The sequence below is a fragment of the Mucilaginibacter celer genome (assembly GCF_003576455.2).
Classification (GTDB): Bacteria; Bacteroidota; Bacteroidia; order Sphingobacteriales; family Sphingobacteriaceae; genus Mucilaginibacter; species Mucilaginibacter celer.
This window is the reverse complement of the sequence record NZ_CP032869.1, coordinates 5,127,961-5,243,303: the sequence shown is the minus strand read 5'-3', so window position 1 is coordinate 5,243,303 and position 115,343 is coordinate 5,127,961. Positions and strand designations below refer to the sequence as shown.

The window sequence follows — 115,343 nt, the reverse complement described above, 5'->3', positions numbered from 1 at the left end:
TAATTATACCATTATGCGCTCGCTGGCATTTGACTACCGCGGCGACAGCAACGTTTACGGTATTCCTGATCAGTATATGTTTGGTCCGGCCTTTATGGTTAACCCGGTTACCGAGCAATTGTACACCTCGAAAGATGCTGATAAAAAAGCCAAAGCCCGCCAGGTATATCTGCCCGCTGCCAGCAAATGGTACAACTTCTGGACCGGCGAACTGCTTGACGGCGGTCAAACCATTAGTGCTGCCGCACCAATCGAAATTTTGCCACTGTATGTAAAAGCCGGCTCCATCATCCCTATGGGCCCGGATGTTGAATATGCTACCGAAAAACCGAACAGTAATATCGAACTGCGTATTTATCCGGGTGCCGATGCCTCGTTTAAGTTTTATGAGGATGAGAACGATAACTACAATTACGAAAAAGGGCAATCGGCCACTTTTACCTTTAGCTGGAATGATAAAGCGCATAAGTTGACTATATCAGATACCAAAGGGCATTTTCCCGGCCAGTTGAAAAGCCGCACGTTTAATATTGTGATGGTTAAGGGTGCGCATGGCTCGGATGTGGCTTTAACTGCTAAGGCAGATAAGGTGGTTAAGTATAGTGGTAAGGCGATGGTGGTGACGCTTTAGGTTAGGTCATTGGGTCATTAAGGCATTAAGTCATTTACCTTGCGCACGTTTATAACGTGTGCTTAAAATGGGTTTACGTTTGTAACGTAAACCCATTTGCTTTGCTGTTCGGGTTTTATTTTCTGCTTGTTGCCGGAGTTGCAAACTCCAGGCATACAGTGTCCGAGTCGGAGACTTCGGGCAGCGGATTTTTATTTGCTTTTCTTTACTGTCTTTTTCGCTTTGTTTGCCTTCATCTTCAAATTCAGCATCTCAACCAAAACCGAGAAAGCCATGGCAAAATAGATATATCCCTTAGGTATGTGCTGCTCAAAGGCCTCGGTTAATAACGAAACACCTATGAGCAATAAAAATGACAAAGCCAGCATTTTTACCGTTGGATGCTTGTTTACAAACGAAGCCACACTATCTGATGATAGCATCATAATCCCCACTGCTATAACTACCGCCAAAATCATGATCTCTACATGGCTGGCCATACCTACGGCGGTAATCACCGAATCGAGCGAGAAAACGATATCCAGCAGCATAATTTGAAAGATGGTTGCCCAAAAAGAATGGCGCTTTACCGAACCTTCCTGTTCTTCATCGCCCTCAATTTTATGATGAATTTCGGCAGTGCTTTTATAAATCAGGAACAGGCCGCCGACAATCAGGATGATATCCCTGCCCGAGATAGCCAGCTTTTCGACCCAACCGGCATCTGTTATGCTGAAAACGGAACTTAGGTTAAACAGCGGTGCTGTTAATGTCATTACCCAGCTAATGGATAGTAATAACAGGATGCGGGTAATCATAGCCATACCTAAACCAACCCGCCGGCCACGGCTTTGCTGGTTTGCCGGCAACTTATCGGCCAGGATGGAAATAAATACAATGTTATCGATGCCTAAAACGATCTCTAAAAAAGTAAGGGTGACAAGCGAGATCCAGGTTTCGGCCTGGGCGAAAATTTCAAAACTCATAGGGTGCAGGTATTTGTTTCTCTCCAAAAATAACAAAACCCCTGCCGCTTAGGGCAGGGGTTGCAAAAAATATCAATTTAGCTTTCTGTTTTTAGCTTTCCGCCTTTTGCTTTCCGCTCCAACTACTCTACTGTAACAGATTTAGCCAGGTTACGTGGCTGATCAACATTACAGCCACGCATTACCGCTATATGATAAGCCAGTAATTGCAGGGGGATAGTTGCCAGCAGGGGCACAAAGGCCTCATCCGTCTGCGGAATCTCGATCACGTAATCTGCCATACCTTTTACCTCGGTATCGCCTTCGGTAACTATGGCTATTACGTGGCCTTTACGGGCTTTTACTTCCTGGATATTGCTGATTACCTTTTCGTACGATGAATGTTTGGTGGCGATAAATACTACCGGCATCTCATCATCAATGAGGGCGATAGGGCCGTGTTTCATCTCGGCAGCAGGATAGCCTTCGGCATGGATGTATGAGATCTCTTTAAGCTTCAAAGCACCTTCCAAAGCAACCGGGAACGAACTGCCGCGGCCAAGGAATAAACAATTGCTTGAGTCTTTAAACCTTGCAGCAATGTTTTGGATATGATCGTTTGATTTAAGGGCTTCTTTAACCAGATCGGGGATTTCGTTCAACTCAGTAAGGTATTCAACCATTTTGCTTTGGGTGATTTTGCCGCGCTGTTGGGCAATGTAAAATGCAATAAGCGTTAATACGCTTACCTGCGCAGTGAAAGCCTTGGTTGATGCCACACCAATTTCGGGCCCGGCATGGGTATAAACCCCTGCATGGGTTAAACGCGGAATGGATGCGCCAACCACGTTACAGATGCCGAAAATGGTAGCACCTTTTTCCTTGGCCAGTTCGATGGCTGCCATAGTATCGGCAGTTTCGCCCGATTGGGAGATGGCTATCACCAAATCCTTTTCGGTGATGATCGGGTTACGATACCTGAACTCGGAAGCATACTCCACCTCAACCGGTACGCGGGCGTATTCTTCAATCAGGTATTCGCCTACCAGGCCGGCATGCCATGAGGTGCCGCAGGCTACAATAATGATCCTGTCAACGTTTTTCAGCTTCTCGGTATATTCTTTAATGCCGCCAAGCTGCACCTTGCCTTGCTGCGGGTAAATGCGGCCGCGAAGACAATCGCGGATAGATCGGGGCTGCTCATAGATCTCTTTGAGCATAAAATGGTCGTAGCCGCCTTTCTCCAGCATTTCCAGCTTAAGGTCGAGTTCCTGGATATAGGGGATCTGGATGGAGTTGTCGATATTTTTTACCAGCAGGCCTTCGCGTTGTACGTAGGCAATTTCGTTATCGTTTAGGTAGATAACGTTTTTGGTATACTCAACAATAGGCGTAGCATCTGATGCAATAAAATATTCGCCTTTGCCAACGCCGATAACCATGGGGCTTCCTTTGCGCGCGGCAATGAGCAAATCGGGTTCATCGGCACTCATAATCACTATAGCATAAGCGCCTATTACTTTGTTGAGGGCAATGCGCACGGCTTCCTTTAAATCCATGCCGGTTGCCTGCTGAATATCCTCAACCAGATGAATTAAAACCTCGGTATCGGTATCGCTTTTAAACACATGCCCTTTAGCTATAAGCGTTTCTTTAAGGGGGCCATAATTTTCGATGATACCGTTATGGATGATGGTTAACTTCCTGTCGCCCGATGAGTGGGGGTGGGAGTTCCTGTCGCTCGGGGCGCCGTGTGTGGCCCAGCGGGTATGCCCCATGCCTACAGAACCTTTGAGATTAAGCCCCTTTACAAAATTTTCAAGATCATCAACTTTACCGGCTTTTTTATAAACCTTAAGTTCGTAATTCAGTAATGCTACGCCGGCACTGTCATAGCCCCGGTATTCGAGCCGGTGAAGCCCTTTTATAACGATAGGATACGCATCTCTGAACCCTATGTAACCAACAATTCCGCACATAAATATTTAAGTAAAATGTTAAACGCCGCAAAATAAACAGCTATATAACACATAACAGCAATAATTATTTTGATTTTTTGCCGAAAAGCTAAAGTTTTTAAATACTTAAAAAACTATTTTAAAAAGTGCATTTGGCTTAAACAAAAAAATCCCCTAAGCGGGGATTCTTTATATGTATTGTATGATATCTTACTTGCGGATGCGGGTATAGATAATGTTGAGGCGAATGCTGTAAGGGGATGTTTTATCGCTGCCCACCAGTACCGAACGGGCGGCCGTGAGCACCGTAGGACCAACGTCAATACCGGTTGTTGTGTTAATTAAAGTGGTATCAACCGGGGCTATGAAAGTACCGTAATCAACCGTTTTTTTACTGATCAAATCCTGTACGTAGGCCGTAACCAGGAAGTGGTATTCTTTTTTGGTACGATCATACCTGCCGCCGAACAAACTTGTTTGCGAACGAGGATCGTTGCCGTTTGCATCCTGAATAAGGGCGCGTTGCTTAGCCAGATCAAGCTTATACATGGTTAGCTTGGGCAGCGGCGCATAAGGCACACCCGAGCCTGCTTTTGGCGTAATTACAATTTCGGCACGGTTTAATACAATGGCCGAGTCGGCAAGTTTTTCCAGGCCGGGGAAGCTTACTTTAGCCCTTAAGCCTGCAAGACCCTGCATGTAGATTGTATTTTGCGATACCCCTGGGTTGGTAAGCGAAGCCTTTAATTGCGTTTCGACCGGTGTGCCTTCATAATTATGTTTAACCTCGGCGGCGCGGTTAAAAAATGGTAAGGACACGGAAGCAGTATCCGTGGTTGAATTATTAACCACTTTATAAAAAATATCGATGCTTGATGAGGTCAGGTTTAGCTGAATCACACCACCTGCATCGCTGGCCTGCGCCCTGTCTAACTTAAGATACACGCCTTTAAACGAATTTTGGAAAGCCGTAACTGACGAAAGTTCATTACCCGGCGCATTGAATAAATGGTTGTAGATAAAAGCCTTGCTGATCGGCACGCGCAACTGGGGCGGTACACGCTGGATGGTATCTACCGTATCGGTACGGATACGGGCAATGGTGATACTATCATGTGTACGTGCGGTAAAGTTTTTTGTACCCAGCAACTGGCCCAAATCCGGATCCCAGTGGTTGTTGCTGTAGTAGGTTTTGCTTTCTACTTTATTCTGGAGCTGGTAAGCGCTTATTTTATAACGAGAGGCCAGCGAATCGCCGTAAAAACCATCGGCATACCTTAGCACCAATACAGCCGAGTCGATTGATAAAGTACCTGCCGGTACAGTATAAGCGGCGTTGTTTGGCAGGTTTACACCAATAGCCACAAACGATTGGGTGGTACCAAAAACCGGATCGACAAAGTTGGCAAGCGGAGTTTTACTAAGCCCCGATGTTGCAGCAGTATCCTCGGCAACAGTGTTGACAATAACGTTGGTATCCACTATCAGGTTGCCGCTGATCTCGTTTTGATCATTTACACCTAATCCAATGCCATCCTGACGTTTACAACCATTCAAAATAAAAAGACTTATTAACAGGGTCAATAAGTCTAATCGGAAAAATTTCATATATAATATTAAGTATTATGCAACATGCACCAATTCGTCGTTGGTAATTTCGTCGTAAAAATTGTAATAATTTTCGAAATCTGAAGTAGATTCAAATTCCAAAACCGATTTATTGCTGTTTTTAACATTATTTAACACATCCGCGTCGATATTGGCGTCGCCTAAAACAATGCCGTCCGAGTAGTGGATGGCACCGGCATAAAGTGCCGGGATTGAGCCGTTTCCGTAAGGCTCAACGTGTTTTTCGGTCATGTTGCTCATCACCGCTTTGTTGGCAAAGGCGGCACCCATATTGTCTTTTAAATCATTTTCATAAATCGAGTAAACAATTTTTGAATGTTTAAAAGTAGGGTCGTCTTTGTAGCTGGTTTTAAGATACGCAGGCACCAGGGCGCTCATCCAGCCATGGCAGTGGATGATATCCGGAGCCCAGCCTAACTTTTTAACGGTTTCGAGTGCGCCCTTGCAAAAGAAGATCATGCGCTCATCGTTATCGGCGTAAAATTTGCCATCTTTATCGGCAAATACGTGTTTACGCTGAAAATATTCTTCATTATCTAAAAAATACACCTGCATACGCGCCGCCGGGATAGATGCTACCTTGATGATGAGCGGATTATCGTTATCATCAATAATGATGTTCATACCCGATAACCGGATCACCTCATGAAGACGGTTCCTGCGCTCGTTGATATTACCGAAACGCGGCATAAGGATACGAATCTCGTAACCTTTATCCTGCATGGCCTGCGGGAGTTGGCGTGTTATTTCAGCAATTTTTGTGAGTTCGAGAAAAGGAGACATTTCATGAGTTACAAACAGAAGCTTAGATTTACCCATCACTAAATCAGTATTTAAAATGTAAAGAAGTTCAAAAAATTTGAGTTTGCAAATATAACTAATATTATATAAACTGGCAACCGATTATGCAAGTTAGTTTTGGTTATTTTTAAGTAATTGTACACCTTTGCCAGATTTTGTAATCCCTGTTACATTGAAAATATTCGCCACCAAAAAAGAGATAACAGATTACTTTAACCGTAAACCGGTAAAGGTAATTGGCTTTGTACCCACCATGGGCGCACTACATAAAGGGCACCTTGGTTTAATTGAACTGGCCAAACAGCAAAGCACCCAGGTAGTGTGCAGCATATTTGTAAACCCCACCCAGTTTAATGATCCCAAAGACCTGGAAAAATACCCCCGCCCCATAGCCGACGATATCCGCCGCCTGGAAGAAGTTAACTGCGATATTCTGTTTAACCCCCAGGTTACCGAGATGTATGATGATAATGAGAAATGGCATTTTAATATGGGCGACCTGGAGCACCTGCTTGAAGGTAAATTCAGGCCGGGGCATTACCAGGGTGTTACGCAGGTAGTGTATAAACTGTTTAATATTGTTAAGCCCGATGTGGCTTTTTTTGGGCAGAAGGATTACCAGCAGTTTATGGTGATCAGTAAAATGGTTGAAAAACTGAACCTGCCCGTTAAACTGGTGATGTGCCCCATTGAGCGTGAGCCGGATGGGCTGGCCATGAGCTCGAGAAATATTCATTTAACGGCTTATGACCGCGAACATTCGCTTGTTTTATCAAAAACTTTAAATTGGGTTAAAGATAATTTCGACAAAACAAAAATAACCGAACTACAGGAGCAGGCTGCCCAAACAATTTCGGCCGAGCCCGGCGTTGAACTGGAATATTTTGAAATTGCCGATGGTAAAACCCTTCACCCGGCAACCGGTGCTTCGGAAAGTTTTGTGGCGCTTGTTGCCGCCCGCGTAGGTAAAACAAGATTGATAGATAACGTGTTGCTTTAATTAGAGGAGCATATGGTTCATGGATCATAGTTGATAGTTCATGGTTTTTTTGCAAGCGAGCAGATAGGTTGTAGTCAAGAAAATGCTATAAACTATTTACAATCAGCTAACAAATACTATGAACTATCAACTATGAACCATGAACTAATAATTCCTAACTTTGCGCCATGATAATTGAAGTATTAAAGTCCAAAATTCACCGGGTTAAGGTAACTCAGGCCGAGTTGAACTATGTGGGCAGTATCACTATTGATGAAGACCTGATTGAGGCGGCCAATATCATCCCCAACGAAAAGGTACAGATAGTGAATAATAATAATGGTGCACGCTTTGAAACCTATGTTATTAAAGGCGAGCGCGGCACAGGTACAGTTTGCCTTAACGGCGCTACCGCCCGCCTGGCACAGGTTGGCGATATTGTGATCATCATGTCGTACGCGTACATGGAGGTTGACGAAGCCCGCAACTACGAGCCTATTTTAATTTTCCCCGATTCGGATAACAAACTGATTAAGTAAATTATCCTTTCAAAACTCCCCGGTGATATCAATTAGCCGGGGTTGAACCTATCCCCAGCGATACTTTCAGGCTTACGTCGGTATCTGCCGCTTTACGCAGGCGATAAACCATCCTGATGCGCACGCCCGGCTGGCGTACCAAAGCATCCAGGAAATGCGAATTATCAATATCAAGTGTTATGCTGTTTCCCGAGTTTGCCGCAATGTCTTTACGGATAGCCACCATCACTTCGTCGCTTCCATCGTTTTTGGCCATATAAACCCGTAACGAGGCTATATTGCCGATGTTATAGTCGGACGGATCGCTGGATTGCAGTTTGGCCGATACTATACGCACTTCGCTGATGCGGCTGGCGTTATTGCCGTCTTTGGTAAAGTCCTGGTCGAAGCTATTGCCCGTACTGATGGCCGTTTGCGCTTCATCAACTCTGGCTGAATGCGGTATAACAATGTTGGCCGTGTATGGAAAAGTTCCCTTAACAACAGATTGCAGCATGGCGCAGCTGCCGAAAAACAAAAGAGCCGCCAATAATAGAACAACGGGCTTCCTCATCATAGTTCTTTAAAAATAGGTACTTGCGCGTTAACGCAGGCACAGGTTAAATTGGAATTGTACAGCAGCTGCCGTATGTAAATATAATTACATTTTACAGAAATATTAAGGCAATTGTTTTACAAAAAAAGCGCCCTGAATGTTAAAAAAAACGAGGCACGGCGGAGTCAATATTAAATCTGAAAAAAAACATAAATCGTGTTTGTTAAAACTCTATCTTTGCACCCCGACGCTGAGGTCGGGATTTCCTGGCTATCAGCGCATAGGTATAACAGTTTATCGTCATGATTGACAATGGACTTTTGACTTGGAACTTTTTAAAAATAAAAGCCCTATGCCCAAAGACACCTCCATCAAATCCGTCCTGATTATCGGTTCAGGTCCAATCATTATCGGCCAGGCATGCGAATTTGATTATTCCGGCTCTCAAGCCGCTCTCTCGCTAAAAGAAGAAGGCATTTCAGTTTCTATCATCAACAGCAATCCGGCAACTATCATGACGGATAAGGTGATTAGCGACCACGTGTACCTTTTGCCGCTAACCTGCGAAAGCATTGAGAAAATTTTAAGCGAACAACAGATCGACGCCGTTTTGCCTACCATGGGTGGCCAAACAGCGCTTAACCTGTGTATCGAAGCTTCAGAGCGCGGCATATGGGAAAAGTATGGCGTTAAAGTTATCGGTGTTGATATCGCCGCCATCGAAAAAACTGAAAACCGCGAGGCTTTCCGCCAGCTGATGGTTGACATTGGTGTTGGCGTTGCCAAATCAAAAATTGCCAACTCATTTCTGGAAGGTAAAGAAGGCGCCCAGGAGATCGGCTTTCCGCTGGTAATTCGCCCAAGCTACACACTTGGTGGTAAAGGTGCAGGCTTTGTACACCGTAAAGAAGATTTTGACGCAGCGCTTAACCGTGGCTTGCAGGCTTCACCAACCCACGAGGTATTGGTTGAGCAGGCTGTATTAGGCTGGAAAGAATACGAGCTGGAATTGTTGCGCGATAGCAACGATAACGTGATCATCATCTGTTCGATAGAAAACTTCGACCCGATGGGCATCCACACCGGCGATTCGATCACCGTGGCTCCGGCCATGACCCTGAGCGACCGCTGCTACCAGGAAATGCGTAACCAGGCCATCAAAATGATGCGTGCCATTGGTAACTTCGCGGGTGGCTGTAACGTACAGTTTTCGGTAAACCCGGCCGATGAATCGATCATCGCTATCGAGATTAACCCACGTGTATCACGCTCATCAGCCCTGGCATCAAAAGCTACCGGCTACCCGATTGCTAAAATTGCCGCTAAACTGGCTATAGGTTATAACCTTGACGAAATTGAAAACCAGATCACCAAAACCACTTCGGCTTATTTTGAGCCTACGCTGGATTACGTGATCGTTAAAATACCGCGCTGGAACTTTGATAAATTTAAAGGTGCCAACAAAGAGTTAGGCCTGCAAATGAAATCGGTAGGTGAAGTAATGGGCATTGGCCGCAGCTTTACCGAGGCTTTACAGAAAGCCTGCCAGAGTCTGGAGATCGGCCGTGCCGGTTTAGGTGCGGATGGCCGCCAGAGCCGTAACCTTGAAGAGATTATGGCCAGTTTGGAGCATCCAAGCTGGGATAGGTTGTTCCACATTTATGATGCCCTGAGCCTTGGTGTACCAATCGAATCGGTACGTAAAGCAACCAAGATCGACCGCTGGTTCCTGAACCAGATCCAGGACCTGGTTAATATGGAAACAGAACTTCGCCGCTACTCGCTGAACAATGTTCCCGAAGAGTTCCTGTTCCAACTAAAGCAAAAAGGTTTCTCGGACGTGCAGATAGCCCATATTTTGGGTAACGTAACCGAAGAGGACGTTTATCAGCGCCGCAAAGCCCTGGGCATGCGCCGTGTTTACAAAATGGTTGATACCTGCGCTGCAGAGTTCCCGGCCAAAACCCCTTACTACTACTCGAGCTATGAAGGCGAAAACGAATCGGTAGCGTCTGACCGGAAGAAGATCATTGTATTAGGTTCAGGCCCTAACCGTATTGGCCAGGGTATTGAGTTTGATTACAGCTGTGTTCACGGCTTATTGGCCGCTAAAGAAGCCGGTTATGAGGCTATCATGGTTAACTGTAACCCTGAAACCGTATCAACCGACTTTAACATGGCCGATAAACTATACTTTGAGCCGGTTTACTGGGAGCATGTTCGCGAGATCATCGAGCTTGAAAAACCTTACGGTGTAATTGTACAGCTGGGTGGCCAAACTGCCCTCAAAATGGCCGAGAAAATGCACGAGCACGGCATTCGCATCATTGGTACATCATTCAATGATATGGACATTGCCGAAGACCGCGGCCGTTTCTCAGACCTGCTGAAAGATCTTGATATCCCATATCCAAAATACGGTGTTGCCGAAAGTGCTGAAGAAGCCCTTGAAGTGGCCCACAAAGTTGGTTATCCTGTGCTGGTACGCCCAAGCTACGTATTAGGCGGCCAGGGCATGAGCATTGTAATTAACGATGAAGACCTGGAAAAAGCCGTAGTGAGCTTACTGCGCAATCTGCCGGGCAACCGCGTACTGATCGACCACTTCCTTGACCGTGCTGCCGAAGCCGAGTCTGACTCGATAAGCGATGGCGAGGATACCCACATTGTTGGTATGATGGAGCACATTGAGCCTGCCGGCATCCACTCGGGCGACTCGTATGCTGTGCTGCCTCCGTTCGATTTTTCGGATGTGGTTATCCAGCAAATAGAAGAATATACAAAAAAGATAGCTAAAGCACTTAACGTACGCGGCCTGCTCAACATCCAGTTTGCGGTTAAGGATGATAAGGTTTACGTAATTGAGGCTAACCCACGTGCTTCGCGTACGGTACCTTTCATCGCCAAAGCTTATGATGTGCCTTACATCAACATAGCTACCAAAGTAATGCTTGAGGCCGCTAAACTGAGCGACTTTACCATCGAGCGTAAACTTTGGGGTTATGCTATTAAAGAACCGGTATTCTCTTTCGATAAGTTTCCTGAAGTTACCAAGGAGCTTGGCCCTGAAATGAAATCGACAGGAGAAGCTATCCGCTTCATTCCAAACCTGCAGGATCCATACTTCAGGCACCTGTACAAAGAGAAATCGATGTATTTAAGCAGATAATTTAAAACATTAAATTACGGTCTTTTGTAGTTTGATTAAATAACGTGAACCTGCAACCCTAATTGCAGGCTCACTATTGTTGTATTTAGTTACTATAGATTGAAAATTAAATCGGCTAATAACCAGGAAATCAACCTCAGAAGTGTTGATCCTGATGATATGGATGATGTTTTAATCAAAATTGAAAAATCGTTCAATATCAGTTTAAACGACGCATCAGAAAACGATGTACAAAACTTTGGCAAGCTTTGCGACGTTGTTCTTGAAAAAGTTAAAAAAACAAATGACGGCTGTACCACGCAGCAGGCATTTTACAAACTCCGTAATGCTATTCATGCCTCCGCAGGTCATGATAATGACATCATCAAACCGCAAACCAGGTTAACCGATCTTTTTCCGCGCAATAGCCGTATTGAAGCTGTGGCTGCTATTGAAGAAGAGATGGGCTTTGAGATCCAGTTGCTAAAACCCAAACAGTGGATAGTGAATGCATTTTCGATGTTGCTGGTGGTAAGTTTTGTTTTAGCCTTTTATTACCTGGCTATCGGTATCGGTGGGATGATTATTGCCTCTTTAGGTTTGCAGTTGGCCGGGCGTTTTGGCAAAGAGATGCACATTAAAACCGTGGGTGACCTGGCCGAAAAGATAGCACGCGAACATTACCTGAAATGTCGACGCGATGCGTCTACAGTAAACAAAAACGAAGTTTCTGAAAAATTAAGGCAGCTAATAGTGGCTAATACCGCGGTATAAACTATAACACTATTATAAGTATAAAGCCATCTCACATTAGGGATGGCTTTGTATTTGCCGGCTATTTATCAACCATTAATCCTTTCACCTCGAAGGTAACCACCCGCTTAGGATCAGTTTTAACTTTGTGCTGCTTTTTACCGGTGACTGTATCACCCGCTAAATGCTGCATGTCATCGGCAATAAATTGTTTAGCAGCTATACCCGAAATAATTACCGTACGCCCTGCCAACGCTTTAGGGATGCTAATTCCTGCATTATAAAAATGAGCCGATATAATTCGCCCATTGCCTGCATCCATTTCAAACCAACCGCCTTTTTCCTGCGTCACGCTAATCACTTTGCCTTCAATGGCTGTGGTAATGCGGGTTTTCTTTCCCATAAAATCTTCCAGTTTGGAGGCTTGCATCATTACCATGGTATCAGGCTTTTGCCCGTAAACCATTCCATGGGGTAGCGGCGTGTGCTTCTGGGCTTGTACAACTACCGAAAACAGCACCAATATGATGAAAGGCATTAACTTTTTCATATAAAAGATAACAGGCAGGCCGTAAAAAGGTTGGCCGGAAACACGCGGTTGCCAACGTATTTTGCTTATCTGTCGATAATTGTTGTAATAAGTATGTTAATAATTGTTAAAATGTTACTTTCGGGCAATTTGCTACGTACTGATCATTAATTTTGCATACGTACTTTATATAATTTTTTAAACTGACTCGTGAAAAAAAGCTTTACTAAAACAACTTTGTTTGTCGCCCTTTTATCTGTTGCCGTATTAGCAGGTGCAGGTTGCGGTAAAAAAGGTACCGTTACCCCGGTTGAATTGCCCGATTTAACTACCATGGATGTGGTAGTACCCGCTACTGACGGCACTATAGCCTACACCGGGGGATTATTTAACGCACAAACTGATGTAAGCCTTAGCGCTTATGGTATTTGCTATAGCTCAACCAATCAAACGCCTACTATTTCGGATACCAAAACCCAGGATACAGTTTTGCAGCTGGCTTATTTAACCAAGTTAAAAGGCCTTACCGCTAAAACAACTTATTATGCACGTGCTTATGCTACTAACAGCGCAGGTACGGGCTATGGTAAAGTTATCCAGTTTACCACCGGCGATGGTACAGCAACTGCAGGAGGCACGGTTAGCACGCTGGCCGGAAGCGTTGAGGGCTTTATTGATGGTATGGGCAGTGCTGCCGCATTTGCCGAGCCGCAGGGATTGTGTTTGGGTAAAGATGGGAATATTTATGTAGCTGATTCATTCAATAGTTCGATACGCATGGTTACAACCGCCGGCGATGTAACAACCTATGCGGGCACACGTAGCATAGGATACGTTGATGGCTCGCTGACAGACGCAAGGTTTTATGCTTTGCAGGGCCTTGTAACCGATGCTACAGGCAACATGTATGTAGCTGATTATGGTAATAATAACATCCGTAAAATTACCCCTGCCGGTGTTGTAAGCACTTTTGCAGGCAGTGGCGACGCGGGTTATACTGATGGCACAGGTACAAAAGCAACTTTTAATAACCCACGTGCTTTGGCTATTGATGCCACCGGGAATATATTTGTGGCCGATCAGGGTAATAACCTCATCCGTAAAATTACTCCTGCCGGTGTGGTTACCACATTTGCAGGCAGCCGCGGGGCAAGCTATCTTGATAATGCCACTGCCACCAGCGCTACTTTTAACAAACCTAATGGTATAGCCATTGATGGTGCAGGCAATATTTATGTAGCCGAGGCTAATAACCACGCTATCCGTAAAATTACAGCGGCAGGTGTAGTAACTACATTTGCCGGCGGCAATAAGCGTATTGCCTTTGTAGGTTCGCCATCGGCCATTACTTTTGATGCCTCGGGCAATCTTTTTATAGCCGACCAGGACGGACGTATATTGGAAATAACAAAAGATAAGGCTTTAAAAGTGATTGCAGGCAAAGCCGGAGTTGCCGGTTATGCTGAAGGGGTAGGTGATGCCGCGCAGTTTAATTCGCCGCAAGGTATAGCGGTGGATGCTGCCAAAAACGTTTATGTTAGTGATTATACCAATAACCGTGTGCGTAAGATAGTTTTACCGTAACCCGGTTTAAGCACAGATAAAAAGCCCCATAGCAATCAACATAGCTATGGGGCTTTTTTATTTAGAAGATACGTTCAACTTATGTGTCATTTCCCCGGGGGTGAACAAAATGGGATGACATACATTAGTTTATATAACGCTATCCAAACAACAAACTAAACACCTCTTCGATAGTGCTAACTATTTTGATGTCGATATCATAGCGCGAAAGATCCATCCGCTTTTTATCCTGCCCGCTGGCAGGGAGATTGTATTTGGAGATGTAGATCTGGTTAAAGCCGAGTTTCTGCGCCTCGGCAATGCGCTGCTCCACACGGTTCACAGCTCTTATTTCGCCCGAAAGGCCAAGTTCGCCCGCGAAGCAGGTTTTAAAAGGAATGGGCATATCCTCGTGCGAGGATATGATGGCAGCAGCCAGGCCAAGATCAATAGCCGGATCTTCCACCCGGATGCCACCCGTGATGTTCAGGAATACATCTTTAACTCCCAGCCTGAAACCGCAGCGTTTTTCAAGCACGGCCAGCAGCATACTCATGCGTTTGGTATCAAAGCCTGTAGCTGTACGCTGTGGAGTTCCATAAGGAGATGCGCTTACCAGTGCCTGGGTTTCTATCAGCATGGGGCGCATACCCTCTAAAGTAGCCGAAATGGTAACGCCGCTTAAAGGCGTATCACGGTGCGAGAGCAGGATCTCGGATGGGTTGGAAACTTCACGCAGTCCCTCCCCCATCATTTCATAAATACCCAGTTCGGATGCCGAACCGAAACGGTTTTTAATGGTGCGCAAAATGCGGTAAACGTGGTGCCTGTCGCCTTCAAACTGCAAAACGGTATCAACCATATGCTCCAGTATTTTGGGGCCGGCTATCATGCCGTCTTTGGTAATATGGCCTATCAAAAATACCGGCGTTGAAGTTTCTTTGGCAAAGCGTAGTAATTCAGCAGTACACTCCCTAACCTGCGATACGCTGCCCGGTGTTGACTCGATATGGGAAGAGTGCAGGGTTTGGATAGAATCAATTACTACTATATCCGGCTCGAGTGCTTCTATTTGTTTAAAAATATTTTGGGTTGATGTTTCGGTAAGTATATATGCCGACTCGCCAATGGCTTCTCCCTTTGGCGGGCGGGCCGCTAACCTTTCTGCCCTCATTTTAATCTGCCTGTCGCTTTCTTCGCCCGATACATACAGCACTTTTTGGTGCGGCATATTTAAAGCGAGCTGCAGCATCAATGTTGATTTACCAATGCCTGGCTCCCCGCCAATCAGCACCAACGATCCCGGTACAATACCGCCACCTAATACACGGTTAAACTCTTTATCGGGCGTGGGGATGCGGTGTTCTTCGGTATAAGTGATATCAGCCACCTGTACCGGCTTATTGGCCCGCTGCTGGCTGGTTGAGGCCGGTTTCCAGGCAGGTACCGAATTGCCGCCTTTTTCAATCACCTCCTCAACAAAAGTATTCCATTGCTGGCATGAAGGGCATTTACCTAACCATTTGGGCGATTCGAAGCCGCAGCTTTGGCAGAAATAAGCGATTTTGGATTTGGCCATGATTTTTGGATGTGCAGATTACAGATGTGCAAATATGCAGATTATTTTGATTTTTACTAAATTAATTAGCAAAATCAATTTGATAGATAATGTGTGGATTACTTTATTATTTTTATAATACCGGCGGCAACGTTGATGGAGTATCTCGTAATTACTACAGATTGGATTAAAAACATTTATGGGAGCAAGACTTAAAGTATTCGATCTTGATGATTACCTGCTTGAATGGGATTTTGGCACATACGCCTTAATGATGTATATGCAAAGAAAATCGACGCGACAAAAACCAGGAAACTGCTTGATGCAACAACTTCAGAATATTATTATAGACTTAAGAGACAACTTCCGGTTGAAACCTTGGTATATGACGATTGGGAGATACATTTTGATCCAACAGATCTCAATGAGGTGATAATGTTTATTGAAAATGATTTGATTCCCACATTAGAATCAGACGAAATAGATTTAATGGAACAGTATGGAGGATGGGATAATTTTATAACATTATTTAAAAATGATCGGGACTTCTTATCCTCTGCCATGTCGATTTGTGAGGATGAAAATTATTTTGATTACCCTCCAATCATTGCGCGCTATCTGGGCGATTTCAGAGACCTAATAAAATATGCATTGTCGGTAAACCGGCTGTATGAGGTTTATGTCGATTAAAACCATCCTAAATAAACCAACCCCAAACATGAATATTTTTCAGAAAATTTTAGGGACAGTTTTCCCTCCATATAAGTTCAGCGTTTTGCGTAAGGAGCGAAGCAAGCTGTTCGCGGCAATCATTTCTGCGCTGCCTAACCAATTTTCGGAAATCAAAATCCAAACACTTTCCGGGCGGCTTTATACCCTTGATGATTGGAAGTTGTTCCCCGACTTTAAATTTGTTTCGATGGGTTATGGAGGCGATGTAGTTTTTCAATACCAAAAGCGTGGGCAAAACTTTAAGATCTCTGGCCTGCAGATATTTTCAAAACGAAACGACCGTTTTGAAGACGTTGAAATCCTGATACAAGACAACCTTGTTAGTGGTTTGAAAATTACCTGCTCTGAGTATCAGCTAAACGAATTTGATTTAGGCAAGATCAAACCTGATCATGTTTTCAAAACAAGCTTCGAATTCCCTCCAGGCGATATCGACTTATTTTACGAAAAACTGGATGGAGATATCAAGCAAATGCTTAACTCCAACAATCTTGCCGAAATTGATTTCAATAACCGCATTTACTACTCATTTTATGATCTTGAGGATGGCAACTATTTAGCAGTTGATAAGAACCTGAATGTTTATTCGCTGGTTCATGACGCTAAGCCTATGGCAAAAAAACTGAAAAACACATTCACCGAAATTTTGAGCGATTTACAAAGCAACAAATTTGACGTTGAAAGACATCTTATTGAGAGGTATAACAGCGGAAAATAGTGCCGGAAACAACAATCAGTATAGTTGGTAGTTGCCGCCAGTTAGAGATTTTTAAAGTTAATTAGGCCTATTATACACCAGATTATTGTAGTTTTATCATACTATGAAAGCCTTATCGAGTCTCCTGTTTTTGTTATTACTGGTACCTCAATCTAAAACAAACGCCCAGGTTAAGCCGGACTCTGTACTCGAGTCAAAAATATTACGTCTTATATTAAATCTCGCCGAAGTTAAACGCGCCAATGCCTATGTGGTTAAACACAGCCATAATAAACGCCACTTATATGATCTTATTTATGAACGACCGAAAAAAAAAGGAGATGATTATTGGGTAAAAGTATGCACAGATGACAGGTATATGTTGGTTACTAATTTTAACTTTTTTGTTAATAGCAAAACGTTGGCTATCCGTTATATGGATGTGGTGGCTGGAGATGATCTTCCGTTAGAAGTATTGAGAAAGAATAAAAAGCGGCATAAGGTTTTAGAATATAACTAATGCGTACATGAGCGATATCGATAACATAGATTTTATATTAACGGGTGAGAGCTTTGCCGGTATTAAATTAAATGATCCACTTGAAAAAGTATTTGCCCTGTTAGGTGACGAGGAGGAAAAAGTTGGAGTTGAACGATATGGGTTTTTACATTTTGAACAAGGGATAAGAATTGGTTATTTGGATAATACTGTTGATGAATTGAGCATTCTATTTACTCCGAAGGCAAAGTTTTCCTATTTAGTGAGAAATAGCCTGAACGAAGAAATCGCGATAAATGGAAAAACGCAACTACATGAGTTTATCTACCTGTTAAAAACCAAAAGAATAAAATGGAGGTGTATTGACGATAAAAATATGTCGGATTTGATGTTAGAGATGAATGGGCAGGTTTTAGCATGTTTTGACTTGTATACAGGCTATCTGAATAAAATTTTTATTGGCAGAAAATGACTAATCGACAGGGCGAGCTCTCTAAACAAAAAAAGAGCAGATGCTCATCCAGACACCTGCTCTTTTAAATTTCTTTAATGTTGTGCTATTTTCAAACAGTTGCACTTCTGAAGGTTTTACAGTTTAATTTCTTCGTCTTTTGATGAGAAGAAATGGAACTCTGTGATTTGGTAGGATGGGTTACTTTTAACCTTTATCCACTGTCCGTATTTAACAAACCACTTCATTTGGCGGTTGTAGATGCCTTTTTTAATGTAGGCTTCAATGTACGGGTGTACACACAGGGTTATGCCCTTTTCGTTTTGCTCGGTTAGGATGTAATTGAAATTGTTTTCAATATCGTCCATCAGCAAAATGGTTGGCCTGATAGTGCCGGTACCGTTGCAGGTTGGGCAAACCTCGCTGGTTACAATGTTCATTTCGGGCCTTACACGCTGACGGGTGATTTGCACCAGCCCAAATTTGCTTGGAGGCAAAATGGTGTGCTTGGCACGGTCGTACTGCATTTCGGCGCGCAGAAAATCAAAAAGCTCTTTGCGGTTTTGCGGTTTGTGCATATCGATAAAATCTATCACCACAATGCCGCCCATATCGCGCAGGCGCAGTTGCCTTGCAATTTCTTTAGCAGCTTCCTTGTTTACCTGGTAAGCGTTCTCTTCCTGGTTTTCTTTGCTGGCCGTGCGGTTACCGCTGTTTACGTCGATAACGTGCAGGGCTTCGGTATGTTCAATTACCAGGTAAGCGCCACCGGCAAGGTTAACTGTTTTGCCAAAGGCCCCTTTAATTTGTTTTTCGATACCGAAGTGATCAAATATCGGCTCCTTATGCTTGTGCATGCGGACGATATTTTCCATATCGGGCGAAATTTCATGAATATATGAACGAATTTCTTCGAACATACCATTATCATTGGTGTAAATGTGCTGAAAATCGGGGTTCAAAATATCCCTCAGGATAGTTGATGTACGCCCAATTTCGCCTAAAACTTTTTTAGATGGCTCAACTGATGGCAGTTTGGTTATAAACTGCTCCCATTTCGAGATCAGATCAAGCAGATCTTTTTGTAGTTCTTCAACACCTTTACCCTCTGATACTGTACGGATGATAACGCCAAAATGCTTTGGCTTAATGCTTTCAACAACCTTACGGAGGCGGTTACGCTCGGTATTGCTTTTTATTTTTTTCGAAATCGAAATCGCTTCCGAAAAAGGTACTAAAACAACATATCGGCCTGCGATAGACAGGTCGGAACTTAAGCGTGGCCCCTTGGTTGATATGGGTTCTTTAGCTATCTGTACCGGGATAAGCTGATTTTTGGTTAATATCTCAGAGATTTTTCCTCCCTTATTGATATCGGCCTCCAACTTAAACCCATCCAATAGCTTTGATTGATATCCCCCGCTACGTACTTGTTTGGTAAGCTTTAACAGGCTTTGCACCTGCGGCCCCAGATCAAGATAATGCAAAAAGGCATCCTTCTCATAACCAACATCCACAAAGGCAGCGTTAAGGCTGGGCATAATTTTTTTTATGCGGCCCAGGTAAATATCACCAACAGTATAGTTGTTGGTAACCTGCTCTTTATGAAGTTCTACGAGTTGTTTATCCTGTAGTAATGCAATAGTAGCTCCGTTAGGGGATGAATCGATAATTAATTCCTTTATCAATTGCTACTCCATTTTAACGGCAAATACCGTAAGTTAATATTGGGATAAAAACGCTAATAATAAAAAGTACCCGCCCCGTATTGAGGCAGGTAAAAACCACGTTGGTTAAACGGGCTTATTTCTTTTTATGTCTGTTTTTTCTTAAACGTTTTTTACGTTTGTGGGTAGCCATTTTGTGTCTTTTACGTTTTTTACCGCTCGGCATAATAATAATTTTTAAATGTGTGTTAATTATTTAATTCCTTTATAAATCCATCAATGCGCTGACTGAATACAGGGTCAGGCATCATGTCCTTGCACTTTTGGTAAGCTTCAATAGCTTCCTTTTTCATGCCAAGTTGCTTGTAACTTTCGGCCAGGTAAAACGTTGGCTCAAGTTTCTCTTTTCTGTCAAGCGTAAGCAAGGTTTTAAACCTGCCAACCGCTTTTTCATACTGGCCCGATTTCATGGCAAACATACCCAAGTTAAGGTTAGCGTTCCAGTTGTTCGGGTCTTTTTTTACCACCTCAAGCAAAAGCGCGATGCCTTGCATGGGGCCTGCTGCACCGTTTACGTAAGCTATACCTAAGCCTGTTTTACCTTCAAGGCTTTCGGGTTGCTGCTTTAAAACATTTTGAAATGCTTCGGCGGCGTTGCTTACAAAAGCGGGCTGCAATAAAGTATCCTGTGTTAGTTTATATGCATCATTAAAACGGTTACCTGCGTTTACCCAGTCCTGTACTTTGTTTTGCTCGCGGGCAGCAGCCTGATAGTAAAACGCGGCGGGTGCAGGTTGGTTAACATCGTCCCACTGTTTGGCAAGTTCCCTTTGCAGGGTTACCTCGTCGGTTCCGGATGCTTTTTTTAACTGGCCTTCAAGGTCGTTGATCTTAGCTGAAAGCGCGCCCCCAATAGCGGCTTTGGCAGGTTCAGATACCATATCAACGGTAACATTGGCGGCGGGCTTTTTAGCGCCTGCTTCGGCAGTCATAGCCGGTTTGCCTTTTTTATCGTCTTTTGGTTTAACCAAGCCTTTAACAGGCAGAAAATACAAATAGCCCATAATAACAACTACGGCTGCACTAACTGCTATTTGTTTTTTATTCATGATGGCGTATAATTATTTTTTGCTGGTTTTGTTACCTGATTTCACTTTCTCAACAAAAGTTTTAGCTGGTTTAAAGCTTGGTACAAAATGCTCAGGGATAATGATGGCAGTGTTTTTTGAAATGTTACGGGCTGTTTTTTTAGCACGTTTTTTAACCACAAAGCTACCGAATCCTCTTACATAAACGTTTTCGCCGCCAACCATCGAGCTTTTAACCACTTTGAAAAACGCCTCAACAGTTTCTTGCACGTCTACTTTCTCTATACCTGTCTTTGATGAGATTTCAGTTATAATTTCTGCCTTAGTCATATCTTATTTACTTAAATTTATTTTATAAATACTTAACTGTTTTGGGGTTGCAAAAGTATTGCTTTATCCGTTAACAGCGAAATATTTATCCGATTTTTTTTGTTCAGCCCTTAAAACCTACATTATCGTTACAATTTTGAGTATGAGAGCCTTATAAATGATTGGTGAAGTGCCCGTTTTGTGATAAGTTTTTGAAGGTAGAAATGTACTGTTTTACACTAAGTGAGGCGGCAGAAAGGAGGCCGCGGTCTACCTGCCTGCGGGCTATTTACTCACCCCGGCTACGCTTCGCTGGCCGACCCTCTCTACAGCAGGCTGTAAAGAGGGTTAGAAAAATAAAACTAAAAACCCCTTCTTTGCGCGCAGCGTAGAGAAGGGTAACGAGCGCAGCGATGTCGGGATGAGTAACCTCTGCGACCGGTTTATCCCCCCTGTGTTTGTTTTTACCCCAATCAATCCCCCAACACATCCTTACATTTACACCGATGAATTTTGCCGACGAAATAGTACAATGGTACTTAATCAATAAACGCGACCTGCCCTGGCGCAATACAACCGATGCCTACACCATCTGGCTATCAGAAGTGATACTGCAGCAAACCCGTGTTGAACAGGGGATGCCTTATTTTTACCGCTTCCTGGAGAAATACCCCGATGTAAGCAGTTTTGCTGCCGCCCACGAAGACGAGATTTTGAAACTATGGCAAGGCCTGGGCTACTACTCGCGCGGGCGCAACATGCTTAAAACGGCACGGCTGGTGCAGGAAACTTATAGCGGTCGTTTCCCCGATAGTTATAATGAGCTGATCAAATTAAAAGGCATTGGTGAATATACTGCCGCTGCAATCTCTTCATTTGCCGCCAACGAAGCAAAAGCAGTGGTAGACGGGAACGTTTACCGGGTGCTGGCCCGTTACTTCGGTATCTATGAGCCCATAAACTCCACCCAGGGAAAAAAAACATTTCAAAAGCTTGCAGATGATTTTCTTAATAAGAAAATGCCGGGATTGCATAACCAGGCAATGATGGAGTTTGGCGCGATGCTTTGCAAACCCAAAAATCCGGCCTGCAATGTTTGCCCGGTACGCCCCGGTTGCGAGGCTTTTAAAACCGGTGCCGTAGCGACCTTACCGGTTAAGCTAAAAACCGTAAAAATACGCGAACGCTTTTTCAATTACTTTTTGATAACTGATGGCGATACCGTTTTAATGAACAAAAGGGGCGAAAACGATATATGGGCCAATATGTTCGACTTGCCGATGATAGAAACCGGCTCAATTTTACCCTTAGAAGAGTTATTAAAACAACCAGAGGTTTTAAGCGTTTTTGGTAAAAAGATAGATGCTGCCGAAGTTTCGCCGGTTCATAAACACATTTTAACCCACCAGCGGCTTTTTGTAAGGCTGATACAAATACACAATCAGCCGGAAATAAAAACCGATAAAAACTGGGTGAAAATTGATGTTCAAAACCTGCCAGGTTTAGCTTTGCCCAAAATCATCTTTATATTATTAAAAAATATTTTTAATTTGTAAAAGAATTTAGCGTTATTTATGGCATGTCTGGAATAAACAAAGTTATACTCGTTGGCCACTTGGGGAAGGACCCCGAAATACGAAACTTAGAAGGTGGGGTGTCTGTAACGAGTTTCCCTTTAGCAACTTCAGAAACATTTAACAAGGATGGGCGTAAGGTTGAACAAACCGAATGGCACAACATTGTGATGTGGAGGGGGCTGGCAGAAATAGCAGCCAAATTTCTGTCGAAGGGAAAACTGGTTTATATTGAAGGCAAATTACGTACCCGGTCGTTCGAAGACAAGGAGGGCGTAAAAAAGTACACAACAGAAATTGTAGCCGAAAACTTCACTATGCTTGGTCGCAAAAGCGATTTTGATGCCGATACCCCAAAAACCTCGGTAAAAGGCGGTGAGTCGTTTATCGACGATTCGCTGGATGAGGAAAATTATTGATTTGATGGTACTTTACTAACCAACCCCAGAAAACACAAACAGCCCCCGGAATTTCCGGGGGCTGTTTGTGTTTTAAAGTGAATCAATTATAAAAAACGTCATTGCGAGGTACGAAGCAATCCCCGACTTACAGGGCGGACTTGCATTGCCCCTCTGCATATTGGGGATTGCTTCGTGCCTCGCAATGACGTGTTGGGTTTGGAGTATATCCTACCTTCCTCCCGGAGGGCATTTAGCCTTCAAGTACTGTGTAAACAAAGTACGTAAATGCTCTGTAGTGCCTTCACCCTCCGAAATAGAGTGTGTACGGTTAGGATACGACATTAACTGGAACTGACGGTTGTATTTCACCAGTTCATCAATCAGCTCTTCGGCATTTTTATAGTGTACGTTATCATCTCCCGTACCGTGAATGTAAAGCAGATTACCTTTCAGGTTTTTAGCATAAGTGATAGGCGAACCTTTAATAAATGCCGCGCGGCCGGCATCATCTGTGGGTACACCCATGTAACGTTCCTGGTAAATGTTATCATAAGTAAGCTGATCGCCTACTGCGGCTACGGCTATACCGGTTTTGTAGATATCACCATACTGAAACATCAGGTTAAGGGTTGACGAACCGCCACCGCTCCAGCCATGCACCGCAATACGGGTTGAATCAACAAAAGGCCATTTAATGATCTCTTTAGCGGCCATAGCCTGGTCGCGGATGTTGATGATACCGATGTTTTTGTAGATAGCCTTGCGCCACGCAGCACCTTTAGGTGCGGGAGCGCCACGGCCTTCAACCGACATATAGATGTAACCATCATCGGCCATACTGCCTTCATAAAGCCTGTTACGGCCGGTACCCCAGGTATCGGTTACGGTTTGGCCTGCAGGTTCGCCATAAACGGTAAACAGTACAGGGTATTTTTTATTCGGGTCGAAATTGGTTGGCTTCATCATCCAGCCGTCCATCTCAATGCCATCAACCGTTTTAATTTTGAAAAACTCGGGCTTGTTTTTAGCGCTGTTATCAACAGTTACCACGGTACCTGCAATATGTTTATGCTCTGGCAGGCTTACCACCTCACTTTGCGGGCGGGTGTAGCTGTTATTAAAGTTATGCAATGCTACTTTGCCATTAGGCGAAATATCATAGCTGTGCGTGCCCGGCTCATCAGCAGGCGAAACGCGTTCGGCCTTGCCGCCGCTCAGTTTAATTTTGTACAGGTATTTTTGGGTAGCGTTATCGGGCGAGGCGATGAAGTACACATAACCCAAAGCCTTGTCAACCATATCAATGCTGATCACATCGTAATTGCCTTTGGTTATCAAGGTTTCTTTGCCTTCGCGGGTTACTTTGTATAAGTGCCTCCAACCGTCTTTTTCGCTCAGCCAAACAAAGCTTTTGCCTTTTTCAATCCAGCCCCAGCCTACAGGATCGCCACCGGCTACACGTTCTTTAACGTCTATCCACGAGTCGTTATGCTCTTCGCGGATGGCGCGTGTAGTTCCATTTGATACATTGCCGATAAAAATGCGGCTTTCGTTTTGGGCTCGGTTTAACTGCTCCAGAACTATCTCGTTGGAGTTTGCTGCCCATTCCATGTTGGGGATGTAATGCTGCACTGCATCACCCGGAACGTTGATCCATGTGGTATTGCCTGTGCCTACAGTTACTACACCCACCCTGCACGAACTTGGATCTTCGCCCGCTACAGGATACTCAACCGGAACCACAAAAGGATAGATCGAATCTGTAGTGTTAAGCATTTTGTAGGTTTTGATCTTGCTTGCGTCCAACTGCCAGTAAGCAATAGACCTACTATCCGGCGACCAACGGAAACCATCGCGGCAGCCAAATTCTTCCTCGTAAACCCAATCAAAAGTACCGTTGATCAATGTACGGGTGCCATCGGTGGTTAATGGCTTAACCGAACCATCGGCCAAATCTTCCATGTAAATATTATGGCCGCTTACATAAGCAGCTTTAGTACCATCCGGCGAAAACTTGGCAAACATCAACGATGATGCTGGCAGGTTTTTGCCCAGTTGCCAAAGTTTTTTGGCATTGCTATCATACACCCAGTAATCGCCGCGGGTATCATAACGCCAAACTTTTTTAGTGTTGGTGTTGATGAGCACCTTTTTGTTGTCTGCGCTAACGGTAAACCTTTTTACACTGATGGCGGCATGCCCGGCCGGTGTAAGGTCTTGTTTGGTAACAAATACAGTTTTTTTCGAAGTGTCGCGCGCGTCGATCATCAGGATCTGGCCACCGGTAATGCGGTAATACTGGTACCCATCGCGGGTCCAGTTCACACCGCCGCGTTGTGCCTGGGCGGTGTACTGAACCGAAGTTAACAGTAGCGCGGCAAGGAAAGTTAATCCCGAACGGTAAAATTTCATATACATTTAGTTTGAATTAATAGAGCGGCCTTATTTTTATTTATTAAGTAATGCCACGGTAAATTTTGCGTTAATTTAGCACAATCAACAAATCTAAATCCCTCTGTAATGAAAAAAATACTTCTGTTACTCGCTGCATTCGCACTTTTTTATGTACCGGTAAGCGCCCAGCATGCCGACAGGAGCAAGTTTATTAAAGATAGTTTAGATCTGTACATCAGCAAAGCCCTTACCAACTGGCGGGTACCGGGTATGGCTGTCTGCGTAGTTAAAGATGGCAAGGTTGTGCTGATGAAGGGTTATGGTATTAAAGAGCTTGGGCTGATGAACAAGGTTGATGAAAATACCCTGTTTATGATAGGCAGCAATACCAAAGCTTTCACCGCAACAGCCCTGGCCATGCTCGAAACCAACAAAAAGCTCTCGTTAGATGAAAAAGTAACCAAATACATCCCCGAGTTTAAAATGCAGGATAAGAACCTAACCGATGAAGTAATAGTGCGCGACCTGCTTTGCCACCGCCTTGGCTTTCAAACTTTTCAGGGCGATTTTACTTTTTATAACACCGATTTAACCCGCGAAGATGTAATACAACGCCTGGGTAAAATGAAGCCGGTTTATCCTTTCCGTACCCGCTGGGGATATACCAACGCTGCGTTTTTAACCGCAGGCGAGATTATCCCGCGGGTAGCCAATGGGCATTCGTGGGAGGCTTATATTAAAGAAGCCATTTTTGCTCCGTTGGGGATGGGTAATAGTTTGGCTTTAAGCAAAGATCTGCCCAAATCAATAAACCGAACCGTACCGCATACTATTGTTGATGGCCGGTTAACACCGATACCTTATTGCCAGATTGATGGATTGGCTCCGGCCGGGGCCATCAGCTCGTCGGTTAATGATATGAGCAAATGGGTAATGGCCTTGCTCAATAACGGTAAGGTAGGCCAGCGGCAGGTAATCCCCGCAGCCGCTATCCTGGCCACCCGCCAGCCGCAGGATATTGTGGGCAGCGTTCAGCACATGAACGGCGAAACCAATTTTGAGCTTTACGGATTAGGCTGGTTTATACAGGATTATTCAAACCACCGCTTAATTATGCACGATGGCGGGGTTAACGGTTACCTGTCTTCAGTAACATTGGTGCCGCAGGATAACCTGGGAATTGTGATCCTGACTAATACTGATCAGAACATGATTTTTGAAGCTTTACGCTGGGATATTTTGGATGCTTATCTGAAACAGCCTTTCCGCAATTACAGCGAGGCTTATTTAAAGCAATACAAAGCTAATACAGCCACCGAACAGGCAAACGACCGGAAGCTGAAAGATTCGGTAGCGCTTAATCTGAAACCTGCTTTACCGGTTAACAAATACCTGGGCAAATACAGCAACGAGTTTTACGGCAATATGGAAGTTACCCAGGGCCAGAACAACAACCTTGAAATGCGTTTTGAACATCACCCTAAAATGTACGCGTTGATGCAACCGCTTGGCGGCAACCGTTTTTATGTAACTTTTTCTGATCCTACTTTGGGCAAGGCGATATTCCCTTTTACCGTGCAAAACGGTGATGTAACCGGTGTACGGGTAAAAGTTGCTGATTTTGTGGAGCGGGGGGCTTATGAGTTTAAGAAGTTGTAATAAATCCAGGCTTATATCGCTTATTACTGATCGAAGTTGTGATGTTATAGTACTTTTGTGAATCTAAGAAAATGTCGAGCAGAGGTGGGATAGCGTGTTGGCGTGAGGAGAAATCTTGTGCGCGATGCAAGGCTATATCGATATCGAAAAGCAGGGCGTACAAGATTTCTCCTCACGCCGACCACTCAATTCCCTTCGTTCGTCGAAATGACAACAGCGTAAAATTTAGAAGAAAAATTTCTTAGATATAAATGTTCCTTAATTAGATATCTCCCTCAAAACTTCAAATTAACCTTTAGCCATTCCTGTACTTCATCCTGGCGGGTAATTTCGGCGGGGAGTTTATCGTGGATGAGTTTTTCCATTTTATTGCCTGTATTTGCGAAGCGATAATCCCACATCAGCATCAGTTTATTGATGAGGTAAATTACTTCATTGCCCTCTTCTTTAGTGAAAATAGTATCGTCGGGTTTACCGGTTACACGCGGATCGTTATACAGGTAAGCGTTCCATTTATAGTCTGTGTAATGCAGATTTCGTTTCGAAAAGAGGATCATGTTGGGGTAATTTCTCTAAATGTACGCATAAATAAGCGCATTGCGGGTTATTAGCGCAAATGAGCGTATTATATAAAGCGCCGCGGTAACAACATTCCCATTAAACTTTCCCGATTAAATAGTAATTTCAGCGCAGTTAATTTAAGTTGATGAAAAAATTACTATCTATTTCGGCAGCTACCCTGCTGGCCTGCAGTGCTATGGCGCAGGAACCTCAAAAAGCCATTTATTACGAAGTTTCGTTCCCTAACGTGGCCCACCACGAGGCCGAAATAAGCATGACCATTCCGCAGGCTCCCTCGGGGCCATTTAAGGTGCGCATGAGCCGCTCGTCGGCTGGCCGCTATGCCACGCACGAGTTTGGCAAAAATATTTACAATGTTAAAGCAACCGATGTTGATGGCAAACAACTGGAACTAACCCAGCTTGAAGGTGATGTTTACCAGGTTGAGGAACACCCGGCCGCAGTGAAAATAAGCTATACCCTTTTTGCTAACTGGACCGACGGTACTTACGCATCTATCGATCCGAGCCATGCCCACTTAAACATGCCTGCCACTTTTATGTGGGTAGTAGGGCAGGAAAAACGCCCGCTTACTTTCTCTTTTAACGATGTGGATAAACTGGGATGGAAAATATCTACCCAGTTAAAACATGTGGGAGCCAATGTATACAGCGCACCCGATATGCAATACATGATGGATAGCCCCACCGAGCTTTCAAATAACAATGTAAGCAGCTGGGAGGTAACCAATACAGATGGCAAAAAGGAGAAAATAAACCTCAGCGTACACTCAGACGATAGCCAGGCCGTAATTGATAATTTTGGTAAGATGATCCAGAAGTTGGTATTGGAAGAAAAAGCGGTATTTGGCGAATTGCCGACTTACGATTTTGGCGAGTACACTTTTGTTACCGATATTAACCCTGCGGTATCCGGTGATGGTATGGAACACCGTAACTCAACCTGTATCACCATCCCGGCACCTAAAGTTGAGGGCAGCGAAAAATACCTGATGGGTGTATTTGCGCACGAGTATTTTCATAGCTGGAATGTTAAACGTATCCGCCCAAAATCGTTGGAGCCATTTAATTTTGAACACGCCAACATGAGCAGCGAGCTTTGGTTTGCCGAAGGTTTTACACAATACTACGGCGAGTTACTGCTGGAGCGCTCGGGTTTTGTTTCGTTGGATGATTACACAAGCACCATTGCCGGTTTGGTTAACCAGATCCTGAACACACCGGGTGCAGCCAAATATTCGGCAGCGCAAATGAGCCGCTACTCGGTTTTTGCCGATGCCGGTGTTTCTATCGACCCAAACAATAACACCAACGATTTTACCAGTTACTATACCTATGGCGGAGCCATTGCCCTGGCTCTTGATCTGCGCTTACGCAGCGAGTTTAATTTAACGCTTGATGATTATATGCGTGCTGTTTGGCTAAACCGCGGCAAGGTAATGAAGCCATACACCATTCCCGATTTGCAGACCGATTTGGGCAAGGTTACCAATAACCCCAAATTTGCTGCCGATTTCTTTAAGCGCTATGTTAATGGCATCGACAAAAACAATTACGAGCAATTATTAGCTAAAGCAGGTTTGTTATTACGTAAAGCGCAGCCGGGCAAAGGCTGGGCAGGTTCATTAGCCGCTCAACCTGCGCGTGGCAGATCGGGCCAGGCACGGGCTGCAGGTGCCGAAGGTTTGCCGATACTATCAAGCACAACTATAGGTACACCGGTTTACAAGGCAGGCCTTGATGCCGGCGATGTGATATTGAAAGTTGATGGCAAGGATATTAAGGAGCAAAAAGATTTTAACGATGTGATTGCCGATAAAAAGCCGGGCGATAAGCTGGTGGTGAATTATAAAAACCGCACAGGCGCACACGAAACTACTATCATTCTTGAGGAAAGCCCGTATTTTGAAGTGGTGACTTATGAAAAAGCAGGCATGCAATTAAGCAAGGATCAGGAAACATTCCGTAACAACTGGCTGCAAAGCAAAGTCAAATAAATTATGAAGAAAGTATTTATCACCACCGCGGCTTTGTTAAGCCTTTCGGCATACAGCTTTGCACAGGATGTAAACAAACGGATTAAGCAGGCTGATGTAGCCCGCATTATCAAAACCCTCTCGGCCGATGATATGCAGGGCCGTGCCACCTTTACTCCGGGCATTGAAAAAGCAGCTCAGTTTATTGAAAAAGAATATAAAAAGGCAGGCCTGAAGCCAATGGCGGGTAACACAGGTTACCGTCAAAATTTTACCATGGTGCGTTCAACACCGGGTAAATTAACAGTTAGCATTGACGGCAAAGCCATTGCGGCCGACAGTGCCTTCGTATCAGCCGCCGAATCATTTAGCTGGGCCGGAGACAAGGATGTACAGATAATTACTGTAGGCCCTGATAAAGATTTCCGCACCGAATACCGCAAGGCATTTAAAAACGGTGCTAAAACCCTGCTGCTTGTCGATCCTAAATTTAAAAGCCTGTTTGGCAGGGTTAAAAGTTTTCTGGGCGCTGGTGCAACCAACTTTAAGGGCAAGGCCAAACCTCCAATCGTATTTGTATCGGGCGTTTTTACAGGTGCTATCAACTTTGAGGTAAACTGCGAGATAAGTAACAAGGAGCTGCCGCTGTTTAACGTAGCAGGTATCATCCCTGGCAAAACCAAACCGGATGAATACGTAGTTTTTTCGGGCCACTACGATCACCTGGGCATAATCAAGCCCGATAAGCCCGGCCTAACCGATAGCATTGCCAATGGTGCCGACGACGATGCTTCAGGAACAACCGCTGTAATAAGCCTGGCTAAATACTACAAAAAGCTGCACAGCAATGCCCGTACGCTGATATTTGTAGCCTTTACGGCCGAAGAGATTGGCGAGTACGGTTCGGAGTATTTTGCAACACAGGTTACCCCCGATAAGGTAGTTGCCATGTTTAACATCGAGATGATTGGCAAGGCGTCAAAATTTGGTACCAACTCGGCGTTTATCACCGGTTTCGAACGCTCAGACTTTGGCACCATCCTGCAAAAAAACCTCGAAGGCACTGCCTTTAAATTTCATCCCGACCCATACCCTGATCAAAACCTGTTTTATCGCAGCGACAATGCATCACTGGCCAAAGTTGGCGTACCGGCCCACACCATCTCAACAGATCAGATCGACATTGATAAACTATACCACACCGTTGGCGATGAGTTTAGCTCATTGGATGTAAATAATATCACATCAACCATCAGGGCCATTGCCCTCAGTTCGCGCTCCATTGTTTCGGGTAAGGATACGCCTAAGCGGGTGCCGAAGCTGGAGGAGTAATTGTCTGAATCAGAATTTGCAGAATTTTAGAATTTACAGAATTGGAAAAATAAAAATTGCTGAACCAGTAAAGCTCCGCAGCGGGTTTGGTGCAGCGTAATTGTGGTAAATAATAATTTAAGCTGAAAACTTAAATTCGCCCAAGACAAAACATCGTTTCATTCTGTTAATTCTAAAATTCTGTTAATTCTGATTCAGACAACATGAACACCATCCCCAAAATAGCAGTAGTAGGCCCGGAGTCCACAGGCAAATCAACCATGTCTGAATACCTGGCGGCCTACTATAATACCATAGCTGTACCCGAATACTCGCGCGAGTACTGCGCCAATCTGGTTGGCGAATGCACTTTTCAGGATGAAATAAACATGTTTCATGGCCAATTGGCGCTCGAAAAAAAGCTGTTACCGCAAGCCAATAAGATACTGATCTGCGATACCACCTTTTTAACCGTAAAAATCTGGAGCGAAGAAGTTTTCGGCCATGCCCCGCAGGAAGTACTCGACGAGCTTCCCCGCCATCCTTACAATTTTTATTTACTGTTAGATATCGACCTGCCCTGGCAGGATGACCCGCTGCGTAACTTCCCCACCAAACGCGAATATTTTATGAACGTATGGCACCGCGAATTGCAGGCGCTGAACGCAAATTATACCGTAATATCCGGCCTGGGGCAGGATAGGTATGATAGTGCGGTGAGGGCGGTGGGTAACTTCCTGGGCTGTTGATTGTCTCAATCAGAATTTACAGAATTAAAGGATTTTCAGAATTACCTGTCATTTTCAATTTCCATTTTGCTAATTCTCAAATTCTGTAAATTCTGATTCAGACAAAATCCCCCTTGCAAATAATCAGCGAAATCAACGCAATCACCCCAAATCAACGGTCATAGCTCAACAAAATCAAAAAAATTATCCCTCTTTAAAATTTTTTTTCCAACACTCGTGCAACGTTGCAAAATACCCTGCGTCTATTAACCTGAAGCTGGTCATAAATTTGGAAGCGTTATATATTGATAAACATTACAACCTGGTAGTTGAGTGCAAGCGGGGCAGCAAAAAGGCCTGTTATGAACTCTATCGACTATACTCGAAGGCTATGCTGAACGTGGCCTTCAGGATTGTGGGCGATATTGCCGAGGCCGAGGATGTTTTGCAGGAGGCCTTTGTGGATGCCTTTGCCAAGCTGAAGGATTTTAGGCAGGATACCACGTTTGGCCTCTGGCTTAAGCAGATCGTAGTTAACCGGTCAATCAATATGCTGCGCAAACGCAGGTTGGAACTGGTGGAATTGGAAGACGGTCACCTCGAAAACATTGCCGACGATGAAGGCTGGGACGACGAAGATGTGCAATACCAGGTAGCCCGCGTAAAACAAGGCATGAAATTATTGCCCGATGGCTACCGGGTGGTATTATCATTATACCTGCTTGAGGGTTATGACCACGAAGAAATTGGACAAATATTGAATATATCAGAAAACACATCAAGAACACAGTTTTTGAGAGCTAAAAGGAAGTTGATTGAAATTTTAAACAGGAAAGGAACAGTATCATGAGCAAGCGATTTGAAGATTTCATGCATAACAATAACGAAGAATTTAACGAGATAGAACCATCGGCCGATTTATGGGGTAAAATTGAGGCGCAACTCAATTTTTTGGACGAGGAGGACAGGCAGCCCAAAAAGCGCGAAGCAAAAACTTTTTCGCTGGGCTTCGTGCTCAAAGTGGCCGCATCGGTAATCATTGTAATGGGTATAGGGTTCGGCATATATATACAAAGCCAAAAAGGCAGCAAAGGGGTAGATCTGGCGGCCATTAACCCGGAGTACGCACAGCAGCAGGTGCACCTGGCATCGCTGGTTGAAACCAAGCTTACCGAGCTTAAAACAGCATCTAAAAATGATCCGCAGTTATACAAGGAGTTCAGCGCCGAGATAGCTAAAATGGATTCGACCTATAAAAAACTAAACAATGATTTAGCCACCAGTCCTAACCAGGAGCGTGTTTTACGTGCAATGATCCGGAATTTGCAAATACAAACCGAGGTACTAACTCAGCAATTAAATATAATTGAACAGTTTAACGAGATGAAAAAGGAACAAAGCAATGAAACTAAAAATATTTAATCCGGCCCTGTTAATGCTTATTGGTTTGCTAACTATAAGCACAGCAAACTTTGCCCAGGTAAAGCCCAAAACTCCGCGCGCCGCTAAACCCGCAACGCCACCACCGCCGGCTGCCGATACCGACGACAATGATGACGACTGGACCCCGGCTACCGACAGCAAGGAGTATCAGCAAAAAATGAAGGAGCTGAACACCAAAATGCGCGAACTGCAAAAACAAATGAGCAGCCTGCGCCAGCAGCAGCAAAAACAGATGCATTTACAAATGCAGATGAAAATGAAAAACCTGGCTAAACTTTATAAATTTAAATTTAACGATAGCAGTTTTAAATTTAAATCGCTGGATAGCCTGAAATTTAAACAGTTTGATAGCATGAAGTTTAGCCAGAACTTTGATATGATGGTGAGCCCAAACATCAACTTCGGCTTTAAAAACTTTGATCAGAACTTTAGCTTCAGCTATGATGATAACAGCAGCTACAAGGAGCAATTGCAAAATGGCGATATTGTTGAAAAAACAAAAAGTTACAGCAAAAGCTATTCGATAGATGGTAACGATTTAATTAACATCGATAATAAATACGGTAAAGTAACCGTAAACACCTGGGCTAAAAACGAGGTAAAGGTTGATGTGCAGATTGTGGTTGGTGCCAACGATGAGGATAAAGTGCAGAAAATGCTGGATAATGTAAGCATTAAAGATGGTAAAGACGGCTCTGGCGTATGGTTTAAAACATCCATTAACCAGGGCGATAATGATAATGACGGTGGTATTTGGGGTTCATTGTTTGGCAAAAAGAACGGCTTCCGTAAAATGGAGATCAATTATACGGTGTATATGCCGGCCAAAAACCCACTTACTATTAATAACAAATACGGCAGTACCGAACTTCCTGATCTGGGTGGCAAACTCATCATCAATAACTCATACGGCAGCCTGCGCGCCAGGGCATTAACCAACCCGGCCAGCCAGATTAAGGTGAGGTATGGTAGTGCCACCATCGAAACCCTAACCGGCAGCGACCTGGATGTGGCCTACGGCAGCCTTAACCTGGGCGATTGCGATAAAATTAATGCTGATGTAAGTTACGGTTCGGCAAAAATTGGTAAGATAACTACATCGGGGAACATCAACGTAAAATTTAGCGGTGCGCTTAATATTGCCGAGGTGGACAAGAATGTGAAAAACCTTTCGGTAAATTCATCATACTCAAGTGTAAAACTGGGGATAAGCGATGCGCAAAATGCCGATTTTGATATTACCGTTCGTTACGGCAGCTTTAACTACAATGGCCACGATGTTAATATCACCAGCAAAACCCCGGCCGATGGCGAGCGCGGTTTTAACCCAACTAAAACCTATAAAGGCCATTTGGGTAAAGGAAACAGCGATAAAACCATTACCATCAGCACCAGCTATGGTAGTGTGAGTTTTGATTGAGGAACAATAGCAAATATTCTCTAACTCGCGTCATTGCGAGAAACGAAGCAATTGCGAACTATACAGGGCAGATTTGCTTACTTGCTATTGCTTCGTTCCTCGCAATGACGTTTTTTATAGAAGCCTGTTATCACACTAAATATTACTTAGGAAAACTAAACTTCCCCATCAATACCGCCGGGTTATCCCCAATTTTAACAGGCTCGCCACTTAATGCCTCATTGCCCAATAATGCAAACAGTATTGCTTCCTTGGCATCCGGATCAATACCTAACATGTTGCTATCATCAATAACAACATCCGGTAACAGCTTTTTAAGTTCTGCAATAACAAAAGGATTCCTGGCCCCGCCGCCGCTGGTAAAAATTTTCAGGTCATCAGCATTGATATTTTCTTTTACAAATGCGGCTATAGAATTCGCAGTAAATGCGCTTAGTGTGCTCACCAAATCTGTGTGATTAATATTTTCAGTGCCAGATGCTTTTTGTGCTTCCGCAACCAAATCAAGATTAAATAGCTCAGGCCCGGTGGTTTTCGGGGCCTTTTCGGTAAAGAACGGATGCGCGAGCAAAGCTTCCAATAAAGCTTCATTTACCTTCCCGTTGTAAGCAATAGCCGAATCTTCATCGTAAGGCTTATTAAAATAACTGCGGCAGGCGGCATCAATCAGCGTATTTCCCGGGCCGATATCGGTACAAAGCACATGGCTAAAATCGCCGTCTCCGGGCAGCCAGGTTAAGTTGGCAATACCACCAATGTTAAGCAGAATCCGGTTCTCGCGGGCTTTGCTGCCCAATAGCACATCGCCATATAAGGCTAAAGGAGCACCCTCGCCGCCCGCAGCTATGTGTTTCTGCCTGAAATCGCTGATGGTGAGGATGCCGGTTTTTACAGCCAGATGATCGCCATCACCAATTTGCAGCGTAGCGTTAAGGTAGTTTTCATGCTGATGCAAACGTTTGGGGGCATGATAAATGGTTTGGCCGTGACTGGCTATGAAATCAATTTCGGTGGGTTTGATGTTCCAGCTGTTCAAAGCCTGCAGTATTAGTTCGCCATGGTAGGTGCCTATGTATGCGTTAAGTAAAGTTACTTTTTCCAGGTCGGCCAGGCGTTTGGCAAATACTTGTTGTACTTCCAGTTTAAAGCTCTCGGGGTAGGGGATGGTTATAAAATTTACCAGTTCAAACCTGGTATTGGGTCCGGTGCCGGTAAACCTGCACAAGGCTATATCAAGCCCGTCTAATGAGGTGCCCGACATTAGGCCGATCCCCGTTTTGGTAGCTTTTTGGGCGATATTGAACAGGTGCTGCAGGTTGGGGTTTAAAGGTATCATAGGCTAAAAGCATTTACCGGTGCCGCCTTTTAAAAGTTAAAATAATAGCAGCACATTGTAAATATCTGATATATTTGTTTTGCAACAAAAACCTCTACATATTCCTAAAACTACATGGCACGATTAAATTTACTGGAAGAAACGCGGTATGAAAAATTACCGGTAAGCGTGTACAGCGATGCAAAAGCAGGCTCGGTGGCCGTAGCCGACCGCATAGCCAGGCTGATTAAAGCTAAACAGGCCCGCGGCGAAAAGGCTGTATTAGGCCTTGCCACCGGCGTAACGCCGATAGCAGTATACAGCGAACTGGTACGCCAGCACAAGGAAGAAGGGCTGAGCTTTAAAAACGTGATCACCTTTAACCTTGACGAGTATTATCCCATGAAACCCACAGCGGCGCAAAGCTATGTGACGTTTATGTACGAAAACCTGTTTGGCCATATTGATATTGATAAGGCTAATGTACACATCCCTGATGGTACCTTGGATACGGACGCTGTTGTGGCTTTCTGTTTGGAATATGAAAGGAAGATAGAAGAACTTGGCGGGTTAGATTTACAGATTTTAGGTATCGGCCGTACAGGCCACATCGGTTTTAATGAGCCGGGCTCGGCACCAAATTCGGGTACGAGGTTAGTTACTTTAGACGATTTGACCCGCAGTGATGCCGCCAGGGATTTTGGCGGTAAAAGCAACGTACCTACCAAGGCCATTACCATGGGTATCGGCACGATATTCAAAGCCAGGGAGATTATCCTGATGGCCTGGAGCAAAAAGAAAGCCCCGATTATTAAAAAAGCGGTGGAAGGAGAGATCTCGGGCGAGGTACCTGCCACTTACCTGCAGCTATCAGATAGTGTAGAATTTGTACTGGATGTTGATGCTGCATCAGAACTAACCCGTTTTGATACCCCGTGGCTGGTTAAAGATTGTGTGTGGGATAACCAACTGAAAAAGAAAGCGGTGATCTGGCTGGCGAATGAGATTCACAAGCCGGTATTGAAGTTAACAGAAGAAGATTACAATACCCATGGCATGGCCCAACTGGCGGTAGAGCAGGGCCCGGTATATAATATCAACATCGATATTTTTAACCAGATCCAGCATACCATTACAGGCTGGCCGGGCGGCAAACCCGATGCTGATGATTCGCAACGCCCGGAAAGAGCTTTGCCTGCCAAAAAGCGAAGTGTCATTTTCTCCCCTCACCCTGATGATGACGTGATTTCGATGGGCGGTACATTTATTCGTTTGGTTGATCAGGGGCATGACGTACATGTAGCATATCAAACCTCGGGCAATACCGCGGTATGGGATGATGACGTGTTGAGGTACATGGAGTTTGCCATCGATTTTACCAAATCAATAGGTGAAGACGCAGCCCATCTTCAAAAATCGTACGAAGATATGCGTGCCTTTTTCCCCACCAAACAACCTAACGAGATAGATACACAAGAGATCCGTAACGTAAAAGGCTTTATCCGCAAAACCGAGGCTATCTCGGGTGCAAGATATGCAGGCCTCGAGGATGATCACATCCACTTTATGGCGCTGCCTTTTTATGAAACAGGTAAAACCAAAAAGAATTCGGTAGGCGAAGAAGATATTCTGCTAACTATTGATCTGCTGCAAAAAATAAAACCACACCAGATTTTTGCTGCCGGCGATTTTGCCGACCCGAACGGTACGCACCTGGTATGCTTTAAAATTATCCTTGCCGCATTGGAAAGATTAAAAGGCAAAGAAGAATGGGTTGAGGATTGCTGGTTATGGATGTACCGCGGCGCGTGGCATGAGTTTGAAACGCATGAGATAGAGATGGCCGTACCGCTATCGCCGCAGGAAGTTATCCGCAAACGTAATGCAATTTTCAAACATCAATCGCAAAAAGACAGGCCTGTATTTCCGGGCGATGATGCGAGGGAGTTTTGGGTGCGCGCCGAAGACCGCACCCGCGATACCGCCCAGCGTTACGACCGCCTTGGCTTGGCCGAGTATGAGGCTATGGAGGCGTTTAAGCGATATATGTATTAGTAAAATTTTAACCCCGGCGCCCGTGGAGACACGGGCGTTTTGCATCATTTGCCTTGTAAGCACGGCAACATGAGCATATAAAAAAGTGGGGCCGGTGCGATTCTCTCCCCGGGAGGGTGTAGGGAGAGGTTTCGCCGACAAGCTTATCAACTAAGCATGGCGTACAAACCCCTCCCTGCCTTTGCTCAATTCCCATCACACCCCGCCCAAGGGAAGGAATTATAAAACAATGACCGAAACAACAACCACCGATAAACCCAAACGCCTCCTCTCCCTCGATGTATTTCGCGGGGCCACCATCGCTATGATGATCCTTGTAAATGATCCGGGCGATTGGGGGCATATCTACGCACCGCTCGAGCACTCCAAATGGAACGGCTGTACTCCTACCGACCTCGTTTTCCCGTTTTTCCTGTTCATGGTAGGCGTATCGGTTATTTATTCGATGGAGAGCAAAAAAGATACTCTTCCGCATGGCAAGCTGATATTGAAGGCGCTGAAGCGTATGGTGATCCTACTGATCATCCCATGGGTAACCCAACTTATTTTTCATCCCGACGGAGGATTAGCACATCTGCGGCTGCCGGGTGTATTGCCGCGGATAGCATTGGTATATTTTATTGCAACTGTGCTCTACCTCAAAACATCCCAAAAAACGCGCGATTGGATTTTGGCCGGCGCACTGATCGGTTATTTTATTATCATGACCTGCATCCCCGTACCGGGCGCTGGCTATGCCAACCTCGAACCCGAAACCAATATGGGTGCCTGGATAGACCGGCTGATATTTACCCCCGATCATCTCTGGCGCGAATCGCACACCTGGGACCCCGAAGGTTTGTTAGGCACCATCCCCGCAGTAGCAACAGCTTTGTTCGGAATAAGAGTAGGTACCTGGCTAAAACGTAAAGACCGTGACGACCAGCTGAAAACCGTTTGGTTGTTTACTTACGGTATCAGGGCGGTTATTGTGGGCTTGATATGGGATCTTTTCTTCCCCATTAACAAAGCCTTATGGACAAGCTCGTTTGTACTTTATACCGGCGGCCTGGCAACCATAGGGCTGGCGTTAACCTATTGGCTTATCGATGTGCAGGGAAATAAACGGTTCACCTATCCTTTTGTAGTATTTGGTACCAATGCCATAGCTGCTTACGTATTATCGGGTTTTATTCCGCATTATATGGGGATGATTAAAATTGGCGGGCATTCTATTTATCAAACGTTTTTTGCGCCCTATTTTTCGCCGGTAAATGCATCGTTGGTAAGTGCTATATTTACGGTAGCCATTTTGTGGCTGGTGATGTGGGTGTTCTACACCAGAAAGATTTTTATCAAAATTTAAAATGAACTTAAAACTTAAACTTATCGCACTGGCAGGCATAATCCTGCTTTCTTTTTCAACCTTAAAGGCGCAAACAAACAATCAAACTTTCACCGCGTCGCACCTAAAAGCTGCAGAAGAGTTTCTTATTGCCTCCCGCACCCAAGATCAATTTGATGTTATGATGGATAATGTGATTAAACAGATGGCAGAAAAAATTGATGATAACCAGCGTGCGGCTTATATAAAAGTGATGAAAGCCTTTAATAGAAAATATTTAAGCTGGAAAGTACTTAAAGAAAAGTTAACCTCTATTTATGCCGCCGGGTTCACCGAAGCAGAGCTTAATCAACTTAATTCTTTTTATAATTCTCCCATCGGAAAAAAATTCGTTGCAGTAAACGCGGAATTATTACAGCGTGTGAACACTTTAACGCTGGATATTACAGCCGAACATAACACCGAACTGGAACAAAACCTGGCTTTGGCTTACAAGCATACCGACCCGCCTGCTGTTATGGAATTCATTACGCCTTCTATACCTCTGCCAGCGCCAAAAACGCCTGAAGAACATTAATTTTCAAAACTATACTTTGTAACTAAGATTTTCGTTTCGCATCTTAGTACCCTGACTATTTAAACTTTATAATGAACCTGAACAAGTACGTTCCGTTAGCCTTGCTGGCTTTAACCCTTTCGGCCGGAAGCGCTTTCGCGCAAGTAAAAAAGAAACCCGTTCCATCTCCTAAAAATAAACCGGGCACGATTGGTATTGCGCCTAAAAGTGATGTTTTACCGGTAGATCAAAATGTAATTATCGGCAAGCTGCCCAACGGTTTAACTTATTATATCCGTGCCAACGCCGAGCCCGCAAAACGCGCCGAGCTTTACCTGGTTAACAAAGCCGGTTCGGTTTTAGAGAACGACGACCAGCAGGGTCTGGCTCACTTTACCGAGCACATGGCCTTTAACGGTACCCGCGATTTTCCTAAAAACCAAATGGTTGATTACCTGCAAAAATCAGGCGTAAAATTTGGAGCCGACTTAAATGCCTATACTTCATTTAACGAAACCGTATACCAGCTGCCCTTACCAACTGATACCGTTGCCGTATTTGAAAAAGGTTTCAATATCCTGGCCAACTGGGCCGGTTATGTAAGCTTTGACCCCGCCGAAATTGATAAGGAACGTGGTGTGGTATTGGAAGAAGAACGCCTGCGCGGCAAAAACGCCCAGGAGCGGATGCAGCAGCAAACGCTGCCTACGCTGCTTAATAACTCAAGATATGCACTTCGTTTGCCTATAGGTAAAGAAGATATCCTGAAAAATTTTAAACCTGAAACCATCAAAGCCTTTTACCAGGATTGGTACCGCCCGGATTTGCAGGCTGTAATTGCCGTTGGCGATTTTGATCCGAAACGTGTTGAGGCACTCATCAAACAAAATTTTTCTCCGCTTAAAAACCCCGCTGCAGAAAAGCCGCGTACCAAATACACGGTACCCGCTACGCCGGGAACTGCGGTAAAAATTGTTACCGATCCCGAATATCCATACACCATAGCCCAGATTGTGGTACGCCACCCGGGCACGGTAACCAAAACCACCGGCGATTATATGCAGCAGGTGCGCGTGCAATTGTTTAACCAGATGCTTAACGCCCGCTTAAATGAATTGCTGCAAAAACCTAATCCGCCGTTTTTATATGGCCGCACCAGCTACGGCAATTTTATTGGCGATCAGGATGCTTACACCTCATTGGTAGTGGCCAAACCCGGCGAACTTGAAAAAGCGGTTAAAGCCGTAGTGGCCGAATCAGAACGTGCACGCAAATTTGGCTTTACCCTAACCGAACTGGAACGTGCCAAGCAGGACGCTTTGGTGGGCATAGGCAATGCCTACCGCGAAAAGGACAAAACCCCATCGGTGCGTTTTGTGCGCGAATACCAGGCTAACTTTTTAACAGGCGAAGCTATTCCGGGTATCGATTTTGAATACAATTTTTACATCGGTAATATTTATAAAGTAAGCCTGGCTGATATGAATGCCATGGCCGGCAAATTTATAAGCGACCAAAACCGGGCAGTGATATTACAGGCCCCCGATAAAGATAAAGCTTCTTTACCTGATGAAAAAACCTTACTGAACTGGATAACTACCGGCGGCCAGAATGTTACCGCTTATGTTGATAATGTTTCGTCAGACCCGCTGTTGGACAAAATTCCCGAAGGCAGCAAAACCATGAAACAGGATACCGACGAAAATTTAGGTACAACCACACTTACCCTGGCCAACGGCGTTAAAGCTATTTTAAAGCCAACCGAATACCGTAACGACCAGATCCTGATAAGTGGCTATGCTTTCGGCGGTACATCGCTGGCCAGTGATGATGAATTTACTTCGGCCAATCTTGCCGCGCCTATCATTGCGGGTAGCGGCATTGCCCAGTTTAACCAGGGCATGCTTGATAAAAAGCTGGCAGGTAAAGACCTGAATGTTTCGCCATACATTGGCGAATCGGTGCAGGGAATTTCGGCCAACGCTTCGCCTGCCGATTTTGAGACAGCGATGCAGCTCATCTATCTTTATTTTACCCAGCCCCGTAAAGATCAGGACATTTGGGATGCCAATATGGAGCAAACCCGTGCCGTGCTTGCCAACCGCGGGCTTGATCCGGGCAGTGTTTACCAGGATACGGTATCGGCGGTGTTAAATAATTACAACTTCAGGGCAATGGTTACCACCCTGCCAAGGCTGAATGCCGCAACACTTGATAAGGCCTACAGTTTTTATAAAAAACGCTTTGGCGATGCCAGCGGCTTTACCTTTACTTTTGTGGGTAATTTTACGGTTGATGCCATTAAACCCTACATCGAGCATTATTTAGGCGGCCTGCCATCAACCAACAGCAAGGAAACCTATAAAAATCTCAACATCCAGCCGCCTCCGGGCATCATCACCAAAACGGTAAACAAAGGCGTTGGCGAAAAAAGCACCGTGCAAATGGTGTTTAGCGGCGATTTTGATTATGCCGAAGCGAATAACATCCAGATTGATGCCCTGGAAGAAGTACTAAATATTAAACTGATTGAACGCCTGCGCGAACAGGAAAGCGGTGTGTACGCGCCGGGTGTAAGGGCAAGCTATCATAAAATTCCGAGCTCGCGCTACACTTTCACCATCTCTTTTGGTTGCGCTCCTGAAAATGTGGATAAGTTGGTTGCCGCTACCATGGACGAGATTGGCAAGATTAAACTGAACGGCGCCCTCCCGGCCGATATCCAGAAATTTGTAGCCGAAGAAGCCCGCGGAACCCAGCAGCAATTAAAACAAAATGCTTTTTGGGCCGGCTACCTTGCCTCATCTGCTCAGAACGGTGAAAACCCCGACCAGATTTTGAGCCACGTAAGCAACCTGGAACAAATAACTCCGCAAAGCACTAAAGATGCTGCCAACAAATACCTGAGCGGTAAAAATTTAATTAAGCTGATTTTAATGCCCGAAAAGAAATAGAAGCAACTAACAATATGAGCAAAGGCATTTCGGTAACGGGATGCCTTTGTTGTTGTTCTTTAGCAGCAATTGTGTTTTGGTGTTACCGTTGTTTTATGGTTTCTTTTTAGATACTGTCCACACATAGTCGGCAATTTTAACGATATCCTTTTCGCTGATAGCACCGCGCCATGAGGGCATGCCTTTGGCAATGATGCCATTGTTAATATTGTTAATGATTGCCGCTTTGCTGACGCCGTGGCTAAAATTACGACCAAGCAAACTTTTAGTTTTTTCGGTACCTTGTAAATGATCGCCATGGCATGAGGCACATAATTGCTGAAACATAACAGCCGGCGTTTGCTTTTTGGCAGCGCTTTTTTTATTGATAGCGATACTTTGCACACGTTGCTTTACGGTTTCATTAGATGGCCTTAGCCTCAGGATCATATCATAAGGCGGTTCGCCTTTGCCTTCGGGCGGATCATAATGCGAGGTGGAGATATACAGGTAACCATCGGGCCCAACCACCAGCGAGCGGATGCGGCCGTATTGTTTTTTAAGCAATACTTCCTGGCTTACAGGTTTATCATTATTCAACGTTATCCGCAGGATGGATTCTCCCCGCAAACAGGCTACCAGCAAATTCCCCTTTAATTCGGGGAAAGCACTGCCCTTGTAAAACACAGCCTCCGAGGGGCCGATGGATGGCGTATATTCCAGCAGGGGAGTGATCATACCTTCGCGGGTATCCTGGTGATGAATTACCGGCCAGCCATAGTTTTGCCCCGGTTTTATGATGTTAACTTCATCGCCGCCGGTAGGGCCGTGTTCGGTATCAAACAACACGCCCGTGCCGGGCTCAAACGCCAGGCCCTGCGGGTTACGGTGGCCGTAAGTCCAGATCTCTTTGCGGGCAGTGTCATTTCGGGCAAAGGGGTTATCGGCGGGGATTGTTCCGTCGTCATTAACCCTTAAAATTTTGCCATTAAGCGCTTTCAGGTCCTGAGCAAGGATGGGCTGATCGGCATCGCCGGTTGTGATGTACAGCTTTTTATCCGGCCCGAACAGCAGCCTGCAGCCGGTATGGTTCTGATTGCCGGGAATATCTTTAATGATGGTGAGCGGATTGACCAGTGAATCATTCCTGAATTCGTAGCGGGCCACGCGTACCCTGATGCGGTTATTATCGGTATAGTTACCGGCAATATAAATCCACTTGTTTTGCGCGAAAGCCGGATGCAGACACATACCCAGCAAACCGGTTTTTTTATCGAGGGTGATATCGCTAACTGTAAGTGCAGGTTTGGGTAAAAGCTTGTTGTTCCGGTAAATCCGCACCCTGCCTGCACGCTCAGTAAACAGCATGGTGCCATCGGGCAAAAAAGTGATTTGCCAGGGCACAATAACATTGGTTACCAGGGTATCTGTTTTAAAACCAACCGGGGTGTCGGTAGCTTTTATTTGTTTATTGCTGATAAAGGCGCTTATCATCCCCATACCAAACAACATTACCACAACATAAACCGGTTTTAACTTCATAAACAGGAAATTTAATTACATGGTAGGTGATTGCTGATAGATATCCCAGTACTGATCTTTAGTATTGGTTTTTTTAGCAAGGATGATCTTTGAGTTCACTCTGCCTTTTTTATCGGATGGGGTAAGGTACAGATCGGTGCCTTTCAGCTTAATCATGAAACTGTCTTTATCTATTGGCTCAAATTCATATTGCTGATTCACATTATCGGCATTAAGAGGCTCTTCTTCTAAAGCTACACCAATATTAGCTTCGGCCAAAGGTTGAAATGTTTTGCCTGTGAACAGGTTTTTAAGCTTATAGGTATTGCCTTCAACCTGTTGAAAATCCCAGGTCATGCATTTCCAGTTTTCGGGATAGTAGGCTACCAGCGGGGTGCCGTTTTCTGGGCGGGCATCCTTAACCCGTAACAGCATACCCGTTTGCTGGTTTTTTATAGCGTAGGTGCCTTTTATTTGTTGTGCCGATGTTACGAAATAAGACACAAGGAAGCATAGCAGGCAGATCAGTTTTTTCATGGCGGATAGCGGTTTAAACAAATTTAGATACAAAGTATAAACAGCTGTTATACAAATTGGTTCAGATTTTCGTCGATGAGTATCAATATGGAGGATGGAGTTGATTGCAAAACGGATGTTATTTTGGATTCTGGTTGAAGTTTAGTTACCGTGGCATCTCGTCCCAAAACTAATCACTCGCTTTAATTCTGCGTCGTTTTTCTTTAGCAATAACAATATTTGTTATATTTTAAAAGGACAATAATCTATGATCGATAATTTTCAAACGCCCGGTGATTTCAATGTTGATCTGTTGGTAAACAACAAAAAAATTGTTTACCACAATTGTCATGAAATATCACAAGGCGGGCCTGTAATTGGTGAACTGTCTATTGATGGCCATTTTATACCGAATCAACTTTTTGGCGGGCCGTTACTTATTCAAAAGCAATTGATCTATGTGCCTGTTTTTGTGAAACGGTTTTTAGGTAATGGCTTTAAGTTAGCTGTTATTGATACGGATACTTTTAGTGTGACGATTAACGGAAACTTCAGGAGCCTGATTTTTTTAGATAAGATTGAAAACGGGCGGATTTATTTTTTTGAACACGTTGAAAAAAAGCGGTACAATAGCTACTTACTGGCCGAAATTTAGCGCAGTGTAACGCGATCGGAAGAAAGTTAAAAAAGATTTGAAGTTATTGCTCTTCGTCAAGTATCTGCTTTAATCTTTTAATGGCTTCCGCTTTAGGTATGGTTGATTTTTCCGACTTGTCAAAAATCGTCATCAGTAATATCTGAATTCCGTCTTCTGTTTTTATCAGATGGAAATACAGGATTCTGAAACCTCCGCTTTTGCCTGTTCTCTTGCTGGAATCAGCCAAACGTATTTTATAAATATCAGATCCGTAAGCAACACCCAAATAAGGGTTCTTAATTAAATCAGCGATTAACTGATTAATTGAAATTTTAAGAGTAGGAAACTTTTTAAGTAAGTGCTTGGCATCCCGCTGAAATGCTTTTGAAACTAATACGGTATTAGTCATTCCACAATTGAGATGCGGGTATACCCTTTACTATCCCTTTTTTAATCAAAATAGCCTCCTTTAAGCCTTCCTGCAAAGCGTCAAACTCCTGCTGACTAAGATTTTCATCATCTATGTCAATATTGATTTCGCCTCCTGCATTCTTTACAAGGTCTGCAATGGTTGCGATTACAGAACTTTCGCCATCCGGAATTTGAATAGTTAATGTTGTCATTTTCCTGAATTTTATGATGATATCAAATATACAAATATAAAAAAACACTTTTAAGCTCAGGTTCTTCCCTCCGCCTCAATGTTTTTACCCCCTCATCACATTAACACGCTCACCTTTCCAATCCGGGAATAATACATGATCATTATTAATACCAAGGTGCCTATCCGCCACCGAGCTGAATACACTCCTGAAATCAGTAGTAACAGCCATGTCGCGGCCATCCTCAAGGTTTTCGATGGCGAGGGGTTTTACATTGCCGTAAACTAAACCGCCGCCAACATCATTGCCTAAAATAAAATTGCACGATGCCCGGCCATGGTCGGTGCCGCCGGTGCCGTTTTGGTGTACGGTACGGCCAAATTCGGTCATGGTCATTACGGTAACATCGTCCTGGTAGGTGCCGAGGTCGGTCCAGAGGGCCATAATGCTGTTGCTGAGGTCGGCTACATTGCGGGCGAAAACGCCGTTTTCGGTGCCCTGGTTAAAGTGGGTATCCCAGCCGTTAGATTCGGCGAAGGCTACTTCCAGGCCTACATCCATCTTAATGAGTTGGGCAATTTGCTTTAATGAATTACCCAGCGCCGAGTTGGGGTAAACGGCGCCGTTAGCCGGGCTGTAATTTTTGATATCTGTTTTCTGAAGCATTTTTACAGCTTCAAAACTTTCCTTTCCGGTTTGTTTCAGCAGGCCAGATGCAGTTTGATCGTACAGATCTTCAAAACTTTTGGCCGCCATATTGGCTCCTGTAGGATTACCGCGCATTTGGATGGCAAAATCCTGCAGGTTGCTGATAGATACCGAGGGGTTATCGCCATAAAAAGACCTCGGCATGGCCGATGTAAGGCTCACCGCCGTAAATGGCGTAAGCGCATCATGCCCCAGCAAGCCAACTGCCCGGTTCAACCAACCGCTTGCGGTACCTTTGTTAAATGGCGTGCCCGATTCCATATAATCCTGCGCATCAAAATGCGAGCGGGTGTTGTTTGGCGAGCCTATGCCGTGCACAATGCCCAGCCGTTTTTCGCGGAACATCGGTTCGAAAGCTTTCATGGCCGGGTGCAAACCAAAGCGGCCGTCCAAGTCAATAAGCGGATTACCACCGCCGCTTTTAGCCGCCGACATAAACAGGTTAGGCCTTGCGGTTTTTAAATATTCATCGGTAAAAGGCGTAACAGCCATCAGGCCGTCCATAGCACCACGCTGAAAAATGCATACCAGCGTTTTTTTCTTTTTATAGGGCGATATAATTTTTTCGCTTGCAGCAGCCTCGGCTAAAAAGCCGGGGATGCCGCCCATTAATCCTACACCCAACAGGGCCAATCCGCCCGATTTCAAAAATCCTCTTCTTGATACCATTTTGTTATCCTCCTGCAATTAACGCCGCTGATATTCGGGCGAACCAATAATAACACCCACCACCTGCGCCAGCATGGAGTTATTGCCCGCGGTGGTTTGCATTGCTGTAAAATTATTTTTCCGTTTGCCTTTTAAGCCTGCTTGCCTGTCCATCATTTCGTCGTTTCCGGTTGCCGGTGCCATGGTTGCAGCAGGAGTTTTGGCGCTGGCTTCGTCAACTTTTTCCATCAGTTTAGGGTCGTTAAGCATTGGGGTAAGGCGTTTGATGGTTTCATCAAGCGGTCGCCCGGGCATAATCAGTTTGCTGTATGTATTAAGCGCGGCCTGCGCGCTTTCTGGTTCGTGATGGTTATTGAGTGCGGCAAGATCAATCTTTACACCGGGAATCCTTCCCGAGGCCAGGGCCAGGCCAAAGTTCATGCGGTTAAGCAGCGCGCCCGTATTGATCCAGTATTGGCCACGATCGGGGAAACCGGTCGGGGCCTGGTAGTAGTACATTTTTTCGCCCATTTTATTAATCCAGTTAAACAACTGGTAAGGCTGGTTAACATCGGCATGCAGCGCCCGCACAGAACCGATAGCCAGCTCGAAGGGCGATTTAGTTTTCTCGCGCACAGCGGCAGCACTCCAAAACTCGGGCGAGTTCACCATCGTGATCAGCACCTGTTTTATATCGCCGTCCTTATCCATAAAAGTGCGGGCCATTTTATCAATAAGCGTTTGCGGCGGAGTATCGTTCACAAAACGTACCGCTATTTTTTTAGAGATAAATTTTGCAGTAGCCTGCTGATGCGCAAGCATGTTTAATAAAGTTACACCCTCCTCATATCCACCGTCTGCAGCAAACTGATGGCCTAAAACTGTTTTCTCGCCGGTATCATGCCGGTTAGGGTTAAACAGAAAGTCGCCTTCGTGTACAAAGCCACGGCTTTGCAGGTTATCGTCACCAATACGTTCCATCAGCTTTTGGCCTGCCTGGCCATAGTTGCCCATGGGGTAAACCGTCCAGCCGGTAAGTACTTTGGCAGCCTGGGTTACATCCTGCTGGGTATAACCGCCGTCAACGCCAAGGGTGTGCAACTCCATTACTTCGCGGGCATAGTTTTCATTAAGGCCCTGCGCTTTTTTAGCTTTCAGTTTGGGCATATTGGCCATGCGCCCGGTATCGCTTTGCATTTGCTGCAGTAACTGCCTGCGTTTTTGTACTTGCGGTTTATCCGTATTATTACCCGCACTGTTAAAATTATCCAGGTAATACAACATGGCGGGAGATTTGGCCGTGGCCAATAACAAGTCATTAAACTTACCCAAAGCGTTCGGCCTGATCACATCGCGCTCGTAATCGGGGATAAACTGGGCGCAATCATTTTTAACTACCGATACATTAAAATGGTTGAACCAAAAGCTGGTCATCACCTCCTGTAACTGATTATTGCTGTAAGCTGCTCTTAATATTTTTTGGTTGATGAACTGGCGCAGCAGGTCCTGCTCAGGCTTGAGGCCGTTTTGTTGCATGTAATTTTGCAATTGCTCGCGGTAAGCCTTCCTATCTGTTTTTACCGAATCGCGGTTTACCACACCATCTTTTACAGCCATGCGTAACACCTGCGCGTTTTTAGGGTATTGGGCTGCAATTTCGGTATTGCTTAGTTTAAGTGCTTCGTATTTATCCAATAGCTGATTGAGGGAATCATCGGGTATTTGCGCGTCCAGTTGTTGGGAAAACCATTTTTCGGGGCCTTGTTTTACAACCTCGTCCACCTGGCCGGGCGTGGCACCGTAGGTAAATCGGCTAAGCAAATGGGCCGCTGCCTGTTGCGGGGTTAAACCGGCTTGTTTGTAGGGGAATTTCAGCGCTCCCGGATTGGGATAGCCCGGCAAAAAGGCAGTAAACACGGTAAACACACACAACAACAATCCAACACCACACCAGTATTTAACAGCCTTTTTCATAGTATCCGGGTATATTTTTAACTATTAATTTGTTTTGGTAATGGTATGACGCTAAAAAATCGCTTTGGTTTAATTTAAATGTAAAATGGCACCAAATTTTTAACCTGTTAAACCAAAACTACGGTATATTGTCAATACATTTAGTTATCTACACAAAACAAAACGGATGAAAAAATTACTGATGATAATGGCCCTTGCAGGCGGCCTAAGCTTCGCAGCCAGCGCGCAAAAAAAAGTTGAGAAAACCCCGGCCCAAAAGGCAGGCAATAAAACCGAACATCTCGAAAAACACCTGAAACTAACTGCCGACCAAACTAAAAAAGTAAACGCTATTTTATTAGCACAGGCTACCAGCATCGACAGCCTTAAAAAACTAAAACAGGATAAAAGAACCAGCCACGCTGCCGATCAGAAGATTAAAAAACTGGCACAGGATAGGTTGGATAAAGTGTTAACTCCCGAGCAGAAAAAAGAATATGCCGCTATGAAGGCTGAGAAAAAGGCTAAGAAGGATGCGGTGAAGAAGGCTGCGCAGTAAACCTTGATTTTTAGGATTGGGGGATTGATCTGATGCTGTATTAAAAGTTTAAAAGCGGGATGTTTCCCGCTTTTTTGTTTTGCAGCTTTTCGGGCTTTGCGCAAAATATTCTAATTTTAATTCAAATAGCTGATCATCATTAATGACTTCAAACCCGCTGGCAAAACATAGGCTTACTATCCTTTACGGGGTAACATTGGCTTTGCTATTGTTTTTGCTGAAATGGCTGGAGTTAAAACTCATTATTGTAAACCATGCCTATGAGGCTTATATGGGGGCCATAGCTGTATTCTTTACCGCGCTCGGCATCTGGCTGGCGTTAAAGCTCACCAAACCTAAAACTGTAGTGGTTGAAAAACCTGTTTATATTAACAACGGTCCTGAATTTACCATTAACCAAACCGAACTTGATAAGCTTGGGCTAAGCAAACGCGAGCTGGAGGTTTTGCAGCTGATGGCCGAGGGATTGAGCAACCAGGAAATTTCTGAGCGCTTGTTTGTATCTTTAAATACTATCAAAACACATTCGGCAAAAGTATTTGAAAAAATGGAGGTAAAGCGCCGAACGCAGGCGGTTGAGATGGCTAAACGGCTTTGTATCATCCCCTGAAAACATCACCCTTTAGCATTATTCGGGCCGGTATTTTCAAAATCATCCTAAAGTATGAGCCCAGTTTCAAGCCTGCACTCCAAATTTGTTCCATCAAAACATAAAACAATATGAAAAAAAATGTACTTGTTTTTGGATCAATCTCGGGTTTGATCATTGCGGCAACCGGATGTATCTCGGGAGCCTTGTGTTATAACAATCCCAATTTTCAGGGCAATATGTGGGTCGGTTACGGCTCGATGGTGCTGGCCTTCTCCTTGATATTTGTAGCCATCAAAAACTACCGAGATAAGTATAATGGTGGCGTAATCAGCTTTGGCAAGGCGCTTGGTATTGGGCTTTCTATTGTAGCTATTACATCAACTATTTATGTATTGGTTTGGCTCATTGAGTTTTATAATTTCTTCCCCGATTTTATGAACAAGTATGTGGCGCATGTGCTAAATGATGCTAAAGCTCATGGTGCAACAGATGCCGAACTTAAACAAAAGGCTGCCGAAATGGCTCCTTATGCAGAAATGTACAAAAGTCCGGTTGGGGTTATCCTGCTTACCTACGTCGAGATACTGCCGGTTGGGCTTGTAATTGCATTGATTGCAGCACTAATATTAAAACGCAAAAATTCCGATCCGCAATTGGCGGCTAACTAACATAGTGCCATGATGTTCAGGCTTACGAAGTTTCAAAAACTTCGTAAGTCTGGATTAAGAATTCCTAAATTGCCTCCATGATATTCGATTTCAGGCTGAAGGTTTTTTACACGGTTGCCCAGCGGTTAAGCTTTACCAAAGCCGCTTCGGAATTGTTTATTACCCAGCCTGCCGTTACCAAGCATATTAAAGAGCTGGAAAAGCAGCTAAGCCAGCAGCTTTTTAAACGCAACGGCAACAATATTGCACTTACATCAGCCGGCAAAGTATTAGAAAAATATGCCGAAAAGATTTTTCAAACTTACACCGATCTCGAAAACGAACTGGCTCAATTAAATGATCTGGAAGCCGGTACCCTGCATATAGGCGCAAGCACCACGGTAGCCCAAACCATTTTACCCAAGTTGCTGGCTTTGTTTAAAAAAACATATCCTAAAGTAACCTTCAACTTTATACAGGCCAATACCGATCAGATCTCGCATATGGTGCTGGCCGAAAAAATTGATATTGCCATTGTTGAGGGGGCCGCTCACTCGGCGCAACTCGCTTATACCGATTTTGCGAAGGATGAGATTGTGCTGGTTACCGCGGCAAACAATAAGTTATCCAAAAAGGCCGAGATCACACCCAAACAATTACCCGCTATTCCGCTGGTTTTGCGCGAGGCAGGTTCGGGTACTTTAGATGTGATTTTTAATGCCCTGGCCGGGGTGCAGATCAGTCCTAAAGATCTCAATATCGAAATTCAGCTCGAGAGCAGTATCGCCATCAAACAGTACCTTTTGTATTCAGAAACGGCAACTTTCCTCTCTATCCAGTCAGTAGTAAGCGAATTAAAATACAACGAGCTCAGCATTATCGATATTAAGGGATTGGAGATTTTTCGCACTTTTCAGTTTATCCAGCTGCATGGCAAACACAGCAAACTGATTGAGTTATTTAAACGTTTTTGCCTGGCTAATTATAACTTAAAGTAATCAAGTATTACTTTATATCATTTGATAACCAGTAGTTTTAAGGGGAAATTTGATTGCTGAATAAAAGGCGATCACACAATGGAACAAATCACTACTGATATTTGCATTATAGGGGCGGGCCCTGTTGGTTTATTTGCTGTTTTTGAAGCCGGGCTGTTAAAAATGCGCTGCCATTTAATTGATGTACTGCCGCAGGTTGGCGGGCAACTTTCCGAAATTTATCCGCATAAACCCATTTACGATATCCCGGGCTATCCGGATATTACCGCGCAGCAGTTAATTGATAACCTGATGCTGCAGATTGCGCCATTTAACCCAACGTTTAGTTTGGGCGAACGTGTGGAAACCCTTAACAGGCGCGAAGATGGATCATACGATATTAAAACAGACGACGGCACCAGCGTGCACTGCCAGGTAGTTGTGATTGCCGGTGGCTTAGGCTGCTTTGAACCCCGCAAACCCGAAATTGACCGCCTTGCCGATTTTGAAGGCAAGGGCGTAGCCTACATGGTGAAAAATCCAGAGCATTTCCGTGGTAAAAAAGTGGTACTGGCCGGCGGCGGCGATTCGGCTTTGGATTGGGCAGTTTTTTTGAGCAACGTAGCCGAAAGGGTAACGCTGGTTCATAGGGGCGATACCTTCCGCGGAGCACCGGATAGTGCAGGGAAAGTTTTTGATCTGGCTAAGGAGGGTAAGATTGACCTGATCCTGAAATCGAACGTGGTTGCACTAACTGGTGATGATAGTTTGCAGGAAATTACGCTGCTCGACCGAAACAACCAGGTGAGCCATATCGAGGCCGATCACCTGATCCCGCTTTTTGGTCTCAGTCCTAAGTTGGGACCTATTGCTGAGTGGGGATTGAATATCGACAGATCAGCCATAGCAGTAAACACCGTTGATTACAGCACTAATATTGAGCGTATTTATGCCATTGGCGATATCAATACCTATCCCGGTAAATTAAAGCTGATACTTTGCGGTTTTCACGAAGCGGCCTTGATGGCACAGAGTGCCTTTAAATATGTATTCCCCGAGCAAAAACTGAGTTTTAAATATACCACCGTTTATGGTGTTAGCGCCTTTTAGCCATGATTAACCTTACTATAATTGACCGCGATGGCGGCAGGATGCCGGTAGAAATCCCGGAAGGTATTAACCTGAGCCTGATGGAAGTGCTAAAAGCTTCTGAATACGAGATCCTGGCTACCTGCGGCGGTATGGCCCTTTGTGCTACCTGCCATGTACAGGTTATTGAAGGCCCCGAACAATATTTTACGCCAACTGATGCCGAGCTGGACGTATTGGATACTTTACCCTATGTTGAGCCCAGCAGCCGCCTGGCCTGCCAGATCAGGATTACAGAGGATATGGATGGGATGGTGTTTAAACTGATGGGTGGAGATTAGGGAAGTCCCGTTCTGATAGTTGGCGCACGCATGCCGCGTGTGCCCCGCATGCTAATTCATCGTAAAACATAGTTATAAAGATGTCCTATCTGTTTAGGCACACGCGACACGCGTGCGCCAGCGATAGATGAAAACTTTTACAAACTCATCGCCTCATACTCCTTAATCAGCTTTTTAGTAGCCCTCGCCAAATAAGCAGTAATAAGTAATTGTTTCACATCATCGGGCGAGGCAGTTTCTAATCGCACTAACATGTATTTGTAGTTTTGATAATGAGGCGTGATAAAGTAGGTATGCGGATCAAGCGCCATCCATTTTTCACGCTTGGAGGTATGTAAGGCCAGCAATTCGTCTTTTTCTTTCACATTAGCTATGATCTTACCATTTACATAAAAAGCCTCATCATCAAAACACTTTTTTTGTGTGATACCGGGTAGTGGTAACAAAGTATTTTGCATAAAAAGCATAAATATGTGCATATCCGTAGCCATGGCTAAATTTAAAAATTAAAGGGCAAATTATGCCCTTTAAAAATCTTAATGCATATTCAAATATGCTGCTGCAGTATCGGTTACCTTGTGTACAACTACGCCAACGCAATTCCCCCCGCCGTCAATTTCGAAAGAGATGCCCTTAGCCAGATCGGTATAAACCTGCACCTTACCGCTTTTGTTGGTGTAGCTGCCTGATGCTTTCAAGGTATAAACTTTCCTGATCGCACCTTCGGCCGAGCCAACGCCCAGGCCATCAGCAGTTTTAAATTTGGGTGATGTTACCAGCACTTTGCGTACGTGGCTTACAGTTTCATCCTTACCACCCATATTATGATGAGCGAAAACTACAGTACGGTTGCCGGATGGATTATGCCCGGCAAACCAAACTAAAAGCGAGCTTCCCATCGCCGCGTCCGAACTATCGGGTTTACCCAGTTGTTTCATTACATTATTAACATCTTCATCCAGTACAATATGACCGATACCTTTACCCGGTGTTATCAGCCAATCGGGCGATGAAGTACTGCCGGTATCCGAGGCCATGGTATGATGCACTGTGGTGTCATTCCTGTCCCCAAGGTGCTGTCCCGAGGTATCTTTAACCGTTTTATTGGTATCGGCCAGCGATGTTTGTTTTTTATTATTGCCGCAGGCCAGCAAACATATGGCTACAGCGGCTATTACCATGCAATTTTTTATCATCATATAAGCATAACCAATTTAATAGTTAATTTGTTGGCGGGCTAAGGTAAGCTATAACCAAACCCCGATTTTTTTGTTAAACGAATGATGACAAGTAAAGGCCAACAGGTAATACAACAATGGTACCGGGAAAAAAACTGGGAACAGTTCCCTTTCCAGGCCGAAATGATGGATGCTTATCTGAATGGTTATTCGGGTTTGCTGAATGCGCCAACCGGCAGCGGTAAAACGTTTGCCCTGTTTTTGCCTTTTCTGGCGGGTTTTATTAACCAACATCCTGATACTTTTAAAACACAGCAAAACAACGGCTTGCTGATGCTTTGGATAACACCGCTTCGTGCCTTAACCAACGATATCCGCAAGGCCATGCAGGAGGCCTGCAATGAGATGGGCCTGCCCTGGCGGATAATGACACGCACCGGCGATACATCGGCAGCCGAAAAATCTGCCCTCAAAAAAAAGCTTCCCGAGGTATTGCTTACCACACCCGAAAGCCTGCACCTGATGCTGGCCCAGAAAGAATATCCCAAATTGTTTAGCCAACTGCAAGTGGTGGTGATTGATGAGTGGCACGAGTTGCTGGGAACCAAACGCGGCGTACAGGTGGAATTGGGTTTGTCTAAGTTAAAAGTCTTAGGTTCTAAGTCGGAAGTCTTAAATCAAAAGTCAAAAGACTTAGAACTTAAGTCTCACGACTTCCCACTTAAAATCTGGGGCATCAGCGCTACCATCGGCAATCTTGAACAAGCGGCTGAGGTGCTGTTAGGTAATGATTTTCCGAAAGAGCAGATCAGGATGGTGCGGGCCAACCTGGAGAAAAAGCTGGATATCCGTTCCATCATCCCTCAAAATATCGAAAACTATTCGTGGGCCGGGCATATCGGTTTAAAGCTGCTGCCGGAGGTGATGGAAATTGTTGCCAAAAGTAAAACAACGCTCATTTTTACTAATACCCGCTCACAATCTGAAATCTGGTATCACGCTATTTTGGATAACTACCCTGAGTATGCCGGCATTATGGCCATGCATCACGGCTCGTTGGATAATGAGCTGCGCAACTGGGTGGAAGCCGCACTGCATGCCGAGGCGCTGAAGCTGGTGGTATGTACATCGAGTTTGGACCTGGGGGTGGATTTTCGGCCCGTTGATACCGTGGTGCAAGTGGGGAGCCCCAAAGGCGTTGCCCGTTTTATGCAGCGGGCGGGCAGAAGCGGGCACCATCCGGGAGCAACTTCGTTAGCCTATTTTGTGCCTACCCACTCGCTCGAGTTATTGGAGGGGGCGGCGCTGAAAGAGGCCATTAAAGCCAAAATATTTGAAAGCCGCGACCCCTTGCTGCTGGCTATGGATGTGCTGATCCAGTACATGGTTACACTGGCGGTATCTGATGGCTTTAAGGCCGAAGAATTATTTAGTGAGATAAAAACAACCTATGCATTTGCTGATTTGAGCAGGAGTGAATTTGGCCAACTGCTTGATTTTATCACAACCGGGGGCAAAACCCTGGCCCAGTACGATGAATTTTTAAAGGTTGAGGTTGAGAATGGCCTTTACAAAGTGAACAGCAGGCGGGTAGCCATGCGGCATCGTTTAAGCATCGGTACTATCACCAGCGAGTTAAGTATCCGTGTAAAATGGCTCAGCGGCGGCAGTTTAGGTACTATCGAAGAGTCGTTTGTATCCAAATTGAAGCCCGGTAATACATTCTGGTTTGCCGGCCGCAGCCTGGAGTTTGTAAGAGTAAAGGAGATGACGGCTTATGTTAAAAAATCAAACTCGACCAAAGGTATTATCCCCAGTTGGAATGGCGGGCGGATGCCTTTATCATCACAACTGGCCGCAGTATTCAGGCTAAAACTGGATGAGGTAGCGCATGGCCTTGAGCGGGATGTGGAGGTAAAAGCCCTCAAGCCGCTTTTTGATCTGCAACAAAAACTATCGCACCTGCCACAAAGTCACGAATTTTTGATCGAATCATTCAAATCAAAAGAAGGACACCACCTCTTATTTTATCCTTTTGAGGGAAGATTGGTACACGAGGGTATGGCATCGCTGCTGGCCTATCGCATCAGCAAGATAAAACCGGCCAGTTTTTCTATCGCCATGAACGATTACGGATTTGAACTGCTTACTGATGAGGATATTCCTATTGAGGAAGCCCTGGAGGATTCGGCCTTTTTCTCGCTTGATAACCTGATAGATGATATTCAGCACAGTTTAAACGCCAATGAAATGGCCCGGCGAAAGTTTAGGGATATAGCCCACATCGGCGGATTGGTATTTACTGGTTATCCCGGACAGCAGATTAAAAACAAACACTTACAGGCCTCAACATCTTTATTATTCGAGGTTTTCAGCGAGTACGAGCCGGATAATTTACTGATCCGCCAGGCGTACAATGAAGCACTTGCTTTTCAACTGGAAGAGTTTAGGCTGAGGGCCGCGCTGCAGCGCATTCAATCGCAAAACATTATTTTAAAAGTGATTGAAAGACCTACGCCTTTTGCATTCCCGATAATGGTGGATAGCCTTGGGCGTGAAAAACTTACTACCGAAACCCTGGAAGAACGCATAGCCAAAATGGCCCGCAGCTATGGTGCCGAAGGCGTTGCTGAACCGGCAGAGCGAAAAAGCCGGAAGCCGGGGATTACGAGGAAGAAAGGATTTTAAACTAACAAACTTGTTACCTTATATCGTTAAACCAAGTTTAAGCATTTAACTCTAAATAGCTAAACACTATCCAAAATCGAATATGAAAAACCTAAAACTACGCAGTCTTATTATTTTGTTGACTTTTTTCTTTAGTTCATGTGTTACAACCAGCTACCTCGGTGATAATTATCCTGCCACCGAAAAAATAGATGTATTTTATGATGCAAAAGACGTAAAGAAAGACTACAAAGTTATAGGCCACTTAATTACCGATTACACCAGTGACTCGATTGAGGCCAAAGATGCATTATCAACAAAAGCAAAAAAGGTCGGCGCAGATGGAATTATTATATTACAGGTTGCTGGCAACGGTGAACATGTTTCCATTCGTGCCGATGCAATAAAATATAATTAAGCCCTCTTTACTCTTCACCGGTAGGAGAGACTTTATTTTTTAGCCCCTCTCTGCTGGATAAAGGCTGGCTTGATACTCTTTTTTTTACCTTTGCCACCATGGAAACCATCACCTGGCATGATTTTGAAAAAGTGGAACTTAGGGTAGGCACCGTCCTCGAAGCCATTGATTTTCCCGAAGCCCGCAAACCCGCCTTTAAAGTAAGGGTTGATTTTGGCGAGCACGGTATCCGCTGGTCGAGCGCGCAAATCACTAAGCATTATACTAAAGATCAGTTGGTTGGCAGGCAGATAGTGGGTGTAACCAATTTTCCTAAAAAGCAGATTGCCAATTTTATGTCGGAGTTTTTGGTTACCGGCTTTGCCGATGAAAATGGTGATATTGTATTAACCGCTGTAGAAAAACCCGTGCCAAACGGCAGCAAACTTATTTAAATGAGATACATCAGTTTTGAGGACGAGCCAGCCATATCGCCCGATGAATATTTTATGGGCGAGGCGCTAAAAGAAGCCCGCTACGCTTTAGAGGAAGACGAGATCCCCATCGGGGCTATAGTGGTTTACAACGGCCGCATCATTGGCAAAGGCCATAACCTTACCGAACGGTTGAACGATGTATCGGCCCATGCCGAAATGCAGGCCCTTACCGCCGCCGCCAACCTGATGGGCGGCAAATACCTGCAGGGCTGCACACTGTATGTTACCATGGAGCCATGCGTAATGTGCGCGGGCGCGTCATACTGGTTCCAGGTAAGCAAAATTGTTTTTGGGGCTTATGATAATAAACTGGGCTTTGGCCGCATCAACCAAAAAATAACCCACCCCAAAACCATCATCACCGGCGGCATCCGCGAAGCCGAATGCAGCCAGCTGGTGAAGGATTTTTTTAAAGGGAAGAGGAAGAAGTAGGGTAGTTGTCTGAATCAGAATTTTCAGGATTTTAGAATTTACAGAATTTGTGTTGGGCTGATGATAAGTATTCTGCTAATTCTAAAATTCTGAAAAATCCTGATCAAAAACATGACAATTATTTAGAACAAATCCATCCCTCAACGCTTATATTTGTTACGTCACAACAAACGTTAAACTTTAAAATTAATAACTTAAAATTATGGCATTTACACTACCGGCGTTATCCTACGCTACCGATGCTCTGGAACCGCACATTGATAAACTGACCATGGAAATTCACCACGGCAAACACCACCTGGCTTATGTTACCAACTTAAACAAAGCTTTGGAAGGTAAACCTGAGGCCGACAGCAACATTGATGATATCATTAAAAATATCTCAAAATTCCCTGCTGCTGTACGTAACAATGGTGGTGGTCATTACAACCATACTTTATTCTGGACTTTGTTATCACCAAACGGTGGTGGCGAGCCTACAGGTGCTTTGGCCGATGCTATTAAAAGCACTTTCGGTTCATTCGCCGATTTTAAAACCAAAGTATCTGAAGCCGGTGCAACCCGTTTCGGTTCGGGTTGGGCATGGTTAATTGTTACTGCTGATAAAAAACTTGCTGTAACTTCAACCCCTAACCAGGACAACCCATTGATGGATATTGCCGAAGTAAAAGGTACCCCGATTTTAGGTATCGACGTTTGGGAGCATGCTTACTACCTGAAATACCAAAACCGTCGCCCGGATTATTTAGCAGCCATCTGGAATGTAATTAACTGGAACCACGTTGCCGAGCTTTATGCTAAAGCAACTGCTTAATTTTATTTTAAGCTGATATTGAAAGCGGCAGGACCCGATGGTTCTGCCGCTTTTTTGTTATAATTATGTTAGGTATGTTATCCGTATGTTGGCTACCCATAAAACACAACGGCCGCCCGTTAAAGCAGCCGTTTGTTCATTAAATATTATAGGGGATTAAATGTTCTGTGGCATTTGCTTCATCGTTTCGGCCAAATCAAGCTGTAAGCCTTTGGCAATGGCCATACCTAAATTAATGTCGGCCCTAAACCAGTGGCAGAGCTGGCGGTTAATGATCAACTCCTTCTTAGACCCCTCAATACCTTTCATCGAGCCAACCACATTGTTAACCAGGTTTTGTTTGGCCTGGCTATCCATCAGCCGGTATAAATCGCCGGGTTGGGTGTAATGATCATTTTCGCCTTCGGCATTACGGTCATACCAATCGCCAACCGGACTGCCAAAATCCCAGGCAGGTTCTTTATAACTTTGATCTACCGCAATATCATCAAAGCTATTAGGGAAATAGTTTGGATTTGAGCCGCCGTTGCCGTTTACGGTCATCTGGCCGTCGCGCTGGTAGTTGCTTACCAGGTAGGGGCATTTATTCACCGGGATCTGTTCATAATTACCACCCAGGCGGTAGCGGTGTGCATCGGGGTACGAAAGTATGCGGCCCTGCAGCATTTTATCGGGCGAGTAGCCTACACCATCCACAACATGTGCCGGGGCAAAAGCCGCCTGCTCAACATGGGCAAAGTAGTTATCGGGATTTTCATTTAATTCCAATACACCAACGTCGATCAACGGATAATCAGCATGGGGCCACACTTTGGTTAAATCAAATGGATTGATGTGGTATGTTTTGGCATCAGCTTCGGGCATTACCTGTATTTTTAAAGTCCATTTGGGGAAATCGCCGTTATCAATCGCTGTTAGCAGATCGTGCTGTGCAAAATCAGGTGCTTTGCCGCGCATATCGGCAGCTTCATCATTTGTGAAGTTTTTGATACCCTGCTGCGTTTTAAAGTGAAATTTAACCCAAAACCGCTCGTTTTTAGCATTGATGAACGAAAACGTATGGCTGCCAAAACCATCCATGTGGCGGTAACCATAAGGTGTGCCGCGGTCGCTCATTAAAATAGTTACCTGGTGCAGGCTTTCGGGGTTCAGCGACCAGAAATCCCACATCATGGTGGCACTTTTGCAGTTGGTATACGGGTCGCGCTTTTGGGTGTGGATAAAATCGCCGAATTTTTTAGGATCTTTTATAAAGAAAACCGGGGTGTTGTTGCCAACCAGATCCCAGTTACCGTCTTCGGTATAAAATTTAATGGCAAAGCCGCGGGGATCACGCTCGGTATCGGCCGAACCTTTTTCGCCGCCCACGGTAGAGAAACGCAGGAACAATTTGGTTTGCTTACCTATGGTATTGAACACTTTAGCGCGGGTATACTGGCTGATATCGTTCGTAACCGTAAATGTACCATAAGCGCCCGAACCCTTGGCATGAACTACACGCTCAGGAATACGTTCGCGGTTAAAGTGAGCCATTTTTTCGTGCAGGATATAATCCTGTAATAATATCGGGCCGCGCGGACCGGCAGTCATCGAGTTTTCATTTTCTACATAAGGCCTGCCCGAAGCGGTGGTAAGCTTCCTTTTGTTTTCCATAGTATAAGTTTTGATGACTCAAACTTGACTAAAAAATCTCAATAGAAAAAATCAATATTTGTTATCTTAGCATAGTATTTATCTATATTACATGACTATTACACAACTGGAGTATATTGTGGCGGTTGATACCTACCGCAGTTTTGTGGCCGCTGCCGATAAGTGTTTTGTTACCCAGCCAACGCTGAGCATGCAGGTACAAAAACTGGAAGATAACCTGGGCGTAAAAATCTTCGACCGCAGCAAACAGCCCGTTGTACCCACCGAGATAGGCATCGAAATTATTAACCAGGCCCGCATCATGCTATCTGAAAGTGAAAAGATCAAGGAGATCATCACCGACAGGCAAAAGGAGCTTTCCGGCGAGTTACGTGTAGGCATTATCCCAACCGTTGCACCTTATATACTGCCAAAAATCATCCATGGTTTTATTGAAAAATATCCGCAGGTAAAACTGGTGGTATGGGAACAAACTACCGAAGAGATTATCCAGCAGTTAAAATTGGGTATGCTTGATTGCGGTATCCTCTCCACCCCGCTGCATGAGGCCAGCCTTACCGAGATCCCGGTGTTTTATGAAAACTTTGTGGCTTATGTATCTAAAAACAGTAAGCTCTCTAAAAAGAAAAACATCATTCCGGATGATATTGATATGGAAGAGATCTGGATTTTGAACGAGGGCCACTGCATGCGCGAGCAGGTATTGAACATTTGCCAGCGCCGCAAATCAACCCGCGGCTTTCAGCATTTTGAATATAATACAGGCAGCGTTGAAACCCTTAAGCGTATGGTTGATCAAAACAACGGTGCCACCATCCTGCCCGAACTTGCCCTCTCCGAACTTACCGAAAAACAACTGGATAAAGTACGTCACTTCCGCTCACCCGAGCCCGCCCGTGAGGTAAGTATTGTAATACAGCGTAACTTTTTAAAACGCCGGATGATTGAAGCTTTGAAGAACGAGATTCTGGAGTTTGTGCCTAAGCGGATGAAGAGTAAGAAGAAGAAAGAGGTGATGGATATATAAATAACCTCTTTAAAACCTTGGTAGAAAAAAATTATAATAAACATAATTATCTGAGTTGTTTCCGTTTTGGAAATAACTGAATTTGCCAATTCATTCAGAACCTGATTTATTCTTATCTATTTAAAGTATCAACTATTCGAATTTTTCGGGTAGTTGGGCCGACGGTATGCCCATTTAGGATATTACTGTATCATCGGCGATAATCTCATCCCCGTCGTAACATACCTTGAACTTTTTTACTAATAATTATAAACGTCGTAATTCATTGTTAATCAGATGTAAGTCTTAGCTTATTTAGATTTATTATAAATAATTTGCATTATAACACTTGTGTGACTACTTTTGCGGCATTATTTATATTTAGTCTAAATAAAATGAATCAACCCCTACACACATTTCACAAACTGCTCTCCCTGTTATTTCTGGTAGTTTTTACACTCTTCAATATAAAGTCTGCAACGGGCGAAGTTAAACCCGGCACTATTACAGGTACCATTACAACCGCCGATGGCCAAACCGTGCCCGGTGTAACTGTTGGTATTAAAGGCGACGGCATAAACGCGGGCACCGTTACTAACGAAAGCGGCCGGTTTACCTTTAATAAAGTAAAACCCGGTAGTTATACCATTAAAGTAAGCTTTGTTGGCCTGGCTTCTGAAGAAAAAACAGTTGAGGTGGCCGAGGGGCAGCGTGTTGTGGTAAACTTTATGCTGCGCGAAAACGCCAACCAGCTTGGCGAAGTTTTAATATCGGGCCGTAAACAGAAATATAAAATTGATGCCCCATCGGCAAGCTTAAGGCTTAATGAACCTTTATTGCAGGTAGCACAAAATGTTCAGGTAGTTACCTCAAAGGTATTGGCCGATCAACAGGTGATCAGCATGAGCGATGGTTTGATCCGCAACGTGAGCGGCGCTGTACGCCTGGAGCACTGGGGCGATTTGTATACCAATATCACCATGCGCGGTTCGCAGATCCAGGCTTTCAGAAACGGTTTTAACGTAGTTAGCTCGTACTGGGGACCGCTTACCGAGGATATGAGTTTTGTAGATCATATCGAATTTGTAAAAGGCCCTGCAGGTTTTCTATTGAGCAACGGCGACCCAAGCGGTTTATACAACGTGGTTACCAAAAAGCCTACCGGCGAAACCAAAGGCGAGATCAGCTTTACCACCGGCAGCTTTAACTTAAACCGTGCAACGCTCGATCTGGATGGAAAATTAAGTAAGGATGGAAAATTCCTGTATCGTTTGGATCTATCTGCACAAAACAAAAACTCGTTCCGTGCCAATGAGTTTAATGATCGTTATGTTATAGCACCAGTAGTTTCGTACCAGATTGATGATAAAACCAAACTGACTGCCGAGTACGTTTACCAACGCGCCCACATGTCTGATGTTGGCTCGTATTACGTATTCAGCCCGAAAGGCTATGGTGTGCTGCCGCAAAACTTTACCCAGTTGCCTGCAGGCTTGCCTCCAACCAATATCAACGATCACAGTTTTACCCTGAATCTTACGCATCAGTTAAGTGATAACTGGAAGCTTACCGCGCAGGCTGCCCGTTACAATTATTCGCAATTGGGTACCTCTATGTGGGCCGATTCGGTAAATACCGATGGTTCTTATTACCGTAATGCCGGCATCTGGGAAGCAAAAAGCACCATGTCATTAGCCCAGGTATTTTTAAATGGCAAAGTTAATACAGGCAGTGTTGTACACAATATTTTGGCCGGTGTTGATTTAGGCGATAAAAAATATGTTGCCGATTATGCTCAAACAGCATCACTTGATACCGGTTCAAGACCTTTTAATCCTTACCAGGAAGGCGTACCAACGCTTAATAACCCATCAAACGGCTATCCTAAGTTTGATCGTTCGTTAAACCTTGAAGCACGTGCAGCTGCCGGTTTTGGTTTAATCAATACACGTTATTCAAGCATATACTTACAGGATGAGCTTGGCTTTTTTGATAACAAAGTAAGGCTGACACTGGCAGGCCGTTATACTTATGTGCAAATGGCCGATTTTAATACACCCGAACAGGCTAAACATTTTAGTCCGCGTATAGGTTTAAGCGTATCTATCGATGACCAGACTTCGGTTTACGGCTTACGCGACCAAACATTTTTACCACAGGCAGGCAAAGTTTCGGTTGGTAAATTGCAGCCATTAACGGGTACCAACACCGAATTTGGTATTAAACGTGACTGGGCCGGCGGCAAATGGAACACCACGCTTTCGGTATACCGCATCTTAAAAAACAACGAACTAACTGCCGACCCCAATGCCGCTCCTAACTCGGGTTTAAGCATCATATTTGGCCAGAAAAGATCACAAGGCTTAGAGTTTGACCTCCGCGGCGAAATTGCACCCGGTTTCAACTTAACTGCAAACTATGCTTACACCGATTCGAAGGTGAGTAAAGTAAATCCTGATCTGGCTGCTTCTCCAACCAACACCATTAAAGTAGGCGATGTGGTGCCGGGTTATGTAAAACATGTTGCCAACGCCTGGTTAAGCTATAAATTAAACAGCGGCACACTTAAAGGTACCGGCGTATCATTAGGCGGCACTTACTATGGCGGCCGCCAGACTGATACCTGGAGCGTTGGCCTTGAAAAATTGCCAAACTATTTTAAAATGGATGGCGGCTTATTTTGGGAAGGCTCAAAAATGCGTATTGCAGGTAACGTATTTAACGTGCTGAATAAATACACTTACAGCGGTTCGTATTACTCATACCTGAGCGCCTACTACTGGCAGGCCGATGCGCCACGTAACTATCGTTTAAGTATTGCTTACCGGTTTTAATGCATGACGCCTTTTAAGAAAACCATATTGTTTATACATCGCTGGCTCGGATTTATCTCCGGGCTGGTGGTATTTATTGTGAGCATCACCGGTTGTATTTTTTGTTTTCAGGATGAAATTCAGGATGCAATACATGATTATCGTAAGGTGGAAGTACAGAATAAACCTTACATAGCGCCATCTATACTTAAAACCGAAGCGTTGAAAGGCCGCAAGGGTGCAACAGCCAGCTATATTTATTATTACGGCATTGGTCGCCCGGCAGGTGTGTTGGTGAATGATAAAAAGGAGGGTTTGTTATATGTTTATCAAAACCCCTATACCGGTAAAATCACCCATACTGAAAGCCCCACTTCAAATTTTTTTATTATTGTTGAGTATATTCACCTGTACCTGTTGCTGCCGGCCAATATAGGCGGCATGGTAGTAGGCGTCTCGGTAATTATTTTTGTTGTGCTGATGATAACCGGCATTGTACTATGGTGGCCCAAACGCAAAACCGACCGCAAACGCAGCCTCACCATTAAATGGGGCGGCCGCTGGCGCAGGGTTAATTACGATTTGCACAATGTATTGGGCTTTTATGCAACCAGCGTGGCTATAATTTTAGCCATAACAGGTTTATCTATTGCTTTTGATTGGGTACGTGAAGGCATTTATGCTACTGCCAACCTGGGTAAGGCCCATCCCGAAGAAAAGGCTGTATTTAAATCCGATTCATTACTGAAAGGAAAGGTCGACACTACTCAAATCATCAACAAAGCATATTTAGCAGCCAGGGCAGGTTCGCCAAATGCCGAAATGTTTTTGATTTATGATGATGAAGCTAAAGCCGGCGCCGTAGGTGTAACCGCCTACGCAAAAGCTTTACATTATTATAAAAGCGATAGCTACACATTTGATAAGTACAGCGGCAAATTGCTTAACCGTACGGCTCATGAACAGAAAAGTCCCGGCATGAAGATGAATAACATGAACTACGATATTCACGTAGGGCAGATTTTAGGATTACCCGGTAAGATCATCGCTTTTTTGGCCAGTTTAATTTGCGCCAGCCTGCCAATAACGGGTTTCATTATCTGGCTGGGTAAACGTAAAAAATCCAAAACAAAAAAAGTAAAAACGGTGGTACACAGGCGAACGGTGAGGCAGCATTTGCCGGCTGACCGTTGATTGGTCTGAACCATGATTTGACCATTGATTTATTTGATTACGTTGATTGCGTCGATTTTTTACTCCCCTTTAGGGCATTGCCGTCAAATTAAGAATCAGGCTTTTAAATTCCCCTCTTGAGAGGGGGCGCGATGGGAAAGAGCGGGAGCAGGGGTGTGTTATACGAGCGATAACTACACGTAGAGTAACACACCCCTCCACCCCTCTCGAGAGGGGAATCGCACAATTCCACCGCTTTTTGCTTAAGTTGACGGCTATGCCCTTTAGAGGGCTGGGGGGCCAATCACCACCTCATCATCCACCGGATGCCCGGTACAGGTCAATATCCAGCCCTGCGCAAGATCCGCATCTGTCAATACATCGTTCTTTACCATTTCAACTTTACCGGCGGTTCATTTCATCATGCAGGTTGAGCAAACCCCTCCACGGCAACTGTAGGGCAATGCAATATTGTTTTGCAGGGCAGCCTGTAGTATGGATTGATTTTCGCCCACCACAATATCGTGCAGCTCTCCACCATATTGTATTTTGATGTTGCGGGGAGGGAAGCTTGTAAAAGCGCCGGTAACAGGAACGGTTTCAAGCACAAAATTTTCACGGCGGATCTTATCTTTTTCAATCCCCATATAAACCAGGTCAAACCTAATCATACGCATATATGCAAACGGACCGCACAGGTAAAACTCCGCATTGGTAATATTAAAATGAGCGTGTTGTTTAACCAGTTTCTCTACTTTATCCGTATTAAGCCGGTTGGCCTCACTGCTCAGCAGGTGAATGATGGTTAACCTGGCGGGATGTTCGGCCACCAGCTTTTCCAGTTCATCTTTAAATAAAATGGATTGGGTATTTTGATTGCTGTAGATCAGGATCAGCCTGCTTTGGCCTTCCCTCCCAAGTACATACTTTAACTGCGAAAATATGGGTGTAATGCCGCTGCCGCCGGCAAATAAAAAGATATCTTTTTCGTGTTGATAATCGCTGATAATAAAGCGGCCTGCAGGAGCCAGTGCAGTTAATATATCGCCCTCTTTTATTTTGGCCAGCATAAAGCGTGAGATCTCGCCATTACTGATGCGCTTGATGGTAATAGCCATATAAAGCTCATCAGGTGATGAACTTAAAGAATACGAGCGCCTGATCTCTTCCTGCCGGTGGTTAAATATCAGCGTTACGAATTGCCCTGCCTGGTAAGGTATAACATGCCCATCAAGGGCACTCAGGTAAAACGTAGCGATATCTGCCGATTCCCGTTTTACGCGTTCGACTTTTAATTTTAAAATATCCTCAGTCATCTTTGGCAAAACTATTGTTTACCCGCAAGCATTTTGCGGATAACACTGTTTTTTTTGCCGTAAGTATAGTAGATAACCAGGCCAATTGCAAGCCAGACAATCAAACGCAGCCAGGTATCGCCGGGTAAAAAAGTCATCATCGCAAAGCAGGTTAAGATACCTAAAATGGGCACCAACGGAACTAAGGGTGTTTTAAATGGGCGATGTACATCGGGCTGTTGTTTGCGTAAAATAAGTACACCTGCGCAAACCATTACAAAAGCCAGCAGGGTACCAATGCTGGTCATTTCGCCAACTACGCGAATAGGTACAAATGCGGCGAAAATGGCGATAAAAGCGCAAAGCACAATGTTCGATTTCCAGGGTGTACGGAATTTAGGATGCACTTCTGAAAACACCTTCGGCAACAAACCATCCTTCGACATGGAGAAAAATACACGCGACTGGCCCAGCAGATCGACCAAAATAACCGAGGTATAGCCTATTAATATAGCCAATACAATCGCTTTGCTTAGCCACTGGTAACCTGTTTTCTCGATAGCGATGGCTACGGGCGCACCCGAACCTATAAACTCTTTATAATTGGCCATTCCGGTCATTACGTGGGCAAATACAATAAACAACACCGTACAGATGAGTAGTGAACCAATAATACCGATGGGCATATTGCGCTGGGGATTTTTAGCTTCCTGGGCTGCGGTTGATACGGCATCAAATCCTATAAATACAAAAAATACCAGCCCGGCTCCTCTCAGTATGCCCGACCATCCATAATCGCCCCAAACACCTGTGTTTTGCGGAATGTAGGGATGATAGTTTTGAGGGTTGATAAATGACCAGCCCACGGCAATAAATACCAGCACCACGCCTACCTTCAAGGTTACAATAACAGCGTTTACCCAGGCCGAACCTTTCGTGCCGCGAATAATAATACTCGTTACAAGCATCACGATCAACGCCGCAGGTAAATTAATGATACCTTTAATTACATCTCCATTCGCCGCCTTAGCTGTTTCAAAGGGCGAAAGCGTAAGCTGCGGAGGCAGGTACAGATCAAACCAGGATAAAAATTTAGTTAAATACTGCGACCAGCTGATAGCCACCGTAGCCGCGCCAACGGCATACTCCAAAGCCAGGTCCCAGCCTATGATCCAGGCAAAAAGCTCGCCCATGGTAGCGTACGAATAGGTGTACGCACTGCCGGCAACCGGTATCATGGCCGAAAACTCGGCGTAACAAAGCGCTGCAAAAGCACAACCTACCGCGGCAATTAAAAAAGATATGGTAACCGCCGGGCCCGAATGCTGGCCGGCGGCTATGCCTGTTAATGAAAACAAACCGGCACCTATAATGATGCCTATCCCGATTAATATAAGGTTAACCGGGCCGAGCGAGCGTTTTAATGAATGTTCACCTTCTTCCTTTGATTCGGCAAGGAGGGTTGCGATGGGCTTTTTAATCATGATATAAAAAAAGTCCACAAAGTTAGTAGATTATTGGTTTGGTAGATGGGGTGTTTATAATGGGGAGGTAAAATGAATTTTTGTGCAGGTTGCAAGGAGTGTTAAATAGGGGTGTATGGGTTTGTAGTGTAAATCCATGCTATATGGCCATCGGTTACGAATAGTTATTACCTGATATTTAGTTATATTTGAGTTATGGGAGCAAAAGAGTTAATAACTAACCCGTTGAATGAGCAGCAAGTAATGATGTTACGGCTATTAAAAAAGCCTTTGCCCGAGGCTGATTTTGCTCAGATAAGGCAACTTGTTGTTAAACTGTTGGCCCAACAGATGGATGAAGCGATTGAAGAATGGGAAAATGAGCATAATATTACTGCGGATAGTTATGATCAGTTAAGTAAAGGGCATTATCGTAGTTTGGTAAACTAATATATTCTCTTATTATCGGGTATTCATGACTTAATTAAGAATTTCGGTCGCGAAAAGTATGAAAGGTTATGACAACATTGACAATTGATATTCCCGATAATAATATCGAGGAAGCGTTAATCCTACTGGCAAAACTTGGTGTTCAGGTGCGGCAATCTAATTTGTTAAACTTAGACGAACTAACGGAGCGGGATTACAAAAGACATTTCCGTTATCGTGCAAATGAAATGCGTGAAAATCTCGCTAAATATTTGTGAAAAAGGATTACAATCTAATATTTTTAATCCGCATACTCTCACCCCCAAAACAAATCACATAAATCCTTACTTTAGGATATATGCTGCCATTATTAATTTCCGAGCAAATTCGTGAAGGCGATGCCTATACCATCGCCAATGAGCCAATCTCGTCCGTCAATTTGATGGAACGTGCCTCGAGGGCCTTTGTAGGTTGGTTTGTGAACCGTTTTCCTGATAAAAACGAGCCGATAACTTTTTACTGCGGCACCGGAAACAATGGCGGCGACGGCCTGGCTATAGCGAGAATACTGTGCGACCATCATTACAATAAACTTAATGTGGTAATTGCCCGCTTTTCAGAAAAAAGCTCCGACGATTTCAAGGCTAATTATGAGCGCTTAAAACAAACCTGTGTCACAATAAAAGAGCTTGAAAAAGGAACGCAGATTCCGGAAGATAACAGCCGTGTAATTATTGATGCTTTGCTGGGCAGCGGCTTAAACAAACCACTCGCAGGCGATTATGCCCGGTTGGTTAATTTTATTAATGATTTGGATAAAACGGTTGTTGCCGTTGATGTACCTACGGGTTTTTTCTCAGATGGAGAAGTTCCACAAAATGCTATTGCGATAAAAGCGGGGCTGGTAATTACTTTTCAGCAGCCAAAAATCAATTTCCTTTTGCCCGAATCGGCACCATATGTTGATTGCTGGGAAGCAGTTAATATAGGCATTAGCGAAAAATTTGTACACTCGCTAAACTCGCCATATCAGTTTGTTGAAGAAAAGGATATAAGGCAGATATTGAAACCCCGGCACCATTTTAGTAATAAAGGTACCTACGGCCATGTATTGCTGATAGCCGGACAGGAAAAAACGATGGGGGCGGCTTTGTTAAGTTCATCTGCCGCGGCGCATGCCGGTGCAGGTTTAACCACGGCCTGCATCCCCGAAAGTGGTTTAACAGCCTTAAACAGCTACCTGCCCGAGGTGATGGCTATTACACGAAGAGAGAATACAATGCCCCAAATTGAGTGGGATAAATTTAGCACCATAGCCGTAGGACCTGGCCTTGGTAAGGATGGTGAGGCTTTGGCGCTGCTAAAAACCATCATCAAAAACTATAAAAAGCCCCTTGTTATTGATGCCGATGCACTAAACCTGCTTGCCGAAAATAAAGAGTTATTGACTATGCTACCCGCAGGCAGTATTTTAACCCCGCACATGAAAGAGTTCGACAGGCTTTTTGGCACGCATAGCAATTGGTGGCAGCGCCTGCAAACAAGCATTGTAAAAGCTAAAGAATTAAACCTCTGCATTATCCTCAAAAACGATTATACCATAACAGCCACGCCCGCCGGCAAGGCTTATTTTAATTCGACCGGAAACCCGGCTATGGCCAGCGGAGGAATGGGTGATGTGCTTACCGGCATTGTTGCTGCCTTATTAGCTCAAAAATATAAACCGGCCGATGCTTGTATTATGGCAGTTTATATTCATGGCAAGGCGGGTGATGAGCTGGCATTACCCAACCGTATGAACGTGGTTTTGCCGGGTAAACTCATTACCCAGCTACCGGTAACTATGGCAAAGTTAAAAGCATAAAAAAACGGCTGCAAGTATCATACAGCCGTTTTTGATTAACTATTAACTGATCTTATAAAGAACTAAATACTCAAATTTTGGAGGTTAGGTTTTTTGTTTTTATACCGTCTTTAAACCCTAACTAATCATAAGACGTTTGCACATTACTATTAGTTACAAAAAAACGAATAATTGGTTTGGCTTTTGGTTAAAAAAATGTTAAATAATTCGCGTAGTGTGCTTTACGTTTACGTAATGTATAAATTGGATACTCTATAACGCACAAAAAGCTTACATTGTTTTTTGCAGATGCAAAAAAATGTAAGCTTTTTTTATCAGATTCCCCGGGGCGAGGGGTTTGTTTGCTGTTAGTATTTGCCCAGTACCACCATTTCGCTTAAGGTTGGGCTTGCGCTGCCACCGCGAGGTTCAAGTGTTACTGCAAATGCATCGGCTGCTGCTATGGCTTTCATGTTTTTAAAGCCGCTTGAATCTGCAGTAGCGTCAAATACACCCAAGTCAACCGGTTTGCCACCCACCAATGCCCAAAGCTGGTATTGATGTGTTTTATCATTGGCCGGCAGTTTAAGCGCTTCCATATCAATAACCACTTTTTGTTTAGATGGGCTAAAGGCTACAGTCATGACTGCTTCAGGCGATTTGGCTGTACCTTTTAAGTGGATCAGTTTATATGATGTATCGCGCAGCAGGCTCAACTCGTCATCCTTGGCGCTAACAGTATTGCTAAAGCGCTGGGTTTGCAGCTGCATGGCACTTAATTGGTTATCAGTAGCCTGCAGGCGCTGATAAACGTTAATTAATGCAACAGTTGCGCCTATCAGCAATGCGAGGCATGCTGCAAAAGCGTATTTGTAAAAGTTGGATCCTTGTTTAACAGGCGAAGTCATCGGTACAACGTTTTCACGTTCTACGTGTGTTGCTGTCGGGAAGTTGTTATCGTCGCTAAAATTAGTTAACAAGCTGCCTAATATACGGTTGCGCAGGTGTTCGGGTGGTTCAATTGCGTTTTCTTCGGCATACAGTTCCAGCGATTGCTCAATTTCATCCAGTTCAGCCTTAACTTCCGGATGCTTTAAAGCCATCTCTTCTACCTGTAACTTTTGTGCCGGGCTTACATCGCCAAGTACATAAAGTTCAAGTATTCCTGATTCTATATATGCTTTTACGTCTTCCACTTTCAATTAAAATGTTTTCTGAGTTCCAGGATGGCCATTCTTAACCGGGTTTTAATGGTGCCCAGCGGTATACCTAATTCTTCGGCTGCCTCCACATGGGTATAACCTTTAAAATACACCAGGTCAATAATAAGCTGCTGCTCGGGCTTTAGCGTTTGCACCAAGTCTTTAACACCCATTAACTCAGGTTTGTAAACTGTATTCCTTTGTTCGTCAATGAAAGTTACGTTATTTTCAATCTCCTGGTTTTTGTTTTGGTTCTTAAAATCTTTTGATCTGATCTTATCTATCGCAAGGTTACGTGCGATATTAACCATCCAGGTAAATAAGCGGCCTTTTTCAGTGCTGTAGCTTGAAAAGGAATGCCAGATTTTTACAAAGGTTTCCTGTAAAACATCTTCGGCAATAGCGCTATCATTTATAATACGTGATATAACCCCGAATAACGAGGCCGAATACATATCATACAACGCTTCTACGGCAATTTTTTCCCGTTGCTGTAATGACAGCACAAGTTCTTCTTCGGATAGCGATATTTTGCGTTTTTTACTCAACGTGGTGAAGATATAAAGGAAATATCACATTTCAAACAAGTGTTTTTCTGCGTGATATGACGAGCGTACCAGGGGGCCGCTTTCAACATATTTAAATCCTTTATCCAAACCAAATTGCTTGTAACGCGCAAACTGATCGGGGTGTATCCAGTCAATTACCGGGTGGTGGTTACGGGTTGGCTGTAAATACTGGCCTAATGTAAGGATATGCACACCGGCTGCCAGCAAATCGTCCATGGCTTCCAAAACATCTTCTTCAGTCTCGCCCAAACCCAGCATAATGCCCGATTTGGTACGTAAACCGGCTGCCGAAATATGTTTTAGGGCCTCCAAGCTACGATCATATTTAGCCTGGATGCGCACCTCCTTGGTAAGGCGGCGTACAGTTTCGATGTTGTGGGATACTACTTCGGGGCGGGTTTCCAGCACGCGGGCCAGGTTATCCCAGTTGCCTTTAAAATCTGGCAGCAGGGTTTCCAATGTAGTATCGGGGCTTTCACGGCGGATAGCATTGATGGTTTCGGCCCAGATAATAGAGCCGCCATCTTTCAGATCATCACGATCAACCGAGGTAATAACGCAATGCTTTACCTGCATCAGTTTTACTGATGTTGCCACGCGGTTTGGCTCGTCAACATCAACAGCCAAAGGCCTGCCGGTTGCAACGGCGCAAAACGAGCATGAGCGGGTACAAATGTTACCCAAAATCATGAAAGTAGCAGTACCGGCACCCCAGCACTCGCCCATGTTAGGGCAGTTACCACTTTCGCATATAGTGTGCAGCTTATGGGTATCAACCAGGCTGCGTACGTGGGCATATTCTTTTCCTGTAGGAAGTTTAACCCTAAGCCAATCGGGCTTACGCACGGGCTGGCTAACAGCAGGAACTACCGGCAAATCAATCATAATGCAAATGTAGTTAAAAACTGAATATTGTTATTAGTCCATAGACGATGGTCGATAGTCCATGGTAATTGAAAATAAAATAATCGAAATATTAAGTATGCAAAAGAACCATGGTCTATGGACTATAGACCATGGACTAAATATCTAACTCAACACCTCCAGCGTTTCATCTACAGAAATGCCGCTGTGGGATTGATCGAGGATACATTCGCCATCTTTAATCAGTAATAACTGAGGCGATTCATGATGTACCTGAAACATCTGTGCTACCTGGTTTGACAGGTCGCGGTATTTAATCAGGTCGAGAAAATAAAGGGGCATATTTTCGGGAAGATTATCCCAGTCAAGCTCAAAACGCCTTTTAGCCATCATGCTGATAGAGCAGCGTGTGCTATGTTTAAAAATGAGGCTATAGCCCTCCTGTTGTTTGATCGCCAAAAGCTGATCGGCCGTCTCCAACGATATCCAGTTCATATTAATTATATTGTTAAAAGTGCTATAACGTGTAATTATAACACAAAAAACGCATAATGTGTTTAGCCGGGTTTAAAAATGACAATAGCCTGTTACCTACCGGTTTTAGGATATGAACCGTAAGCCGGGCACAATTTGTTTGAGCATGATGATACGGTGGCAACCGCTGCGGCTATAAGCGCTATGTAAACTAACTTTTTCATTTAAATCCTAAACTTTACTGTTTAACGGCTTTTAATTGTTTAATGTTTCAGCAAGGGCAGCCATTTTAATGGCGGTAATGGCAGCTTCATCGCCTTTGTTGCCATGTTTGCCGCCGGCCCTGTCAATAGCCTGTTGCTGGTTATCAGTTGTTAATACCCCAAATATAACAGGTTTTGAGTATTTTATGGCAACATTACTTACTCCGTTTGCTACGGCGTTGCAAATAAAATCAAAGTGGCGGGTTTCGCCCTGTATTACGCAGCCGAGACAAATCACGGCATCAAGATCACCTTTTTTTAATAAAAGCTCGGCACCCGATGTTAATTCGAAACTGCCCGGTACCTGGTACGAGAAAATGTTTTCGGCAAGTGCACCGTTATCAACCAGGCTTTTGTAGGCTCCCTGGTAAAGGGCGTTGGTAATTTCGGCGTTCCATTCGGCCACTACAATACCAAAACGGTACGGTGCTGCCGAGGGGATCTCGGTATTTGAAAAATCAGAAAGGTTTTTTAAGTGAGTAGCCATGGTGATGTTATTTCGGATATCGGATGTTCGATTTCGGATTTAATTAATTTGGAATTTCGATTTCGGATTTGATTGCAATTTATATTTAAAAATGCTTATAAAATAAAAATGTTCGATTTCTGAATTATGTAAGCGGTTATTCTGCTCTCATAAATCCGAAATCGAACATCCGAAATTCGATATTAAAAATTAAAGTTTTGCTTCGGCACGAGCTATATACTCGTCAATATTTTGAGCCTCGTTGCTTTCAGGATATTCTGTTTTGATCCTTTTGTAAGCTTCTGCAGCATCTTTGTTGTTTTTCTGAGCCTCGTAGGTTAAGCCTAATTTTTTAAGGTAAAGTGGAGATAGGAATTTGTTTTTTGCCTTATCAACAGCTTTGCTAAAATAAGTTACTGCTTTTTCGTAATCTTTCAGTTCAACATATGCGTCACCGGTGCTGCCGTAAGCTTCGGCTGCAACCATGCTGTCATCGCCGCGGTAGTTGGTTAAGTTATCAATAGCTTTGCGGTAGTCGCCCTTGTTAAGATAAGCAGTACCCAGGTAAAAGTAAGCAAGGTTTGCTGCTTTGGTATTGCTGTAATCGGTAATGATCTTTTCAAAACCAGGGAAACCGGCATCGCCTTTAATGGCTTTATCCCAATTTTTTTGCTGCCAAAAATCCTGCGCTTTATACATCTGGTTGGCGGCTGTAACCTCCCGCGGACCTAAATACAATTTTAAATAAATAAAATAGATGGCAATAAGGGCAACAATAGCCCCTACAATAAATAATAAGCTCTTTTGGTTCTCGCGCACAAATTTGCCACTCTGACCAAATGTGTTTTCAGGTGCTGCAACTTTAGTGTTCGCCTCGGTTTTTGACATTGTTGTTCTAAAATTAAGTTTGCAAAAATACGGTTTTCAAAATTACTGGCAATAGCTTTTGTATTAAATCTTTAATGAGGTTCAATAGTTCATTGGTTCATTAGTTATTTGGTGCTTAAATGTGCAATATTAAAGCAAATTTTACCTTAGCAATTATCCTCCATCCCACTAATGAACAAATGAACCAGTGAACTAATGAGCGGAAATGCCTAAATTTGCCCTCCCATGTATCTCCAGCAATTATCCGTTATCAATTTTAAAAATTACGATGAGGCCGAACTGGTTTTTAGCGAGGGGGTTAATGCGTTTACCGGGAATAACGGAGCGGGTAAAACCAATTTGCTGGATGCCATTCACTACCTGTCGTTATGTAAAAGTTATTTTAACCCGATAGATAGCCAGCAGATTAAACAGGGTGCCGAGTTTTTTATAGTTACCGGCACGTTTAACAAAAACGATCAGCCCGAGGCGGTGGCCTGCTCGGTAAAGCGCAATCAAAAAAAACAGTTTAAGCGTAATAAGAAGGATTACCAGCGCCTGGCCGATCATATCGGGCTGCTGCCCCTGGTAATGATCTCGCCTTATGATATCAGTATTATTACCGAGGGGAGCGAAGAGCGGCGCAAGTTTATTGATAATGTGATATCGCAAACGGATAACCATTATCTGGATGAACTGATTACCTATAACAAGATCCTTACTAATCGTAATGCGCTGCTAAAACAAATTGCGGATACGGGTAAATACGATCCGGGTTTGCTTGAGATTATAGACGAGCAGTTAAGCACATCCGGTAACCGCATTTTTGAGCGCCGCCGTAATTTTATGGATGGCTTTGTTGAGATTTTTAATAAGCACTACCATTTTATAAGCGATAATGCCGAACCGGTTGAACTGGTTTATGAATCGCAATTACTTACAGACAGTTTTGACCATTTGCTGCAAAAAACCTTTAACCGCGACCGGGCGTTAGAGCGTACCACAGCAGGCATACATAAAGATGATTTGCAGTTTAATATCCATGGTATGCCCATGAAAAAGTTTGGATCGCAGGGACAGCAAAAATCATTTTTAATTGCGCTTAAGCTGGCTCAGTATACGTTTTTATATCAGCAAAAAGGATTTAAACCTTTGCTGCTGCTTGATGATATTTTTGATAAACTGGATGATAACCGCGTTACCAAGCTAATGCAAATGGTATCCAATAACGATTTTGGGCAGGTGTTTATAACCGATACCGGCGTTGAGCGCGTTGAGCAGGTTTTTAATAAAATAGGGGTTGCTGTAAAACTGTTTAAAGTAAAAGGAGGGGCAATAGATGCGTAAAACGAACGATAAAACACTGAAAGAGGCAATTGAGCAAATGCTTAACGTTTATAAAATAAAACGCCGTTTTGACGAAACAGGGGTGGTGAATTTCTGGCCCGAGCTGGTGGGTAAATCAGTAGCCAACCGAACAAAGGAAATTTTTGTGAGGGATAAAAAACTGTTTTTACGTATCGAATCGTCCGTTATTAAGCACGAACTGGCCCTGATGCATACGCAGATTATCCAGAAAATAAACGAAGAAGCTAAATCGGTATTGGTTGAAGAGATTATCTTCCTCTAAGCATGCGCCAGCCATGCTTAATGCGGATCTCGTCTGTAAGTTTTGAGTAGCAAAGGATAAATAAACCAGGAATTGAAAATGCCAATTGTGCTTCAGGATGATTTCTGTAAAGCATTAACGAACCGATAACCAGTAATACCAATACCAGCACGTAGAAGATATATTTGAATAGCGGTTTCATAATGGCCTAATTTCTTGATCTTGTTATAATTAATGTAATACAGTTTAGGAGATGTTTTGTAAAGTTACAAAAATTGAAACCATAATAACAAGATTTTCGTAAACAATTTCGGGTGTAATGTTTTCGTTACAATTACACCCGAAAAAGCGGCTGGTTAAAACCTTTCGAAGGCCGAAAAGAAGAAGTTTCCTTCAATATCTGCATTCTCATCAGAATCTGAACCATGAACAGCATTTTCGCCAATTGATTTGGCGTATTTTTTACGGATGGTGCCTTCGGCCGCATCGGCAGGGTTGGTAGCACCAATAAGAGCACGGAAGTCGGCAATAGCATTGTCTTTTTCCAAAATAGCGGCTACAATAGGACCAGACGACATAAAGTCAACCAATCCCTGGTAAAAAGGACGCTCTTTGTGAACTTCGTAAAATAAACCTGCTTTTTCGGCTGATAAAGCGGTGTATTTAAGCGCTACAATTTTAAACCCGCCTTTGGTGATCATGTCTAAAATGCCACCGATATTGCCGGCTGCAACAGCATCGGGCTTAATCATGGTAAATGTTCTGTTGGTTTTCATTTAAATTGTTATTTTTTTTGATGATTTACAGGCTAAACGTACTTAGTGTAATTGTTTAAAACCCCGGGCTATGGCAATAGCCCCGAAATTTGCGGCAAAAGTAGGGTTTTACAACTGTAAGATAAAGCTTTTTGAATTAAATTAGATGGTTTGTATTTAATTAATTTATTTAGCTTTGCAACTCTTTTTTAAGAATTGATGTTAGATTTAGCCGCCCTGAGCGACCTTTTAAAGCAGCCGCAAAAAATAGTGATCACCACGCATCATAAACCCGATGGTGATGCGATGGGCTCGTCGTTAGGTTTGTACAACTATCTTATTCAGCAAGGTCACCATGCCCAGGTGATTGCCCCAACCGATTATCCTGATTTTTTGAGCTGGCTGCCAGGTAATGAAAACGTAATTGTTTATACCGAAAACCTTGAACAGGCTGCCGAACTGATAGCAGAGGCTAAACTGATATTCTGTCTTGATTTTAATGCCTTAAGCCGTATTAATGATATGGGCGAATTGGTAGGCGCAAGTGAAGCCTACAAAATCATGATCGACCATCACCTCGAACCGGCCGATTTTGATGATTACCGCCACTGGGATATCAACGCCTGCGCTACGGCGCAACTGGTTTATGATTTTATTGTAAACGAGCTTAAACACCCCGAACTTGTTAATAAAGATGTAGCTACCTGCCTTTATACAGGTATTATGACGGACTCGGCTTCGTTCAGGCTACCCAATACAACATCAACCGTACACCGCATAGTTGCCGACCTGATTGATGCCGGCGCAGTAAACTGGCGCATTCACGAGTTGGTTTATAACAGCGCTTCCGAAAACAGGCTTCGCTTTTTAGGTCACTGCCTGGCCAACTGCCTTGAAGTACTGCCCGAATACAATACCGCCATTATTGCCGTTAGTAAACAGGACCTTGAAAGGTTTGACGTAGAAACCGGAGATACCGAAGGTGTGGTTAACTACGCCCTATCCATGGCTACCATCCATTTGGCTGCCTTTATTGTTGAACGTGCCGACAGGGTGAAACTCTCACTCCGCTCAAAAGGTGAGTTTCCGGCAAACGAGATCTGCAAAAAATATTTTAACGGCGGCGGGCACCGTAACGCAGCAGGAGGGCACTCAGATGCACCTTTGGCGGTGGTTATTGAACAGTTTAAACAAATATTACCTGAGTATAAAAAACTATTAATACAGTAAAAATGAACAAAAAACTGATGTTTGTGGCACTTGCGGCCATTGGATTTGCAGGTTGCAACGGCGGATTTAAGCAGGGCGATGGCGGCTTGCTTTATAATATCCACACCTCAAAAGGCGGTGCAAAACTTAAAGAAGGCGATTTTATGAGCCTTAACATGATCCTGAAAACTGATAAGGATTCAATTATCGATAACTCGTACGATAATGGTACACCAATTTTTAGCCCTATGCCAAAATCACAAACTAAAGGTGATATTGTTTCGGGTTTGGCATTATTAGGCGAAGGCGATAGTGCTACCATTAAAGTATCGGTTGATTCTTTGCGTAAAAACGGGCAACAGGTACCTCCAACCTTTAAAGGCAAATACCTGGTGTATGTAGTTAAAATTGAAAAGGTGATTGCCAAAGGCGCGTTAAATGAAAATGTTTTCCGCGATAGGGTTATGCAATATATCAACGGCCAAAAAGACGCGCTTAAAACCAAAGAGCCTGGTAAAATCGCTGCTTATTTCAGCAAACACCAGGATTTGAAGTTTAACAAAACTGCATCGGGCTTAAATTATGCCATCACCACTCCGGGCAGCGGCCCTAACGTGGCAAATGGCGATACTGCAGTAATAAACTATACTTTAAGGCTTACCACAGGTAAGGTTTTAGAAACCAGTGAAAAAGCTGTGGCCCTGAAAGAAAAAATGCCTATCAACCCAATGAATCCTTATCAGCCGCTGCGTGTTGCTGTTGGCGAAGGCAGGGTAATTAAAGGCTGGGATGAAGGCTTGTTATTGTTGAATAAAGGTGCCAAAGCGGTATTGGTAGTGCCGTCGGTATTAGCTTACGGAGAGCAGGGAGGCCAGGGCATGCAGCCTTATACTCCGCTTGTATTTGATGTAGAAATTGTAAACATTGTACATCCAAATCCTAATGCACCAAAACCAACAGCGCCGCAAATGCCTGCACCGCTAACCAAATAATTAAAATTTTTTACAAAGCCTTTCCTGCTTAAACAGGAAAGGCTTTTTTATTTATAGCGTATGAAAAAGCACTTTTTTTATTTTTTAATAGCTGCGTTAGCCGTATTTGCTTCAAAGGCCAACGCGCAAACCGAAGGCTTGCAGAAAACCGATAAAGGTTCGTTTTATAAAATATACACGGCCAACCCCGGCGATAAACCGAAGCTTAATGATGTTATTACTTTTAACTTTATCCAAAAAACGGATAAAGATTCGGTATTGTTCAGTAGCTATACTGCCGGCAGGCCGGCCCAGGCGCAGATCCAGGAATGGCGCGCTTTGGGCGATATGATGGATATATTCCCACTGCTTGCCGTTAAGGACAGTGCACTGGTAAAAGTTCCTACCGATTCGGTATTTAAAGGACACGAAGAAGCCCGTCCGCCATTCTTCCCGAAAGGAAGCTATCTTGTTTTTATTATCAAGATGGAGAAAATCCAATCGTTAAATGATGCTATTGCCGAAAGGAATGCCGGGTTGGAAAAGCTGAAACAAGCCGAAGCTGTTGACAGGGATAAGTATATCGCCGCTCATGGCCTTAAACCCCTTACTACGGCATCGGGCTTAAAATATATTATTACCAGTCCTTCGGCCAAAAAGAAACCGCTTGCAGGCGATACTGTACTGGTAAATTATACCGGCAAAACGCTTAATGGTAAAGTGTTTGACAGTAGCGTGGAGGCCAATGCCAAAGCAGCAGGCCTGGAACAACCGGGCCGCACCTACGAACCCATCAGCGTTGTTTTAGGCGAAAACCGCGTAATTCAAGGTTGGGAAGAGGGTTTGCTTTTGCTGAATGAAGGCTCAAAAGCAACGTTCATCATCCCGTCGTCAATAGGTTATGGCGACCGTGGAAATGGGCCTGCTATTCCCGGATACAGCACATTGTTGTTTGATCTGGAACTGGTAAAGGTGAAACCGGGTAAACACCTTGTAGCACCCAAGCCCGCTGCCGGTAAAACACCGGTTAAAAAAGTTGGTGCAAAGAAACCCGTAGCTAAAAAGAAAAACTAATTATAAAGCCTCCTGCCAAAAACAGGAGGCTTTTTGTTTGATATTATCCGGCTTTAATTGGGTAGGATGATACTTTACCGCAATAAATTCGTTATTACATAGTTCAAGGATTATTTTTGCAGCATGGTTTTAACCGACACGCACACCCATTTATACTACGAAACCATCCCCGAAAAGCGCAAGGCATTAATGCAGCGTTGTATCGATAATCAAATCACCCGCTTGTTTTTACCCAATGTTGATGCAGCTTCGGTACCCCTGATATACGGCTTGGTTGAAGAATATCCGCAATATTGTTACCCCATGCTGGGCCTGCATCCCTGCGATGTAAATGAGAACTGGGAAGCCGAGCTATCGGCGATCATGAACGCCCATCAGCAAAACAAGATCTATGCTATAGGCGAGATCGGCATCGACCTGTATTGGGATAAAAACCATTTAAAAGAGCAGGTAGATGCTTTTGTAAAACAAATTAACTGGGCAAAAAGCCTTGATTTGCCAATAGTAATTCACTGCCGCGATGCTTTTAACGAAGTTTACGAAGTACTGAAACAGGAAGCCGACGAAAAACTGCGCGGCATTTTTCATTGTTTTGGCGGCACAGTTGAACAGGCCCGGCAGGTAATCGACCTGAATTTTTACCTGGGAATAGGAGGGATAGTTACCTACAAAAACTCGGGACTTGATAAAGTTATACCCGAAATTGACTTAAAACATATAGTTTTAGAAACAGATTCTCCGTACCTTACGCCCGTTCCGTTCAGGGGTAAACCTAATGAAAGCTCATACCTGGTGTATATTGCCCAAAAAGTAGCCGAGCTTCAGCAAACAAGCATCGAAAAAGTGGCCGAAGCCACTACCGAAAATTCCAGGCTTGTGTTCGGAATTTAAAATTGTTTAATATTTAAAACAGCATATAACTTAATTAATGAGCCAAATTTTAATCATCTATACCGGAGGGACAATAGGTATGATGAGTGATCCGGTTACAAAGGTGCTCAAACCTATTAACTTTGAGCAGATAATGGATAATGTGCCCGAGCTTGAAAAGCTTAACTGCCGCATTAAAGTACACTCGTTTGATGAGATTATCGATTCATCAAACATGAACCCCGAAATCTGGAGCGAACTGGCCGGGTTAATTCAGGCAAATTATCATGATAACGATGGTTTTGTGATTTTACACGGATCGGATACCATGGCTTATACAGCTTCGGCATTAAGTTTTATGTTAGAGAATTTGGGCAAGCCCATCATCTTCACCGGTTCGCAACTGCCCATCAGTGCCATCCGCACCGATGCAAAAGAGAACCTGATGACGGCTATCGAAATAGCCAAAGCCAAAAAGAACGATCGCGCCCGGGTGCCGGAGGTTTGTATCTATTTTGATTATAAACTTTTCCGCGGTAACAGGGCTTTTAAATATAACTCATCAAAGTTTGAAGCTTTCCGCTCACCAAACTATCCTATCCTGGCCGAATCGGGCGTGCATTTGCGTTTCAGCGTAAATGATATCAGGCAACCCGAAGAAGAGAGCGCACTGATCATCCACAATAACCTGGTGAACGATGTGGGGGTACTTAAACTGTATCCGGGTATCAGTCCTAAAGTGGTTAAAAATATTTTAAGTGCCGACGTACGCGGCATAGTAATGGAAACCTTCGGTGCCGGTAACACCACAACCGATGCCTGGTTTATCGACTTGCTTAAAAACGCTATAGATAGTGGCAAAGTAATTCTTGATATTTCACAATGTAAAGTAGGCACTGTTGAATTGGGCCGTTACGAAACCAGCAAGCACCTGAAAGATATAGGCGTAGCCAACGGTTATGATATGACGTTTGAATCGGCTGTAACCAAAATGATGTACCTGTTGGGGCAAAGCGATGACCCGTTGCAGGTGAAGGAGTGGCTGGAGACTGATTTGAGGGGGGAGATTACGGTATCGTAGCTACAATAGCGTTCGGAGTGCTTCGATAGCTTCGAGCCACTTATCATCAGCGTTGACATCTTTAATCTGGGTGACATTTTTTTCGGTTGCCTGATTATTTGATGTTTGTTGAAATTGTGAAAGCTTGGTTCGGCGCCAGCTACTGGGGTGAAGTTCAATAAAGAAAAACTTTGAATAATCATCCGAAAATTGATCTATTGCCAACGGAATCTCGGTTTCCATTATATATTGGGTTGCTAAAAAATCGGGACTTAATAGAAATACGATCAGATCAGAGTTTTTCATTTCTTGTCTGATTGTATCATCCCATTTTGTGCCAGGTTCAATCATCCTGTCATACCACGGCTCAATCAATTTTTCATTTTTTAATACCTGTAAATGTGTAATGAAGCGCTTTACAAAGGCGGCATTTGCAGACGAGTATGAAATGAAAAGTTTTTTTGGAACACGTTCAAAATGCTCCATGTGCTTAAGGCCATTAATACTAAAAGTATTATTATCTTTATAAAATACGTACTGGCCGGCATTTACCTGTTCTTTTAACCAGTTAACCTCAAAGAATTGACGGCTGTTTACAGAAATCATTTTTTTAACAGAGCATCCGGCGTTTAATTGTTCAAGTGTACGCATTACATCGCCTTCAAATTTATGTTTTGAAAACTGCGTAAGGGTGCGCATATTGATTATACCGCAATTGGTATTCTTTTCAAATTCAATTAATATTATTTTCTTTTCGTCGCCCTCAGTGTTGGCAATCATAATACCATTGCGCCAAAAGGGAAGGTTCTTTATGCCTTCAGCCTCTTCCATATTGGCACCCTCAAGGTATTTTGAAAATAACCTCAACAGGATGTTTTTATGAAAATAGGCATCGTACATAAAGCGCACCTGGTTATGCCTGAAAGCGGGTAAAAAGAATTCAATTCTTGCCTCTGGTTTTACTGGTAGAAATTGAGGAGCCAAATAAGCCGAAGGCCCAATTTTGATAATAGAACTGTTTTGCGCTAAAAGTTCAAGAATTTCTTTATTGAAAGGGATATTTACAAGCTGGTGATCGTAAAAGATACCTTTGTCCTGCCCTTTTTTTGCAAGCTCCATTATCTTTTTAATTTGAACATTTAGCCGGGCAACATCGGTATAGATTTTGTCCTTTTGGTCAAAATAAACAATGCCCATGTTATTCATAATATGAGCCAGTACCCGGGCGTTCACTTCTTTAAAAGAAACAGTTGGGCCTTTAATTCTTGATTTGCAATCACGCCAGAACTCATCTATAGACATTACCTTCAACTCTTTATTTTTCTTCAGGTAATGCAGAACAATTTCGTGCTCGTAGCTTAATAAGTTGCGCCCGGCTAAGGGTACAGATTTAATAAATTCGCCTAATACCTCTAATAAGATTGACGTTCTTTTACCTGTTAGTAAAGAAATATCAAAAAAACCCCAGATATTATCGTTCTCTTTAGCTAATCTTTGCTGATCAACATACTGTCGCTTATATGTCGGCTGTTGCGGGGCGAGATCTATTTTGTTTTGGATAATCAAAACCGGAGGCAGGGAGGTGTTTACAGTTGATAATACCTCTTTGGATTTTTCTGACAAATTGTATTTAATAGATTCGAGCCAATACTCCAGGGGATAATTTTCATAGGTTATATTATCGGCATCTTCCCTCTCTTCATAATGATTACTTTCCTGGTCCCACAGCAAAATATATGCGGTATCGCTTGAGTAAAACATTTTGTGGGCATCGTGATAGTAATCCTGGCCACCGAAATCAAAAATATTAATTTGAATGGCTTGTCCGCCTTTTTCATCGTTAAAAGGAGATCGCCAGAATTGAATGTCAAGTAAATCTGTCGAGGTGCTGTTTAGGGTGATTTTATTTGTGCGTATAAATTCGCTGAAATTTGTTTTACCTGCCCTGCTATTGCCAACAAGCACTAATTTAAGAATGTTAACATTATTAAGACCAAACCTGTCTGCTTCTTCAAAATATCTTATTATTTCCTCATTGCCTTTTATTACTAATTCCGGAGGGGGTTCTGCCAATAGATTGTTGTTTGCTATCGTAATTCCAACATCAGGTAGGTTTTCGGCTTTATCATAATATACGGGTAATCCATTTTGGATATGCCATAAAAGGGGTCTTAATGTTACTAATTTATTGTCTGTTAGATGAATAAGGTTTAGTGAGTGTAAGCTTTCGAGATCTTCAATTTCTTCAACTAAATTGTGAGATATATAAAAGCTTTTGAGATTTTTTAGTTGACTAATATTTGCAATAACCTTTATTTGATTATACGACAAGCGTAATGCCTTTAAATTAACACAAACAGATAATCCGTTAATTTCTTCGATATTATTGCTGCCAAGATCAAGTATGACCAGTGATATAAGGGAACTGAGCGATTCAATTTTTACTATTGAATTATCTGATAGGTAAAGTGTGGATAAGCGTTTATTAGCATTAAGGTTCTCGATTTTTTTAATTTGATTTTTACTTAAATCCAAGACTTCTAAATTCACCATATTGTCAAGGTGATAGATTTCTTGTATAAGATTTTGTTTTAAAATCAGTTTCGATATCCAATCCATTCCCCACAATAATTCAGGAATATACTCGAGATTACAGCTACTAAGATCGAGTGTCCCGGTACGATCATGGATTTCCACACCAATATTCCATAATGCCCTTGGGTTGAGCGGAGACAGGAATGAACTTACTGTCGTCACAATCTCTTTATAGGCCGCCTCGAAGTCCATAAAAGTTGAAACAGGTTCGCCGAATTTAGGGACGACCTGGTAACTGCTAAACTCATAACCTTTCCAGTTACAGGGCTTTAATATGACAGGTAATATCTTTCTGTTTTCCGTCTTGATACTATATATATGGGCAAGTTCATTTCTAACAGTTTCGGAAGAAAGATAATCCGGAGAGACCAACAAGAGGAAGATATCTGCACTTTCGCGCATGGTATCTAATTTTCCCTTCCACTCATCTGCACCTGTTAGCAGATCGTCGGAAAGCAGGTTGAAGTTCAGCGGCAGAATTTTTAGATAATGCTCTAATGTTGTTTTGTAGCTTTTGTCATAGTGAGAATATGATATGAAAATGTTAGGTATATCAGAGTTGCTCATGCGCTAAATTCAGGTTGCTCTAATATAGTTTATTAAACAATTTGTTCAAAGCCTGCCTAAAACACTTTGTGGTATCAGGATCCCACAATAAACTATTATAGTTTTACTATTCCTCCAGTCTGAACATCGCCACCAAATTTTTCAATCCATCCGCAGAATGTAGCGATTTCGTCTGCTCCAATGTAACAACCGCGGTTTCAGATGCCCTTGCTCTCATCTGCTTTTCATAAGCTGCTATCGCATCATGTACATTTGCATAATCATCATTTAACAAACATCCAGCCAGCTCTAAAGCATCAAGCATGGCCATGTTCACGCCTTCTCCGGCGTAAGGTGGCATCAGGTGGGCGGCATCACCCAGCATGGTGAGGTTAGGCAGCGCATCCCAGGTTTGATCCAATGGCATGCAATATTGCGGGCGTGGGATAAATACCGGTTCGGCGTTTACAAAAAGCTCATCCCAAATGTTACTCCACCCGGTAAACTCCTGTTTAAACCAGGCAAATACCTCTGCTTTATTTTTAAAATCGATCCCGCTATCCTGCAACCATGTTTCGGCAGTTTTCAGGCCCGCGTAAAATACCAAACTGCCATCGCCTTTCGAACTTACTATCAGCGTTTTTTCATCGCCCATGGCAAATATTTTACCGCCATTTAAAAGTTGATGAATTTGAGGACTGTTCGCCTCCGAATTATAAACAGCACCTTCAATCACGCTGATCCCGGCATAAAAAGGTTTTATAGGAGTAATGTAAGGACGGATTTTTGAATTGGCACCATCGGCGGCAATCACTATATCGGCATAAGCTACTGTCCCATTTTTAAACCCGAGTTTAATTGTGTCATCGTGTTCGCTAAGCGAAACAAATTGGCTATCCCAAACCACGGTATCAGGTTGCAGAGATTCGAGCAGGATTTTTCTTAAGGGCCCGCGGTCAATTTCGGGGCGGTTGTATGAGCCGCCTTCGGCGCCATGTTCGTCCAAAACAATAGTGCCGCTTTTATCCGTAACTCTGAGTCTATCGGCTCCGGGGCGGTAATTGGCGTTAAAGGCCTCCATCAGTCCGGCCACTTCTAAAGCTTTCAGGCCCGATTCTTCATGCAGATCGAGCGTGGCACCCTGTACCCGCTTATCTTTATTAGCGTCGCGCTCATACACTTTTACGGTAGGTCCGTTCATCTGCAAAAGACGGGCAAGCGTAAGCCCTCCGGGACCGCCACCTACAATGGCTATGTTTTTGTTTTTAATCGCTTTCATTGTTGTTTATTATTTTAAAAGGCCTTTTATTACGATATCGCAGCATTCGGCTACAACATCGGTCGTAATGATCTGCCGGGGCCTTTCGGCATGATCAAAGTATTCATTCACCAGTTCAAGAAGTGGAGAGAAGAGCAATGCCCGCTGCACATCAAAAGGCAGATCGCAGATTATTCCCTCTTTTACATTAGCCTCCATAAAGCGGTGGATTGGCGCAAAAAACTGCCCCTGCTGAATGTTTTCCCTTTGATAAGCTTTATTCAATAAAGGCGAGGATTTGCCGTATAGCATCAGCGAAAAATGCGGCTTGTTATTTTTAAGATATTCAAAGGCGTTGAACCATAGTTTTTTAACACCTGTCGAAAAATTCATTTGCTCATCAAAATCTTTCAGAATAGCGGCTTCATAAGCGCCTAAGACTTCGGTGATGAAAAGCTTGATCAGTAGGTCCTCTTTATCCTCATACTTAATGTAGATGGTGCGCGGAGACACCCCGGCTGCTTTGGCCAGTTTTTGCATGCTCAGATTTTCGAGGCCTTCTGTAGCGATGATCTCCAATGCGATAGTGCGGATGGCTTGTTCTTTTTCTAAGTTTTTAGGGCGCATAAATTGTCAATTCAAATTCTGATACAATTATAAGTAAATGTTTATTTATTTATAATGTTTTTTTAAAATTATGACAATTAGAGATAAACCGACTGTTGTTATGATTTTTAAATTTTTGCTATAAATTAGAATCGGCTTAAACCGAAATACTTTTAAATGAATCTACAGCGATACGAATATTTTAGCAGCGATTACAAAGCATATCAATTTTATAGTGAAGGCCCTAAAGGGAGAATTAAAAAAGTTGTAACGTTTTTTAAGATTCAAAATGATCCTATTGTTTACAATTTGGCCTTTGGAGATGAGGACTCCCAAACAGGTGTTGTAAGTGACACTATTGTCACAAATAACAATGACAAAAAATATGGTGCTTGCCATAGTAGCCAATACTATAAATGATTTTTGTGACCATTTTGGCAATCATTTAATATATGCCGAAGGTAGTACACCTGCCAGAACACGGTTATATCAAATTGGAATTTCTGGACTGTTGGATGAACTTATTAAAGATTTTGATGTTTATGGAGTGAAGAATGCAGAGGTGTATAAGTTTCGGAAAGATGTTAACTATGAGGCGTTTTTTTGTTAAAAGAAAACAAAAGAGTATATTTGATAAATAAGGAATTGTGATGGAAACTGTTAAACAAAATAAAAATAGGGCTGAAAACAGCAAAGCTATTTTCAGCAGCGATGTTAGAAGCTATGCTGATGAACCTTTTTTTGTGAAGAAGGCAGAGGACGCAAAAAAAAAGTAGCTAAACTGGTTTTACCCGGAGATAAAAAATAAATTAAGAAAGATAAAACGTAAAAGAGAGAGTGTAAAATAAACTGTGTCAAGCGTTAAATGTTAACTTAAAACACAGTTTAAGATGAAGAGAGAAGAAGAATCGCTCGAATACGAGCAAATGAAAAAGAAAGCCCTTGAGCAACTCCGCTCGGGCAAATCGCTTTATGGCAAGGATGGAGCCTTTGCACCGTTGCTAAAAAGTTTCCTTGATGCCGCCCTTGAGGCGGAATTGGAAAGCCATTTAGATGAAGCAGAACGCAGTTCAGGCAATCGCAGGAACGGTAAGACCAGTAAGAATATCCGAACCTCTGATGGCACCATATCTATTAGTACCCCTCGTGATCGCAATTCCAGTTTTGAACCCGAACTGATCCGCAAACGGGAAACGATATTAGCAGAAAGTCTTGAATCCAAGATCATCGGCATGTATGGACTGGGCATGAGTTTCCGCGATATATCAAAGCATATCAAAGACATGTATGATACAGATATCAGTCACAGTACCTTATCTGCTATAACAGATAAGATCATTCCTGAAGTAAAAGAATGGCAATCAAGGCCGCTGGATGAACTTTACACCATTGTTTGGCTGGATGCGATGCATTACAAGGTTAAAGAGGAACACCGCATGGTAGCGCATGCTGTTTATAACATTCTTGGTATTGACCGTCACGGTCACAAGGAGTTGTTAGGAATGTATGTATCTCAAAGCGAAGGCGCTAATTTTTGGTTAAGTGTATTGACCGACCTTCAAAACAGAGGTGTAAAAGACATCCTGATTGCTTGCATTGATAACCTCAATGGATTCCCACAGGCCATAAATACAGTATTCCCTCAAACAGAAATCCAGACCTGTATCGTCCACCAGATACGCAACAGCCTGAAGTACGTGGCTTCTAAAGATCAAAAAGTATTTATGAAAGATCTTAAGCCGGTGTACCAGGCAGAAACCCTCGAACTGGCAGAACTTCGTTTAGAGCAATTAGAAGAAAAGTGGGGTAAGAAATATGAAAAGGTATTGGAATCATGGCGTAATAACTGGTCGAAGCTGACCACGTATTTTCAGTATGATACCACTATTCGTAAACTGATCTATACCACCAATACCATCGAAGGGTTTCACCGGCAAATCAGAAAAGTAACCAAAACCAAGGGTGGTTTCACATCCGATATGGCTCTGTTAAAACTGATCTATCTGGCTCATAACAACATTAAACAAAAATGGACGATGCCACTTTCTAATTGGGCGACAACGGCCCAGAAGCTGGCCATTTGGTTTCCTGGGAGAATGATATTAGATTTGATGTAGCAATCAGCCCCTGCCGGCCCATGGGCCGGCAGGGGCTGACACAGTTTATTTTACAGACCCGTAAAAGACCGCATTTGCGGCCTTTTACGTTTTTAGATTGTACTTACTCCACTTCCAACTCCGTCGGAAACCTCTTAAACACCCCTCCAAAATTCAAATCAGGATATTGTTGGCTCGCCTTATCCATAATAAACTTTAACTGCTCATACTCAAACCCGGCTATCTGCTGGTTTTCCCATTTTTTTTCGCCGGATGCATAGGGGATCAACCACCTCACTGCCGCTTTTATTCCTTTTCCATCAGGTGTTTGCTTATGCCACAGGTCAATCCCTACGCGGTTGGCTAAAATTGCCAGCTGGCACCAGGCATAAAGGTTCATGTTCACATAATCCCACGATTTGGTTCGGGCCAGCTCAAGCGGCTGGGCTCCATCGGTGTTAAATTGTTTTTCTATACGGGGGATAGTGGTGTTTTGCAGCAGTTGTATTGCTGTTGTTTTATCACCAATAAAAAGTGAGTAATCAACAACCTGCACATCATAATACGAGCCATGGTTGTTGAGTTGCGAACGTTCGTCTTTACCGTTAGGGCTGTTTTGCAACCAGTTGTTGAACGCGGTAAACCAGGCCTGCATCTTTTCCGAAAATTTCACATCAATTGCGGGGTTGCCTTTTAACATGGCCAAAGCATCGGGTATAACGGTTAGTTCCCTGCTTTCAATAATGCCAATGCCCCGGCCATCATTAAGCCCGGGGATGTATTGCGCATAATTGAGGTTTGGGTTCATGCGGGTTTTAGCATTAACAAACCAGGTATACATCAGTAACCTGGCTTTGCGGGCGTACTTTTGGTTGCCGGTGTAATAGTAGGCGAAGGCGAGTTGCTTTACGGCAGTACACATGTCACCCAGTTGGCTGCGGTCATGCAGTTGATAAATCTCCGGGTTGCGTTCGCCATCTTTACGAATATAAGGCAAGCCATTGGGTTTTGATGGATCGGCCCACCAGTACGGGGCCTGGCTTACATAATCGTGTTTATCATTGCCTGGTGCAATCTTTGTTTTATTGTAGGTAACCGAGTATGGTTCTTTTGCAAGGGCGCTGTCGGCCCGGCCAATAATACTGTTTATTTTTGCAGTTGCTTCTTTATCCCCCAGGGCATACAATTGTTTCGATTTGATGAGCAATTGCTCATCAACCATTAAAAAGCTTGCCTTGTTTTGTGCAAAAGCATGCTGTAATAATAGGGTACAGGCTGCGATAAGCAGACCGAAGCGATTCATAAATTTCATAGGATGGCAAGCAAGGCTTTAGGCAGCCTTATCTATCTGCTAAAATATCCTTTTATTAATAATCGCCATAAAACCATCCTTAAATTTTTCGCTCACGGGGATATGCTTATCGGCTATGTAAATATGATTATCCTGAATTTTTACCAGTTGTTTGGTGTTTACGATGTAGGAGTTATGTACTCGTACAAACGGAGCCGAAAGCTGTTCTTCAATATCTTTAAGTCTGCGGTAAATCAGTAACTGCTCCTGTCCGGTAACCAGGCGCACATATTCTTTTTCTCCTTCAAAATATAAGATCTCATCCAACAAAATGCGACGCAGTACCTTGCCCGATTTTACAAAGAAATATCCCTCATCAGCAGTATCTGTTTTGTGCGCAACTGCTTCTGTTTTGCCAAAGTAAGCTTCAATTTTTTGCTGAGCTGCCAGAAAGCGTTTCAGGGTGATTGGTTTCAGCAGGTAATCGATAGTTTGATAGGCATAGCTTTCGGCAGCATATTCTGAATAAGCGGTTGTAAATACAATTTTAGTTTGCGATGGCAGTAAGCCGGCCAGTTCCATACCGGTAAGCTGCGGCATATTGATATCTAAAAAAATAAAATCAACCTTATTGGTTTTTAAAAAAGTCAGGGCCTCGAGCGCGTTATAACATTTGGCTTTAAGCTGCCATTGAGTACTTTGCTGCACCAGCATCTCGAGCAGGTTAACCGCGTTTGGCTCATCGTCGATAATAATGCAGCTTAAATTCATGATACCGGAATTTTTAAATAGGCGGCAAAGTTGTTGTTACTCTTATCTATTTTCAGTTCGAAGTTTTGCCCGTACAACATGGTTAGCCGTTGGGTTAAGTTAACAATGCCAAACCCGGTTGTCCGGTTGCCTGCTGTTTCGGTATGAATGGTATTATTGGTTTTAAAAAAAAGGTAGCCATTTTGTTGCACCAAAGATATGCCGATGAGGTTTTGCTCGCTCGATTTATCAATGCCGTGTTTAAAAATATTCTCTACAAAGGTCATGAGCAGCATGGGAGGGATACGGAGATCCGAACTGAAGCTTTTCTCAAAAAATACCACAACCTCATGCCTGATCCTTATTTTTTCTAAAGCTATGTAATTTTCAATGAATTGCACTTCGGTGCCGATGGCTACATCATCTTTGGGGCTTTCGTCAACAAAATACCGCATAATATCGCTCAGTCGCTCAATAAGTGCGGCTGTGCGGGGGGCTTCACGATAGGCTTCGTAGTAAATATTATTTAGTGTATTGAACAAAAAATGCGGTTGCACCTGCGATTTAAGCAGATTGAGTTCGGCCTGGCTTTTTTGTACCATAATCTCTTCGGTTTGCTGTTTCAGCTTAAAATAAGCTATCGCGATGCGGAAAATGAGACTTAACACAAAAATGAGTACCCCGCCCGATGCATATTTAATGATAGCCTCCTGGTTGATGGTTTCGGGCGTTTTTGCAAAATAGGTATTATAAACCCACATGCTCAGATACCCCCTGAGGATGCCGGTGCCCCCTATAAAAATAATTACCAGCAGCACATACCAAACATACCTGCCTTTTTGATAAAATACCGGGAACAGGAACAGGATATTACCGTAGATGATAACAGCGTAAAACGCCATATTCAAAATGGTGTAAACAGCCGATTGTGCTGCGCCATCCATCGGCAGATAAGAAAAAAATAGCAGCAGCGATACCGCCAGCCATACCAAGAGCTGGAGTTGAACAATGCCTGGCTTGCCTTTAAACAATTGCATGTTTTAAAAATACGAAGCTTTTTGCTGGTTGAAATGTGTTTTAAACAGATGCCCACATTTATTCAATAATTATCCTTCTGTTTTCAATAAAACCTGTTAAGGGCAGGTTATTGAATAATTGCAGGCGAGGGCTAAAAATAAAACAGGGAATGTTTAACAGGTTTTAGCAGGTGATTGATAAACGGCAGCTTTGAACTGTTAACAGAAATTATCCTTATCAAAACAAATAATTATTATGAAAACTGAACATTTGGCCGAAAAAATAGCAGCGCTTGGTTTAACTCTTTTGTTACTGCTATCGCATACACCTAAAGTATTTGCCCAGGTCGATACCATCCGCGTACAAGATAAACGTCTTAACACAGCAAACCTTAAACCCGGTTTAAAACAATACATGGTGTACTTTCAAAATGCAAAAGATAACCACAGCCTGAAATTTTGGCTTTGGCTGCGCGATATCAACCTGGAAAGCCGTAACGGAGAGAAAGTATTTACGGTAACCCAGCATTGGTATGGTAACGACAGCACATCATACCGTTCTATTTATTCGGTAAACAAAGCTGCCGATTTTGCGCCTGTTTATCACGCTGAAACTATCGGCAAAAAAACAAAAGCTTTTAACTGGTTTGCCGATAGGGTGGTAAGTGCCGATACAACTGCCAATAACGAGGCCAAAAACTTTAAATTTGATTTCCCCTTTGCCAATTTTAACTGGAACCTGGATATCGAAACTTTTGAGATGCTGACCCTGGCCGAAGGTAAAAGTTTTGCCATTCCGTTTTTTGAAGCCGGGATGCCCGCTCCGCTTTATGTACTATATAAAGTAACCGGTAGTGAAGTAATTACCACGTTGGATGGCAATAAGGTTGATTGCTGGAAGCTGTATAATGAAAGTGATTATAACGGCCGTCACTTTACCGAAACCTATTGGATCAGCAAAAAAAAACATGAGTTTTTAAAGGAAGAGGATGCTTTTGGGGGAGGTTACCGGTATAAAGTTAAAATGATGGGTGCAGCAGTGAATTTGCTGCCAAGGTTTGCGAAGTAAAACATATATCTACAAAAACTCTGAAAAACAGCCGGGGCTATAATCGACAGATTATAGCCCCGGCCTTGTTACAGATCAGTTAATAGTTTTTATTGATTCAGCCCGAAAGCTTCCCAGCCCGATGCGGTGGCGCGGTTACAGGTCATGGCCTGGGTGCCGTTCTCGCTCGAAATAAATTTGCCGTTGTTGCCGCGCAGGGTGATCTTACCATCGGTGGTTACTATCCAGTCAAATTTTTCCCAGTCGCCCGGTGTGGTGCGGTTACAGGTGATAGCTTGTGTACCGTTTTCTGATGATACGTATTTGCCCATGCTGCGCAGGTAAATTTTGCCTGCACCGGCATCAAGCACGGTAAAGTGTTCCCAATCGCCGGCAGTAGTGCGGGTACAGGTCATGGCTGTGGTGCCGTTTTCCCCGCTTACGTATTTGTTGTTGAACCCTTTAAGCGATATTACTGTACCGATAGGCGGAGTTCCCGAAGGCGGAGTTGTACCGTTAATAACCGAATTAATGGCTGATAACAGGGAGTTAGCGCCTGTGGCATCCTGCGATAATTCCCACATCATGATACCACCGCCCTGGTTAATAGCCAGCGTGGTTTTGCTTTTAATGGTTGGGATTCCGTTGTAGCCAATACCATTCCAGCTATCAGAATTAGGGCTGCCGCCACCTGCCAAAATATCTGCGTAAGATGTATACGGCTCCCTGCCATAAAACGGAACGCCCAAAATAGCTTTGGCTTTAGGCAAACCCCTGCCAATCCAATAATTTAACGAAGTTTGGGCCAATGAATATGGCGAGTGGTTTGAACCGTCGCCATCATAAGCCATCAGGTTTAAAAAATCAACAACGCCAAAAACGCTGTTCAACACACCCGAGCCATCGTTAGATATTACAGCAGCTGTAAGCAGTTTACCCTGGTTATGCAGCGCGGTGCTTAATGATGACATCAGCGCAGCGTAGTTATTGGCCGAAGCGCCGTCGTCCGGGTATTCCCAGTCGATATCGATACCATCCAGGTTGTACTGGTTGGCAAAGTTTACCAGGTTGGTTACAAAGTTATTGCGCGATGTAGCATTGGCTGCCAGGGTTTCGAAAGCGCTGTCGTTACCATCGTTCCAGCCGCCGAATGATACCAATACTTTTACGCCATTGGCATGACCGGTTGATACCAGGCTTTGCAGTTTGGATACATTATCAACCGGACCAATACCACCCGAAGTAGTAGGTTGCACAAAGGCATAGTTAACATGCGTTAATTTTGAAAACTGCACCGAGCTAACGGCACCAGCCCAGCTTGGCAGGTAGCCCACTACCTTAAAGCCGGGAACGGCATCAACGTTAACAGCTTTTTGAGGTGCATTATCAACCGGACCATTAGGCTGATTTGGCGAAAAATTATCCTTGCGACACGATGACAGTGCAAAGAACACTACTGCTATACACCATAGCAGGCGGGAGTTTAAGGTTTTTTTCATAAAGGGTTGTTTTATTGGTGGATGGATGTGTGTTTGCAGGGCTATAAAAAAGCTTTTTCCAATTCCCTCTCCTCGGGAGGGGTGCGATTGGATGTGCGGTGGCAGGGAGGGGTTTATACGCCATGCTAACTGATTAGCATATCGTTGAAACCCCTCCCTACACCCTCCCTGGGGAGGGAATCGCACATTCCCGCGCTTTTACGAACGCCTATTCGCTTACTGGTTCAATCCAAAAGCTTCCCAGCCCGATGCTGTTGCACGGTTACAGGTCATGGCTTGGGTGCCGTTTTCGCTCGAGATGAACTTGCCGTTGTTGCCGCGCAGGGTGATTTTACCGTCGGTGGTAACTATCCAGTCAAATTTTTCCCAGTCGCCTGGAGTGGTGCGGTTGCAGGTGATAGCCTGAGTGCCGTTTTCTGATGATACGTATTTGCCCATGCTGCGCAGGTAAATTTTGCCTGCACCGGCATCAAGTACAGTGAAGTGTTCCCAATCGCCGGCGGTGGTGCGGTTACAGTTCATGGCCTGGGTACCGTTTTCGCCGCTTACGTATTTGTTGTTGAAACCTTTAAGTGAGATCACGGTACCGATAGGCGGCGAGTTTGGAGGAGTTGTTGTGCCACCGGTAATGATGGAGTTCATGGCCGATAACAGGGAGTTGGCACCCGAAGCATCGCCCCCCAGATCCCAGATCATCATACCACCAGCCTGGTTAAGTGCCAACGTGGTTTTACTTTTAATGGTTGGGATGCCGTTATAACCATAAGTTTGAAAGGTATCCGAGTTTGGACTACCGCCCATGCTCAGAATCTCGTTATAGTTTTTGGTGGCATAATCATACCGGTTATCCCTTGCATAAAACGGAACACCCAATATGGTTTTGGCAGCAGGTAAGCCACGGCCTGCCCAGTAGCTTAAACAATCAACAGCCGATTGATAGGTAGAGTGCTGGTAATTGTTGTCATCATAATCCATAATGTTAATCCAATCCAATATGGTGAACATGCTGTTGGTTACGTATGATGCACCAACCGAAATAGAAGCAATGGTACACAGCTTACCGCCATTGTGCATAGCAGTTGAAAGTTGCTGCAGCAAGGTATAGAAATTATTAGTTTCGGTACCTGCCGATGGAAATTCCCAGTCGATATCAACACCATCCACATTGTACTGGTTGCAAAAATTAACCATGTTGTTAACAAAAGTGGTACGATAGCCGGAATTGGCAACAATAGAGTGGAAGGCATCGCCGCCGCCACCTCCGCCAACAGATATGATCACTTTTACGTTGTTATTGTGGGCGGTAGTAACCAGGCTGGTAAACTTCGACAGGTTATCCAGCGGATTTAACCCGCCCGAGTTAGTTGGCGTAAGGAAAGCGTAGTTAATGTGGGTTAGCTTGCTGTACTGCACGGTGTTAACATCGCCCTGCCAGCTGGGCAGGTAACCGATCACCTTAAAGGAAGCAATGGGCACGGCGTTGTTTACCGATACCGCTTTGCTGTCATTACCCTGCGCAGGGTCACTTCCTGTTTTAAACTGGTTCATGTTGTCCTTTTTACAGGAAGATAAACCCGCGAGTACGGCCAGCGTAAGGCCGAGGAGATAGGAGTTAAATTTTGATCTCATAAGTTAAATTGTTAAGCGTGTTTTGATGTGTTTATTTAGGTATATAATTGGCCTTGTAATAAAAACATCACCTGTTAACTAAATTCATGATACTTATGAATATCATATACTAATATCAGGAAAAGGGCGTTAATAGGTATTATTGATGTTTTGGTATGAGTAAAATTATATAAACATCTTATTATAAATACCTTATAATAGGCCCAATACGGCTTAATCGCAAGCGTAGTAGTGCTTTTGTAGTGTGAACCCAACACGGAAACAGGGCTTTTGCAGCGAAATTTTTTTTTGGCGATACGCTTAACTCACAGTTTATTTATTGTTTTTTGATGGAAAACCATGTTTTTCAGTCACTTGCCTTACCCGCTTAAAACCAGATAAGCGGGTGCCGGATAGGTAAATTGCGGATAACTTCCTCAACCTTAGGGTTATGGTCTAAATTTTTCCAGGTGTTTAGCCAGCTGTTTTCATGGTAAGCATCGGCACCGAATAATAAAAAAGGTTGCGCTACCGGCCAGTTATCCCAATACATTACATCGGGTTTTATTGTCCATTTGCTTTTATCGGCCACAAAAGGGTACAGGTAGGCGATTCCTTTTTTGATAGATTTGCCGTCGGCGGTTTCAAACTCCCATAAATTATCCTTTGGGGTTGATAAAATCTGGCAAAGCATGGTCATGGCATCCAGGTTAAAAATAGAATAGCCATAAGGTTTGGTGCGTTCCAGCTCCAAGGGGAAACTGCCATCGGTACCCATTTGCCTTGGCAGCAATACGGTTTTATATCTTAAGCGTAATGAATCAAGCACAACCTCATTATTGCACAGTTTGGCAAACGATGCTACCTGCATAGCCCAGCAGGTGGCATGGTTATTTTTAACCTCTTTTTCCTGGATGCCGGGTTTGCTGGTCATAAGCCATTCGGTATATATGGCAAACCATTGTTTTATACCGGCGGCGGTTTTGGTATCCATTGCTTTTTCCATTACAATAACACCCTGTGCAACTTCCATCAGGTGAATGGTATCAATAATGCCATAGTTACGGCCGGTAAACTGCCCTTTAACAGCCTGTGCAAACCAAAGGCTTGGGGTCATTACTGTTTCGGGATCAATAAACCAGGCTTTAAGGTGGATTACGGCCTGGTTTACATATTTAATATCCCCCGTAATTTTATAGGCCGATGCCAGCGCGCCTATAATTTTGCTGAAACGGATCATGGCCTGGCGGTGCTCCACAAAATTATAGGGGTTGGTGAGCCCGTCGCGGTTAATGTAGGGTCCATCGGGATTTTGAGGATTAGGCCAAAAATAATCCGCCTCCGAAAAAAAATCGTGCGCACCGCCGGCACTTCTTGGCGATGATGAGGCGGTAATGGTTATGGGTTGCTGCTGCATAGCCCAGGCGGCTTCGGTTAATACCTGTTTTTTAAGAATGGCTTCGGCGGCCTGCTCAACCGGAGATTTATCGGCTTGCATTTGCTTATTGGTAAATGCACAGCTTACTGCAATTAAAATAACAGCTAATAATTTTTTCATGGCGATGGTTATATTGGTGCGGCAAGATAAGGATAGGTGAGTAAACGAACGACAGCTTTACAAGATGTAGGGCATTTGAAGGGGGCCTTTTTTTCGCGCAAAGCCGCGAAGGCGCAAAGTTTGCCTGCAAAATCCCTTTACTCCCCTACGCCATCGCACGCCTAAAATCATCAGGCTATTTGTTAAATGGCATAACTATTGATTAAATAATCCACACCGTAACGTAAAAAGCGCCGTATGTGTATAAAAATACGGTAGCGCACTATTCACAATATGCCAACGTTTTTTATGTTTACACAAATACTTAGAATATGAAAACTCTAAAAACATCTTTATTTGCTCTTGCTATAGCTGTTTTAGCTATTACTACCCAGGCCTGTAAAACCAAAAAAGCTGTTGTGCAAACACCGCCGCCAGCTGCTCCTGCTCAGCCTGCCACTCCTGCTCCGCAACCTACACCTCCGCCGCCACCGGCTCCGCCTGCGCCACCTGCTCCGGCAAAGCCAGATTATAATTTCACCAATATCCAGTTCGAATTTAACTCAGCTGTGTTAAAAACGGCTTCATACCAAACTTTGGATCATATCGCTGCCGAGCTGAAAAAAGACCAATCGGTTAAGTTTATCCTTAATGGTAATGCATCTGCCGAGGGTACTGCCGAGCATAATCAGTCTTTATCTGTTGATAGGGCAAACTCGGTAAAACTTTACCTGATCAACAGCGGCGTTAAAGCCGACAACCTTACCGTTAAAGGCTGGGGCGAAAGCAAACCGATTGCCGATAATACTACCGAAGAGGGCCGCGTGTTAAACCGCCGCGTAGAAGTTAAGGTAGCTGAATAATAATCAAGCTTTTTTTAAATAGAAAGGCAGTCTGCAAAACAGGCTGCCTTTTTTATTACCGTTTATTGCGGCGCGTTTACCAGTTGAAAAATGGTAAAAAGGTGATGCGCCTCATGCAATACAAAAAACTCGAGCCATTTTACAATGGTAAGGTTCCCGTACCGGGGATGGATGCCTATGCGCGAAAGTTGGGAATCGCTGAGCTGCGTTATCAGGTTCAGTATGGTTACCCTGCCGGCCTCAATTGTATCAAGCAAATCTGTTAACGGCATCGAACGGTAGGGTGTAAACTCCGGGTCAAGGTCGCCGTTATACCTTTCAAATGCCGGGGTATCTTCATTAATGATCCGGTGCATCCGTTCAACAAATATTTTTTGATAAATGGCCAGGTGGGCTATGTTATCTAATGCGCTCCATTTACCCGGAGCCATTGGGGTGTTGAGTTGTTGGGTGCTCACCCCGGCAATTAATTGCTGAATGGCCTGGTGTTGGGTATTTAATCTTTGGGAGAGGGATGGGTAAATGTTCATGATGTTGGTACCAAAACGGAAAGTTAGTATAAATGGATGTATTGTTTGGAATAATAATATTAGGTAGCTTTATGCTGATTATAAACCACCTAAAGTGATTAACGCAGGTTAATTACTTTTCAATTATTACCTAAATCGTATACCAAATGTCCGGAAAGTTCACCTTCTTGTTCCTTTTGCTCCCGTTTAGTTGCCTTGCACAAATAAAAATAAGCGGGCGGGTTGTAAACGCAACCGATCATAAGCCGGTAGCCAACGCCAGCGTATTTTTGAGTAATGCAACGGTAGGAACTAAAACAGCGCCCGACGGAAGCTATGCGATGAGCAACGTTAAGAGCGGCAACTATGAACTTGTTGTTTCTGTAGTTGGCTTTGAAAGCTATAAAAAAATTATATCTGTTGTTGGTGAAAACATGATTGTGCCTGATATTATCCTCTCGCCTAAAACGTATGCGTTAGATGAGGTAGTAGTGAAGCAGCGTGGTGGCGCCGACCGAGAGAGATACCTCGAAATATTTAAAGAACAATTTTTGGGAAAATCAGGCCTGGCAGATCAATGTAAAATCTTAAATCCCGAAACGCTTGATTTTGCTTACGATGTTGATACGAAAACACTCACTGCATCATCAGTAGATTTTATTACCATCGAGAACCGGGGATTGGGTTACAGACTAAAATATCTTATCAGCAATTTCGCTTATAGTGATAAAGACATTTTTGCTCTGAAACTGCATTACGATGGCGAGGTGTTATTTGAAAGTTTAAAAGGAACAACCCAGGAGGAGGAACGCTGGAAGCTGGCCCGGTTGCAGGTTTATAAAGGTTCGATGATGCATTTTTTAAGAGCCTTGCAAAAAGGTGCCTTAAATAAAAATGGTTTCCGGGTGGTGCAATATGCCAATCCGCCACGTTTAGATGGCGGCAAACAGCAGGCAAGCAAAAAGAGGGGCAGTCCTTTGCTGATGAGTTTTCCGTTAACGGAAGCTGAGATAATGAAAGGCACCGATAAGCCAAATGTTTATGCACTTGGCTGCGATTTCGATTCGTTTCACATTACCTATAATGAAGGCGGGCGTTTCGGGAAGCATCCGCAGGTAAATAATCTAAATGCCGCCGATAATCACGAGGTTACCATTTTAAATTTTAATGCTGCATATGCGTTATTTGACGGCAGCGGCGCATTGCTTGATCCCAACGCAGTTTCGTACCGGGGGGCCTGGGGTAATGTTCGGGTAGCTGCACTTTTACCTGTAGATTATGAGCCATTAAACCAACCGGTGGCAAATAATAATCTGCCTGCAGCCGATATGGTAAACAAGCTTAAAAACTATAACGAACAGCATGCTATTGAAAAAGCTTACCTGCATTTTGATAAGCCCTATTATGCAGCCGGCGATACGGTTTATTTTAAAGCATATGTAACTGAAGGCGAAAACCATGAATTATCGGATCGCAGCGGGGTTTTACATGCGGAGTTGATCAATCCCGCAGGTAAAGTAAAACAGGAAATAGCACTGCAATTAAACAGCGGTATTGCCTGGGGCGATTTTGCCTTGCCCGATACCCTTCCGAAAGGCAATTACCGCATTCGCGCCTATACCCGATGGATGCGCAACAGCAATAACTTTTTTGAACGGGAGATAAAAGTAGGTGCGTTAGCAGGCGATAACCTACCGGAAAGCGCAACCAAACAACCCGCCACGACTGATTCCAAAACAGATCTGCAGTTTTTTGCCGAAAGCGGTACGTTTATTACCGGGCTTAACAATAAAATAGCTTTTAAGGCCGTAGCGGCTAACGGAAAAGGTATTGATGTTAAGGGCGCTGTTTTTGATAACGATAACAGGCAGGTAACCTCGTTTGCATCAACCCATTTAGGGATGGGCTATTTTATGCTAAACCCCGGATTGGGTAAAACTTACCGGGCGGTTTTTACCGATGCCACAGGCGTTGAACAAAGTATCCAATTGCCAAGGCCTTTGGATAAAGGTATCGCGTTAGCGGTTAATAATGATGATGTAGCAAAGGCATCGGTTAATATAAATGCTAACGATGCTTTTTACCGTGAAAATAAGGATAAAGCTTTGACACTGGTTATTTATTCGGGCGGTAAAGCGGTAACGGTATCCTGTAAGCTGGATAGCCAGAGCATCGCTCTTGATATTTTAAAACGGCGTTTAAAAACCGGCATCACCAGGATCACTTTATTTAATGATAATAGCGAACCGCTATGCGAACGGTTAATTTTTGTACAGAATTACGATCAGCTAAGCCTGGCTGTAAACAGCGATAAAAGCGGCTACAGGAGGCGTGAATTAACCAACCTTAGCTTTGATGTTAAAAACCGGGCAGGCAACGCTGCCATGGGGCATTTTTCGGTATCGGTTACTGATGAAGGTAAAGTGCCGGTAAATGAAAGTGATGAGCATACTATATTAACCAATTTGCTGCTAACCTCCGGTTTAAAAGGAAATGTGGAGCAGCCCAATTATTATTTTACCGGTATCAATGATGAAACGCAGCATAACCTCGACCTGGTGATGCTCACCAACGGTTACCGTGGATTTGAATGGAAACCTTTATTAAATAACAACTATCCGCCGACAGCTTTTCAACCCGAAAAAGGGCTTAGCATAAGCGGCGATGCTAAAACGCTTACCGGTAAAATGCTGAATGGAGGAACGGTATCCTTATTAAGATCATTCCCGGATACCCAATTATTAACCCAACCAATAAACAGTGACGGCAGCTTTAAGTTTAGCGATTTGATCTTTAGCGATTCGTGCATGTTTATTTTGCAGGCTGTAAATATCAAAGGTGCAAATACCACGAAGCTTACCTATAAAAAAGAAGAGATCCCCCTGGTATCTGCAATAAGCCGTGGCATGGCTCAGGATGTTAATTTATCGCTTAAAGATTACCTTGAAAACAGCAAGCTGAAATACGATGATTATCTGAAATACGATAAAGTTAAAATGCTTAAGCAGGTAAACATCCGCGCTGTAAAACGCAATGACAATTACCGCTCTTCGGCATTAGGCGGACCGGGAAATGCAGACCAGGTGATCCACATAGGCGATCTTCCTGCTTCAGGATCGTTATCTCAAATGCTGGCCTCGAGGGTACATAGTGAGCGGGCCCGTGGTTTACTAAAAAGTGATTTTGACGGCCTCATTCTTTTAGATGGTGTGCAGATTCCTTCTACAACATCCGATCCGCTGGACCCGCGCAGCCCGGTCGATATTATAAGTGCATCGGATGTTGAAACCGTGGAGTTTTTTTATGGGGCCAGTGCGGCAATATACGGTGTGCGGGGAGGCCACGGTGTAGTTGTGATCACTTCCAAAAACAGAGGGGGGGTAACATCCAAAGATATCCCATCAATAGGAATTTTGCCCATTACAGTTCCCGGTTTTTATAAAGCCCGGGTGTTTTACTCGCCAAAGTACCAAAGCCTTGAGCAAGCCGGTAACCGTCCCGATTTGCGCAGTACCATTTACTGGCAACCTGAATTGATTACCGATAAGGATGGCCATGCCTCATTAAGCTATTTTAACGCTGATGGTGCAGGGCCTTATCGCATAGTTATTGAAGGCATAGATGAAGATGGTAACCTGGGCAGGCAGGTGTACCGGTACAATGTGCAGTAGCCTGAAGCAGCCTCTGGTTTGGCTAACAGATCATTTCGTTACCCGGAGCGTTTACAAAATTTTGCAAATCTCGTGAGTCTCCCGCCTTTCAATTCGAAACTACTAACCCCGAAACAACTTAATGTTGTGGTGGTGCTGCTGCGTGAAAAAAAGTCCGCTTAGCGCCTTGTACAACAAAATTGATACGATTTCACCAACAATTGACCCGTTTTGTGTAAAAGGATTGTTTTAATTTGAACCGTGCAAAACTGTTCGGTGCGCGGTATGTTCGTACCTGCAACTTTCATTTGCTTTTATCTTTGGTGTTGGCGGAGCTAATTGATTTAGAAGGGGCCATCACAGAGGGTGTTAATACCATGAATAAACATAAATTATTTACCTGCTTATTTTTTATTTGTATTGGCGCGTCCGCTTTGATGGCCTGGCAGCGCGCGCCGGAAAATAAGCAGGCAATACCTCCAAAAAAACGCCCTAATATTATCGTAATTCTGGCCGATGACCTCGGGTTTTCAGATATTGGATGCTATGGAGGAGAAATAAAAACCCCCAATCTCGATTATCTTGCACAAAACGGCATCCGTTATACCCAATTTTATAATACATCGCGCTGCTGCCCAACAAGGGCCTCGTTGTTAACAGGATTATATAATCAGCAAGCAGGGATAGGCAAGATGACTGATGCTGAAGATGAGCCGGGATACCTCGGCCATATTACCGATAATGCTGTAACCCTTGCCGAGGTATTAAAATTTGCAGGTTATCACACCGCCATGTCGGGCAAATGGCATGTATCCAATACCAACGGGCAGCCTAACCCGCAGGATCAGTTAGCCTGGCTCAATCACCATAAAGATTACCCTGAGTTTTCGCCGGTAAGCCAATATCCTACCAACCGGGGTTTTGAAAAGTTTTTTGGTACGATATGGGGCGTGGTTGATTTTTATGATCCCTTTAGTTTGGTTAGCGGTACCACGCCGATAAAATCTGTCCCCAAAAACTACTATCATACCGACGCTATTAACGATACGGCTGTAGCTTATATAAAAGGCTACGCCAAATCGTCAAAGCCTTTCTTTTTGTATGTGGCCGAGAATGCCCCGCACTGGCCGCTTCAGGCCCTGCCCGAAGACATTACCAAATACAGGGATACTTACAAAGCCGGCTGGCAGGCCATCCGCGAAGCGAGGTACAAAAAAATGATAAAGCTGGGTTTGATCGACCCAACAAAAACAAAACTATCCGACCGCTGGAAGGGCGACCTTGACTGGGATAAAAACCCAACCAAACAATGGGATGCCATGGCCATGGCGGTACACGCGGCCATGATTGACAGGATGGATCAGGGCATTGGCCGTATCATTAACACACTGAAGCAAACCGGCCAACTGGATAATACGCTCATCGTTTTCCTGTCGGATAACGGAGCCAGTGCCGAAAATTGTGCGGCTTACGGGCCCGGCTTTGACCGCCCTAACGAAACCCGCGACGGCCGTGAAATAGTTTATGCTACCGAAAAACAAGTTATGCCAGGCCCCGAAACAACTTATGCATCCATAGGGCCGCGCTGGGCTAATGTGGCTAATACACCGTACGAGTACTGGAAGGCCGAATCGTACGAGGGTGGGGTGCATACGCCCATGATTGCTTTTTGGCCTAAAGGCATCCCGGCAAAAAAAGGCAGCTTCAATAGCAGTATAGGCCATGTGATGGATTTCATGAGCACTTTTGTTGAGTTGGCCGGAGCCAGATATCCGCAAACTTATAAAGGCCATACCATTCAGCCTACCACGGGCATTAGTTTAGTGCCAACCTTTAGCGGTAAACAAACTGCCGGTCATGAAGATTTGTTTAACGAACACTTTGGCGCCCGCTATGCGCGTTTGGGTAACTGGAAGCTGGTATCGTTAAGTAATGATACCACCTGGCATTTGTTTGATATGGCTAATGATAAAACCGAAACAACCGATTTGAGATCAGCATATCCGGCTAAAGTGCACCGGCTTGATAGCTTATGGCGCATTTGGGCTGGCACGCACAAGGTATTCCCGAAACCGGGTAATAAAAGTAAATAGTAAATTCCCCGTAATAAATTAAATAAAAACAAAACATCGTTTATGAATCGCATTTTCAAAAAAACGTACCTGCTGGTTTCCGGATTGGCGGCATCGTTTATTGCACAAACAGCGTCGGCACAGGATAAGATGCCTTCGTACCCGTTGATTACACACAACACTTATTTCTGTGTTTGGAGTAACACCGATAAGCTGAATGAATCAACCACCAAACACTGGACGGGCAAAGACCAATCCTTATTGGGCTTAATTAAAGTTGATGGCAATTATTACCGTTTTATGGGGGCATCAGCCGTTAATTATAAAACCATTTTAGCCGCTACCGACGAGAAATCATTCAACAGCCAGTACGTAGCGGAGACAGCCCCGGCCGATGATTGGGCAAAACCCGGGTTTAATGATCAAAGCTGGAAAACCGCCACTGCGCCTTTTGGTGACGAGCGTGCCGTTAAAGGCACCGACTGGAGAGGGAAGGATATCTGGATCCGTCGTAAATTTAACATTGCCGAATTACCTAAAGGTAGGCTGATGCTGAAAATCTATCATGATGACGAAGCCGAAGTATACCTGAACGGCCAGCAGATTGCTGCAGAGGGCGGTGCCAATGGCGATTTTGAAACTGTTGCTTTATCTGCCGCTGCTAAATCGAATTTAAAGGTAGGAGAGAACGTTTTGGCTATCCATTGTAAAAATACCGGTGGTGGCTCATTCATTGATGCCGGTTTGACCGAGGAGGTACTGAGCAAAGATGACGAGGCCGTTAAACTGGCCGAACAAACCAACGTTAAAGTTACCGCTACCCAAACGGTATACAACTTTAAAGCAGGTGATGTTAACCTGAAAGTAACTTTCACCTCGCCATTGATCATGAACGATTTGAAATTGTTAACCACGCCTGTATCATACATCACTTACCAGTTAAAATCAACCGATGGTAAAGCACATAATGTTGAGATTTACCAGGGTGTATCAAGCAACCTTGCTGTAAACACCCCGGCGCAGGAGGTTGCTGCTTCAAGGTACAGCGCCAACGGGCTTAAACTGTTAAAAGTTGGTACTGTTGAACAACCTGTTTTGCAGAAAAAAGGCGATAACGTACGTATTGACTGGGGGTACGCTTATGTTTCTTCATCAACCGGGGGCGCTAAACAATATATCACTCCCGAGGCTGATGCCGTATCATCATTTGTAGGCGGCAAAAGCGGCGAAGCTTCGGCTACCGGCAAGCAACTGATGTTGAGCACCGTAGTACCATTTGGCAAAGTAACCGCTACGCCTGTATCTAAATTTATTTCGGTTGGATATGATGATATCTATGCTATCCAGTACTTCAAAACCAATTTAAGGCCTTGGTGGAGGAATACCCCGGGTGCCACTATTGAAGGTGTGTTGAGCGATGCTACCAAAGGTTATGCTAAAGTGTTAGGCGCCTGTGCCAAAACAGATGCTAAGATCTGGGCCGATGCAGTAAAAGCAGGCGGCGAAAAATATGCTAAACTTTGTGTTATGGCCTATCGCCAAAGTATTGCTGCTCACCACGTAGTAAAAAGCCCGCAGGGTGAATTGTTGTTCTTATCTAAAGAGAATTTCAGCAATGGCTCCATCAATACCGTGGATATTACCTATCCATCGGCACCTATGTACCTGCTTTACAATCCCGAGTTGTTAAAAGGGATGATGAACGGGATCTTCTACTTCAGCGAAAGCGGAAAATGGGCTAAACCATACTCATCGCACGATTTGGGTACCTACCCATTGGCCAACGGTCAAACTTACGGCGAAGATATGCCGGTTGAAGAAAGCGGTAACATGATCATCCTGGCTTATGCCTTAGCTAAAGTTGAAGGCAATGCCGGCTACGCCAAAAAACACTGGCAAACCTTAACCACCTGGACTGATTACCTGGCACAGGCCGGTTTTGATCCGGGTAACCAGTTGTGTACTGATGATTTTGCCGGTCACCTGGCGCATAATGCCAACTTATCGGTTAAAGCCATTGTAGCTATTGACGCCTACGGCGAATTAGCAGGAATGTTGGGCGATGCCGCAACTGCTAAAAAGTACAAGAACATGGCTAAGGATATGGCCAAAAAATGGCAGGATAAAGCTGATGCAGGCGATCACTACGGTTTAGTGTTTGACAGCAAAGATACCTGGAGCCAGAAGTATAACATGGTTTGGGATAAAGTATTAGGTCTAAACCTGTTTCCGCAAAAAGTGTATGATAAGGAATTTAAATTTTATGTAGCGCACCAAAAAGAGTTTGGTTTGCCGCTGGATAGCCGCAAAACCTACACCAAAAGCGACTGGATACTGTGGACCGCCGCCATGGCCGACAACAAAGCCGATTTTAACGCCCTGGTAGCCCCGGTTTACAAATTTGCAACCGAAACATCATCACGCGTACCACTAAGTGACTGGCACGAAACTACCAATGGTAAAATGGTAGGTTTCCAGGCCCGTAGTGTTATTGGCGGGTACTATATGAAGACTTTGAGGGATAAGCTGTCCGCTAAGAAGTAAGCAGGTTTAATTGATTTAAAAAAAAAGGGAGGTTTGCGCAGCAAACCCTCCCTTTTTTTTAAAGAGATAAGAGAAACTGGTTGAAGTTTAGCGACAGCGTAACTTCGACCTAAACTGTAGGAAGCATTCTGCTTCCGTTGCAGGTTGATCGGGATAATATCGAAAAATTCTGTTTTCAAAGTTAAGCTGAAAGCTTAACACAGTTTAGGTCGAAGTTACGCTGCGCTAAACTTCGACCAGTAAACAGAAAAAGGGGAGTTTGCATAGCAAACTCCCCTTTTTAAAGTGATTGGGTTAGATTGTGAAAATATCTATGCAACAGAATCAAGAATCTGCCAGCTTTTAGGCCCGAAAATGCCATCAGGTACCAGGTTATGATTGCGTTGAAATGCTCTTACAGCAGCTTCTGTACCTCCGCCAAATACGCCGTCATCATCTATTTTTAATTTTTGCTGCAGCTGCTTTACAAAAACAGGGTTGTTATTACCTCCCCGGCGAAGCGTTGGCCTTGCGGTTGGCGTAGGTTCTGCTGCGGGGATAGGCTCACGTGCGGGCACATCCCGCGCCAGCAAATCTGCCAAAGCCGCACGGAAAGGCACCATGTCAAAATCAGGATCCGTTTTGCGGTGTGGTGCCCATTCTTTATGTGCAATGCAATTTTTGGCACCTTTGCCTAAATGTTTCAAAATAGCGGCTACACCGCGCTCATAGGCGTCTATTTGTATGGCCGGCCATGGCGAATCGTTTTGTCCGCCGGTATTTTCGGCCTCAATGCCTATAAAATGAGTATTGCCTGCTGTAGTTCCTTCAAAACTACCCGCGCCCGCGTGGTTGGCTTTACCGGCTGCGACAACATAATAAGTGCCGTCGCGCCCCAGACCTAATTGCGCTAAAGGCCCCGAAAGCGGGGTAGGGTCGGTGCGGCCGTGAATGAGTGCGTTAAGTGTTGGCATATTGCGGGTACGGTCGGTATTGCCGGTATGGTGGCATATTATGCCTATAATTTCGCCTACATCGCCCACTCCGCGGGTTTGCCAGCCATCGCATTCTGCAACTTTAAGTCCTGCGCTGCGCAGTACTGTTGGTAACCAGGTTAGTGAAAATGCCATTATGCTACCCCTCCTTCGGCTACGGGTAAATCCGCATCTTCTGTTGGTGTGCCCCTGTCTCCTTTTTCGCATGCATCGTCTTCTTCATCTGCTGTAGCAGGGTCGGGATCGGTTACAGACATGCTTTTAAAAGCAGAACCGGTTATTAACACCAGCGCAGTGAAAACAAGCATAAGCAATAAATTGCCCGCCGGAGTGTGTGCCGATTGCCTGATGGAAAAATAAATAATACCGCATGCTATGATAGCAAAGGCGGCAAACCGTGGATAAAGCAACTTATCCGCGTTTCTGAGCAGAAGGTTTTTATACATGCGGTAAAGGTTAAATGTGTTTATAAAGCTACATAGTAAATAGCTCGGTGTCAATCCGTTAAAATACGGTATTAAACTTCGGGTTTTACGCATAAAAGTTGTATGAGTTGGCAGTCGGCCGAGCCCTGATAGAGGCTTAATCCGTCCGGCTACCTAGGCGCGCTACCGTTATAAACTAAACTTCACAATAATTTGACACCCATCTAAAGGCTTTTATCACTATTTTCATCCCTTATTAGCTGTACAGATCTCCTATGCCGCTCCCGATTAAAAAAATAATATTTAAAACGCTTAAAATAGGCGCCATTACTCTTGTTAGTTTACTGTTGTTGATGTTTTTATTGCCGGTACTGTTTCCGCAAACCGTAACCGAAAAAATAAAACAATGGGCGGCGGGTAGTGTAACCAGTAAGCTGTCATTTACAGGCACGCATCTCTCATTTTTTAAAAAGTTCCCTTCGCTTACTTTAACGCTGGATGATTTTGTGCTGAATGGCAGCCAGCCTTTTCAGAACGATACCCTGATTTCGGCTAAGGAGATTTCGCTGGCAATAGATTTATCGTCGGTTTTTAAAAGCAAGATCAATGTAAATAAGATCTACCTTAACCAAGCCCTGATCAATATCCAGGTTGATAGTGCGGGTAAGGCCAACTACAATGTATATAAATCTACAGCGCAAAAACAGGCAGATAAGGCTGATACCGCAAGTGCATCATTAGGCATTGAGCAGATCCTGATAGAGAAAAGTAACCTTGCTTATAACGATCGTTCGCTGCCGATGCAGATAGCTGCACGAAACTTTAACTACAAAGGCAGGGGTGATTTAAGTAAGGATGTGTTTGATCTGTTTAGCCACATCGATGCGGCATCGGTTGATTTTAGCTATGGCGGCAAACCCTACGTATCAAACAAAAAAGTAAATGCCGATCTGGTTACCAGTATCAATACCAAATCATTAGCATTCGCCTTCCAAAAAAATGATCTGCTCATTAACCAGTTGCCGGTTAATTTTAAGGGCCGTTTTGAGTTTTTGAAGGATGGTTATGATATGGATATCAAGATCCGCAGCGATCAGAACGACCTTGGCGATATTTTCACCGCTATCCCTGCCGAATACGCCAAATATGTTGATGATATGGATATCAACGGCAACGGCGTCATCCAGTTAAACCTAACCGGTAAATACATCGCGTCCAAAAACATTATGCCTGATCTGAGTATCAGCGCCAAACTGCGCGATGGCTATATCGCCAATAAAAATACCCCGGCCCCGGTAAAAAATCTTTACCTCAATATGGATGCAAAACTGCCGGGCCTGAACCCCGATAGCCTGAACCTGAATATCGATTCGGTGTATTTTAATATTGGGAAGGATTATTTTGGTTCGGTAATTAAAGTTAGAGGGATCAAATCGCCGTATGTGTACGCCAAAGTAAATACCGAGATAGATCTGGAGCAATGGTACAAAGTGTTTGGTGTTAAACCGTTCCAGTTGAAAGGACGCTATAGCCTACATATGGAAACGGACGGACGGTACACTACAGGTATTAAACGTACCGGTTTAAGAGGGAAGATCGATACCGTGATAACCAGCGTGCCTAAATTTACGGTTCATTCATCCTTCAGGAACGGGTATTTCAAATATACCAAGCTGCCGCAAGCCATCACCAATATCAGCTTTGACCTCAACGCTGCCTGCCCCGATCACAATGTAGCCAATGCTACTATGGATCTGCAAAACCTTAACCTCAACGCCTTAAATAATTATATTAAAGGCTACCTGAAAATGAGTAACAAGGCAGGTGCATTGATAGATGCCGGATTGAACGCCAAATTTACACTGGATGATATTACGCAATTTATCCCTGCAGATAGCATCACGCTGAAAGGCGACCTGAATGCCAACCTGCAAACCAAAGGCCGGTATATCCCTGCCAAAAGGATCTTCCCGGTTACCAACGCGCAGATCAATTTGACCAACGGCTATATCCAAACCAAATACTATCCGCACCCTGTACAAAACATGCAGGTTAATGTGGATATATTTAATAATACCGGATCATTAAAAGGCTTGAAGATCAATATCAAACCTGTATCATTCAATTTTGAAGGGCAACCGTTCCTATTAAAAGCCAACCTGCGCAACTTTGACGATCTGGATTACAGCCTGGCATCGCATGGTAGTTTGGATATCGGCAAGATCTATAAAGTGTTTGCCATTAAAGGTTACGATGTAAAAGGTTTGGTCACTACCAACTTCTCCTTAAAAGGAAAACAGAGCGAAGCCGTTGCAGGGCATTACGATAAGCTGGCTAACTCGGGCAGCATGAAGGTTAAAAACATTAAACTGAGTTCGGAGTTGTTTCCGAAACCATTCTTTATCCGCACAGGCGTTTTCAGCTTTAACCAGGATAAAATGAATTTCGACCAGTTTTTGGCAAACTATGGTAAAAATAAAGTGGTGTTGAACGGAGCGCTATCCAATGTTATCGGCTACGCCACGCAGAAAAATTCGCCGCTAAAAGGCGAGTTCAATTTAACAAGTGATCAAATCACTGCCGATGATTTTATGGCCTTTGCGGGTTCAGCACCATCGGCTAAACCTACCAAATCATCGGGCGTTATCTTAGTGCCTTCCAACCTCGATCTTAATTTCGCCGCCGATGTTAAAAAGGTAAAATACAACGGCCTGGATATTAACGATGCCAAAGGCGCCATGAGCATAACCAACGGGCAGATCATTTTAAAGCAAGCTGGTTTTAGCATGATCGGCGCTCCGGTTGTGATGGATGCCACTTATGGTAGCATTACCCCGCAAAAAGCATTTTTTGATTACCACATCAGCGCTAAGGAGTTTGATATCCAACGTGCTTATAAAGAGATCAAACTTTTCCATGATATGGCTTCATCAGCCGAGCATGTGCAGGGTACGGTTTCTTTAGATTATAAACTGGCCGGTAAGCTTAATGGCGATATGAAACCTATTTATCCATCGTTAAAAGGAGGTGGCGTACTATCGGTTAAGCAGGTTAAAGTTTATGGTTTGAAACTGTTAAGCTCAGTTGGTAAACAAACCGGCCACGATAGTTTAGGCAGGGGCGATGTTAAAAAGGTGGATATCAAAACTACGGTTGCCAATAATATCATCACCATCGAGCGTACTAAAATGCGTATAGCCGGTTTCCGGCCGAGGTTTGAAGGCCAGGTGAGTCTTGATGGTAAACTGAACCTGAAATTCAGGCTGGGCTTGCCACCATTGGGCATTTTTGGTATCCCGATGACCATCACCGGTACACAGGATAAACCGATCATTCACCTGGGCAAAGGCAAAAAAGAAGACGAACTGCAGGAAACCAAGGAGGAGGAATAAATTTGAGTACGGGGAATGGAGTAAAAGAGTTTAAAGTTGCAGTGGCAGCAGGGTTGGTGGCTGCCCTTTTATTGGGATGTAAACAAGCGAACAAAGAAAAACACATAGCCGTTACCGATACCTCAAAAAGTAAGGTGAATTGCGAAACCGGGGTGCCATCACGCTTTCCCGGCTTATCAAATAAAGCGACTAATGCGTTAACGCCCGGAAAAGCCATCAACCACGAAGGTATGGTTTTTATAAAAGGCGGAACCTTTATGATGGGCGGCGATAACCAACAAGCCGAAGCCGATGAATATCCTAAACACAAGGTTACAGTTAACGGTTTTTGGATGGACGTGAACGAGGTTACCAACAACCAATTTGCCCAATTTGTAAAAGCCACCGGCTACGTCACCACTGCCGAAAAGAAACCCGATTGGAACGAACTCAAAAAACAACTGCCGCCCGGCACGCCCCCACCGCCTGATAGTTTGATGGTGGCTGCCTCGCTGGTGTTTAAGCCTGCCAAAAGCAAAATATCCCTTAACGATTACAGCCAATGGTGGGAATGGAAAAAGGGCGCCGACTGGCGACACCCGCACGGCCCCGGCAGCAACATCAACGGAAAAGAAAACTACCCCGTAGTGCAAATTTCCTGGTATGATGCGCAGGCCTACTGCAAATGGGCCGGTAAACGTTTGCCGTACGAAGCCGAATGGGAATGGGCCGCAAGAGGAGGACTTGATAATGCTATTTATCCCTGGGGTAACCAGCCTGTTACCGAGGGCAAAACTAAAACCAATATCTGGGAGGGCGATTTTCCGTATAACAACACCACCCGCGATGTGTATTACTACAGCGCTCCGGTGCGCTCTTTCCAACCCAATGGTTACGGCCTGTATGATATGGCCGGCAACGTTTGGGAATGGTGTTATGATCTGTACCACTACCAATACTACGCTTACTTAAAAGATAACAAGATCAGCAATAACCCGCAGGGCCCCGATAAAAGCTACGATCCGGATGAGCCTAACGCTGCGAAGCGCGTTATCCGCGGTGGTTCGTTTTTATGTAATGATAGCTATTGCTCGGGCTTTAGGGTAGCCCGGAGGATGAAAAGCACGGAGGATAGTGGGTTGGAGCATTTGGGGTTTAGGTGCGTGGCTGATGATAATCAGAAAAAGTAGTTGTACCCGCCACGCAATGACGTAATGGAGAAAACTCATTGGAGGCACATCAAAACAATAATGGCGGTACTTTCCGGTACCGCCTCTATCATTAAAAGTTTAAAAAAAGATTTACAAGGTAGCCATATCAATTACAAACCTGTAACGAACATCGCCACGCTCCATTCTTTCATAACTGGCTGTGATATCTTTAATATCGATCAGCTCAATATCCGATACGATATTATGCTCGGCGCAGAAATCAAGCATTTCCTGAGTTTCGGCAATGCCTCCGATACCAGAACCTGCCATGCTTTTACGGCCGGCCAGTAACGAGAACGGACGGATTGAGTAAGGCTCTGATGGTACACCCACGCCAATCAAGGTACCATTAGTTTTTAACAGCGACAGATACATATCCATATCATGTTTGGCCGATACGGTATCGAGGATAAAATCAAAAGAGCCTTTTACAGCTTCAACCTGTGCCGGATCTGAAGTTACCACAAAATGGTGAGCGCCCAAATCTTTAG

At 44.0% G+C, this 115,343-nt stretch carries 104 protein-coding genes (2 of these 104 only partly in view); 59 read left to right on the top strand and 45 right to left on the bottom strand.

Annotation, left to right across the window (positions count from 1 at the left end; genetic code table 11):
• Positions 1-631, top strand: the 3' end of a protein-coding gene (locus tag HYN43_RS21585; protein ID WP_119406012.1) for a glycoside hydrolase family 31 protein. Its footprint begins 1,787 nt before the window's first position; the window shows 631 of its 2,418 coding nt (coding positions 1,788-2,418); the start codon falls outside the window, past its left edge; it ends in the stop codon at positions 629-631.
• 191 nt (positions 632-822) lie between these two features.
• On the opposite strand, the gene HYN43_RS21580 is transcribed toward HYN43_RS21585, so the two are convergent.
• The 4 genes from HYN43_RS21580 to HYN43_RS21565 form a co-directional block, all read right to left on the bottom strand.
• Positions 823-1,596 carry a TerC family protein gene (locus HYN43_RS21580; RefSeq protein WP_119406011.1) on the bottom strand — a complete coding sequence of 258 codons (774 nt, stop codon included), beginning with the start codon at positions 1,594-1,596 and terminating at the stop codon, positions 823-825.
• Between the two features lie 122 nt (positions 1,597-1,718).
• Complete coding sequence (glmS, locus tag HYN43_RS21575; RefSeq protein WP_119406010.1) at positions 1,719-3,554, bottom strand: glutamine--fructose-6-phosphate transaminase (isomerizing); 1,836 nt, start codon at positions 3,552-3,554, stop codon at positions 1,719-1,721.
• Positions 3,555-3,743: 189 nt separating this feature from the next.
• Positions 3,744-5,141 carry a DUF4270 family protein gene (locus tag HYN43_RS21570; RefSeq protein ID WP_119406009.1) on the bottom strand — a complete coding sequence of 466 codons (1,398 nt, stop codon included), beginning with the start codon at positions 5,139-5,141 and terminating at the stop codon, positions 3,744-3,746.
• A 15-nt stretch (positions 5,142-5,156) separates the two neighbouring features.
• Positions 5,157-5,981 (bottom strand): glycogen/starch synthase, encoded by an 825-nt coding sequence (locus HYN43_RS21565; RefSeq protein ID WP_119406008.1) that lies wholly within the window; start codon positions 5,979-5,981, stop codon positions 5,157-5,159.
• Between the two features lie 154 nt (positions 5,982-6,135).
• Here HYN43_RS21565 and panC point away from each other — a divergent pair, with 154 nt between their 5' ends.
• Together panC and panD are read left to right on the top strand one after the other, a co-directional pair.
• A complete protein-coding gene (gene panC, locus HYN43_RS21560; RefSeq protein WP_119409065.1) occupies positions 6,136-6,963 on the top strand; it encodes a pantoate--beta-alanine ligase in 828 nt (275 codons plus the stop codon).
• Between the two features lie 167 nt (positions 6,964-7,130).
• Entirely contained in the window at positions 7,131-7,481 is a 351-nt protein-coding gene (panD, locus tag HYN43_RS21555) for an aspartate 1-decarboxylase (RefSeq protein ID WP_119406007.1), read from the top strand.
• A gap of 28 nt (positions 7,482-7,509) precedes the next feature.
• Here the strand turns inward: panD and HYN43_RS21550 are convergent, their stop codons facing one another.
• Positions 7,510-8,037: a hypothetical protein gene (locus HYN43_RS21550; protein WP_121540066.1), complete on the bottom strand. Its 528-nt coding sequence runs from the start codon at positions 8,035-8,037 to the stop codon at positions 7,510-7,512.
• 331 nt (positions 8,038-8,368) lie between these two features.
• Between HYN43_RS21550 and carB the strand changes: the two genes are divergently transcribed.
• Positions 8,369-11,185 carry a carbamoyl-phosphate synthase large subunit gene (gene carB, locus HYN43_RS21545; protein WP_119409064.1) on the top strand — a complete coding sequence of 939 codons (2,817 nt, stop codon included), beginning with the start codon at positions 8,369-8,371 and terminating at the stop codon, positions 11,183-11,185.
• 99 nt (positions 11,186-11,284) lie between these two features.
• The gene (locus HYN43_RS21540) at positions 11,285-11,938 is read left to right on the top strand and encodes a hypothetical protein (RefSeq protein ID WP_119406005.1); all 654 of its coding nucleotides are present in this window, start codon (positions 11,285-11,287) and stop codon (positions 11,936-11,938) included.
• A gap of 61 nt (positions 11,939-11,999) precedes the next feature.
• Here the strand turns inward: HYN43_RS21540 and HYN43_RS21535 are convergent, their stop codons facing one another.
• A complete protein-coding gene (locus HYN43_RS21535; protein WP_119406004.1) occupies positions 12,000-12,467 on the bottom strand; it encodes a DUF4920 domain-containing protein in 468 nt (155 codons plus the stop codon).
• Positions 12,468-12,656: 189 nt separating this feature from the next.
• Here HYN43_RS21535 and HYN43_RS21530 point away from each other — a divergent pair, with 189 nt between their 5' ends.
• A complete protein-coding gene (locus HYN43_RS21530; RefSeq protein WP_119406003.1) occupies positions 12,657-14,030 on the top strand; it encodes an NHL repeat-containing protein in 1,374 nt (457 codons plus the stop codon).
• Positions 14,031-14,169: 139 nt separating this feature from the next.
• Here HYN43_RS21530 and radA read toward each other — a convergent pair whose 3' ends face one another.
• Entirely contained in the window at positions 14,170-15,588 is a 1,419-nt protein-coding gene (radA, locus tag HYN43_RS21525; protein WP_119406002.1) for a DNA repair protein RadA, read from the bottom strand.
• A gap of 225 nt (positions 15,589-15,813) precedes the next feature.
• On the opposite strand from radA, the gene HYN43_RS21520 reads away from it, so the two are divergent.
• The 4 genes from HYN43_RS21520 (at position 15,814) to HYN43_RS21505 (ending at position 17,967) form a co-directional block, all read left to right on the top strand.
• Positions 15,814-16,257 (top strand): hypothetical protein, encoded by a 444-nt coding sequence (locus tag HYN43_RS21520; RefSeq protein ID WP_119406001.1) that lies wholly within the window; start codon positions 15,814-15,816, stop codon positions 16,255-16,257.
• A gap of 28 nt (positions 16,258-16,285) precedes the next feature.
• The gene (locus HYN43_RS21515; RefSeq protein WP_162996572.1) at positions 16,286-17,017 is read left to right on the top strand and encodes a hypothetical protein; all 732 of its coding nucleotides are present in this window, start codon (positions 16,286-16,288) and stop codon (positions 17,015-17,017) included.
• Positions 17,018-17,120: 103 nt separating this feature from the next.
• Positions 17,121-17,516 carry a hypothetical protein gene (locus HYN43_RS21510; protein ID WP_119405999.1) on the top strand — a complete coding sequence of 132 codons (396 nt, stop codon included), beginning with the start codon at positions 17,121-17,123 and terminating at the stop codon, positions 17,514-17,516.
• A gap of 7 nt (positions 17,517-17,523) precedes the next feature.
• A complete protein-coding gene (locus tag HYN43_RS21505; protein WP_119405998.1) occupies positions 17,524-17,967 on the top strand; it encodes a hypothetical protein in 444 nt (147 codons plus the stop codon).
• 116 nt (positions 17,968-18,083) lie between these two features.
• Here the strand turns inward: HYN43_RS21505 and HYN43_RS21500 are convergent, their stop codons facing one another.
• From HYN43_RS21500 to HYN43_RS21490, 3 genes are all read right to left on the bottom strand, one after another.
• Entirely contained in the window at positions 18,084-19,634 is a 1,551-nt protein-coding gene (locus HYN43_RS21500; RefSeq protein ID WP_109609550.1) for an Rne/Rng family ribonuclease, read from the bottom strand.
• A 227-nt stretch (positions 19,635-19,861) separates the two neighbouring features.
• Positions 19,862-20,722, bottom strand: a complete 861-nt coding sequence (locus HYN43_RS21495) for a tetratricopeptide repeat protein (protein WP_119405997.1) — start codon at positions 20,720-20,722, stop codon at positions 19,862-19,864.
• A gap of 12 nt (positions 20,723-20,734) precedes the next feature.
• The gene (locus tag HYN43_RS21490) at positions 20,735-21,031 is read right to left on the bottom strand and encodes an HU family DNA-binding protein (protein ID WP_090534644.1); all 297 of its coding nucleotides are present in this window, start codon (positions 21,029-21,031) and stop codon (positions 20,735-20,737) included.
• Positions 21,032-21,516: 485 nt separating this feature from the next.
• Between HYN43_RS21490 and mutY the strand changes: the two genes are divergently transcribed.
• On the top strand, positions 21,517-22,566 hold the full coding sequence (gene mutY, locus HYN43_RS21480; RefSeq protein WP_119405995.1) for an A/G-specific adenine glycosylase: 1,050 nt from the start codon (positions 21,517-21,519) through the stop codon (positions 22,564-22,566).
• Positions 22,567-22,589: 23 nt separating this feature from the next.
• A complete protein-coding gene (locus HYN43_RS21475; protein ID WP_119405994.1) occupies positions 22,590-23,003 on the top strand; it encodes a single-stranded DNA-binding protein in 414 nt (137 codons plus the stop codon).
• Positions 23,004-23,213: 210 nt separating this feature from the next.
• Here HYN43_RS21475 and HYN43_RS21470 read toward each other — a convergent pair whose 3' ends face one another.
• A complete protein-coding gene (locus HYN43_RS21470; RefSeq protein ID WP_425373691.1) occupies positions 23,214-25,403 on the bottom strand; it encodes a S9 family peptidase in 2,190 nt (729 codons plus the stop codon).
• Positions 25,404-25,505: 102 nt separating this feature from the next.
• Here HYN43_RS21470 and HYN43_RS21465 point away from each other — a divergent pair, with 102 nt between their 5' ends.
• Positions 25,506-27,038, top strand: a complete 1,533-nt coding sequence (locus HYN43_RS21465) for a serine hydrolase (RefSeq protein WP_119405992.1) — start codon at positions 25,506-25,508, stop codon at positions 27,036-27,038.
• Positions 27,039-27,313: 275 nt separating this feature from the next.
• On the opposite strand, the gene HYN43_RS21460 is transcribed toward HYN43_RS21465, so the two are convergent.
• The gene (locus HYN43_RS21460; RefSeq protein WP_119405991.1) at positions 27,314-27,595 is read right to left on the bottom strand and encodes a hypothetical protein; all 282 of its coding nucleotides are present in this window, start codon (positions 27,593-27,595) and stop codon (positions 27,314-27,316) included.
• Positions 27,596-27,744: 149 nt separating this feature from the next.
• On the opposite strand from HYN43_RS21460, the gene HYN43_RS21455 reads away from it, so the two are divergent.
• The 6 genes from HYN43_RS21455 to HYN43_RS21430 all read left to right on the top strand — a co-directional run bounded on the left by HYN43_RS21455 (position 27,745) and on the right by HYN43_RS21430 (position 34,497).
• Positions 27,745-29,616, top strand: coding sequence for a M61 family metallopeptidase (locus tag HYN43_RS21455; RefSeq protein WP_119405990.1), 1,872 nt, complete (start codon positions 27,745-27,747; stop codon positions 29,614-29,616).
• 3 nt (positions 29,617-29,619) lie between these two features.
• Entirely contained in the window at positions 29,620-30,927 is a 1,308-nt protein-coding gene (locus HYN43_RS21450) for a M20/M25/M40 family metallo-hydrolase (protein WP_119405989.1), read from the top strand.
• Between the two features lie 203 nt (positions 30,928-31,130).
• The gene (locus HYN43_RS21445; RefSeq protein ID WP_119405988.1) at positions 31,131-31,655 is read left to right on the top strand and encodes an AAA family ATPase; all 525 of its coding nucleotides are present in this window, start codon (positions 31,131-31,133) and stop codon (positions 31,653-31,655) included.
• A gap of 268 nt (positions 31,656-31,923) precedes the next feature.
• Complete coding sequence (locus HYN43_RS21440) at positions 31,924-32,484, top strand: RNA polymerase sigma factor (RefSeq protein ID WP_119405987.1); 561 nt, start codon at positions 31,924-31,926, stop codon at positions 32,482-32,484.
• Entirely contained in the window at positions 32,481-33,056 is a 576-nt protein-coding gene (locus tag HYN43_RS21435) for a hypothetical protein (RefSeq protein ID WP_119405986.1), read from the top strand. Before HYN43_RS21440 ends, HYN43_RS21435 begins: the two co-directional genes overlap by 4 nt.
• Positions 33,037-34,497 carry a DUF4097 family beta strand repeat-containing protein gene (locus HYN43_RS21430; RefSeq protein WP_119405985.1) on the top strand — a complete coding sequence of 487 codons (1,461 nt, stop codon included), beginning with the start codon at positions 33,037-33,039 and terminating at the stop codon, positions 34,495-34,497. The genes HYN43_RS21435 and HYN43_RS21430 overlap by 20 nt, the downstream gene beginning before the upstream one ends.
• Positions 34,498-34,639: 142 nt before the next feature.
• Here HYN43_RS21430 and HYN43_RS21425 read toward each other — a convergent pair whose 3' ends face one another.
• Positions 34,640-35,833, bottom strand: coding sequence for an anhydro-N-acetylmuramic acid kinase (locus tag HYN43_RS21425; protein ID WP_119405984.1), 1,194 nt, complete (start codon positions 35,831-35,833; stop codon positions 34,640-34,642).
• Between the two features lie 114 nt (positions 35,834-35,947).
• Here HYN43_RS21425 and HYN43_RS21420 point away from each other — a divergent pair, with 114 nt between their 5' ends.
• The 4 genes from HYN43_RS21420 to HYN43_RS21405 all read left to right on the top strand — a co-directional run bounded on the left by HYN43_RS21420 (position 35,948) and on the right by HYN43_RS21405 (position 42,701).
• Positions 35,948-37,867, top strand: coding sequence for a glucosamine-6-phosphate deaminase (locus tag HYN43_RS21420; protein ID WP_119405983.1), 1,920 nt, complete (start codon positions 35,948-35,950; stop codon positions 37,865-37,867).
• Positions 37,868-38,096: 229 nt separating this feature from the next.
• Complete coding sequence (locus HYN43_RS21415) at positions 38,097-39,212, top strand: acyltransferase family protein (protein WP_119405982.1); 1,116 nt, start codon at positions 38,097-38,099, stop codon at positions 39,210-39,212.
• A gap of 1 nt (position 39,213) precedes the next feature.
• Entirely contained in the window at positions 39,214-39,768 is a 555-nt protein-coding gene (locus HYN43_RS21410; RefSeq protein ID WP_119405981.1) for a DUF2059 domain-containing protein, read from the top strand.
• Between the two features lie 71 nt (positions 39,769-39,839).
• On the top strand, positions 39,840-42,701 hold the full coding sequence (locus HYN43_RS21405; protein WP_119405980.1) for a M16 family metallopeptidase: 2,862 nt from the start codon (positions 39,840-39,842) through the stop codon (positions 42,699-42,701).
• Positions 42,702-42,794: 93 nt separating this feature from the next.
• Here HYN43_RS21405 and HYN43_RS21400 read toward each other — a convergent pair whose 3' ends face one another.
• Together HYN43_RS21400 and HYN43_RS21395 are read right to left on the bottom strand one after the other, a co-directional pair.
• The gene (locus tag HYN43_RS21400; protein ID WP_119405979.1) at positions 42,795-44,222 is read right to left on the bottom strand and encodes a PQQ-dependent sugar dehydrogenase; all 1,428 of its coding nucleotides are present in this window, start codon (positions 44,220-44,222) and stop codon (positions 42,795-42,797) included.
• A 15-nt stretch (positions 44,223-44,237) separates the two neighbouring features.
• Positions 44,238-44,738 (bottom strand): RICIN domain-containing protein, encoded by a 501-nt coding sequence (locus HYN43_RS21395; RefSeq protein WP_119405978.1) that lies wholly within the window; start codon positions 44,736-44,738, stop codon positions 44,238-44,240.
• 247 nt (positions 44,739-44,985) lie between these two features.
• Here HYN43_RS21395 and HYN43_RS21390 point away from each other — a divergent pair, with 247 nt between their 5' ends.
• Complete coding sequence (locus HYN43_RS21390) at positions 44,986-45,372, top strand: hypothetical protein (protein WP_119405977.1); 387 nt, start codon at positions 44,986-44,988, stop codon at positions 45,370-45,372.
• A gap of 43 nt (positions 45,373-45,415) precedes the next feature.
• On the opposite strand, the gene HYN43_RS21385 is transcribed toward HYN43_RS21390, so the two are convergent.
• The 4 genes from HYN43_RS21385 to HYN43_RS21370 all read right to left on the bottom strand — a co-directional run bounded on the left by HYN43_RS21385 (position 45,416) and on the right by HYN43_RS21370 (position 49,286).
• Complete coding sequence (locus HYN43_RS21385) at positions 45,416-45,763, bottom strand: addiction module toxin RelE (RefSeq protein WP_119405976.1); 348 nt, start codon at positions 45,761-45,763, stop codon at positions 45,416-45,418.
• Positions 45,756-45,977 carry a hypothetical protein gene (locus tag HYN43_RS21380; protein WP_119405975.1) on the bottom strand — a complete coding sequence of 74 codons (222 nt, stop codon included), beginning with the start codon at positions 45,975-45,977 and terminating at the stop codon, positions 45,756-45,758. Before HYN43_RS21380 ends, HYN43_RS21385 begins: the two co-directional genes overlap by 8 nt.
• 84 nt (positions 45,978-46,061) lie before the next feature.
• Positions 46,062-47,333, bottom strand: a complete 1,272-nt coding sequence (locus tag HYN43_RS21375; protein WP_119409063.1) for a DUF1501 domain-containing protein — start codon at positions 47,331-47,333, stop codon at positions 46,062-46,064.
• 18 nt (positions 47,334-47,351) lie between these two features.
• Positions 47,352-49,286, bottom strand: a complete 1,935-nt coding sequence (locus HYN43_RS21370; protein ID WP_119405974.1) for a DUF1800 domain-containing protein — start codon at positions 49,284-49,286, stop codon at positions 47,352-47,354.
• A gap of 166 nt (positions 49,287-49,452) precedes the next feature.
• Between HYN43_RS21370 and HYN43_RS21365 the strand changes: the two genes are divergently transcribed.
• From HYN43_RS21365 to HYN43_RS21340, 6 genes are all read left to right on the top strand, one after another.
• Positions 49,453-49,824, top strand: coding sequence for a hypothetical protein (locus HYN43_RS21365; RefSeq protein ID WP_119405973.1), 372 nt, complete (start codon positions 49,453-49,455; stop codon positions 49,822-49,824).
• A 142-nt stretch (positions 49,825-49,966) separates the two neighbouring features.
• Positions 49,967-50,434 carry a response regulator transcription factor gene (locus HYN43_RS21360; RefSeq protein ID WP_119405972.1) on the top strand — a complete coding sequence of 156 codons (468 nt, stop codon included), beginning with the start codon at positions 49,967-49,969 and terminating at the stop codon, positions 50,432-50,434.
• 110 nt (positions 50,435-50,544) lie between these two features.
• Positions 50,545-51,084, top strand: coding sequence for a DUF4199 domain-containing protein (locus HYN43_RS21355; RefSeq protein WP_119405971.1), 540 nt, complete (start codon positions 50,545-50,547; stop codon positions 51,082-51,084).
• Positions 51,085-51,161: 77 nt separating this feature from the next.
• On the top strand, positions 51,162-52,061 hold the full coding sequence (locus HYN43_RS21350; protein WP_245446975.1) for a LysR family transcriptional regulator: 900 nt from the start codon (positions 51,162-51,164) through the stop codon (positions 52,059-52,061).
• A gap of 78 nt (positions 52,062-52,139) precedes the next feature.
• Complete coding sequence (locus tag HYN43_RS21345; protein WP_119405970.1) at positions 52,140-53,150, top strand: NAD(P)/FAD-dependent oxidoreductase; 1,011 nt, start codon at positions 52,140-52,142, stop codon at positions 53,148-53,150.
• 2 nt (positions 53,151-53,152) lie between these two features.
• Positions 53,153-53,470 carry a 2Fe-2S iron-sulfur cluster-binding protein gene (locus HYN43_RS21340; RefSeq protein ID WP_119405969.1) on the top strand — a complete coding sequence of 106 codons (318 nt, stop codon included), beginning with the start codon at positions 53,153-53,155 and terminating at the stop codon, positions 53,468-53,470.
• A gap of 137 nt (positions 53,471-53,607) precedes the next feature.
• Here HYN43_RS21340 and HYN43_RS21335 read toward each other — a convergent pair whose 3' ends face one another.
• Positions 53,608-53,961 carry a hypothetical protein gene (locus tag HYN43_RS21335; RefSeq protein ID WP_119405968.1) on the bottom strand — a complete coding sequence of 118 codons (354 nt, stop codon included), beginning with the start codon at positions 53,959-53,961 and terminating at the stop codon, positions 53,608-53,610.
• 45 nt (positions 53,962-54,006) lie between these two features.
• Positions 54,007-54,669 carry a hypothetical protein gene (locus HYN43_RS21330; protein WP_119405967.1) on the bottom strand — a complete coding sequence of 221 codons (663 nt, stop codon included), beginning with the start codon at positions 54,667-54,669 and terminating at the stop codon, positions 54,007-54,009.
• A gap of 81 nt (positions 54,670-54,750) precedes the next feature.
• On the opposite strand from HYN43_RS21330, the gene HYN43_RS21325 reads away from it, so the two are divergent.
• The 5 genes from HYN43_RS21325 to HYN43_RS21305 all read left to right on the top strand — a co-directional run bounded on the left by HYN43_RS21325 (position 54,751) and on the right by HYN43_RS21305 (position 59,455).
• The gene (locus tag HYN43_RS21325) at positions 54,751-57,336 is read left to right on the top strand and encodes a ligase-associated DNA damage response DEXH box helicase (protein ID WP_119405966.1); all 2,586 of its coding nucleotides are present in this window, start codon (positions 54,751-54,753) and stop codon (positions 57,334-57,336) included.
• A gap of 82 nt (positions 57,337-57,418) precedes the next feature.
• Positions 57,419-57,733, top strand: coding sequence for a hypothetical protein (locus HYN43_RS21320; protein ID WP_119405965.1), 315 nt, complete (start codon positions 57,419-57,421; stop codon positions 57,731-57,733).
• A gap of 98 nt (positions 57,734-57,831) precedes the next feature.
• Positions 57,832-58,167: a tRNA-binding protein gene (locus HYN43_RS21315; RefSeq protein ID WP_119405964.1), complete on the top strand. Its 336-nt coding sequence runs from the start codon at positions 57,832-57,834 to the stop codon at positions 58,165-58,167.
• Positions 58,168-58,641 carry a nucleoside deaminase gene (locus HYN43_RS21310; RefSeq protein ID WP_205589800.1) on the top strand — a complete coding sequence of 158 codons (474 nt, stop codon included), beginning with the start codon at positions 58,168-58,170 and terminating at the stop codon, positions 58,639-58,641. It abuts the gene before it with no gap.
• Between the two features lie 202 nt (positions 58,642-58,843).
• Positions 58,844-59,455: a superoxide dismutase gene (locus HYN43_RS21305; protein ID WP_119405963.1), complete on the top strand. Its 612-nt coding sequence runs from the start codon at positions 58,844-58,846 to the stop codon at positions 59,453-59,455.
• A 156-nt stretch (positions 59,456-59,611) separates the two neighbouring features.
• On the opposite strand, the gene HYN43_RS21300 is transcribed toward HYN43_RS21305, so the two are convergent.
• The gene (locus HYN43_RS21300) at positions 59,612-61,108 is read right to left on the bottom strand and encodes a catalase (RefSeq protein WP_119405962.1); all 1,497 of its coding nucleotides are present in this window, start codon (positions 61,106-61,108) and stop codon (positions 59,612-59,614) included.
• Between the two features lie 91 nt (positions 61,109-61,199).
• On the opposite strand from HYN43_RS21300, the gene HYN43_RS21295 reads away from it, so the two are divergent.
• The 3 genes from HYN43_RS21295 to HYN43_RS21285 all read left to right on the top strand — a co-directional run bounded on the left by HYN43_RS21295 (position 61,200) and on the right by HYN43_RS21285 (position 66,121).
• Positions 61,200-62,135: a hydrogen peroxide-inducible genes activator gene (locus HYN43_RS21295; protein WP_119405961.1), complete on the top strand. Its 936-nt coding sequence runs from the start codon at positions 61,200-61,202 to the stop codon at positions 62,133-62,135.
• A gap of 374 nt (positions 62,136-62,509) precedes the next feature.
• Positions 62,510-64,948 carry a TonB-dependent receptor gene (locus HYN43_RS21290; protein WP_119405960.1) on the top strand — a complete coding sequence of 813 codons (2,439 nt, stop codon included), beginning with the start codon at positions 62,510-62,512 and terminating at the stop codon, positions 64,946-64,948.
• 3 nt (positions 64,949-64,951) lie between these two features.
• Positions 64,952-66,121, top strand: coding sequence for a PepSY-associated TM helix domain-containing protein (locus tag HYN43_RS21285; RefSeq protein WP_119405959.1), 1,170 nt, complete (start codon positions 64,952-64,954; stop codon positions 66,119-66,121).
• Positions 66,122-66,513: 392 nt separating this feature from the next.
• Here HYN43_RS21285 and HYN43_RS21280 read toward each other — a convergent pair whose 3' ends face one another.
• Positions 66,514-67,416: a ferredoxin--NADP reductase gene (locus HYN43_RS21280; protein ID WP_119405958.1), complete on the bottom strand. Its 903-nt coding sequence runs from the start codon at positions 67,414-67,416 to the stop codon at positions 66,514-66,516.
• Between the two features lie 11 nt (positions 67,417-67,427).
• Positions 67,428-68,879 carry an amino acid permease gene (locus tag HYN43_RS21275; protein ID WP_119405957.1) on the bottom strand — a complete coding sequence of 484 codons (1,452 nt, stop codon included), beginning with the start codon at positions 68,877-68,879 and terminating at the stop codon, positions 67,428-67,430.
• A 195-nt stretch (positions 68,880-69,074) separates the two neighbouring features.
• On the opposite strand from HYN43_RS21275, the gene HYN43_RS21270 reads away from it, so the two are divergent.
• From HYN43_RS21270 to HYN43_RS21260, 3 genes are all read left to right on the top strand, one after another.
• The gene (locus HYN43_RS21270; protein ID WP_119405956.1) at positions 69,075-69,308 is read left to right on the top strand and encodes a hypothetical protein; all 234 of its coding nucleotides are present in this window, start codon (positions 69,075-69,077) and stop codon (positions 69,306-69,308) included.
• A gap of 68 nt (positions 69,309-69,376) precedes the next feature.
• Complete coding sequence (locus HYN43_RS21265; protein ID WP_119405955.1) at positions 69,377-69,565, top strand: hypothetical protein; 189 nt, start codon at positions 69,377-69,379, stop codon at positions 69,563-69,565.
• 80 nt (positions 69,566-69,645) lie between these two features.
• Positions 69,646-71,151 carry an NAD(P)H-hydrate dehydratase gene (locus HYN43_RS21260; RefSeq protein ID WP_119405954.1) on the top strand — a complete coding sequence of 502 codons (1,506 nt, stop codon included), beginning with the start codon at positions 69,646-69,648 and terminating at the stop codon, positions 71,149-71,151.
• Positions 71,152-71,498: 347 nt separating this feature from the next.
• On the opposite strand, the gene HYN43_RS21255 is transcribed toward HYN43_RS21260, so the two are convergent.
• The 6 genes from HYN43_RS21255 to HYN43_RS21230 form a co-directional block, all read right to left on the bottom strand.
• Entirely contained in the window at positions 71,499-72,326 is an 828-nt protein-coding gene (locus HYN43_RS21255) for an anti-sigma factor (RefSeq protein ID WP_119405953.1), read from the bottom strand.
• A 2-nt stretch (positions 72,327-72,328) separates the two neighbouring features.
• Positions 72,329-72,880: an RNA polymerase sigma factor gene (locus HYN43_RS21250; protein ID WP_119405952.1), complete on the bottom strand. Its 552-nt coding sequence runs from the start codon at positions 72,878-72,880 to the stop codon at positions 72,329-72,331.
• A gap of 24 nt (positions 72,881-72,904) precedes the next feature.
• Entirely contained in the window at positions 72,905-73,786 is an 882-nt protein-coding gene (gene lipA, locus HYN43_RS21245) for a lipoyl synthase (protein ID WP_119405951.1), read from the bottom strand.
• A 144-nt stretch (positions 73,787-73,930) separates the two neighbouring features.
• Positions 73,931-74,260: a bacillithiol system redox-active protein YtxJ gene (gene ytxJ, locus HYN43_RS21240; protein WP_119405950.1), complete on the bottom strand. Its 330-nt coding sequence runs from the start codon at positions 74,258-74,260 to the stop codon at positions 73,931-73,933.
• A gap of 234 nt (positions 74,261-74,494) precedes the next feature.
• On the bottom strand, positions 74,495-74,989 hold the full coding sequence (gene ribH, locus HYN43_RS21235) for a 6,7-dimethyl-8-ribityllumazine synthase (protein ID WP_119405949.1): 495 nt from the start codon (positions 74,987-74,989) through the stop codon (positions 74,495-74,497).
• Positions 74,990-75,178: 189 nt separating this feature from the next.
• Entirely contained in the window at positions 75,179-75,856 is a 678-nt protein-coding gene (locus tag HYN43_RS21230; protein WP_119405948.1) for a tetratricopeptide repeat protein, read from the bottom strand.
• A gap of 225 nt (positions 75,857-76,081) precedes the next feature.
• On the opposite strand from HYN43_RS21230, the gene recF reads away from it, so the two are divergent.
• Positions 76,082-77,182, top strand: a complete 1,101-nt coding sequence (gene recF, locus HYN43_RS21225) for a DNA replication/repair protein RecF (RefSeq protein ID WP_119405947.1) — start codon at positions 76,082-76,084, stop codon at positions 77,180-77,182.
• Positions 77,175-77,465 (top strand): DciA family protein, encoded by a 291-nt coding sequence (locus HYN43_RS21220; protein WP_119405946.1) that lies wholly within the window; start codon positions 77,175-77,177, stop codon positions 77,463-77,465. The genes recF and HYN43_RS21220 overlap by 8 nt, the downstream gene beginning before the upstream one ends.
• On the opposite strand, the gene HYN43_RS30480 is transcribed toward HYN43_RS21220, so the two are convergent.
• Together HYN43_RS30480 and HYN43_RS21215 are read right to left on the bottom strand one after the other, a co-directional pair.
• Positions 77,452-77,646 (bottom strand): hypothetical protein, encoded by a 195-nt coding sequence (locus HYN43_RS30480; RefSeq protein ID WP_162996571.1) that lies wholly within the window; start codon positions 77,644-77,646, stop codon positions 77,452-77,454. The genes HYN43_RS21220 and HYN43_RS30480 overlap by 14 nt on opposite strands.
• A gap of 154 nt (positions 77,647-77,800) precedes the next feature.
• On the bottom strand, positions 77,801-78,220 hold the full coding sequence (locus HYN43_RS21215) for a nucleoside-diphosphate kinase (protein WP_119405945.1): 420 nt from the start codon (positions 78,218-78,220) through the stop codon (positions 77,801-77,803).
• Positions 78,221-78,418: 198 nt separating this feature from the next.
• Between HYN43_RS21215 and HYN43_RS21210 the strand changes: the two genes are divergently transcribed.
• From HYN43_RS21210 to HYN43_RS21190, 5 genes are all read left to right on the top strand, one after another.
• Positions 78,419-79,429, top strand: coding sequence for a DHH family phosphoesterase (locus HYN43_RS21210; RefSeq protein ID WP_119405944.1), 1,011 nt, complete (start codon positions 78,419-78,421; stop codon positions 79,427-79,429).
• Positions 79,430-79,431: 2 nt separating this feature from the next.
• Positions 79,432-80,400 carry an FKBP-type peptidyl-prolyl cis-trans isomerase gene (locus tag HYN43_RS21205; RefSeq protein WP_119405943.1) on the top strand — a complete coding sequence of 323 codons (969 nt, stop codon included), beginning with the start codon at positions 79,432-79,434 and terminating at the stop codon, positions 80,398-80,400.
• 60 nt (positions 80,401-80,460) lie between these two features.
• Positions 80,461-81,453, top strand: coding sequence for an FKBP-type peptidyl-prolyl cis-trans isomerase (locus tag HYN43_RS21200; protein WP_119405942.1), 993 nt, complete (start codon positions 80,461-80,463; stop codon positions 81,451-81,453).
• 123 nt (positions 81,454-81,576) lie between these two features.
• Positions 81,577-82,344 carry a TatD family hydrolase gene (locus HYN43_RS21195; protein WP_119405941.1) on the top strand — a complete coding sequence of 256 codons (768 nt, stop codon included), beginning with the start codon at positions 81,577-81,579 and terminating at the stop codon, positions 82,342-82,344.
• Positions 82,345-82,381: 37 nt separating this feature from the next.
• The gene (locus tag HYN43_RS21190; RefSeq protein WP_119405940.1) at positions 82,382-83,404 is read left to right on the top strand and encodes an asparaginase; all 1,023 of its coding nucleotides are present in this window, start codon (positions 82,382-82,384) and stop codon (positions 83,402-83,404) included.
• On the opposite strand, the gene HYN43_RS21185 is transcribed toward HYN43_RS21190, so the two are convergent.
• From HYN43_RS21185 to HYN43_RS21175, 3 genes are all read right to left on the bottom strand, one after another.
• Positions 83,405-86,545 carry a TIR domain-containing protein gene (locus HYN43_RS21185; protein ID WP_119405939.1) on the bottom strand — a complete coding sequence of 1,047 codons (3,141 nt, stop codon included), beginning with the start codon at positions 86,543-86,545 and terminating at the stop codon, positions 83,405-83,407. It lies immediately after the preceding gene.
• 106 nt (positions 86,546-86,651) lie between these two features.
• Positions 86,652-87,803: an FAD-dependent oxidoreductase gene (locus tag HYN43_RS21180; protein ID WP_119405938.1), complete on the bottom strand. Its 1,152-nt coding sequence runs from the start codon at positions 87,801-87,803 to the stop codon at positions 86,652-86,654.
• Positions 87,804-87,812: 9 nt separating this feature from the next.
• Entirely contained in the window at positions 87,813-88,409 is a 597-nt protein-coding gene (locus HYN43_RS21175; protein WP_119405937.1) for a TetR/AcrR family transcriptional regulator, read from the bottom strand.
• Positions 88,410-88,565: 156 nt separating this feature from the next.
• Between HYN43_RS21175 and HYN43_RS31005 the strand changes: the two genes are divergently transcribed.
• The 4 genes from HYN43_RS31005 (at position 88,566) to HYN43_RS21165 (ending at position 90,505) form a co-directional block, all read left to right on the top strand.
• Positions 88,566-88,808: a DUF6934 family protein gene (locus HYN43_RS31005; protein WP_425373690.1), complete on the top strand. Its 243-nt coding sequence runs from the start codon at positions 88,566-88,568 to the stop codon at positions 88,806-88,808.
• Positions 88,762-88,998, top strand: coding sequence for a DUF6934 family protein (locus HYN43_RS30810; protein ID WP_245446973.1), 237 nt, complete (start codon positions 88,762-88,764; stop codon positions 88,996-88,998). Before HYN43_RS31005 ends, HYN43_RS30810 begins: the two co-directional genes overlap by 47 nt.
• Before the next feature lie 40 nt (positions 88,999-89,038).
• The gene (locus tag HYN43_RS30915) at positions 89,039-89,164 is read left to right on the top strand and encodes a hypothetical protein (RefSeq protein WP_281024299.1); all 126 of its coding nucleotides are present in this window, start codon (positions 89,039-89,041) and stop codon (positions 89,162-89,164) included.
• A gap of 150 nt (positions 89,165-89,314) precedes the next feature.
• Positions 89,315-90,505 (top strand): IS256 family transposase, encoded by a 1,191-nt coding sequence (locus HYN43_RS21165; RefSeq protein WP_245447287.1) that lies wholly within the window; start codon positions 89,315-89,317, stop codon positions 90,503-90,505.
• Between the two features lie 103 nt (positions 90,506-90,608).
• On the opposite strand, the gene HYN43_RS21160 is transcribed toward HYN43_RS21165, so the two are convergent.
• From HYN43_RS21160 to HYN43_RS21150, 3 genes are read right to left on the bottom strand one after another with little or no spacing between them, the layout of a single operon-like run.
• Entirely contained in the window at positions 90,609-91,796 is a 1,188-nt protein-coding gene (locus HYN43_RS21160) for an alginate lyase family protein (RefSeq protein ID WP_119405935.1), read from the bottom strand.
• Positions 91,797-91,835: 39 nt separating this feature from the next.
• Complete coding sequence (locus HYN43_RS21155) at positions 91,836-92,546, bottom strand: LytR/AlgR family response regulator transcription factor (protein WP_119405934.1); 711 nt, start codon at positions 92,544-92,546, stop codon at positions 91,836-91,838.
• The gene (locus HYN43_RS21150; RefSeq protein ID WP_119405933.1) at positions 92,543-93,562 is read right to left on the bottom strand and encodes a sensor histidine kinase; all 1,020 of its coding nucleotides are present in this window, start codon (positions 93,560-93,562) and stop codon (positions 92,543-92,545) included. The genes HYN43_RS21155 and HYN43_RS21150 overlap by 4 nt, the downstream gene beginning before the upstream one ends.
• 235 nt (positions 93,563-93,797) lie before the next feature.
• Here HYN43_RS21150 and HYN43_RS21145 point away from each other — a divergent pair, with 235 nt between their 5' ends.
• Complete coding sequence (locus tag HYN43_RS21145; RefSeq protein ID WP_119405932.1) at positions 93,798-94,610, top strand: DUF3108 domain-containing protein; 813 nt, start codon at positions 93,798-93,800, stop codon at positions 94,608-94,610.
• Between the two features lie 89 nt (positions 94,611-94,699).
• Here the strand turns inward: HYN43_RS21145 and HYN43_RS21140 are convergent, their stop codons facing one another.
• From HYN43_RS21140 to HYN43_RS21130, 3 genes are all read right to left on the bottom strand, one after another.
• A complete protein-coding gene (locus HYN43_RS21140; RefSeq protein WP_119405931.1) occupies positions 94,700-96,088 on the bottom strand; it encodes a glycosyl hydrolase family 18 protein in 1,389 nt (462 codons plus the stop codon).
• 216 nt (positions 96,089-96,304) lie between these two features.
• The gene (locus HYN43_RS21135) at positions 96,305-97,717 is read right to left on the bottom strand and encodes a glycosyl hydrolase family 18 protein (protein WP_119405930.1); all 1,413 of its coding nucleotides are present in this window, start codon (positions 97,715-97,717) and stop codon (positions 96,305-96,307) included.
• Positions 97,718-98,084: 367 nt separating this feature from the next.
• The gene (locus tag HYN43_RS21130) at positions 98,085-99,254 is read right to left on the bottom strand and encodes an alginate lyase family protein (RefSeq protein WP_119405929.1); all 1,170 of its coding nucleotides are present in this window, start codon (positions 99,252-99,254) and stop codon (positions 98,085-98,087) included.
• Between the two features lie 311 nt (positions 99,255-99,565).
• On the opposite strand from HYN43_RS21130, the gene HYN43_RS21125 reads away from it, so the two are divergent.
• The gene (locus HYN43_RS21125; protein ID WP_119405928.1) at positions 99,566-100,096 is read left to right on the top strand and encodes an OmpA family protein; all 531 of its coding nucleotides are present in this window, start codon (positions 99,566-99,568) and stop codon (positions 100,094-100,096) included.
• A 62-nt stretch (positions 100,097-100,158) separates the two neighbouring features.
• Here the strand turns inward: HYN43_RS21125 and HYN43_RS21120 are convergent, their stop codons facing one another.
• A complete protein-coding gene (locus HYN43_RS21120; RefSeq protein ID WP_119405927.1) occupies positions 100,159-100,626 on the bottom strand; it encodes a DinB family protein in 468 nt (155 codons plus the stop codon).
• 146 nt (positions 100,627-100,772) lie between these two features.
• Between HYN43_RS21120 and HYN43_RS21115 the strand changes: the two genes are divergently transcribed.
• The 3 genes from HYN43_RS21115 to HYN43_RS21105 all read left to right on the top strand — a co-directional run bounded on the left by HYN43_RS21115 (position 100,773) and on the right by HYN43_RS21105 (position 108,871).
• Positions 100,773-104,276, top strand: coding sequence for a carboxypeptidase-like regulatory domain-containing protein (locus HYN43_RS21115; RefSeq protein WP_119405926.1), 3,504 nt, complete (start codon positions 100,773-100,775; stop codon positions 104,274-104,276).
• Positions 104,277-104,632: 356 nt separating this feature from the next.
• On the top strand, positions 104,633-106,348 hold the full coding sequence (locus HYN43_RS21110; RefSeq protein ID WP_119409060.1) for an arylsulfatase: 1,716 nt from the start codon (positions 104,633-104,635) through the stop codon (positions 106,346-106,348).
• A gap of 42 nt (positions 106,349-106,390) precedes the next feature.
• Positions 106,391-108,871 carry a glutaminase family protein gene (locus HYN43_RS21105; protein ID WP_119405925.1) on the top strand — a complete coding sequence of 827 codons (2,481 nt, stop codon included), beginning with the start codon at positions 106,391-106,393 and terminating at the stop codon, positions 108,869-108,871.
• A 311-nt stretch (positions 108,872-109,182) separates the two neighbouring features.
• Here HYN43_RS21105 and HYN43_RS21100 read toward each other — a convergent pair whose 3' ends face one another.
• Both HYN43_RS21100 and HYN43_RS21095 read right to left on the bottom strand, forming a co-directional pair.
• Positions 109,183-109,980, bottom strand: a complete 798-nt coding sequence (locus HYN43_RS21100; protein ID WP_119405924.1) for a peptidoglycan recognition protein family protein — start codon at positions 109,978-109,980, stop codon at positions 109,183-109,185.
• Positions 109,980-110,291: a hypothetical protein gene (locus tag HYN43_RS21095; RefSeq protein WP_119405923.1), complete on the bottom strand. Its 312-nt coding sequence runs from the start codon at positions 110,289-110,291 to the stop codon at positions 109,980-109,982. The genes HYN43_RS21100 and HYN43_RS21095 overlap by 1 nt, the downstream gene beginning before the upstream one ends.
• A gap of 254 nt (positions 110,292-110,545) precedes the next feature.
• On the opposite strand from HYN43_RS21095, the gene HYN43_RS21090 reads away from it, so the two are divergent.
• The gene (locus HYN43_RS21090; protein ID WP_119405922.1) at positions 110,546-113,662 is read left to right on the top strand and encodes an AsmA family protein; all 3,117 of its coding nucleotides are present in this window, start codon (positions 110,546-110,548) and stop codon (positions 113,660-113,662) included.
• 2 nt (positions 113,663-113,664) lie between these two features.
• Positions 113,665-114,831, top strand: a complete 1,167-nt coding sequence (locus HYN43_RS21085) for a formylglycine-generating enzyme family protein (RefSeq protein ID WP_245446971.1) — start codon at positions 113,665-113,667, stop codon at positions 114,829-114,831.
• A 111-nt stretch (positions 114,832-114,942) separates the two neighbouring features.
• Here the strand turns inward: HYN43_RS21085 and HYN43_RS21080 are convergent, their stop codons facing one another.
• Positions 114,943-115,343: the final stretch of an NAD(P)-dependent alcohol dehydrogenase gene (locus HYN43_RS21080; RefSeq protein WP_119409059.1), read on the bottom strand. The gene runs 640 nt beyond the window's last position; only the last 401 of its 1,041 coding nucleotides appear in the window; its start codon lies beyond the right edge, outside the window; it ends in the stop codon at positions 114,943-114,945.

Bases quoted from the DNA above. Each gene is read 5' to 3' on its own strand.
- HYN43_RS21580 (WP_119406011.1), bottom strand. From the start codon at position 1,596: ATGAGTTTTGAAATTTTCGCCCAGGCCGAAACCTGGATCTCGCTTGTC.
- glmS (WP_119406010.1), bottom strand. From the start codon at position 3,554: ATGTGCGGAATTGTTGGTTACATAGGGTTCAGAGATGCGTATCCTATC.
- HYN43_RS21570 (WP_119406009.1), bottom strand. From the start codon at position 5,141: ATGAAATTTTTCCGATTAGACTTATTGACCCTGTTAATAAGTCTTTTT.
- HYN43_RS21565 (WP_119406008.1), bottom strand. From the start codon at position 5,981: ATGGGTAAATCTAAGCTTCTGTTTGTAACTCATGAAATGTCTCCTTTT.
- panD (WP_119406007.1), top strand. From the start codon at position 7,131: ATGATAATTGAAGTATTAAAGTCCAAAATTCACCGGGTTAAGGTAACT.
- HYN43_RS21550 (WP_121540066.1), bottom strand. From the start codon at position 8,037: ATGATGAGGAAGCCCGTTGTTCTATTATTGGCGGCTCTTTTGTTTTTC.
- carB (WP_119409064.1), top strand. From the start codon at position 8,369: ATGCCCAAAGACACCTCCATCAAATCCGTCCTGATTATCGGTTCAGGT.
- HYN43_RS21535 (WP_119406004.1), bottom strand. From the start codon at position 12,467: ATGAAAAAGTTAATGCCTTTCATCATATTGGTGCTGTTTTCGGTAGTT.
- radA (WP_119406002.1), bottom strand. From the start codon at position 15,588: ATGGCCAAATCCAAAATCGCTTATTTCTGCCAAAGCTGCGGCTTCGAA.
- HYN43_RS21520 (WP_119406001.1), top strand. From the start codon at position 15,814: ATGGGATTTTGGCACATACGCCTTAATGATGTATATGCAAAGAAAATC.
- HYN43_RS21515 (WP_162996572.1), top strand. From the start codon at position 16,286: ATGAATATTTTTCAGAAAATTTTAGGGACAGTTTTCCCTCCATATAAG.
- HYN43_RS21510 (WP_119405999.1), top strand. From the start codon at position 17,121: ATGAAAGCCTTATCGAGTCTCCTGTTTTTGTTATTACTGGTACCTCAA.
- HYN43_RS21505 (WP_119405998.1), top strand. From the start codon at position 17,524: ATGAGCGATATCGATAACATAGATTTTATATTAACGGGTGAGAGCTTT.
- HYN43_RS21495 (WP_119405997.1), bottom strand. From the start codon at position 20,722: ATGAATAAAAAACAAATAGCAGTTAGTGCAGCCGTAGTTGTTATTATG.
- HYN43_RS21490 (WP_090534644.1), bottom strand. From the start codon at position 21,031: ATGACTAAGGCAGAAATTATAACTGAAATCTCATCAAAGACAGGTATA.
- mutY (WP_119405995.1), top strand. From the start codon at position 21,517: ATGAATTTTGCCGACGAAATAGTACAATGGTACTTAATCAATAAACGC.
- HYN43_RS21475 (WP_119405994.1), top strand. From the start codon at position 22,590: ATGTCTGGAATAAACAAAGTTATACTCGTTGGCCACTTGGGGAAGGAC.
- HYN43_RS21470 (WP_425373691.1), bottom strand. From the start codon at position 25,403: ATGTATATGAAATTTTACCGTTCGGGATTAACTTTCCTTGCCGCGCTA.
- HYN43_RS21465 (WP_119405992.1), top strand. From the start codon at position 25,506: ATGAAAAAAATACTTCTGTTACTCGCTGCATTCGCACTTTTTTATGTA.
- HYN43_RS21460 (WP_119405991.1), bottom strand. From the start codon at position 27,595: ATGATCCTCTTTTCGAAACGAAATCTGCATTACACAGACTATAAATGG.
- HYN43_RS21455 (WP_119405990.1), top strand. From the start codon at position 27,745: ATGAAAAAATTACTATCTATTTCGGCAGCTACCCTGCTGGCCTGCAGT.
- HYN43_RS21450 (WP_119405989.1), top strand. From the start codon at position 29,620: ATGAAGAAAGTATTTATCACCACCGCGGCTTTGTTAAGCCTTTCGGCA.
- HYN43_RS21445 (WP_119405988.1), top strand. From the start codon at position 31,131: ATGAACACCATCCCCAAAATAGCAGTAGTAGGCCCGGAGTCCACAGGC.
- HYN43_RS21435 (WP_119405986.1), top strand. From the start codon at position 32,481: ATGAGCAAGCGATTTGAAGATTTCATGCATAACAATAACGAAGAATTT.
- HYN43_RS21430 (WP_119405985.1), top strand. From the start codon at position 33,037: ATGAAACTAAAAATATTTAATCCGGCCCTGTTAATGCTTATTGGTTTG.
- HYN43_RS21425 (WP_119405984.1), bottom strand. From the start codon at position 35,833: ATGATACCTTTAAACCCCAACCTGCAGCACCTGTTCAATATCGCCCAA.
- HYN43_RS21420 (WP_119405983.1), top strand. From the start codon at position 35,948: ATGGCACGATTAAATTTACTGGAAGAAACGCGGTATGAAAAATTACCG.
- HYN43_RS21415 (WP_119405982.1), top strand. From the start codon at position 38,097: ATGACCGAAACAACAACCACCGATAAACCCAAACGCCTCCTCTCCCTC.
- HYN43_RS21410 (WP_119405981.1), top strand. From the start codon at position 39,214: ATGAACTTAAAACTTAAACTTATCGCACTGGCAGGCATAATCCTGCTT.
- HYN43_RS21405 (WP_119405980.1), top strand. From the start codon at position 39,840: ATGAACCTGAACAAGTACGTTCCGTTAGCCTTGCTGGCTTTAACCCTT.
- HYN43_RS21400 (WP_119405979.1), bottom strand. From the start codon at position 44,222: ATGAAGTTAAAACCGGTTTATGTTGTGGTAATGTTGTTTGGTATGGGG.
- HYN43_RS21395 (WP_119405978.1), bottom strand. From the start codon at position 44,738: ATGAAAAAACTGATCTGCCTGCTATGCTTCCTTGTGTCTTATTTCGTA.
- HYN43_RS21390 (WP_119405977.1), top strand. From the start codon at position 44,986: ATGATCGATAATTTTCAAACGCCCGGTGATTTCAATGTTGATCTGTTG.
- HYN43_RS21385 (WP_119405976.1), bottom strand. From the start codon at position 45,763: ATGACTAATACCGTATTAGTTTCAAAAGCATTTCAGCGGGATGCCAAG.
- HYN43_RS21380 (WP_119405975.1), bottom strand. From the start codon at position 45,977: ATGACAACATTAACTATTCAAATTCCGGATGGCGAAAGTTCTGTAATC.
- HYN43_RS21375 (WP_119409063.1), bottom strand. From the start codon at position 47,333: ATGGTATCAAGAAGAGGATTTTTGAAATCGGGCGGATTGGCCCTGTTG.
- HYN43_RS21370 (WP_119405974.1), bottom strand. From the start codon at position 49,286: ATGAAAAAGGCTGTTAAATACTGGTGTGGTGTTGGATTGTTGTTGTGT.
- HYN43_RS21365 (WP_119405973.1), top strand. From the start codon at position 49,453: ATGAAAAAATTACTGATGATAATGGCCCTTGCAGGCGGCCTAAGCTTC.
- HYN43_RS21360 (WP_119405972.1), top strand. From the start codon at position 49,967: ATGACTTCAAACCCGCTGGCAAAACATAGGCTTACTATCCTTTACGGG.
- HYN43_RS21355 (WP_119405971.1), top strand. From the start codon at position 50,545: ATGAAAAAAAATGTACTTGTTTTTGGATCAATCTCGGGTTTGATCATT.
- HYN43_RS21350 (WP_245446975.1), top strand. From the start codon at position 51,162: ATGATATTCGATTTCAGGCTGAAGGTTTTTTACACGGTTGCCCAGCGG.
- HYN43_RS21345 (WP_119405970.1), top strand. From the start codon at position 52,140: ATGGAACAAATCACTACTGATATTTGCATTATAGGGGCGGGCCCTGTT.
- HYN43_RS21340 (WP_119405969.1), top strand. From the start codon at position 53,153: ATGATTAACCTTACTATAATTGACCGCGATGGCGGCAGGATGCCGGTA.
- HYN43_RS21335 (WP_119405968.1), bottom strand. From the start codon at position 53,961: ATGGCTACGGATATGCACATATTTATGCTTTTTATGCAAAATACTTTG.
- HYN43_RS21330 (WP_119405967.1), bottom strand. From the start codon at position 54,669: ATGATGATAAAAAATTGCATGGTAATAGCCGCTGTAGCCATATGTTTG.
- HYN43_RS21325 (WP_119405966.1), top strand. From the start codon at position 54,751: ATGATGACAAGTAAAGGCCAACAGGTAATACAACAATGGTACCGGGAA.
- HYN43_RS21320 (WP_119405965.1), top strand. From the start codon at position 57,419: ATGAAAAACCTAAAACTACGCAGTCTTATTATTTTGTTGACTTTTTTC.
- HYN43_RS21315 (WP_119405964.1), top strand. From the start codon at position 57,832: ATGGAAACCATCACCTGGCATGATTTTGAAAAAGTGGAACTTAGGGTA.
- HYN43_RS21310 (WP_205589800.1), top strand. From the start codon at position 58,168: ATGAGATACATCAGTTTTGAGGACGAGCCAGCCATATCGCCCGATGAA.
- HYN43_RS21305 (WP_119405963.1), top strand. From the start codon at position 58,844: ATGGCATTTACACTACCGGCGTTATCCTACGCTACCGATGCTCTGGAA.
- HYN43_RS21300 (WP_119405962.1), bottom strand. From the start codon at position 61,108: ATGGAAAACAAAAGGAAGCTTACCACCGCTTCGGGCAGGCCTTATGTA.
- HYN43_RS21295 (WP_119405961.1), top strand. From the start codon at position 61,200: ATGACTATTACACAACTGGAGTATATTGTGGCGGTTGATACCTACCGC.
- HYN43_RS21290 (WP_119405960.1), top strand. From the start codon at position 62,510: ATGAATCAACCCCTACACACATTTCACAAACTGCTCTCCCTGTTATTT.
- HYN43_RS21285 (WP_119405959.1), top strand. From the start codon at position 64,952: ATGACGCCTTTTAAGAAAACCATATTGTTTATACATCGCTGGCTCGGA.
- HYN43_RS21280 (WP_119405958.1), bottom strand. From the start codon at position 67,416: ATGACTGAGGATATTTTAAAATTAAAAGTCGAACGCGTAAAACGGGAA.
- HYN43_RS21275 (WP_119405957.1), bottom strand. From the start codon at position 68,879: ATGATTAAAAAGCCCATCGCAACCCTCCTTGCCGAATCAAAGGAAGAA.
- HYN43_RS21270 (WP_119405956.1), top strand. From the start codon at position 69,075: ATGGGAGCAAAAGAGTTAATAACTAACCCGTTGAATGAGCAGCAAGTA.
- HYN43_RS21265 (WP_119405955.1), top strand. From the start codon at position 69,377: ATGACAACATTGACAATTGATATTCCCGATAATAATATCGAGGAAGCG.
- HYN43_RS21260 (WP_119405954.1), top strand. From the start codon at position 69,646: ATGCTGCCATTATTAATTTCCGAGCAAATTCGTGAAGGCGATGCCTAT.
- lipA (WP_119405951.1), bottom strand. From the start codon at position 73,786: ATGATTGATTTGCCGGTAGTTCCTGCTGTTAGCCAGCCCGTGCGTAAG.
- ytxJ (WP_119405950.1), bottom strand. From the start codon at position 74,260: ATGAACTGGATATCGTTGGAGACGGCCGATCAGCTTTTGGCGATCAAA.
- ribH (WP_119405949.1), bottom strand. From the start codon at position 74,989: ATGGCTACTCACTTAAAAAACCTTTCTGATTTTTCAAATACCGAGATC.
- HYN43_RS21230 (WP_119405948.1), bottom strand. From the start codon at position 75,856: ATGTCAAAAACCGAGGCGAACACTAAAGTTGCAGCACCTGAAAACACA.
- recF (WP_119405947.1), top strand. From the start codon at position 76,082: ATGTATCTCCAGCAATTATCCGTTATCAATTTTAAAAATTACGATGAG.
- HYN43_RS21220 (WP_119405946.1), top strand. From the start codon at position 77,175: ATGCGTAAAACGAACGATAAAACACTGAAAGAGGCAATTGAGCAAATG.
- HYN43_RS30480 (WP_162996571.1), bottom strand. From the start codon at position 77,646: ATGAAACCGCTATTCAAATATATCTTCTACGTGCTGGTATTGGTATTA.
- HYN43_RS21215 (WP_119405945.1), bottom strand. From the start codon at position 78,220: ATGAAAACCAACAGAACATTTACCATGATTAAGCCCGATGCTGTTGCA.
- HYN43_RS21210 (WP_119405944.1), top strand. From the start codon at position 78,419: ATGTTAGATTTAGCCGCCCTGAGCGACCTTTTAAAGCAGCCGCAAAAA.
- HYN43_RS21205 (WP_119405943.1), top strand. From the start codon at position 79,432: ATGAACAAAAAACTGATGTTTGTGGCACTTGCGGCCATTGGATTTGCA.
- HYN43_RS21200 (WP_119405942.1), top strand. From the start codon at position 80,461: ATGAAAAAGCACTTTTTTTATTTTTTAATAGCTGCGTTAGCCGTATTT.
- HYN43_RS21195 (WP_119405941.1), top strand. From the start codon at position 81,577: ATGGTTTTAACCGACACGCACACCCATTTATACTACGAAACCATCCCC.
- HYN43_RS21190 (WP_119405940.1), top strand. From the start codon at position 82,382: ATGAGCCAAATTTTAATCATCTATACCGGAGGGACAATAGGTATGATG.
- HYN43_RS21185 (WP_119405939.1), bottom strand. From the start codon at position 86,545: ATGAGCAACTCTGATATACCTAACATTTTCATATCATATTCTCACTAT.
- HYN43_RS21180 (WP_119405938.1), bottom strand. From the start codon at position 87,803: ATGAAAGCGATTAAAAACAAAAACATAGCCATTGTAGGTGGCGGTCCC.
- HYN43_RS21175 (WP_119405937.1), bottom strand. From the start codon at position 88,409: ATGCGCCCTAAAAACTTAGAAAAAGAACAAGCCATCCGCACTATCGCA.
- HYN43_RS31005 (WP_425373690.1), top strand. From the start codon at position 88,566: ATGAATCTACAGCGATACGAATATTTTAGCAGCGATTACAAAGCATAT.
- HYN43_RS30810 (WP_245446973.1), top strand. From the start codon at position 88,762: ATGACAAAAAATATGGTGCTTGCCATAGTAGCCAATACTATAAATGAT.
- HYN43_RS30915 (WP_281024299.1), top strand. From the start codon at position 89,039: ATGGAAACTGTTAAACAAAATAAAAATAGGGCTGAAAACAGCAAAGCT.
- HYN43_RS21165 (WP_245447287.1), top strand. From the start codon at position 89,315: ATGAAAAAGAAAGCCCTTGAGCAACTCCGCTCGGGCAAATCGCTTTAT.
- HYN43_RS21160 (WP_119405935.1), bottom strand. From the start codon at position 91,796: ATGAAATTTATGAATCGCTTCGGTCTGCTTATCGCAGCCTGTACCCTA.
- HYN43_RS21155 (WP_119405934.1), bottom strand. From the start codon at position 92,546: ATGAATTTAAGCTGCATTATTATCGACGATGAGCCAAACGCGGTTAAC.
- HYN43_RS21150 (WP_119405933.1), bottom strand. From the start codon at position 93,562: ATGCAATTGTTTAAAGGCAAGCCAGGCATTGTTCAACTCCAGCTCTTG.
- HYN43_RS21145 (WP_119405932.1), top strand. From the start codon at position 93,798: ATGAAAACTGAACATTTGGCCGAAAAAATAGCAGCGCTTGGTTTAACT.
- HYN43_RS21140 (WP_119405931.1), bottom strand. From the start codon at position 96,088: ATGAAAAAAACCTTAAACTCCCGCCTGCTATGGTGTATAGCAGTAGTG.
- HYN43_RS21135 (WP_119405930.1), bottom strand. From the start codon at position 97,717: ATGAGATCAAAATTTAACTCCTATCTCCTCGGCCTTACGCTGGCCGTA.
- HYN43_RS21130 (WP_119405929.1), bottom strand. From the start codon at position 99,254: ATGAAAAAATTATTAGCTGTTATTTTAATTGCAGTAAGCTGTGCATTT.
- HYN43_RS21125 (WP_119405928.1), top strand. From the start codon at position 99,566: ATGAAAACTCTAAAAACATCTTTATTTGCTCTTGCTATAGCTGTTTTA.
- HYN43_RS21120 (WP_119405927.1), bottom strand. From the start codon at position 100,626: ATGAACATTTACCCATCCCTCTCCCAAAGATTAAATACCCAACACCAG.
- HYN43_RS21115 (WP_119405926.1), top strand. From the start codon at position 100,773: ATGTCCGGAAAGTTCACCTTCTTGTTCCTTTTGCTCCCGTTTAGTTGC.
- HYN43_RS21110 (WP_119409060.1), top strand. From the start codon at position 104,633: ATGAATAAACATAAATTATTTACCTGCTTATTTTTTATTTGTATTGGC.
- HYN43_RS21105 (WP_119405925.1), top strand. From the start codon at position 106,391: ATGAATCGCATTTTCAAAAAAACGTACCTGCTGGTTTCCGGATTGGCG.
- HYN43_RS21100 (WP_119405924.1), bottom strand. From the start codon at position 109,980: ATGGCATTTTCACTAACCTGGTTACCAACAGTACTGCGCAGCGCAGGA.
- HYN43_RS21095 (WP_119405923.1), bottom strand. From the start codon at position 110,291: ATGTATAAAAACCTTCTGCTCAGAAACGCGGATAAGTTGCTTTATCCA.
- HYN43_RS21090 (WP_119405922.1), top strand. From the start codon at position 110,546: ATGCCGCTCCCGATTAAAAAAATAATATTTAAAACGCTTAAAATAGGC.